At 39.1% G+C, this 94,922-nt stretch carries 93 protein-coding genes, 3 tRNA genes, 1 other RNA gene and 1 other annotated feature (1 of these 98 running past the window's edge); of the genes, 19 read left to right on the top strand and 78 right to left on the bottom strand.

Annotation, left to right across the window (positions count from 1 at the left end; genetic code table 11):
- Window positions 1-535: 535 nt before the first annotated feature.
- The 15 genes from lysS to spoIIE all read right to left on the bottom strand — a co-directional run bounded on the left by lysS (window position 536) and on the right by spoIIE (window position 16,945).
- Window positions 536-2,017, bottom strand: a complete 1,482-nt coding sequence (lysS, locus tag CIL03_RS07545) for a lysine--tRNA ligase (protein ID WP_094885207.1) — start codon at window positions 2,015-2,017, stop codon at window positions 536-538.
- A gap of 135 nt (window positions 2,018-2,152) precedes the next feature.
- Window positions 2,153-2,410: a helix-turn-helix domain-containing protein gene (locus CIL03_RS07540; RefSeq protein ID WP_094885206.1), complete on the bottom strand. Its 258-nt coding sequence runs from the start codon at window positions 2,408-2,410 to the stop codon at window positions 2,153-2,155.
- Window positions 2,380-2,892: a 2-amino-4-hydroxy-6-hydroxymethyldihydropteridine diphosphokinase gene (folK, locus tag CIL03_RS07535; RefSeq protein WP_094885205.1), complete on the bottom strand. Its 513-nt coding sequence runs from the start codon at window positions 2,890-2,892 to the stop codon at window positions 2,380-2,382. The genes CIL03_RS07540 and folK overlap by 31 nt, the downstream gene beginning before the upstream one ends.
- Window positions 2,889-3,254: a dihydroneopterin aldolase gene (gene folB, locus CIL03_RS07530; protein ID WP_094885204.1), complete on the bottom strand. Its 366-nt coding sequence runs from the start codon at window positions 3,252-3,254 to the stop codon at window positions 2,889-2,891. The genes folK and folB overlap by 4 nt, the downstream gene beginning before the upstream one ends.
- Window positions 3,247-4,077, bottom strand: a complete 831-nt coding sequence (folP, locus tag CIL03_RS07525) for a dihydropteroate synthase (RefSeq protein ID WP_094885203.1) — start codon at window positions 4,075-4,077, stop codon at window positions 3,247-3,249. Before folP ends, folB begins: the two co-directional genes overlap by 8 nt.
- A 163-nt stretch (window positions 4,078-4,240) precedes the next feature.
- Entirely contained in the window at window positions 4,241-5,170 is a 930-nt protein-coding gene (gene cysK / locus CIL03_RS07520; RefSeq protein WP_094885202.1) for a cysteine synthase A, read from the bottom strand.
- 176 nt (window positions 5,171-5,346) lie between these two features.
- Window positions 5,347-6,252, bottom strand: a complete 906-nt coding sequence (locus tag CIL03_RS07515; protein WP_094885201.1) for a peptidylprolyl isomerase — start codon at window positions 6,250-6,252, stop codon at window positions 5,347-5,349.
- Window positions 6,253-6,274: 22 nt separating this feature from the next.
- Window positions 6,275-7,144, bottom strand: a complete 870-nt coding sequence (gene hslO / locus CIL03_RS07510; RefSeq protein WP_094885200.1) for an Hsp33 family molecular chaperone HslO — start codon at window positions 7,142-7,144, stop codon at window positions 6,275-6,277.
- Between the two features lie 12 nt (window positions 7,145-7,156).
- Window positions 7,157-7,933 carry a type III pantothenate kinase gene (locus tag CIL03_RS07505; protein WP_094885199.1) on the bottom strand — a complete coding sequence of 259 codons (777 nt, stop codon included), beginning with the start codon at window positions 7,931-7,933 and terminating at the stop codon, window positions 7,157-7,159.
- A gap of 246 nt (window positions 7,934-8,179) precedes the next feature.
- The gene (ftsH, locus tag CIL03_RS07500; protein WP_094885198.1) at window positions 8,180-10,192 is read right to left on the bottom strand and encodes an ATP-dependent zinc metalloprotease FtsH; all 2,013 of its coding nucleotides are present in this window, start codon (window positions 10,190-10,192) and stop codon (window positions 8,180-8,182) included.
- Window positions 10,193-10,332: 140 nt separating this feature from the next.
- Entirely contained in the window at window positions 10,333-10,887 is a 555-nt protein-coding gene (hpt, locus tag CIL03_RS07495) for a hypoxanthine phosphoribosyltransferase (protein WP_094885197.1), read from the bottom strand.
- A gap of 158 nt (window positions 10,888-11,045) precedes the next feature.
- Entirely contained in the window at window positions 11,046-12,440 is a 1,395-nt protein-coding gene (gene tilS, locus CIL03_RS07490) for a tRNA lysidine(34) synthetase TilS (RefSeq protein ID WP_094885196.1), read from the bottom strand.
- A 162-nt stretch (window positions 12,441-12,602) separates the two neighbouring features.
- Entirely contained in the window at window positions 12,603-13,535 is a 933-nt protein-coding gene (locus tag CIL03_RS07485; RefSeq protein ID WP_094885195.1) for a protein kinase domain-containing protein, read from the bottom strand.
- Entirely contained in the window at window positions 13,504-14,238 is a 735-nt protein-coding gene (locus CIL03_RS07480; protein ID WP_094885194.1) for a VWA domain-containing protein, read from the bottom strand. Before CIL03_RS07480 ends, CIL03_RS07485 begins: the two co-directional genes overlap by 32 nt.
- Before the next feature lie 244 nt (window positions 14,239-14,482).
- On the bottom strand, window positions 14,483-16,945 hold the full coding sequence (gene spoIIE, locus CIL03_RS07475) for a stage II sporulation protein E (protein WP_094885193.1): 2,463 nt from the start codon (window positions 16,943-16,945) through the stop codon (window positions 14,483-14,485).
- Window positions 16,946-17,405: 460 nt separating this feature from the next.
- Here spoIIE and CIL03_RS07470 point away from each other — a divergent pair.
- Window positions 17,406-17,479 (top strand) — tRNA-Met (locus CIL03_RS07470).
- Between the two features lie 176 nt (window positions 17,480-17,655).
- Here the strand turns inward: CIL03_RS07470 and CIL03_RS07465 are convergent.
- From CIL03_RS07465 to metG, 25 genes are all read right to left on the bottom strand, one after another.
- On the bottom strand, window positions 17,656-18,042 hold the full coding sequence (locus CIL03_RS07465) for a S1 domain-containing RNA-binding protein (protein WP_094885192.1): 387 nt from the start codon (window positions 18,040-18,042) through the stop codon (window positions 17,656-17,658).
- Between the two features lie 72 nt (window positions 18,043-18,114).
- Window positions 18,115-18,489 (bottom strand): FtsB family cell division protein, encoded by a 375-nt coding sequence (locus CIL03_RS07460; protein ID WP_094885191.1) that lies wholly within the window; start codon window positions 18,487-18,489, stop codon window positions 18,115-18,117.
- A gap of 11 nt (window positions 18,490-18,500) precedes the next feature.
- Entirely contained in the window at window positions 18,501-19,100 is a 600-nt protein-coding gene (gene yabQ / locus CIL03_RS07455) for a spore cortex biosynthesis protein YabQ (protein WP_094885190.1), read from the bottom strand.
- The gene (gene yabP / locus CIL03_RS07450) at window positions 19,097-19,402 is read right to left on the bottom strand and encodes a sporulation protein YabP (RefSeq protein ID WP_094885189.1); all 306 of its coding nucleotides are present in this window, start codon (window positions 19,400-19,402) and stop codon (window positions 19,097-19,099) included. The genes yabQ and yabP overlap by 4 nt, the downstream gene beginning before the upstream one ends.
- A gap of 56 nt (window positions 19,403-19,458) precedes the next feature.
- Complete coding sequence (locus tag CIL03_RS07445; protein WP_094885188.1) at window positions 19,459-19,716, bottom strand: RNA-binding S4 domain-containing protein; 258 nt, start codon at window positions 19,714-19,716, stop codon at window positions 19,459-19,461.
- Window positions 19,717-19,720: 4 nt separating this feature from the next.
- On the bottom strand, window positions 19,721-21,169 hold the full coding sequence (gene yabN / locus CIL03_RS07440) for a bifunctional methyltransferase/pyrophosphohydrolase YabN (protein WP_094885187.1): 1,449 nt from the start codon (window positions 21,167-21,169) through the stop codon (window positions 19,721-19,723).
- Window positions 21,159-22,757 carry a putative polysaccharide biosynthesis protein gene (locus tag CIL03_RS07435; protein WP_094885186.1) on the bottom strand — a complete coding sequence of 533 codons (1,599 nt, stop codon included), beginning with the start codon at window positions 22,755-22,757 and terminating at the stop codon, window positions 21,159-21,161. Before CIL03_RS07435 ends, yabN begins: the two co-directional genes overlap by 11 nt.
- A gap of 358 nt (window positions 22,758-23,115) precedes the next feature.
- Window positions 23,116-23,652 (bottom strand): stage V sporulation protein T, encoded by a 537-nt coding sequence (spoVT, locus tag CIL03_RS07430; RefSeq protein WP_094885185.1) that lies wholly within the window; start codon window positions 23,650-23,652, stop codon window positions 23,116-23,118.
- Between the two features lie 167 nt (window positions 23,653-23,819).
- On the bottom strand, window positions 23,820-27,344 hold the full coding sequence (gene mfd, locus CIL03_RS07425) for a transcription-repair coupling factor (protein WP_094885184.1): 3,525 nt from the start codon (window positions 27,342-27,344) through the stop codon (window positions 23,820-23,822).
- Between the two features lie 77 nt (window positions 27,345-27,421).
- Window positions 27,422-27,652, bottom strand: a complete 231-nt coding sequence (locus tag CIL03_RS07420) for an anti-sigma-F factor Fin (RefSeq protein ID WP_094885183.1) — start codon at window positions 27,650-27,652, stop codon at window positions 27,422-27,424.
- A gap of 99 nt (window positions 27,653-27,751) precedes the next feature.
- Window positions 27,752-28,312: an aminoacyl-tRNA hydrolase gene (gene pth, locus CIL03_RS07415; protein WP_094885182.1), complete on the bottom strand. Its 561-nt coding sequence runs from the start codon at window positions 28,310-28,312 to the stop codon at window positions 27,752-27,754.
- Between the two features lie 220 nt (window positions 28,313-28,532).
- On the bottom strand, window positions 28,533-29,168 hold the full coding sequence (locus CIL03_RS07410; RefSeq protein WP_094885181.1) for a 50S ribosomal protein L25/general stress protein Ctc: 636 nt from the start codon (window positions 29,166-29,168) through the stop codon (window positions 28,533-28,535).
- A gap of 148 nt (window positions 29,169-29,316) precedes the next feature.
- Window positions 29,317-30,270, bottom strand: a complete 954-nt coding sequence (locus CIL03_RS07405; protein WP_094885180.1) for a ribose-phosphate diphosphokinase — start codon at window positions 30,268-30,270, stop codon at window positions 29,317-29,319.
- 13 nt (window positions 30,271-30,283) lie between these two features.
- Window positions 30,284-31,663, bottom strand: a complete 1,380-nt coding sequence (glmU, locus tag CIL03_RS07400; RefSeq protein WP_094885179.1) for a bifunctional UDP-N-acetylglucosamine diphosphorylase/glucosamine-1-phosphate N-acetyltransferase GlmU — start codon at window positions 31,661-31,663, stop codon at window positions 30,284-30,286.
- 171 nt (window positions 31,664-31,834) lie between these two features.
- Window positions 31,835-32,125, bottom strand: coding sequence for a septation regulator SpoVG (gene spoVG, locus CIL03_RS07395; RefSeq protein WP_094885178.1), 291 nt, complete (start codon window positions 32,123-32,125; stop codon window positions 31,835-31,837).
- A 147-nt stretch (window positions 32,126-32,272) separates the two neighbouring features.
- Window positions 32,273-33,091: a pur operon repressor gene (purR, locus tag CIL03_RS07390; RefSeq protein ID WP_094885177.1), complete on the bottom strand. Its 819-nt coding sequence runs from the start codon at window positions 33,089-33,091 to the stop codon at window positions 32,273-32,275.
- 65 nt (window positions 33,092-33,156) lie between these two features.
- Window positions 33,157-34,008: a 4-(cytidine 5'-diphospho)-2-C-methyl-D-erythritol kinase gene (gene ispE / locus CIL03_RS07385; protein WP_094885176.1), complete on the bottom strand. Its 852-nt coding sequence runs from the start codon at window positions 34,006-34,008 to the stop codon at window positions 33,157-33,159.
- A gap of 280 nt (window positions 34,009-34,288) precedes the next feature.
- Entirely contained in the window at window positions 34,289-34,471 is a 183-nt protein-coding gene (locus CIL03_RS07380; protein ID WP_094885175.1) for a small, acid-soluble spore protein, alpha/beta type, read from the bottom strand.
- Between the two features lie 136 nt (window positions 34,472-34,607).
- Window positions 34,608-34,880, bottom strand: a complete 273-nt coding sequence (gene veg / locus CIL03_RS07375; protein WP_094885174.1) for a biofilm formation stimulator Veg — start codon at window positions 34,878-34,880, stop codon at window positions 34,608-34,610.
- A gap of 239 nt (window positions 34,881-35,119) precedes the next feature.
- Window positions 35,120-35,986: a sporulation peptidase YabG gene (gene yabG / locus CIL03_RS07370; RefSeq protein WP_094885173.1), complete on the bottom strand. Its 867-nt coding sequence runs from the start codon at window positions 35,984-35,986 to the stop codon at window positions 35,120-35,122.
- Between the two features lie 272 nt (window positions 35,987-36,258).
- The gene (gene rsmA, locus CIL03_RS07365; RefSeq protein ID WP_094885226.1) at window positions 36,259-37,137 is read right to left on the bottom strand and encodes a 16S rRNA (adenine(1518)-N(6)/adenine(1519)-N(6))-dimethyltransferase RsmA; all 879 of its coding nucleotides are present in this window, start codon (window positions 37,135-37,137) and stop codon (window positions 36,259-36,261) included.
- On the bottom strand, window positions 37,130-37,699 hold the full coding sequence (rnmV, locus tag CIL03_RS07360) for a ribonuclease M5 (RefSeq protein ID WP_094885227.1): 570 nt from the start codon (window positions 37,697-37,699) through the stop codon (window positions 37,130-37,132). The genes rsmA and rnmV overlap by 8 nt, the downstream gene beginning before the upstream one ends.
- Before the next feature lie 390 nt (window positions 37,700-38,089).
- Window positions 38,090-39,358, bottom strand: a complete 1,269-nt coding sequence (locus CIL03_RS07355) for a G5 and 3D domain-containing protein (protein WP_094885172.1) — start codon at window positions 39,356-39,358, stop codon at window positions 38,090-38,092.
- A gap of 251 nt (window positions 39,359-39,609) precedes the next feature.
- Window positions 39,610-40,395 (bottom strand): TatD family hydrolase, encoded by a 786-nt coding sequence (locus tag CIL03_RS07350; RefSeq protein ID WP_094885171.1) that lies wholly within the window; start codon window positions 40,393-40,395, stop codon window positions 39,610-39,612.
- Between the two features lie 147 nt (window positions 40,396-40,542).
- Window positions 40,543-42,549, bottom strand: a complete 2,007-nt coding sequence (gene metG, locus CIL03_RS07345; protein WP_094885170.1) for a methionine--tRNA ligase — start codon at window positions 42,547-42,549, stop codon at window positions 40,543-40,545.
- 331 nt (window positions 42,550-42,880) lie between these two features.
- On the opposite strand from metG, the gene CIL03_RS07340 reads away from it, so the two are divergent.
- Window positions 42,881-43,159 carry an AbrB/MazE/SpoVT family DNA-binding domain-containing protein gene (locus CIL03_RS07340; RefSeq protein WP_094885169.1) on the top strand — a complete coding sequence of 93 codons (279 nt, stop codon included), beginning with the start codon at window positions 42,881-42,883 and terminating at the stop codon, window positions 43,157-43,159.
- Between the two features lie 124 nt (window positions 43,160-43,283).
- On the opposite strand, the gene rsmI is transcribed toward CIL03_RS07340, so the two are convergent.
- From rsmI to tadA, 18 genes are all read right to left on the bottom strand, one after another.
- On the bottom strand, window positions 43,284-44,165 hold the full coding sequence (gene rsmI, locus CIL03_RS07335; RefSeq protein WP_094885168.1) for a 16S rRNA (cytidine(1402)-2'-O)-methyltransferase: 882 nt from the start codon (window positions 44,163-44,165) through the stop codon (window positions 43,284-43,286).
- Complete coding sequence (locus CIL03_RS07330; RefSeq protein WP_094885167.1) at window positions 44,143-44,436, bottom strand: GIY-YIG nuclease family protein; 294 nt, start codon at window positions 44,434-44,436, stop codon at window positions 44,143-44,145. Before CIL03_RS07330 ends, rsmI begins: the two co-directional genes overlap by 23 nt.
- The gene (locus tag CIL03_RS07325) at window positions 44,423-45,169 is read right to left on the bottom strand and encodes a tRNA1(Val) (adenine(37)-N6)-methyltransferase (RefSeq protein ID WP_094885166.1); all 747 of its coding nucleotides are present in this window, start codon (window positions 45,167-45,169) and stop codon (window positions 44,423-44,425) included. The genes CIL03_RS07330 and CIL03_RS07325 overlap by 14 nt, the downstream gene beginning before the upstream one ends.
- Before the next feature lie 100 nt (window positions 45,170-45,269).
- Window positions 45,270-45,617, bottom strand: a complete 348-nt coding sequence (gene yabA / locus CIL03_RS07320) for a DNA replication initiation control protein YabA (RefSeq protein WP_094885165.1) — start codon at window positions 45,615-45,617, stop codon at window positions 45,270-45,272.
- A 19-nt stretch (window positions 45,618-45,636) separates the two neighbouring features.
- Complete coding sequence (locus tag CIL03_RS07315; protein ID WP_094885164.1) at window positions 45,637-46,455, bottom strand: PSP1 domain-containing protein; 819 nt, start codon at window positions 46,453-46,455, stop codon at window positions 45,637-45,639.
- Between the two features lie 6 nt (window positions 46,456-46,461).
- On the bottom strand, window positions 46,462-47,451 hold the full coding sequence (holB, locus tag CIL03_RS07310; RefSeq protein ID WP_094885163.1) for a DNA polymerase III subunit delta': 990 nt from the start codon (window positions 47,449-47,451) through the stop codon (window positions 46,462-46,464).
- Window positions 47,452-47,471: 20 nt separating this feature from the next.
- Window positions 47,472-47,906 carry a YaaR family protein gene (locus CIL03_RS07305; protein ID WP_094885162.1) on the bottom strand — a complete coding sequence of 145 codons (435 nt, stop codon included), beginning with the start codon at window positions 47,904-47,906 and terminating at the stop codon, window positions 47,472-47,474.
- Between the two features lie 109 nt (window positions 47,907-48,015).
- Complete coding sequence (locus tag CIL03_RS07300; protein WP_094885160.1) at window positions 48,016-48,345, bottom strand: cyclic-di-AMP receptor; 330 nt, start codon at window positions 48,343-48,345, stop codon at window positions 48,016-48,018.
- Between the two features lie 14 nt (window positions 48,346-48,359).
- Window positions 48,360-48,992 (bottom strand): dTMP kinase, encoded by a 633-nt coding sequence (gene tmk / locus CIL03_RS07295; RefSeq protein WP_094885158.1) that lies wholly within the window; start codon window positions 48,990-48,992, stop codon window positions 48,360-48,362.
- Window positions 48,993-49,007: 15 nt separating this feature from the next.
- Complete coding sequence (locus CIL03_RS07290) at window positions 49,008-50,423, bottom strand: aminotransferase class I/II-fold pyridoxal phosphate-dependent enzyme (RefSeq protein WP_094885155.1); 1,416 nt, start codon at window positions 50,421-50,423, stop codon at window positions 49,008-49,010.
- Between the two features lie 215 nt (window positions 50,424-50,638).
- Window positions 50,639-50,830 (bottom strand): sigma factor G inhibitor Gin, encoded by a 192-nt coding sequence (locus CIL03_RS07285; protein ID WP_094885153.1) that lies wholly within the window; start codon window positions 50,828-50,830, stop codon window positions 50,639-50,641.
- A 70-nt stretch (window positions 50,831-50,900) separates the two neighbouring features.
- Window positions 50,901-51,164, bottom strand: coding sequence for a pro-sigmaK processing inhibitor BofA family protein (locus tag CIL03_RS07280; protein ID WP_094885150.1), 264 nt, complete (start codon window positions 51,162-51,164; stop codon window positions 50,901-50,903).
- A 219-nt stretch (window positions 51,165-51,383) separates the two neighbouring features.
- On the bottom strand, window positions 51,384-51,599 hold the full coding sequence (locus CIL03_RS07275) for a YaaL family protein (RefSeq protein WP_094885147.1): 216 nt from the start codon (window positions 51,597-51,599) through the stop codon (window positions 51,384-51,386).
- Between the two features lie 165 nt (window positions 51,600-51,764).
- On the bottom strand, window positions 51,765-52,361 hold the full coding sequence (gene recR / locus CIL03_RS07270) for a recombination mediator RecR (RefSeq protein WP_094885144.1): 597 nt from the start codon (window positions 52,359-52,361) through the stop codon (window positions 51,765-51,767).
- Between the two features lie 12 nt (window positions 52,362-52,373).
- Window positions 52,374-52,688 (bottom strand): YbaB/EbfC family nucleoid-associated protein, encoded by a 315-nt coding sequence (locus tag CIL03_RS07265; RefSeq protein ID WP_094885141.1) that lies wholly within the window; start codon window positions 52,686-52,688, stop codon window positions 52,374-52,376.
- Window positions 52,689-52,910: 222 nt separating this feature from the next.
- Entirely contained in the window at window positions 52,911-54,599 is a 1,689-nt protein-coding gene (dnaX, locus tag CIL03_RS07260; protein WP_094885138.1) for a DNA polymerase III subunit gamma/tau, read from the bottom strand.
- Between the two features lie 158 nt (window positions 54,600-54,757).
- An RNA gene (ffs, locus tag CIL03_RS07255) (signal recognition particle sRNA large type) lies at window positions 54,758-55,023 on the bottom strand.
- Window positions 55,024-55,072: 49 nt separating this feature from the next.
- On the bottom strand, window positions 55,073-55,531 hold the full coding sequence (tadA, locus tag CIL03_RS07250; RefSeq protein ID WP_094885136.1) for a tRNA adenosine(34) deaminase TadA: 459 nt from the start codon (window positions 55,529-55,531) through the stop codon (window positions 55,073-55,075).
- 492 nt (window positions 55,532-56,023) lie between these two features.
- Here tadA and CIL03_RS07245 point away from each other — a divergent pair, with 492 nt between their 5' ends.
- Both CIL03_RS07245 and CIL03_RS07240 read left to right on the top strand, forming a co-directional pair.
- On the top strand, window positions 56,024-56,557 hold the full coding sequence (locus CIL03_RS07245; RefSeq protein WP_094885133.1) for a cysteine hydrolase family protein: 534 nt from the start codon (window positions 56,024-56,026) through the stop codon (window positions 56,555-56,557).
- A 65-nt stretch (window positions 56,558-56,622) separates the two neighbouring features.
- Complete coding sequence (locus CIL03_RS07240; RefSeq protein WP_094885130.1) at window positions 56,623-57,912, top strand: glycoside hydrolase family 18 protein; 1,290 nt, start codon at window positions 56,623-56,625, stop codon at window positions 57,910-57,912.
- Between the two features lie 259 nt (window positions 57,913-58,171).
- Here CIL03_RS07240 and CIL03_RS07235 read toward each other — a convergent pair whose 3' ends face one another.
- Both CIL03_RS07235 and CIL03_RS07230 read right to left on the bottom strand, forming a co-directional pair.
- Window positions 58,172-58,687, bottom strand: a complete 516-nt coding sequence (locus CIL03_RS07235; RefSeq protein WP_094885127.1) for a type 1 glutamine amidotransferase domain-containing protein — start codon at window positions 58,685-58,687, stop codon at window positions 58,172-58,174.
- A gap of 68 nt (window positions 58,688-58,755) precedes the next feature.
- Window positions 58,756-59,193: an RrF2 family transcriptional regulator gene (locus tag CIL03_RS07230; RefSeq protein ID WP_094885125.1), complete on the bottom strand. Its 438-nt coding sequence runs from the start codon at window positions 59,191-59,193 to the stop codon at window positions 58,756-58,758.
- A gap of 140 nt (window positions 59,194-59,333) precedes the next feature.
- Here CIL03_RS07230 and hmpA point away from each other — a divergent pair, with 140 nt between their 5' ends.
- On the top strand, window positions 59,334-60,560 hold the full coding sequence (gene hmpA / locus CIL03_RS07225; protein ID WP_094885123.1) for an NO-inducible flavohemoprotein: 1,227 nt from the start codon (window positions 59,334-59,336) through the stop codon (window positions 60,558-60,560).
- Window positions 60,561-60,590: 30 nt separating this feature from the next.
- Here the strand turns inward: hmpA and CIL03_RS07220 are convergent, their stop codons facing one another.
- The 4 genes from CIL03_RS07220 to CIL03_RS07205 form a co-directional block, all read right to left on the bottom strand.
- Window positions 60,591-61,088 (bottom strand): hypothetical protein, encoded by a 498-nt coding sequence (locus tag CIL03_RS07220; protein WP_094885120.1) that lies wholly within the window; start codon window positions 61,086-61,088, stop codon window positions 60,591-60,593.
- 173 nt (window positions 61,089-61,261) lie between these two features.
- Entirely contained in the window at window positions 61,262-62,977 is a 1,716-nt protein-coding gene (acsA, locus tag CIL03_RS07215; protein WP_094885117.1) for an acetate--CoA ligase, read from the bottom strand.
- 198 nt (window positions 62,978-63,175) lie between these two features.
- Complete coding sequence (locus tag CIL03_RS07210; protein ID WP_094885114.1) at window positions 63,176-64,399, bottom strand: dicarboxylate/amino acid:cation symporter; 1,224 nt, start codon at window positions 64,397-64,399, stop codon at window positions 63,176-63,178.
- Between the two features lie 88 nt (window positions 64,400-64,487).
- Window positions 64,488-64,560 (bottom strand) — tRNA-Arg (locus tag CIL03_RS07205).
- A gap of 152 nt (window positions 64,561-64,712) precedes the next feature.
- Here CIL03_RS07205 and CIL03_RS07200 point away from each other — a divergent pair.
- Entirely contained in the window at window positions 64,713-65,363 is a 651-nt protein-coding gene (locus CIL03_RS07200; RefSeq protein ID WP_094885111.1) for a deoxynucleoside kinase, read from the top strand.
- Window positions 65,364-65,379: 16 nt separating this feature from the next.
- The gene (locus CIL03_RS07195) at window positions 65,380-66,063 is read left to right on the top strand and encodes a deoxynucleoside kinase (RefSeq protein ID WP_094885108.1); all 684 of its coding nucleotides are present in this window, start codon (window positions 65,380-65,382) and stop codon (window positions 66,061-66,063) included.
- Between the two features lie 220 nt (window positions 66,064-66,283).
- On the opposite strand, the gene CIL03_RS07190 is transcribed toward CIL03_RS07195, so the two are convergent.
- Window positions 66,284-66,580 (bottom strand): TIGR04104 family putative zinc finger protein, encoded by a 297-nt coding sequence (locus tag CIL03_RS07190; RefSeq protein ID WP_094885105.1) that lies wholly within the window; start codon window positions 66,578-66,580, stop codon window positions 66,284-66,286.
- Between the two features lie 11 nt (window positions 66,581-66,591).
- Window positions 66,592-67,407 (bottom strand): pyrroline-5-carboxylate reductase, encoded by an 816-nt coding sequence (gene proC / locus CIL03_RS07185; protein WP_094885103.1) that lies wholly within the window; start codon window positions 67,405-67,407, stop codon window positions 66,592-66,594.
- Between the two features lie 413 nt (window positions 67,408-67,820).
- Here proC and CIL03_RS07180 point away from each other — a divergent pair, with 413 nt between their 5' ends.
- Together CIL03_RS07180 and CIL03_RS07175 are read left to right on the top strand one after the other, a co-directional pair.
- Window positions 67,821-68,549 carry a GTP pyrophosphokinase gene (locus tag CIL03_RS07180; protein ID WP_240508019.1) on the top strand — a complete coding sequence of 243 codons (729 nt, stop codon included), beginning with the start codon at window positions 67,821-67,823 and terminating at the stop codon, window positions 68,547-68,549.
- A gap of 98 nt (window positions 68,550-68,647) precedes the next feature.
- Window positions 68,648-68,968: a hypothetical protein gene (locus tag CIL03_RS07175; RefSeq protein ID WP_094885097.1), complete on the top strand. Its 321-nt coding sequence runs from the start codon at window positions 68,648-68,650 to the stop codon at window positions 68,966-68,968.
- Between the two features lie 73 nt (window positions 68,969-69,041).
- On the opposite strand, the gene CIL03_RS07170 is transcribed toward CIL03_RS07175, so the two are convergent.
- The 4 genes from CIL03_RS07170 to guaB form a co-directional block, all read right to left on the bottom strand.
- Window positions 69,042-69,134: transfer RNA gene (locus CIL03_RS07170), tRNA-Ser, on the bottom strand.
- Between the two features lie 317 nt (window positions 69,135-69,451).
- On the bottom strand, window positions 69,452-70,720 hold the full coding sequence (serS, locus tag CIL03_RS07165) for a serine--tRNA ligase (RefSeq protein ID WP_094885094.1): 1,269 nt from the start codon (window positions 70,718-70,720) through the stop codon (window positions 69,452-69,454).
- Between the two features lie 58 nt (window positions 70,721-70,778).
- Window positions 70,779-71,012, bottom strand: a binding site (T-box leader).
- 73 nt (window positions 71,013-71,085) lie between these two features.
- Window positions 71,086-72,423: a serine hydrolase gene (locus tag CIL03_RS07160; RefSeq protein WP_240508018.1), complete on the bottom strand. Its 1,338-nt coding sequence runs from the start codon at window positions 72,421-72,423 to the stop codon at window positions 71,086-71,088.
- A 155-nt stretch (window positions 72,424-72,578) separates the two neighbouring features.
- Complete coding sequence (gene guaB / locus CIL03_RS07155; protein WP_094885088.1) at window positions 72,579-74,051, bottom strand: IMP dehydrogenase; 1,473 nt, start codon at window positions 74,049-74,051, stop codon at window positions 72,579-72,581.
- 187 nt (window positions 74,052-74,238) lie between these two features.
- On the opposite strand from guaB, the gene CIL03_RS07150 reads away from it, so the two are divergent.
- Window positions 74,239-75,201 carry a YaaC family protein gene (locus CIL03_RS07150; RefSeq protein ID WP_094885085.1) on the top strand — a complete coding sequence of 321 codons (963 nt, stop codon included), beginning with the start codon at window positions 74,239-74,241 and terminating at the stop codon, window positions 75,199-75,201.
- Here CIL03_RS07150 and CIL03_RS07145 read toward each other — a convergent pair.
- The 8 genes from CIL03_RS07145 to dnaA all read right to left on the bottom strand — a co-directional run bounded on the left by CIL03_RS07145 (window position 75,198) and on the right by dnaA (window position 85,631).
- On the bottom strand, window positions 75,198-76,301 hold the full coding sequence (locus CIL03_RS07145) for an HD-GYP domain-containing protein (protein WP_094885084.1): 1,104 nt from the start codon (window positions 76,299-76,301) through the stop codon (window positions 75,198-75,200). The two genes, CIL03_RS07150 and CIL03_RS07145, sit on opposite strands and share 4 nt — an antisense overlap.
- A gap of 156 nt (window positions 76,302-76,457) precedes the next feature.
- Window positions 76,458-78,974 (bottom strand): DNA gyrase subunit A, encoded by a 2,517-nt coding sequence (gyrA, locus tag CIL03_RS07140; RefSeq protein ID WP_094885083.1) that lies wholly within the window; start codon window positions 78,972-78,974, stop codon window positions 76,458-76,460.
- Window positions 78,975-79,072: 98 nt separating this feature from the next.
- The gene (gyrB, locus tag CIL03_RS07135) at window positions 79,073-80,998 is read right to left on the bottom strand and encodes a DNA topoisomerase (ATP-hydrolyzing) subunit B (protein WP_094885082.1); all 1,926 of its coding nucleotides are present in this window, start codon (window positions 80,996-80,998) and stop codon (window positions 79,073-79,075) included.
- Window positions 80,999-81,079: 81 nt separating this feature from the next.
- Complete coding sequence (remB, locus tag CIL03_RS07130) at window positions 81,080-81,355, bottom strand: extracellular matrix regulator RemB (protein WP_094885081.1); 276 nt, start codon at window positions 81,353-81,355, stop codon at window positions 81,080-81,082.
- Window positions 81,356-81,408: 53 nt separating this feature from the next.
- On the bottom strand, window positions 81,409-82,521 hold the full coding sequence (gene recF, locus CIL03_RS07125; protein WP_094885080.1) for a DNA replication/repair protein RecF: 1,113 nt from the start codon (window positions 82,519-82,521) through the stop codon (window positions 81,409-81,411).
- A 2-nt stretch (window positions 82,522-82,523) separates the two neighbouring features.
- On the bottom strand, window positions 82,524-82,745 hold the full coding sequence (gene yaaA / locus CIL03_RS07120) for a S4 domain-containing protein YaaA (RefSeq protein WP_094885079.1): 222 nt from the start codon (window positions 82,743-82,745) through the stop codon (window positions 82,524-82,526).
- 209 nt (window positions 82,746-82,954) lie between these two features.
- Window positions 82,955-84,091, bottom strand: coding sequence for a DNA polymerase III subunit beta (gene dnaN, locus CIL03_RS07115; RefSeq protein WP_094885078.1), 1,137 nt, complete (start codon window positions 84,089-84,091; stop codon window positions 82,955-82,957).
- A gap of 196 nt (window positions 84,092-84,287) precedes the next feature.
- A complete protein-coding gene (dnaA, locus tag CIL03_RS07110; protein ID WP_094885077.1) occupies window positions 84,288-85,631 on the bottom strand; it encodes a chromosomal replication initiator protein DnaA in 1,344 nt (447 codons plus the stop codon).
- Window positions 85,632-86,394: 763 nt separating this feature from the next.
- On the opposite strand from dnaA, the gene rpmH reads away from it, so the two are divergent.
- The 9 genes from rpmH to CIL03_RS07065 all read left to right on the top strand — a co-directional run.
- Entirely contained in the window at window positions 86,395-86,529 is a 135-nt protein-coding gene (gene rpmH, locus CIL03_RS07105; protein ID WP_019377820.1) for a 50S ribosomal protein L34, read from the top strand.
- A 174-nt stretch (window positions 86,530-86,703) separates the two neighbouring features.
- Window positions 86,704-87,051, top strand: a complete 348-nt coding sequence (rnpA, locus tag CIL03_RS07100; protein WP_094885075.1) for a ribonuclease P protein component — start codon at window positions 86,704-86,706, stop codon at window positions 87,049-87,051.
- A gap of 117 nt (window positions 87,052-87,168) precedes the next feature.
- Complete coding sequence (spoIIIJ, locus tag CIL03_RS07095; protein WP_094885073.1) at window positions 87,169-87,933, top strand: YidC family membrane integrase SpoIIIJ; 765 nt, start codon at window positions 87,169-87,171, stop codon at window positions 87,931-87,933.
- Complete coding sequence (jag, locus tag CIL03_RS07090) at window positions 87,930-88,544, top strand: RNA-binding cell elongation regulator Jag/EloR (RefSeq protein WP_094885071.1); 615 nt, start codon at window positions 87,930-87,932, stop codon at window positions 88,542-88,544. Before spoIIIJ ends, jag begins: the two co-directional genes overlap by 4 nt.
- A gap of 315 nt (window positions 88,545-88,859) precedes the next feature.
- Complete coding sequence (mnmE, locus tag CIL03_RS07085; RefSeq protein WP_094885069.1) at window positions 88,860-90,236, top strand: tRNA uridine-5-carboxymethylaminomethyl(34) synthesis GTPase MnmE; 1,377 nt, start codon at window positions 88,860-88,862, stop codon at window positions 90,234-90,236.
- 111 nt (window positions 90,237-90,347) lie between these two features.
- A complete protein-coding gene (gene mnmG / locus CIL03_RS07080) occupies window positions 90,348-92,234 on the top strand; it encodes a tRNA uridine-5-carboxymethylaminomethyl(34) synthesis enzyme MnmG (RefSeq protein WP_094885067.1) in 1,887 nt (628 codons plus the stop codon).
- A gap of 94 nt (window positions 92,235-92,328) precedes the next feature.
- Window positions 92,329-93,045: a 16S rRNA (guanine(527)-N(7))-methyltransferase RsmG gene (rsmG, locus tag CIL03_RS07075; protein ID WP_094885225.1), complete on the top strand. Its 717-nt coding sequence runs from the start codon at window positions 92,329-92,331 to the stop codon at window positions 93,043-93,045.
- Between the two features lie 424 nt (window positions 93,046-93,469).
- Window positions 93,470-94,333 (top strand): nucleoid occlusion protein, encoded by an 864-nt coding sequence (noc, locus tag CIL03_RS07070; RefSeq protein ID WP_094885065.1) that lies wholly within the window; start codon window positions 93,470-93,472, stop codon window positions 94,331-94,333.
- Window positions 94,334-94,622: 289 nt separating this feature from the next.
- Window positions 94,623-94,922 carry the start of a ParA family protein gene (locus CIL03_RS07065; protein ID WP_094885063.1) on the top strand. Its footprint extends 474 nt past the window's final position, so 300 of the gene's 774 nt are visible here — the first part of the coding sequence; the start codon lies at window positions 94,623-94,625; its stop codon lies off the right edge, out of view.

The following is a 94,922-nucleotide window of genomic DNA, read 5'->3' as shown; positions in this document are numbered from 1 at the left end:
GGAATCGACACCAATCAATTCCATCAATTGTCTTAGCTTTTCAGAAGTGTTACCTTCTGAGTTTCTTAAAGAAAAAACAGTTCATGTTTTTCCTGACATACTGGTTGTTTTGTTCAGTTTTCAAGGAGCAAATTTCTTTGTTTCGCCTCAAATTGGCGACTTTATTAATATAACATGCTGTTGCTTTCATGTCAACTATTTTTTTAGATGATTTTTTAATTCATCTTTGTTTCGTTGCCGCTTGCTTAAGCAACGTTTATAAATTTACCACGTTTTATTCAGGAAATCAAGCTTATTTTAAAAAGAAATAACTGGAAACTACATTTCCTATTATTTAAGTAATTCTCGATATAATCTCCTGCACTTTCACCGGACATGTTTACCTCTTCTGTATTCATGTACACAGAGTAAGAGGCATATTTAGACCATTACGTATAGATTACCCGATAATTTAAAAATAAAACTAAAAAATAACTCATAAACGATAAAGGATCCATATTCGGAGTCTTTATCGCATGAGTTATTTTTAGGTACTTTATTTATTGCGCATTTGCGGGAATAATAATACATCACGAATGGATGGAGAATTGGTCAGCAGCATAACAAGACGGTCTATTCCAATTCCTAATCCACCTGTAGGCGGCATTCCGTATTCCAATGCTTCCAGGAAGTCTTCGTCCATTAGATGTGCCTCATCATTTCCTTGGTCTCTTTCTTTTACTTGTGCTTCAAAGCGTTCACGCTGATCGATAGGATCGTTCAATTCACTAAATGCATTTGCATGTTCACGCCCTACAATAAATAATTCAAAGCGATCCGTAAACCGTTCATCCTCTTTATTCTTTTTCGCCAATGGTGAAATTTCCACCGGATGTCCATAAATAAATGTAGGCTGTATCAGCTCTTCTTCAATTTTTTGTTCAAAGAACTCATTAACTACATGACCAAAACTCATTGTATCCTGTATTTCAACACCATGTTCTTTAGCCAGCTCACGCGCCTCTTCATCACTCATTTGTTTCCAGAAGTCCACACCGGTTTTCTCTTTTATCGCATCAACCATATGAAGTCTCTTCCACTCGGGCTCCAGATCAACTTCGTATTCCCCGTAAGCAATGGTTGTTGTTCCAAGCACTTCTGCTGCGATATGTGCAACCAGATTCTCGGTTAATGCCATAATATCATGGTAATCCGCATAGGCCTCATATAATTCAATCATCGTAAACTCAGGGTTATGTCTTGTAGAGACCCCTTCATTACGGAATACTCGTCCAATTTCATAGACCTTCTCCATACCGCCCACAATCAGACGTTTCAGATGAAGCTCAATCGCAATACGCATATATAATGGGATGTCCAATGCATTATGGTGCGTCAGGAAAGGCCGTGCAGAAGCTCCGCCAGGAATCCCATGCATCATTGGAGTTTCCACCTCTAAATATCCTTGCTCATTCAAATATTTGCGCATTGATTGGATAATTTTGCTTCGCAGTACAAATGTTTCTTTGCTGTCCATATTAGTGATTAAATCAAGATAACGCTGACGGTAGCGTTGTTCCACATCTTTTAAACCATGGTATTTTTCCGGCAATGGACGAAGTGACTTAGTCAATAAATGAAACTCAGTTGCTTTGACTGATAGTTCACCAACATTTGTTTTAAACATTACTCCTGTAACACCAACAATATCGCCAAGGTCCGTAGACTTAAATATTTCATACGCTTCTTCACCAATTGCGTCTTTTCGAACATAAAGCTGAATTTGTCCACTTAAGTCCTGAAGATGCGCAAAGCCTGCCTTCCCTTTTCCGCGCTTTGTCATCAATCTTCCGGCGATTGTTATTTTATCTTCTTTTTGTTCTAGTTCTTCTTTGGAAAATTGATCATATAATTTTTGCAAATCTGTTGCCAGATGGGTACGATTAAATTTCCCGCCGAAAGGATCCAGTCCCTGCTCTCGGTAACTATTCAGTTTATCGCGGCGAACACGCATATGTTCATTCAATTCTTCTGACATAATAATCACTCCAGTCAATTGTCATATGTAAGTATATCTAAAAAATGCTTATCTTTCATGTTTATTACCTTCTATTATCTCTTTTATACCATAGGTGCTAAAACAACACAGTTTGGGATTGTCATACCACCTATATTACACATTCTCTTGTTCTCTTTCATTGCTTTGTTTTTCAGTTTCATCAGAAGATGTCTGTAATATTAATTCTTCCTTTGAGATCGCCAATGTATCAGCTATTTGATTCAGCAGATCCTCCGTCACTTCTTTGGTGCCGCGTTCCACACCGCCAATCATTGCGATGGGCTGTTCAAGTTTCTCAGCAAATTGCAGCTGTGTGTATCCTTTTAGTTTTCTAAATGCTTTTACTCGTCTGCCGAATCTTTTTGCGTCCATATTGTTACATCCTTTTTGTCTGACTCTGGAAGTTCATTTATAAGATCTGCAACACGCTTCTCTGTTGCAGGAATAATCAGGTTTGGAGCAATATCATTCAACGGAATTAAAACAAATGCTCTTTTATGCATTCTTGGATGCGGAATAATTAACCGCTCCATTTTACTATTTTCATGATTATACAGCAAAATGTCAAGGTCAATTGTTCTTGGGCCAAATCGGATCCCCCGTTTTCTTCCAAGCTCTTTTTCAATTTGCTGGCACTTGTCCAATAGTTCAATCGTTGATAATGCTGTATCTGCTTCAATTACCATATTTAAAAAATCCCCCTGATCCGTGTAGCCGACCGGTGCAGTTTCATAAATCGGAGACTTACGCCGAATGGAAATATCTCTGCTTTCCTCCAACTCCTGCAACGCATTGGATAAGTAGTTGATTCTTGGTTCGATATTCGTTCCTAATGCCAGATATACCTTGTTCATTTTGATTTCTCCCTGTATATTTCGACGGCTACGGATTCATAATGTCCCGGGATTGGCGGATCCGGTTTGATTACCTTAACCCTGCATGCATGAAGTAAATCGAAGGATGCCAAAAGTTTTGCAGCTATTGAATCAGCAACTGCTTCAATCAGATTTTTAGCTTCACCTTCCACAATTTCCTGAACAGTTTCATATACCTGTCCATAGTGAATGGAATCATTCATATTATCCGTTTCACCTGGTTTCTTTAAATCAGAAATTAACTCCAAATCAACATTAAACCTCTGGCCTAACTTATTTTCCTCAGGCAACAGACCATGAAAGCCATAAAACTGCAAATTATTCAATATAATTTTATCCATTGCTGTATCCTCCTGCCGCGAGCATTGCATCCATCATTTTTGCAAGCTCCTTATTTACCTTTACATTGTGCACCCGAACAATATTTGCACCTTTGACAATACCTAGGCATGTTGTTGCACCAGTACCATTATCACGTTCCTCCGGTGAAAGATCCAAAACGCTGCCAATAAATCTTTTTCTTGATGTTGCCAGCAGAATGGGGTAGCCCAAATCGTGGAACTTTTCCAGATTATTCATAGCAATTAAGTTATGCTCAGCTGTTTTTGCAAAACCAACTCCCGGATCAAGAATAATATTTTCTTCCGGAACACCAGCATTTTTTGCAATTTCAATACTCTCCTGCAAATCCCTTTTCATATCATCAATTAGTGAAACGTAATCCATATTGGTGCGATTATGCATTAAAATAATTGGTACATTGTAAGCTGCAGCAACCTTCGCAATTTCAGGTTCTTTTTTTGCACCCCAAACATCATTAATAATGTCAGCACCGGCTTCAATCGCCTGTTTTGCTGTTTCTGCTTTATAGGTATCGATGGAAATCGGTATCGTTACTTTTTCCTTAACAGCTTTAATCATTGGTACAACCCGGGCGATTTCTTCCTCCAGTGATACAGGGTCATGGTCCGGCCGTGTTGATTCTCCACCGATATCAATAATATCGGCACCCAGTTTTTCCATTTCCACGGCTTGCTTTACTGCTTTCTCAATCGTTGTATAGTTCCCGCCATCTGAAAAAGAATCCGGAGTAACATTTAAAATACCCATTATATGTGTGCGTCTCGACAAATCATATGTTTTTATAGCTGTATTTAATAACATAAATCTGTAACCTTCTTTCCCTGGCTTTATACGTCTTTATCTATGGTACCATAGATAATAAAATTTCATCCAGTGGGCATTTTGGCCGGTAAATTTATTAAACTCCAATCAAACTAAAAAGACCAGCACCATAAAGATGCCAGCCCTTTGATTTTCAATTAAATTATTCTTCTTCATCAAACTGATAAAGCGGTGTTGATAGATAGCGTTCACCGTTATCTGGCAGGACAGCAAGTACTTTCTTGCCTTTGCCTAATTTTTTTGCAACCTTTACTGCCGCCGCAACTGCAGCTCCAGATGAAATTCCGCCAAGAATTCCGTTAGTTGTTGCAACTTTTCGTGATGTTTCAAAAGCTTCATCGTTTGTAATTCGGACAACTTCTTCATAGATATCTGTATCCAAAACTTTTGGAACAAAGCCAGCTCCAAGTCCCTGGATTTTGTGGGGGCCTGGTGACCCACCTGATAATACTGCAGAATCTGTTGGTTCAACAGCATAGATCTTTATTCCATCGAAGTGATTTTTCAGTACTTTTCCAGCACCAGTTATTGTACCACCAGTTCCAATACCTGAAACAAATCCATCCAATCCATCACTCATTTGTTCTGTTATTTCTTTTCCTGTTGTACGTGCATGCACTTCAGGATTTGCTTCATTATTAAATTGCTGTGGCATAAAATAACCATTCGCTTCTTTTAATTCTTCGGCTTTGGCAATAGCACCATTCATCCCATTTGCACCCGGAGTTAAAATTAATTCTGCCCCATATGCACGCAATAAATTGCGGCGCTCTTTACTCATCGTATCCGGCATAACCAGTACGGCTTTATAACCTTTTGCTGCAGCAACCATTGCTAAACCAATACCAGTGTTTCCACTTGTCGGTTCAATAATTGTGTCACCCTCTTTAAGTTCTCCGCTTTTCTCAGCAGACTCAATCATTGACAATGCAATACGGTCTTTTACAGAACTACCCGGGTTCATGAATTCAAGCTTGAGGTAAACATCAGCACTTTCCTGATCTGTAAATCCATTTAACTTCACAATAGGTGTTTCACCAATTAAACCAGCTATATTTTCAGCAACTCTCACGTAAAAGCCTCCCTAATCCCTAGTTATTTTGTATGATTAATTATAATGTACGTTTATTATCTATAAATGTCAACCAAAATGCCAGGAATAGACGATTGCCTATTTCTATTTTCCAACTATGTCTAACTGATTATCCAGTCTCCTTACCCTGAAATAAATAGCGATCAAAAACTTTATTATTCATAAACCCACTCAACATCGACTTTCTCCCAAAGCGGATTTGCCGTGAGTGACTGATCCATCTCCTGCAGTGCTAATTCACTTTTTACATATGGCTTAATTTCCTCATATGAAAATTCGATTGATGGAAGTTTGCGATGCAGATAAATAATCGCAACTCCATTATCCGCCTTGAATGGTTCACTATATGAGTGCTCATCCATTTCAGCTGCTACTTCCTCATAGCCATTTGGAAAAAACTGACTGGAAGTTTTAATGAAGCCAAGATAGCCTCCATCCTTTTTGGATTCCTCATCAATGGAATACTCCTGTGCGAGCAGGTCGAAGGAAGCTCCATCATTAAGATCCTTCATTACTTTTTCTGCGGTATCAAAATTCTGTACAAGGATGTGGGAAAGCTGCATGGAAGCACCGAAATCATATTGGTTTTTGTAAATATCATAGTAGGATTTCACTTCATCCTCAGGGATGGATGTATCCTCTGTTAAAAGCATTTCCAATTGGTAACGATAGATGATCTCTTTCTCCCAGTTTTCCTCATTTTTTTTATACTCTTCTTCTGACATAACACCCTGCATCGATGTAAGGAGAGCAATCTCACGCTCTATTACCTTGTCATGAATCTCTATATCTTTCTCTTCCGCCAGCTGTTTTACAATTTTGCGGTCTATTATATTTTTTAGTTGCTTTTCTCCATGATTGCTTCGCAGTGCCTGTACCCAATCTGCATGGGAAATCTCTTCCCCGTTGATGGTTGCAACAGGCTCATTCTCATTTATTTCACTTTCTTTTCCATTTTTATTACCCAGGCTCACAGTTTCACCTTTGTTCCAAAACAGCAACGAAGCAATATTCGTAATGAGAAGTACGATGATTATTCCCAGCAGCAGCTTTTTTGACATAAGTTACTTCCTTTCAATTCTTCTACTGTTTCAGTTCTTCTAATTCCTCTTCTGTAAAATGGTATTTTTCATTGCAAAAATGGCAGCTTGCCTCAGCACCATGATCCTCATCTATCATATTTTGAATTTCTTCCTGTCCCAGTCCTATAATCGCATTTGCAACCCGCTCTTTCGAACATTTGCAGCGAAATTCAACCGGCATCTGTTCATGGAATTTAATTTCTTCGTCACCAAACAACCTCTGCAGAATTTGTTCCGGTGTGTTCCCCTCCTGGATTAATGCTGATATCGCAGGGAAGGACTGAATCTGCTCTTCCAACCGGGTTATGATTTCTTCATCCGCTCCAGGCATAACCTGCACGATAAAGCCTCCTGCAGCTAGGATAGTGTGATCTGGATTAACCAATACTCCAGCACCTACTGCTGAAGGTATCTGCTCGGAATTCGCAAAATAATAGGTGAAGTCTTCACTGATTTCCCCTGATACAATTGGAACCTCGCCTGTAAAATAATCTTTTAATCCCATATCCTTAATCACACTTAATCTGCCATTTTTTCCAACAGCGCGCGTCACATCCAGTTTGCCTTTTTCATTTAAATCAAAATCCACATGGGCATTTGCGGTATATCCTCGGACATGGCCCTTCGCATTAGCATCTGCAACGATGGCACCCATTGGCCCGTCTCCCTCCACTTTCACTGTAATGGAATCTTCGCCCTTTAGCATTGCTCCCATCATAGCCGAGATCGTAAGCGTCCGTCCCAATGCTGCTGAAGCAGTTGCCCAGGTATCCTGCCTTCTGCGGGCTTCTTCAACTGTATTTGTTGTAGTTGCAGCATAAGCACGCACCATACCCTGATAAGTAGTTGCTTTTACTAAATAATCCTTCATGAAAATTCTCCTTTATATTAATTCCTTATTTTTCTCATAAATAAGATGCAGTCCTTTTAACGTTAAGTATGGGTCTACGCAGTCTATGGTTTTAGATTCCTTTGCAATTAAGGACGCCAAGCCACCTGTAGCAATAACGGTTGGCTTTAAACCCATTTCCTCTTTTATTCGGTTTACGATACCATCAACCTGTGCAACATAACCGTAAAACACACCAGATTGCATCGCTTCCACTGTCGAAGAACCAATTACCTTACCAGGAGCCTGAATTTCTATTTTTGGTAATTTAGATGCTTTACTGTATAAAGCTTCCATCGAAATATTTACTCCAGGGGAAATTATACCACCTTGATATTCGAACTTTTCATTTACATAGCAGAAGGTAGTTGCTGTACCAAAATCAATAATGATGAGGGGAGCACCGTGTTCCTTGATAGCCCCTGCAGCATTAACAATTCTGTCAGCACCTATTTCATTTGGATTCGGATATGACATTTTCACAAATGACTGGACAGTCTCCTTCCCAACAATCAAAGGCTCGAGATTGAAATAGTCATGACTCATTTTTTCAAGCGCATACAAAACTGGAGGAACTACCGTGGATATAATAACTCCTGTAATATCAGAAAAAGCAATATTTTTATGATCGAACAATGATTTAAACAGCATACCAAATTCGTCCTCTGTTTTATATCGATCTGTTTTTATGCGCCATTCGTGTTTTAATTGATTATTTTCAAATACACCCAGTACGGTGTTGGTATTTCCTACATCCAGAACAAACAACATAATCTATACCAGACCTTCCTATCGTTTCTATTTTTTTAATATACCATACTTTATTGGTTATTAAAAAATCTCTGTATGATTATGATGAAAATATCCTTTTTAACATTAGTGTTTAAGAAGCGCTATGGAAAGGTACTCGCTCTCTCCGGGCAACGGTACAGATTCCTCGCCGGCAAAAATACTGCTCAGAATCTTCAAGTCAAAAATAAGAGCGGCCATTTGATTTCATGGCCGCTCTGGGTATTTTTACTCTTTTTTATCGTCCTCAGAAGGAGGTGTGTTATCTGACATGATAGGATCATCAATATAACTCTTATCATCAGATTTATCTTTTTCTTCTTTCTGTTTCGCTTCTTCATAGGAATCTGGATCTACTTCTTCATCTTTTGAATTAATATTCACTTTCACATTGGTATCATCTTCTTCAGGCTCCGGCATTACGCCATCCTCAAATAATGATTTAATTTGTCTTGCATCCAATGTTTCCACTTCAAGAAGTGTTTTCGCGACAAGTTCAAGCTTATCTCTATTTTCGGTGAGAATTGTTTTTGCGCGATCGTAGCAATAATTAATAAAGTTTTGCATTTCCTCATCAATTTCCTGTGCAATCGCATCACTGTATGTTTGTTCATTTCCAATATCTCTGCCAAGGAACACATCCTGGCCACCGCCGCTTGTAAATTGAAGCGGACCGATTTTATCACTCATACCATATTCGGTAATCATTTTACGGGCAATTCCTGTTGCTCGCTGGAAGTCATTATGTGCACCGGTGCTAACCTCGCCGAAAATAACTTCCTCTGCAACCCTACCACCTAATAAACCAGTGATTTTATCAAATAACTCAGGTTTCGTCATAAAGTAACGGTCTTCTCTCGGAAGCATTACAGCATATCCGCCTGCCTGACCCCGAGGTACAATGGTAACCTTATGTACCATATCCGCATCGTCCAGAACCATACCGATAATGGTATGTCCACTCTCGTGGTATGCGACAATATTTCTTTCTTTTTCGGAAATAACCCGGCTTTTCTTGGCAACACCTGCAATTACCCTGTCTGTCGCTTCATCAACATCGAGCATGCTGATTTTCTTGCGATCATCACGGGCAGCAACTAATGCTGCTTCGTTCAATAAATTCTCCAGGTCTGCACCAGAAAATCCTGGAGTACGCATTGCAATTACTTTCAAATCGACCGTATCATCAAATGGCTTGTTTCTCGAATGCACTTTAAGTACTTCTTCACGGCCTCTAACATCAGGCCGATCTACCATGATTTGACGATCAAATCGTCCCGGGCGCAATAACGCCGGGTCAAGAATATCTGCACGGTTTGTAGCAGCAATCATAATGATTCCTTCGTTTGCTCCAAATCCGTCCATTTCAACAAGCAGCTGGTTAAGGGTTTGCTCACGTTCATCGTGACCGCCGCCAAGACCTGCACCACGCTGGCGTCCTACTGCATCAATTTCATCTATGAAAATAATACAAGGAGCATTTTTCTTCGCATTTTCAAATAAATCCCGAACACGGGATGCACCGACACCGACAAACATCTCCACAAAGTCAGAACCACTGATGGAGAAGAATGGTGTACCGGCTTCACCTGCAACAGCACGGGCAAGTAATGTCTTACCAGTTCCCGGAGGGCCGACAAGCAGTACCCCTTTAGGAATTCGTGCACCTACAGCAGAGAATTTTCGAGGATCCTTCAAAAAGTCAACAACTTCTACAAGTTCCTGCTTTTCTTCATCCGCGCCTGCTACATCAGTAAAACGAACCTTTTTCTTTTCTTCTGTATACATTTTCGCCTTGCTTTTACCAAAGTTCATGACACGGCCACCGCCGCCGCCACCCTGGGCCTGGCTAAGAATAAATAAGAAAAATAGTCCAATCAGTAAAAAGGGAACAATCCCTGTCAAGAAAGCAACAAACGCACTTGGCTGTTCTTCCTGTGCTACATTCAGCACACTTTGTTCTGTTGCTTGTTCTGTAATTGTTGCTATTATATCTGTATTATCCGGAACCTGTGCGACAAATTGCTTATCGCCCTCTGTCAGCGTTCCAGTAAAACGCATTATTCCATGTGCTGGCTGCATCGTCATTTCATCGATTTCGCCATTATTTAAAGCATCTCTAAATTCTTGTACATTAAATTGCTGCTGTTCTTCATTTGGTCCATTAAGTAATCCAATTACGCCTACAACGACAAGGAATATAAGTACCCAGAAGAACACATTCCGAAATATCCGGTTCATTGCTTACCTCCTCCCAAACGGGGAAAAACTATATAACATCGTATCATATGAAAAAGTTTCATTACAACTATTTTATTCTCAAAAATAGGATTTATTTTCCTGCTTCGTTTCAAGCCTGAATAGTGGATCTCAACTATTCCTTATTCTGATTCTTCTTCACCGCCGTAAATTTCTGGTTTCAGCACACCTATATAGGGTAAATTCCTGTATTTTTCCTGATAGTCCAGGCCATATCCAACCACAAATTCATTCGGTACTTCAAAACCTGCCAGATCTGCTTTAATTGCAGCTGTTCTGCCTGAAGGCTTATCAAGCAGTGTAACTATTTTGATGGAATTTGCTTTTCGATATTTAAATAAATCGACAAGATAGCTCAGCGTTAAGCCACTGTCAATAATATCCTCGATAATAAGCAAATCCCTGCCTTCAACCTTCGCATCAAGGTCCTTCACAATTTTCACTTCCCCTGAGGACCGTGTCCCTCCGTCATAACTGGAGACATCCATAAAGTCCATTTCCAGATGTACTTCGGTATAGCGGAGCACATCAGACATAAAAGGCATGGCACCTTTTAAAACACCGATGGCTAATGGGAATTTACCTTCATATTCTTCTGAAAGCTGCTTTCCCAGTTCCTTACACTTGGCTTTTATTTCTTCCTCTGATATTAATATCTCTTTAATATCGTTATGCATACTTAGTTCCTCCTACATGTTACCTTTATCATTAGAAAACTTGGCTTGTCGCCAAGCTCTAATGGCGAAAGCCTTAGTTCGGCAAAAAGTACTTTTCGCCTGCGATGTGAAAGCTTCGAAGTATTCCTTATGCACTTATACTGATTTCCTTGAAAAAGTTATACTTTCCTATCAGTGAAATACAGCTGAATATAAGGTGCACCTTTGCTTTGGTTCTCAGGTTGTCCTTTTTTTAATCCGATTAACCATAATATTTCACCGTTATTATCGACAACAATCGGCCAGCTGTCTCTTTTCGTTTTAGGGATTTTAGCATCAATAAAAATATCCTTTACCTTTTTACTGCCATTTAGCCCCTTCCAGCTCATTCTGTCCCCCGACTGACGCGTTCTGATATGTAATGGCAATGCCGCTTGCTTCGTATCACAAAAATAAGAAAAACGATCTTGTTCTTTATGATGTTCTACAATCTCGGAAGTAACCAATGAACCGTCCGGTAATTCTATTTTCCCTGGAATATCCAATGTAAAGTGATAAAAAGGGTTTTGGGGATGTTGTTTTATGAAGTGAAATGCTATTTTTTTGTAAGACCTCTCCAATTTTAATTGGTGCGGAAAATCAATTTGGACATTGCCTTCAGCTTTCTGTAATAACGCAAAAAATTGCTCTTCATGCATATACGAAAGATCCTTTGGTAATTCATCGTACAGATAGTTTAATATTAGATGAAAGGCTCGTCTTTGTAAAGCAAATGGATGTGTTTTAAACACATCTATTTCAAAAGATGCTTGATTATTTTCAGCATCCAGATTAACAGCACGTTGAAACATTTTTGCTGCCTCTGACTGCAGGTACTGCTCATCTTCACGAATGGTTTCACTCATATGCTGCATGGTAGTATGTATATTATTATTTTTTTCTTTTATTAATGGGATGATATTTTTTCTATAAAAATTTCTTGTATATTCTGTTTCCAGATTAGTAGAGTCAATTCTTGGTTTGATGTTATTTTCCTCACAGTATGACTCAAGCTGTGTTTTTTTCACACATAGTAACGGGCGAATGATGAGACCTTTAGAAAATTCCCTTTTTACAGGTATCCCCGAGAAGGCGCTTGAACTGGCCGAACGCACCAAGCTCATCAGCATGGTTTCAACCTGATCATCACCATGGTGACCAAGTGCTAAATAATCTCCATCGAACCTCTCCATCTGTTCTGCAAAAAAGTGATAGCGCAGTTCCCTTGCCGCAACCTCTGTACTGATTTGTTTTTCCTTCTTATATACCTGTACATTCAGTGTGTCCGTAATGCATTTAATCCCCCATTGCCTGCAAATCTCCTGTACATAGTGAAGATCAGCCTTTGACTCTTCCCCCCTCAATTGGTGATCTGCTGAAATAGCGATCAGATTAATATTCCAATCGTTTTGAATGGTGTGAAGAAAATGCAAAAGAGCCATTGAATCAGGCCCACCGGAAACGGCTGCCAATACAGTGGCGTTCTCTGTCAGTAATTGATGTTTTTTCATAAATGCCTTTACAATATCCTTCATGTATCCCCATCTCCGGCTAAATCAAGATTAACTCCATTATAGCTTTTTTTAGACTAGAAAGCATAAATTTAGCGGTACTTATTTTTATAGAAATAAATAGCCGCGTCCAGGCCTAGTAGACCAGTCTATACACCGTTAAACAGGTTTCCTGCGATTTTGTTCTTACAAAAGCAGAGAAAAAAAGTAAAATGCTGCTGCCAGCAGACTTATTCCACCAGCTTCAATCAAAAAGGGTGCAGCAGATTCCCTTTTTGATTTTCGACTTGAACGAGTCCGCTTTTGTACACTATATAAAATAGCAGTAATGTCCTGTTTCATTTCAGAGCTGGACAGATACTTTCCCTGAATCGCCTTTTTTAATGGTGTTCGGTAGATAGAAAGGGCCTTGACATCATCAATTTTTTTAAAAAGTTTTTTCTCAGGGCTGGCATCTTTTTCGAAGCGATTTGGATAAAACACTTGTAAAAATACCATAACGAAAGCAAATAAGTCATAGCTTGGTTCAGCTCTTCTGGAACCCATTCCCCAATAACCGCGATCGTAAAACTCGGTATATTCTTTGATTGCCCTGCCAATTTGTGTTGTTCCACCGACATCTACCCAGCGAACTTTCGGAGGAGAATTCAGTACAAGCAGGTTTTCTGTTTTCAAGTCTCCAAAAACCCAGCCTGATTCATGGAGCTTGCCCAAATCATCCAAAAGCTGCAGCATAAGCACTCCAATCCACTCTTTGCCATTCCTGTTAATAAACGAAGCCATTGTCTCCCCCTGTAAATATTCCATTACATAAAAGGAATACATGGAGCCGCTTGGAGCAATCCAATCATCAACATCCAATAAATAAGGCCCAAGACGATTTCCTTGGACCTTCTGAAGGGACTTCAAAACATTGACTTCCACCGTCATTGATGTACCTTGTTCACTAATTTTTAATGCAGCCAGTCTGCCATTTGATTCACATAAGTAAACCGAACCAACAGCACCAGAACCAAGCTTCTTTTTTATCGAATAGCTTTTCTTATGCCATTTTCCTTTGATGGTTGTTCCGGTCTTTATATAAATATCATGCTTCTTCGATTCCTGGTTCATCTTCATATCTAAAGCTCCTTAATAAGCTTTTCTTGCCAAATTGGTACATTGCTTCGCGGATTGCTGGACCTGTAGGCGTAATACCGCCACTTGTCAGCTTTGGAAAAACAGTTGATATCGCATCCAGCTTCGGTGACCAGTCAAACACCTTCTGAATATCCTTGCGTTTTCCAGGAAAGCTATAAATACAAAAGCGATTTCTTCCAATTCTTGAATTCAGGCTAATGGAAAGATCGATTAAAGCTTCCTTTACCGTTTCAATTTTATCATGCATGCTTGCACTTGTGTCTACAAGCACAAGCACCTCCAGATCACAGGTCTCCCCCATATCTTCAACGACTTCCATAATTTCTCCGCGCTTCTCAGGTTCAAGATCTTCCAGAGACTGATTGGAACCAAGGATCTGTTTTAATTCCTTATTTACAAATCCTTGCAGAGTTTGCGTCATTGCCCGCTTTGTTACCATCTGCACTGTTTGAGATAGTGATGGCTTATAAACCAATTGACTGACACCACCACCGGATAATGCAATTTCCTCCACCTCTTCCAGTCCTTCCGGGTTTTCCGTCTGATCATCATCTAAAATTCCAATTACATTCACAGTGATCCCTTGCTGATTAGCAAGTGCTGCAACAGCAGCCGGATCCTCACCCTTATTAGAGCAGCCATCCGTTATCAGCAGGATTTGTTTCAACGTTCCTTTTTTCAACCGAACTACCTCCCAACTATTCCACTACCATCTTCGCCAATAAAGACAGGAAGTATACGTTGAAATAGTGGAGATGACTGCCTAGAAGTGGAAGCATAAGCAAGGAATCGATATGCGGATGCTTCCTAATGATTTGATTCGGTCGAAAACAATGATCTTTCGGTCTCACGCGCGGTGTTCGGTCTGATTCGCATTTCATCCGGTCCTCACAGCAAAATCACCTCTAGAACCTATTTTTCCAAGGCTATTGAGCTTTAGCCTTATTCCGGTAAATCGGTATGGTTGACCATTTTGGATTATTCTTTGTTACTCTTGCTACGAGCACTGTCATATCATCTTCAATTTCCCCATCTCTAGTACGGATGACTTCTTCCAGCAATAGATCAGCAATTTCCTGGGGCTCATTGGTTTTCATTTCGCGGACTTTCCGCTTCACCCACATATCCGTATTTTCCACATGCTTTGGACCATCAAAAATGCCGTCACTCATCATAATCAGAAGATCATCTGACATTAATTGCTCACTGACAATATCCACTTCAAACTCCTGTATGATCCCCATTGGCAGATTGCTTGCCTCAACCTTCAGCATTTTATCTCCGCGCTTAATAAAACTAGGAGTTGAACCAATTTTTAAAAACCGTACAAATGCATTATGCAGGTCAATGACGGCAAGATCGAGGGTGGCAAACATTTCATCAGTTGACCGTAATGCCAATATAGAATTGATCGACTTGATTGCCACTTTCTCAGGTATCCCTGTCTGCAAAATCTGCTGCAGCAGCCGCAATGTCTCCACACTTTCCTCTTTTGCACGTTTTCCATTACCCATTCCATCGCTAATTGCCATCGCATATTTTCCAGCTCCCAGCTCGATCGTTGTATAGCTGTCCCCTGAGATTAGGCCCCCGCCTTTAGCTGCATTGGCAGCACCGGTTTCTACAACAAATTCCTTTGCTGAACCAAAAGCTAAATGACAATATCCATTTGGAAATGGTGATATTTCCTCATGTTTCACGATAATCATTTCATTTAAAATATCAGAAAGCACCGGGGCGATAAGCTTGGAGCCTTCTCCGTGGTAATTGTAAAAAGAAGCGGTCATTTCGATATCAACATTCCCTTTTTCCAGCCGGTAAATATCCAGTTTTTCCAAATCGATTCCCATATGTTTTAGTGCATGAATAATTTGCATTTCCTGATGTTCATGATGCTGCCTTTCTTTTAAAATTTCCTTTGCAAAATCATCCATAACTTCAGAAACCCCCTGAAGCTGATCTGCAACCAGACGTTTGCTTTCCATCACCTGCTGTTTTAATTTACGATTTGCCTCAAAAAAGGACATTTCCTCTTTCATGGCAGCAACCACTTTTTTTGATTTGACACAATAATTTTCAAACTCTCTGGAAACTTTGCGATTCGGCTCATTACCATCTGCAATATCTTCCTTCATTTCTTCCATCATAGAATAAGTTTTATCAAACTGCTTCTGCCAGCACCGGTCCTTCATGAAGCATGTCTGACAAGTCTTTTCTGTTACCTGACTTAAAAAGTAATCTGTTTCGCGTCTTGCTTCTTCGATATCCTGTGGATACACATCTGATGTAGCAAAGCTTTTCGATAATGCCTCAAATACATCTGAAAATTGCTCGACCCGCTTGGCGGTTACATTGCGTACTTTCTGCAAATATTGCTCCTGTTCACTGGTGTGTTCATCTGTTCCAGGAATATATCGTGATATTCGTTTAAACCAGCTTGTTGGTGTAAGAATGAAGAAAACGATTGCAATTAATGATTCCATAAGGGAAGGTACTAAGGCAGCGGCATCCCCATAGATTCCTATTAGAAATGTTCCCACAAGTAAACCAGCAGCCACCCCAGGCTTTTTTCCCTCTTTTAATAGTCCTCCCAGCAAGCCCGAAAAAGCCAGCAGACTCATTTGGTAAAGATTTGCCACATTTGCCAGGGATAAAATCAAACCGGCAACCACTCCAACTGTTGAACCAATTGCAGCACCACCAACAAAAGCAAGCAATAAGACAAAATAACGTGAAAGTACCTGTTCTAATGAAGCACCATACAGCTCCCAGCCGATTGTACCAGTCAAAATAGAAGCTATTAAGATAATCATGCAGACGATCTCTTCATTTTTTAACGCAGGTTTATAACGTTTAGGTGATAATAATGGAATGCTTTGCATAAAGATTAATACCAGGACAGTCCCCAGTACTCCCTCCACAATTAAAAGCATCCATTCATACGAGGACAGCCGTTCACTAACGGAATACAGAAAAAGCCGAGGTACAACAGTAGAAAGAAAAACAAATAATGGGATTGTGACCTGTTGATTGTTTGTGTTTTTAAACAGACCTGCCAGAAAAATAAACACAATCATTGCCAATGTAAGAAAGATACTATGATCAACCGAATAGGTAAGCGCCCCTATAAGTACAGCAAGCATTGATTTAACTGTCATCTCCCTATGTACAAACCACATTGTTGCCAGAAAGGCTACAGCAAATGGGGAAACCTCTGATAGAATAACGGCTCGTCCCAGTAAAAATCCAACAATAAAAAACAGCCATCCCTTTTCAAGAAAGATTGCTCTAACCTTTACGTTTAGCTTTTTTCGGAGCTTGTCCGTATGACTGGTATTTTTTTTCGCTCCGAATGCCTTCGACTCCATTTCCGGTATTGACTCCATCATTTAACCACTCCCGTCTTTCAGATTATTAAACCACATGATGCATTTTTTTTTTGTCAAAACAACAGACCGGTTCCAAAAAATCGTTCGACGGCATTCTAAGTTTAAAAGCGGTTTTCAACACGAACGGATGTGTTCCAAAATACCTTAACTGTTATGGCTGCATACGAATCTATCAAATTGAAGCAGTACGAGTAACGTAGTAGTTTGGCGAAATAAGGAAGCGTATGAGTAAACTGACGAATACTCTCTAAATGTGATTCTCTTAAGATGATTTTTCCAGCAGACTGCTTCTATGTAACGTTTCACGGCTGCTTTCTTGCTCCTTTATCGCGTAGACTGTTTCTATCGATAAAAACAAAGTCAAAAATTAGTATATGTATTGCTGAACAGGCCTGAATTCTTAAAAAACCCATTGACACAGTGCTGACTCTGGTGTATTATATTTTTTGTTGACTTATTTGGCGGCGTAGCTCAGCTGGCGAGAGCGTACGGTTCATACCCGTGAGGTCGTGGGTTCGATCCCCTCCGCCGCTATATTGAATAAAAAAGGTTTGCCGGAGTTTTTCTCCGGCAAACCTTTTTTGCTGTTTGCAGCCATAGGGCCACTGCAGTTAAAATACACTTCACTTTCAGCCCATTAAAAAAACAGGTACCACGTGGCACCTGTTTTTTTTATCTATTTATAGAGCATTGTCTATAGACAGCAGAAGCTATCCTCTTTTAGCACCCCGACCTCCACGTTTGGATTCCGTGTGCTTCTTTAAAGAGGCTAAACGGTCTTCAGAGTCTTTGAGGAAACGATTCATTTTTGATTCAAATGATTCTGTTCGCTCACGAGAGTCTCTTTGTGGGCGTTTTGGTCTATCCTTTGCTTTTTTGATGGACAAACCAATTTTACCATCTTTCTCGACATTAATTACTTTTACCTTAACTTCATCTCCAACGCTAAGGTGATCATTAATGTCCTTAACATAGTTGTCGGCAACCTCACTAATATGGACAAGGCCGGTTTTGCCTTCTCCAAGCTCAACAAAAGCCCCAAAATTAGTGATCCCTGTTACCTTTCCCTGCAGCTTGCTGCCTACTTCGATTGACATAAAAAAAATGCTCCTCCTTAAAAGAATAAATATATAGTTCTATTATATTATAGCTAAGCTTATGAAAGTGTGTCAATATGAGGGGTCTTCGTCAGGGATTTTAAAAATTAATTCTCCTTCTTTAGACAGGAAATAGTTCGTTCGTGCTATTTCCAATACATATTCCTCATCATTTAGTAATTCAATCTCTTCTTTAAGATTTTCTTCCTGTTTTTGTAAGGAAGCTAACTCTTCTTCCAATTGCTGATATTGTTCTTGTTTTTCAGATTGAAGTACACGCTGTTTAACATGGTATGCTGCTATTGTGCCAATGGTTATTACGACTACCATAGAAAATAACACAAGACGACGAATTAAACGTTGCCTTTTTCTCTTCTGTCTTTCTATGTATGCATCATATTGCTGCATGTAATTCGAATCTAATCTTGTTACCGTTTTTTTCTTCATCGACGAAAGCTTTACCTCCTCTTAAACATAATATACTTCATCCATTTATAGACTATATTCGTTATTGTACTATAAAATCCTGCTATTTTGTGTAAATATTTTTGAAAATTTTCCGGAAGTATATGAAATGTGATCTTTGCCACCCATTTTATTGGAGCAAACAGGAGTTTAACCAGAAAAAAGAGGATGGACCCAATTATTTTAGCTATCCGCAAAACTATTGTAAAAAGCACCATCAGCATCCACTTAACCGGTGCGATAATCAATGCTTGTACCAATCTTGCAAAAAAGCGGTATATTCCTGTAATAACCTGAATGATCCGCTCCAGTATCCTCTTGTAAATTGCTGCAGCGAATACTTGGTATATAGCGAATCCCAATAGACAGGCAGCAAATATATAAAACCGGAGTTCCCCGCCGTTCACGCGAAATAACACATAAAATACGAGTATTGTCTGTGATGCCCAAAAAAATATTTCCAACAAATACGTTATTGTTATTTTATGTTTCCAATATGGAGTGAAGCGGCGGTATGTATCATTTATTATACCCAAATAAAAGCCGCTTGAAACCATAGCAAGCATTGTCATAAACTGAATGCTGAGTGTCATTTAAACAGCTTGCTAAAGAATCCTTTAGCCTTCTCCTGGTGATGCTCGTCCACATAGGAAAGTTCATAGATCTTCCCCTTTATAGTAACCAGACCTTCACCAACATCCAGATTTTTCAATTGCAGGTTTTGACCCCGTACAATCAAATATCCCATTACAGTTTCCAATAAAAACTCTTCATTATCAAAGCTGTCTACTTCTTTAACACCAGTTATCTCCAGGTTCTTTCGGTTATTTAATTTTACAAAATGGTCATTTTGAACACGTGTTGCCGTTTCATGGTTTTCATAAAAATTATTCATTGTAAGCAGTCCCTCCTTATCATTACTACTTTATGACAGGAGGGACAAGTATAGAACTATTCGTTTCTCTCTTCTTTTATTACCTTATACAAGTTTTGCGCTTCATCTTTTTTAACAGTTTCTCTTAAATCAGTTACCTGGATTGTTACCAGTTTTTGCCCGAATTTAATGACAAGCTCATCGCCTGCTGCAACAATTGATGAGGCTTTTGCCTGATTGCCGTTAATTGTTATTCTCCCCTGATCGGCAACCTCCTTGGCAAGGGTTCTGCGTTTAATCAAACGAGAGACCTTCAAAAATTTATCTAATCGCATTCTATCACTCTCTTTCCTTTGCCTGATTCCACAATTCATCCATTTCTTCCAGAGTGGACTTGTTAATATCTTTCTCCACCTGATCCAGCTGTTTTTCAATATAAGAAAAACGGGAAATAAATTTTTGATTTGTCAGGTTTAATGCTGTTTCCGGGTTTATTTTATAATACCTTGATAGATTGGCAAGTACAAATAGTACATCACCAAATTCCTTTTCAATTTCTGATTGGTCATCCTGTTTAATAGCTTCCTGAACTTCCCTTAGCTCCTCGTCAAGCTTTTGCCAGATGTCCTTCACATCATCCCAGTCAAAACCAACTTTTGCGGCTTTCTTTTGCAGTTTAAATGCTTTTGCCAATGAAGGGAGCTGTTTAGGGATACCATCCAATACTGATTTCCGCCGATCTCCTTTTTCTTCCTTCTTCAATTCATCCCAGTTTTTATATACATCATCAACCGATTCCACCTGTGTGTCGGCAAAAACATGTGGATGGCGATGAATCATTTTTTCGGTAATTGAAAGAATAATATCATCGACCGTGAAATAGCCATCATCTTCGCCAATTTGACTGTGAAGCATAACCTGCAGGAGTATATCCCCAAGCTCTTCAATAATCCCTTCATCATCTTCGTCATCAATCGCATCGATTAGCTCATACACTTCTTCAATCGCATATTCCCTGAGTGTCTCATGCGTTTGTGCCCGGTCCCATGGACAACCGTCAGGAGCTCTTAATGCTGCAATAACTTCCCTTAACCTTGTAAATGTGTGATTTAGCAATCCTTCAGCTGCCGGCGGGATATAAACACTGGTTAAATTACTGATTTCTATGGTGTGATCCAGCTCTTCCAAAGGAATTCGATTAATTTTTTCAGCATCACTGCCAGCCGCTTCCACTATAACCACTTCATAATCTGCAGGCAAATCCTCAAGCAGGGTCAGTTTTATATCTGAGGCAATAAAACGGTCATATACCTGGCAGAAAATTAGATGATGGCGATAATCCAGCCTGCTCCGTTCAAAGGCTGTTCCGTCAACGAACTGAAACCCATCAATCGGGTCAATTTTTAAGGCTGTGAACAAATCATCTAAGTAACTTTGCCCGCCTGAAACGTCTACTTCAACCTCTTTCTGTTCAAGTAAAAGCTGAACCGTTTTTTCCGCAAGCATTGGGTGACCGGGTACAGTGTAGATCACTGGTTCATTTTCCGCTTTTGTAAGCAGAGTTTCGACAATACTTTGATAGACATCCTCAAACTGATCATGTTCCTCATAGTGTGCATCAAAGGCTTCGAACCTCACACCTTCTTCGACTAATGTCTGTACAACGGGATGATCCAAGGTTCTGGTATAGATAACTCCTTTTACACCAATCAGTTTTTTATAAATACCAAGTGCCAGCTGATTTATATCCCCTGCACCAAGCCCGATAATTTCAATTTTATGATTCATGTTTGTTCCTCCCATTATGGATACGAATAAAGAGTGATGCATATGGCAGCATCTTAAGCTCGCTTTCTGTAAAAGCTCTGCCTTTTAACAAGCTGAATATGTAGATAATTCCACCAGTGAGGGCAATAAAAATAACATACACAAGCAGGACCAGCCGGTTTGTGGAAAACGTATGTGTGAAAATGTAATCCACCAGCAAAAGAAATACAATCATCGCGATTATAGCTTTTAAAAGTGCCGTCCATTTAATTTTTTGGAAAAACTGCAGTTCAGGAAGCTTTCTGTTTAACTCAAATAATACAGCGGTGCATAATACAAATAAACTAAAAACTGTCGCAGCAGCACTTCCAGTTATGCCAATAAACGGTACAAGCATTTGATTTCCAATCCATTTTATAAAAAGGGCAATTAAAACAAATCCGGCTGTCCGCTTAATATATCCTAATCCCTGAAGAATGGATGAGGCAGTGATTGCCATGGAACAAAGGAAAATAGATAAAACCAGGATTTGCAGATCCATCGTTCCCTTGTTATTTTGGAATAATAATTGATTTGCCTCAGGGAAAATAGTGATCAGACCGACTGTTGCACCTACTGCCAAATAAAAGCTGAACAGCATGGAGGTGCGAATATAGTGATAGATTTCAACAGGATTATTCTTTAGTTTTTGCTTTGAAATGGAAGGAATCAGAGCTAAGGCAAAGGATGATCCTAGCACTGTCCCGAGCTGAATCAGGGGCTGTCCACGGTCAAACACACCTTTTGCTTCCATAGCTTCGAATTTGGAAAGCCCGTATTGCTGCAGGCCTGGCAGCAATGTAAAAGCATCAGCAAATTGGATGACAAGGAGTATCATATGATTCAAAGAAGCTACTATTCCCAGTGTTAACACAGTTCGCACATAAAAATTCCAGGGAATTGTTCCTTGTCGTTGATTGGATATCGGCTTTCGTTTCACAAAAAAAACAGCAAGAATTAATATAGATGCACCTGCACCTGCAATCGACGCCATTGCAGCAGACTGTCCTATTTTATAGAGGCTTTGACTCTGAAAAACAATATATATAGCTGCAGCAATGATGATAATAACACGAATAAACTGTTCTCCAACCTGAGACAACGCTGTCGGCTTCATCTCATATTCACTTTGAAAAGCTCCTCTGGCCAATGCAGAAAAAGGAATAAGCAAAAAGATAAAGGCAGCCAAACGGTACGCATTTGTTAGCTTAGCATCACCAACCCAAATTGCTAGCGATGGCGCATTAAAAAATAGAAAAAGAAAAATTGCCCCATTTATTGTCAGCAGTATGAAAAACAGCGGCAGGTAAAAACCTGTAAAAGAAAGCCTATCACCTTTTTCCTTAATTTCTGCAGCTATTTTTGACAATGCAGATGGAAACCCATATAACGATAGAACTATTGCCATTCCAAGAATTGGATAGACCTGCTGATAAATATAAAAACCAATATCCCCTGTCAGATTCTGCAGTGGAATCCGATATCCCGCACTCAAAACCTTGCTGAGTAAACCGGCCATTGTTAACAGCAAGGCACCTTTTACCAGCTTATTTGTCTCGCTTCCACCCATAACAAACGCCCTTTTTGAGTTACACAAATTTTCCTTCATTATAGCATAGTCTGAATGTCGTTCGAATGGAATGCACGATTACATAAATAGCAAAAGTAGAGAGTTGTTGCCGGAAAGTTGAGAGAGACAGGGCGAAAGTTGAAACATAAGGAATATATGCACTGTTTTCTCTCAACTAAGTGGGGGCCCCTCTCAACTTTGTGTAGAGTTCTCTCAACTAAGTGGTGCTATCTCTCAACTTTGCGGCGGTGTCTCTCAACTCTGGCCTACTGCCAATGCAAAAAGACAAAAACCAGTTTATTACTGATTTTTGTCTTAGCTTATAATTTGGTGGCTTTTTGAACATCCTCTTTAAGAATTATTCCATCTGTTTAGCCAGAAACCCTGCTGCTGTTTCCGCTGACTTTTGTTCCACATTGCTTAGCTTGTCCCCGTCCTTTGAAAAAACCATTACACAGCCTATCGGGTCACCATTTGCAATGATTGGGCTAATGCAATAGGAGGCAAGTTCACTTTCTATTCCATCTACAATTTCTATCGTTCCGGCCTCTGTTTCCATTACCTGTGTACGATTTTCAATTGTCTTTGCCAAATGGGAGCTAATATTTTTATTTAAGTAATCTTTTTTTGACTCGCCTGCCACTGCAATTATCTCATCACGGTCACTTATTATTACCGGAGATTGAAGGGAATCGAACAATGCTTCGGCATATTCCTTTGCAAAATGTCCCAGCTCATTAATTGGCGAATATTTTTTTAGGATAACTTCGCCTTCCCTGTCTACAAAAATTTCCAGCGGGTCTCCTTCACGGATACGCAATGTTCTTCTAATTTCCTTCGGGATTACTACTCTGCCCAGATCATCAATACGACGTACAATTCCTGTTGCTTTCATACTAAGCAGCCTCACTTTCTAATGATGATTGATATGGAAACATACCACTTTCTACATACTTACTCAAAGGGTAAAAATCACCAACTGTACTGTTAGTATAAATCATCTCAGGAAGAGTATACATCGAACACCAAATTTTTCCCGGTTTTGGATAAAAAGCCTTTTTACTATTCTTCCCGATCAACGGAATCTAATTTTTTAATAAAGCTTTCCACCGTTTCATAACGATTATACCGAGTTTCTCCAGACCACTTAAAGGCTATTTTCAATTTGCTGTTTTCCGTACCGAGCTGAACACCGCGGCCAAAATCATTTGCCAGTTCAAAAAGCTTTGAACCGTCTATTTGCTGGCTGCGGTTTTCTTCGACCAGCAATTCTATCTTTTTATTTTTTTCACTGATTGATTCAACACGTTCCCGTTTTGCATACATTTTCAATTTCGATACAGTGAACAGATGCTCAACTTCTTCCGGATAATCACCAAACCTGTCGATAAGTTCATCCCTTAAATCATGAACATCGCTTGACGAATCAATTGTCTGGAACTGCTTATAAATATCAATTTTTTGTTTTTCATCTTTTATAAAAGATTCCGGAATATATGCATCAATGTTTAGGGTAAGCTCTGGTTCAAACGGAGCTATATCCTCTATTTCCTTTCCGGCTTTCCGCGCTTCAATTGCATCACTGAGCATCTGTGAATACATATCAAAACCTACTGAATCGATGAAGCCATGCTGCTGCGAACCCAGCAGATTACCTGCACCGCGAATGGAAAGATCGCGCATTGCAATTTTAAATCCGGATCCCAGTTCGGTAAATTCCTTAATAGCCCGCAGCCGCTTTTCAGCAACCTCTGTTAATACCTTATCCTTCTTATACGTAAAATAAGCATAGGCTACCCGATTGGAGCGGCCAACACGTCCTCTCAGCTGATAGAGCTGGCTTAGCCCCATTCTATCCGCATCATTAACAATAAGTGTATTAACATTTGGAATATCAACACCTGTTTCAATGATGGTGGTACTCACCAGTACGTCAAACTCTCCTGCTAAAAAAGCAAAAATGATACTTTCCAATTCCGTCTCATTCATCTGCCCATGGGCAACTGCAATTCTCGCATCATCGACAAGCATGCCAAGGTCACGGGCAACCTTGTCGATATTTTCCACCCTGTTATAAAGGAAAAATACTTGCCCGCCGCGTGACATTTCACGCTCAATGGCTTCCCTCATAAAAATTGGATTGTATTCCATCACATAGGTTTGAATCGGAAAACGGTTTTCCGGTGGTGTTTCAATAACAGACAAGTCACGAACACCCAGCATCGACATGTGCAGTGTGCGTGGTATTGGTGTTGCAGTCAGTGTCAGGACATCGACATTCGTTTTTAACTGCTTGATTTTTTCTTTATGCTTTACACCGAAGCGCTGCTCTTCATCCACGACAAGAAGACCTAAATCACGGTATTGCACATCCTTTGATAAAATGCGATGTGTTCCGATAACAACATCCACGGTGCCTTTCTTTAGCCCATCCAATGTTTCCTTCTGCTGCTTTCTTGTCCGGAACCTGCTTAGGAGGCCAATATTGATGGCATGGTCCTGAAAGCGTTCTCGGACTGTTTCATAGTGCTGCTGAGCCAGAATGGTTGTAGGAACCAATATAGCTACCTGCTTGCCATCAGCAACGGCTTTAAAGGCCGCACGGATAGCAACTTCCGTTTTACCATATCCGACATCCCCACAAAGCAGCCGGTCCATTGGCTGTTCTCTTTCCATATCCTGCTTGATTTCTTCTATACAGCGAAGTTGATCTTCCGTTTCCTGATAAGGGAAGGATGCTTCGAATTCCTGCTGCATTTCCGAATCCTCCGAAAATGCAAATCCCTTTCTCGCTTCTCTTTCTGCATATAATTTTATAAGATCATCAGCAATATCCTCGACGGAAGATTGTACTTTCCGCTTCACCTTCGCCCATTCGGAACCACCCAGCTTATACAGTTTCGGCTCTTTTCCCTCGGAGCCAACGAATTTTTGCACTAAATCAATCTGGTCTATCGGAACAAACAGCTTATCATCACCGGAATACTTGATCAGCATATAATCCTTATGCATATCTTTTACAACAAGCGTTTCGATACCTAGATATCTTCCAACCCCGTGATTAGCGTGAACAACATAATCCCCGACTTTCAGCTCCTGATAATTCTTGATTCGCTCTGCATTCGAGATTTTCTGTTGTTTTCGCGGACGTTTGGTTCTTTTTTTGAATAATTCATTTTCCGTAATCAGCACAAGTTTATGCAGCGGGAATTCTATTCCATTCGAAATATTCCCTACCGCAATGGTCGGTTTACTCACAGGCAGCTGCAAATTATCCGTAACTCCCGCTTCCATCCCGTAGTCCAAAAAGATCGAGGAAATTTTTTCGGCACGATTTTCATTTGGAGCAAGGATTACTACAGAGAAGTCACCTTTTTCCCAGCGTTTTAATTCATTTTTGAAAAGGTGCATCTGTCCATGGAACTCCTGCATCGTACGGGATGACAAATCAATGATGTTACGCGGCTGTGTGTTTGGAATATGTCGCAAAAATATAGACATATACAAACGCTGATGATGAATCTTATCCCATGTATGCTGCCAGTCAAATGAAAATCTGCTGTTTTTAACCATTTTATTAGATTCCAGAAGACTCGCATACCACTCGGCTTCCTCTGTATCCAGATTTGTAGCCGTTTCCTGAATTCTGCTCATCTCGTCAAGCATGACCAAACCGTTATCCGGCAGGTAATCTATTAAACTGGCAGGTTCCTTGTAGAGAAACCCGATATATTTATACATTTCCTGAAAATGTTCCAGATTCTTCATCCGGCTGATATCACTTTCCATCCGTTCGATAAGTGTTTCCTTATCTTCAGATGCCTTCATGTTTTTTAATGTATCTGCCAGAGCTTTTTCAACTTTTCCTGAAGCTGTGAGAATATCTTCCTCCGTAAGTAATAACTCCGTTGCAGGCCCTACAGTTATTTCCTGCAATTTTTCCAAGGAACGCTGTGTTTCTGCATCAAAATAGCGTATTGAATCTATTTCCTCATCAAATAATTCAATACGTACCGGATATTTTTCAGTTATGGGATAAATATCTATTATTCCACCGCGCCGGCTAAATTCCCCTGGAGCACTTACCATCGACTGCCGTTCATAACCCATATCTACTAATGCATTCAGGTAACGGTCAATATCAATATCTTCTCCTGTATTAAAATGCAGCTGGTATTTATCCCAGTAGTCTTGTGGCGGGAGTATCCGCTTTAATGCTGCTGCAGGAGCAATTAAAATACCCGATTTCTTTTTCGACCAAGATGTGAGCGATTCAATCCGCTGGCTCCTCAGCTCCGGACTTGCAATCGCAATTTCAGAGGCGATCAGCTCGTTAACAGGGTATAAATGAACATCCTTCTCACTCATAAATTCAGATAAATCATCATACAGCTGTTGAGCCTGTACTAATTGGTGTGTGACAAGGAGAATCGGTTTATTCAGGGATTCACTGATAATGGAAACTAGCAGGCTTCTTGCAGATCCCGCTAAACCTGCAATCAGCTGCTCCTTCATACCTCCGGAAATCCCGCTTATAATCGATTGTATATCTTCCTTTGATTTTAAATAGCTGTTAATACCCTTCATGTTTAAACCCCCGGTTAATATCTAACGAAAAGCGCAAAAATGCCTTGGCTGACTCACCAAAGCTTTTCTTCGCTATTTTACTGTATAAAAAAGTCCAATTCATGATAATTCGGATGATGTCCTAATGCCTCTTCACAGTTCTCACAAATTGCGTGAATATGAACATCACCATTATTCCTATATGTTATCATTTCTTCTTTTTCCTTTGCTGTTAATTGATCTAATCCCAACATGGATGTATCAATCACCTTTTGCTCCAGCTTGCCAATTTCATTCCCGCAATGTCTGCATGTATAAACAATAGCCACTTCAATAACCTCCTCGAGTAAAACCAGGGTATATCCTAAAGTTTATCCGGAAAGCAATGACCTTATACAAAGACAGGACATTTAGGCTATGTAGAGATACTACTGATTATATTCATTCATTACCTCTGAAAATGAATGATTCAGCCACGACTCGCAGGCATCTGCTGATTTCTTTATGCTTAAGACAACATCTTCCTGCTGTTCCTTGGAAAATCCCCCAAGTACATAATCCACTACAGGAATAGGTGTGGTTGGCCTGCCGACACCAATGCGGACCCGCTTAAATTCTTTTGTTCCAAGATGGTCAATGGTTGATCGTATCCCATTATGGCCGCCATGGCCGCCTTTTTGACGCAGACGTATTTTTCCTGCCGGAAGATCCAGGTCATCATAAATAACGAGTAAATCCTCCTCAGCTACATCATAGTAATCCATTAATGGACGAATTGATTCACCGGAGAGATTCATATAGGTCTGTGGCTTCAGAAGAATTACTTTCTCACCTTGAATATGCTCCATCGCATATTTTCCGTTAAATTTCGTTTTATTTAAATCCCATTGATGACGATGTAATAATTCATCAATGACCATAAACCCCACATTATGACGTGTATGCTCATATTTTTTTCCGGGATTTCCAAGTCCAACAATACATTTCATTTTTACTTCTTCCTTTTTTTCTGTATTCGAGGCGATTAAATCAAATAGAACAATCCCTCCTATTAAAATTGACTCATTTTCAACTGTTTATAGGAGGGGTTCCATTAGCATTATTATTTTGTTAGTAGAGAAAGTATAAAATTTACAGCTATTAATTCTTGGACATAAATAGCCATGTCCAGCTCCAGCGCCCCGCGCTTTTGTTCTTAGTTTGCTGCTATTACTTTTCTTCGTCTGAATTGTCTTCTGCACCAACTAATTCAGGTTCAGCATTCTCATCTGGTGCCTCTTCAACATCGTCTAGTGTATCTGGTGCAAGTACTGTAGCAATCGTAGTCTCATCTTCCTCTAAAATTTCATAGTTGTCTGCTTTCGGCAAATCTACAACTGCAATACTCTCACCTATTTGCAATGAGCTTATATCAACCGTGATTTCTTCAGGGATATCCTTAGGTTTTGCACGTACTTGTAATTCATACAATGGCTGCTGCAATACACCGCCATCTTTAGAACCTTGTGCTTCACCTTCCAGTCTAAGTGGTACCTCTACATCCATTTCTTCAGACATGTTCACAATATAAAAGTCCACATGAACAAGCTCGTCCCTGATTGGATCCATTTGATATTCGTGAAGCATCACATCTACGGCACTATCGTTTTCTACATCAAGAGAAATAATAGCATTTCTGCCTTCATCGCGGACAGTTTTTACTAACTCAATACTGTCTACAGAAATTGTCTTGGCCTCTTTCTCTTTTCCATAAACAACTGCAGGAACCCTGCCGCTGTTTCTAAGTTGTTTCGTTGATGATTTTGTAAGATCTTCTCGCTTTGCTGCCTTTAATTTAACTGCCATGTTCATCACCCTCCAAATTATTTAAAACCTAATCCTGGCGATAAGCCAAGTTTTCTAAAGTTTCTCTTTGATATTGTGTGTGTACATTCTAGTAGGTAAGTAAAAACATACATATAGAGAATTCCCATTTCACCGTATATCTAAACATTTAATCAAATAAAATACTTACAGATTGCAGTTCATGCACCCGGATAATAGCTTCACCAATTAATGGAGCTACTGATAATTGAGTTATTTTATCAATATATTTATCTTCTGATACTGGAATAGAATTGGTAATTACTAATTCTTTTATTTTTGAATTATCAATTCTTTCCAATGCTGGTCCGGAAAGCACAGGATGTGTGCAGCATGCGTAAACTTCCTTCGCCCCGTTTTCAATTAAAGCATTTGCAGCAAGTGTAATCGTACCGGCAGTATCAATAATATCATCAATTAAAATTGCTGTCTTGCCTTCAATATTACCAACAATATTCATTACCTCTGCCACATTTGGCCGCGGTCTGCGTTTATCAATAATGCCAATTGGTGCTTTCAGGCGATCAGCCAACTTACGCGCACGAGTTACACCGCCATGATCCGGGGAGACAATGATGACATCTTCCAGATTTTTCGCCTCAAAATAGTCGGATAAAATCGGAACACCCTGCAAGTGGTCAATCGGAATGTCAAAGAATCCCTGAATCTGCGGTGCATGCAGGTCCAGCGTAATGACGCGGTTTGCTCCTGCAGTTTCCAGCAGATCTGCTACAAGCTTTGCAGTAATTGGTTCACGTGAGCGGGCTTTTCTGTCCTGTCTGGCATATCCATAGTATGGCATGACAATATTTATTGATCTTGCGGAAGCACGCTTTAATGCATCAATCATGATCAGCAATTCCATCATATGCTGATTTACCGGTGAGCAGGTGGATTGGACTACGTACACATCACAGCCGCGGACACTTTCTTCGATATTAATCTGTATTTCGCCATCACTGAACATATTAACGGAACACTCACCAAGAGTTGTACCAATATGTGCTGCAATGTCTTCTGCCAATTTCCTATTAGAATTTAATGTTAAAACCTTCAAGGATCCGTCCTTGTAGCGAGATGCCATGAAAAACCCTCCGTTAATCTTTTTGTCTGTTTTTCAGCTTGGTTGCATAGCCTTCTTTATTCGTCTGTCTTGCCCTTGCAACAGATAAGGAATCCTCTGGAACATTTTTAGTAATCGTGGAACCTGCTGCAACATATGAACCTTTTCCTACTGTGACTGGTGCTATTAAATTGGAATTACATCCAATAAACGCATCATCTTCAATAGTTGTCAAAAACTTATTTTTTCCATCATAGTTTACTGTTATTGTACCACAACCAACGTTCACATTGCTTCCAACTTGCGCATCGCCAATGTAACTTAGGTGTGAAACCTTGCTCTTATCACCTAATACAGTCTTTTTAACTTCTACAAAATTCCCAACTTTAGCCTCGTTGCCAATAGACGATTCCGGACGAATATGGGCAAATGGGCCAATTTTAACGCGGTCACCTATTTTGCTGTCATTTGCTACACTTTGTTTCATTACCGTTTCCTCACCAATATAGCAATTGGTAATTTCACTGTTTGGGCCAATTTCCGCATTTGTTTTGATGACAGAGGCGCCTCTGATAATTGTTCCAGGATGGATCACAACATCCTGTTCTATCTCAACTTCCGGATGTATATACGTGTTGTCCGGATCTATAATTGCTACTCCATTACGCATATGTTTCTCATTAATGCGTTTTTTCATGATTTTTTCAGCCTGAGCCAGTGCCACGCGATCATTCACACCTAATGTCTCTTCAAATTCAGGAGTTTGAAAAGCGGTTACTTTTTCTGATTGCTCCCGCAAAATCTCAATAACATCCGGCAAATAATACTCACCTTGAGCATTATCGTTCGATACATGCTGCAGTGCTGCAAATAAGGCCAGGTTATCAAAGCAATACGTACCGGTGTTTATTTCATCTGAAAGCAGTTCTTCTTCAGTAGCATCTTTCTGCTCCACGATTTTCTCAACTTCATTTGCACCATCCCGAATTATTCTTCCATATCCGAAAGGGTTCGGTGCCTTAGCTGTTAATACAGTAGCTTTTGCGCCATTTTTCTCGTGATGATCAAAAAGTGCTTTATATGTATCACTTGTAATTAACGGAGTATCACCACATACTACAATAGTTGTTCCATCTTTATCACTCAAGAGGTCTTCTGCCTGTATAACGGCATGTCCTGTCCCCAATTGTTCTGCCTGGGTAACGAAATCACTTTCATCCCCTATATGTTCAATTACTTTATCCGCACCAAAACCAACAACAGTTACTATTTTATCTAATTGCACTGTTTTTATCTGATCAATAACATGCTGCACCATCGGGCGTCCAGCTACTGGATGAAGCACTTTATAAAGCTTGGATTTCATTCTTGTTCCTTGTCCTGCTGCTAGAACGACAGCATACCGTTTTGTCATAAGGAAACCTCCATCAATTCGAATTATCCATTATAAAATATATCTTAAAAAGCATACAATTTCAACAGATATAGCACCGGGAGGATATTCGCTTCAGCCAGCAGGAGTTTTAAAAATCCAAAAAAAGAAGGCTAATCAAAAGTTGATTAGACCTCTTAGTTGAACGTGCTTTTAGGAAGCACCAGCTTCTTCGTATTCCACTTCAGCTTCTCCTGCACGGCGGTATTCTTCTAATACAGCATCCTGGATTTTTGCACGGGTTCCAGAATTAATTGGATGTGCAATATCCCTGAATTCCCCATCGGGCGTACGTTTGGATGGCATTGCTACAAAAAGTCCATTATTCCCATCAATTACACGTATATCATGGACTACAAATTCTTGATCCAACGTAATTGATGCAATTGCACGCATTCTTCCCTCTGTATTAACGCGGCGTAATCTAACGTCAGTTACTTCCATGATGTTTCACCACCTTTTCCCTTTTGAACTTAATTAAGTAGTTCAACAAAACATATAAAATTCCTGCTAACTTTTGAAAAAAAGTTAAATTATTTTAAAAAGTTATGGAAAAAGGGGTTAATTTAACAAAAATCAGGCTTTTTACATTTATATTTCGTTGGAAAAGTTTCCGGGATTCACATCAATTTGTTTATGTTTTATGTCAACATTGGATATTTTTACAAGCGATGTATAACTATCCACTACCCGTTCTTCTTCTTCGTCATCCGCTTCAGCAAGTACGCCAATTGCTTTTACATTTGCATCAAATTCGCCCAGTAAATTGATCATGCCAGTAATGGTGCCGCCCGCCTTCATAAAATCATCGATGATGCAAACATTGGCTCCTTCCTGCAGACTCCGCTTTGGAAGAACCATCGTTTGAATTTTACGGGAGGATCCTGAAACATAATTAATGCTTACAGATGAGCCCTCTGTTACTTTCGGATCTCTTCTGACAATAACCACAGGCACATTTAAAAATGAAGCTGTCGCATATGCTAAAGGAATCCCCTTCGTAGCAACAGTAACAACAACATCAATATTCAGCCTGGAAAATTTTGATGCAAAGACACGCCCGATTTCTCTTACTTTTCGTGGATCACCTAAAATATCACTCATATAAAGATAGCCGCCCGGAAGGATACGAACGGGATCCTCCAACATGTCGCACAGCTCCTGAATGAATTGATTGCTTTTTTCCAGAGAAAACTCAGGAATATATTTGACGCCTCCCGCCGCTCCAGTTACTCTCTTTAAATAACCTAACCCTTCATTTCGGAAGACAGTATCGACAATATCCAAATCCTCACTAATAGAGGCTTTTGTCGTATTTAATGAATCAACAAACTGCGGTAATTGACTATGTTCCCATGGATTTTCCAGAAAAAAGTTTGATAAGTAAACCAATCGATTACTTCTTTTCATACCTACACCCCAAAACCGAATATTTGTAAATTAATATACCATTAACATATGCTTTTTAGCAATACTCAGCCTAAAAGCCGAACTAAATATACCTCATGGCAAAAGCCGCGCATCCCATTGTATATCCGTTTAGCTGTCGTGTAATGTTCCACCAGACCGTATACGGTTGGTCCACTGCCACTCATAAGTGTTCCAGCAGCACCTGCCTGTATCATCGCGTTTTTAATCCGCCGGACCTCCGGATAGACTTTGAGTGTTATATTTTCCAGCACATTTCCAATATTGCAGCACATCTGGTCAAAATCCTTATTTTCCAGCGCAGAAATAATTTGATCGGTATTGGGGTGAGTGAGGTCATCCAGAATAATTCGCTGAAATATAGTTCTTGTCGATACACCTATATCCGGTTTTGCCAAAACAACCCAGCAAGGAGGTGGAGGAGCTAGTTTTTCAACAATTTCCCCGCGTCCTTTAGCTATTCCAGTATTCCCATACACACAAAAGGGAACGTCTGATCCGATATCCGCTCCTAATTCAGCAAGCTCACCCATTGGCCTGTCAAGAGACCATAAACGATTTAATCCCCGGAGCACAGCTGCAGCATCACTGCTACCCCCACCAAGTCCAGCTGAAACAGGAATGCTTTTTTCGATATGAATTTGAACACCCTTCTCTATACCATATTTCTTTTTAAATGCAAAAGCTGCTTTGTAAGCCAAATTCCGTTCATCGCTTGGGACAAATCTGCTTTCTAAAGAGATTTCAATTCGGTCTTCTTCCAAGGAGGTAAGCTTAATACGATCTGCCAGGTCGATAGTGGTCATTAACATTTCCACATTATGGAACCCGTCATCACGCTTGCTCAACACATCCAAAGCTAAGTTAATCTTTGCTGGCGCCTTCTCAAAAAGTGCCATCACCGTCACCTACTTTTTCAGGACTAAAAGATAAACAAATTGTAACATATTAGAAAAGAGGAGGCGACCGTTCAGAAGCGGAAGGGTATTTGTGTGGTGTGATAAATATTTACGGAGTCGGATGGATGTTTGCGGTCTTAGACGGCTATGCGGCTGGTTGAACAGATATGCGGCGGATTGAACGGATATTTGCCGTCTTGGGTGGATATTCATCTGGTGAACAAGTACTCAGGCTCAAGCTGCCAAACTTTTTTCCAACCAACCAAAAAGACAAGCCCAATCAGGACTTGCCATTCTGGTTCATATTCTGCTCGGCTATTTCTATGGCTCGCTTAACCATATTCCCTGCGTCCCTTGCCTTAATTCCGCCCCAGCCTTCCTCTTGTACGGTGTCGTAAAACCCTAACTCTTTGGCAATTTCTTCTTTCAATTGGTCTGACATGATCCCGCGACGTCTGCCCATGAAAGAACAACCCCTTTCTGATGTAGTTCTTTACGACATTCTTAGTTTATGTTAAACCGACCAAATCAAACCAGTCAGTTCTATGTAAAAAAGGATATTTCAGGCAAATTAAAAAGCAATAGACATTTTATTTTGTCTACTGCTCTAAGATAACATTTGATGCTGCTGCTAGATCATCAGCAAAATTTAATTCAACCGTTTCTGTCAGTACGTCTGCATAGCTGTATGAAACACGCTCGAATGCATTTTCGTCTTGGTCCAGCTCAACGATAAAAACGGAAGGATACGTTTCTGCTAATACTCCGGAACGTATAATCGTTTTTCTTCTTCCACCATTGGCTTTCAATTTTAATCGTTTTCCAACGTGACTTTCAAGACCTTGCTTAATTTCGAATAATGTTTTAGCCACTACACTCCACCTCACTGTATATATCATACCATAAGCTTGTATAATAGTCAAATGAAACCATATATTATAACAGTATATCTTTTTTCATGTCAACAATAAAATTTGACTATCTGATTTTATTATTTGTAAATGTTAACAAATTATGTATCATTTTATGGATATAATAATTTAAAGGTTGTACACAATAGATAAAGAAAAAAATGCCTTCCTAAAAAATGCGAAGACAATCAATACAAAATTTAATAAGAATCCTCCTCCAAATATGGCATTCCTGTACGGAGAAGTCCTCTTGTTTCAACACCACCCATACCCTTTTCACCGGTCAGTGTATTTCTCAATGCATCCCATACACTCACTTTTTCCATAAACGGGGTGTAGGCAATCTTTGCAGCAATATATACAGGATCAAGTGCATGAATATTTATCCGAAGTGGCGAACTCGCAAAATTAGCACCTGCGCGGATCAGTGACTCAAAGTGGGACTGGCATGCTCCTGCAAATATAACCAGCTGATCCAGATGTGGATTGATCCGCCTTGCCTCCCTGACCGTTTCTGCAAAATATTTGGAATGTCTGTATGCACGCAGATCACTTTTTATTCCCTTGTTTTTTGAAAAAGCATCATGTCCAGTAATAACGACAATATCCGGTTGAATTTTCTCCACTAATTCCCCTATCTCCAGCGGCATATCCTTTTCATTAAGATGGACGCCATGCACCTGCAGTCCCACACGCTGATATAATTCAATGCATTTTTTTAAGTAGGTCTGATCCCCATCTAAGTGAAGGACCTTTGCAGGCAGCTGAAAATAGCTGGATGTATGATAATAGCCGTCTGTTGACTGGTATTCTCTTTTTTCTTTCATTAATTGATAATCCTGTCTAAAAAGACGATAGGAAAAATCTTCTTTTTCTTTCTCTTTTTGTCGTATTTTCTCTAAATCCCTGGATCCAACATGAACTAAATCACTGATTAGGGCATCTGCTTCCAGGCGAATATCCTCTCCAAATAAATTTGCAATTTCATTTTTCACTGATCCCACACGAAATAAAAGATCATGCTGATAGGATTTCCTTGTAACCAACTCACCTTTTGTAAAGCTCATACATTCACCTCACGGCCTTCATTCCTTTTATAGACTATGAGGCAGGTGGTGCATCTGTTCCAAATGAAAAACAGGATAAAAAACTCAAAAGTTTTTTTATCCTGTCTCCCTGTAATTAAATAAACCGTTTACTATAATTATCTACATAGTTAAATTCTATTTTCTAATGTGTTTTTATCTATTCATAATCTATACTCGTCTTAAACTTTCTGCAACTATACCCTGCATTAAGTAGTATGACTAACAGAAATTTTATTTTTTAAATCTATCCATTACTTTTCGGCATGATAAAAACCATTCGCCAGTTGTGCGAATTCTTCGATATTCAGCGATTCTCCACGTCTTGTTCCATCAATGTTGATCGACTCGAGTATGTTCGTGATAGTATCCTTATTGTAAGTACCTTTAAAATGGCTGGTTAAATTATTTCGCAATGTCTTTCTCCGCTGTGCAAAGGATGCCTGTACAATTTTGAAAAAATAATCTTCATCCTTCACATATACTGGAGGTTTCTCGCGTGGAACCAATTGCAGAATACCGGAATCAACATTTGGCTGTGGCATAAAAACGCTTTTAGGGACATTCATGACCACTTCTGCATGTGTATAATACTGAACAGCAATGGAGAGTGATCCGTAACTCTTGTTATTTGGCTCAGCCGCCATTCGATCTGCAACTTCCTTTTGAATCATTACAGTAATACTAGCCACTGAGAGCCTCTCTCTAAGCAATTTCATAAGGATTGGTGTAGTAATATAGTACGGGAGATTTGCAACAATGTGCACAGGCTGATCCTGTTTAAAATGTTGGGCTATAGCACTTTCTACATCAGCTTGCAATATATCCTGATGAATCACCTCAATATTGCTGTAATCCTTCAATGTATCTGCCAAAATAGGCAGCAGGCGCTGATCAATTTCGAATGCAAGCACGTTGTCAGCATGAATAGCAAGCTGCTCTGTCAATGCACCTATCCCAGGGCCAATTTCAATTGCACCTGATGCTTCATCAATTCCAGCATGCTTCAATATATTCTTAAGTATATTTACATCGATTAAAAAGTTTTGACCGAGGCTTTTTTTGAATGAAAATTTATATTTTGCCAGTATTTCCTTCGTACGGCTTGGCGTTGCTATATGCTTGTCAGGCATCATTGTTTTCCTCCTGTTGCAGTTTTCTTACCGCTTCCTCAAATTGATATTTCGTAATCCTGAACATGGTCAACCGTTTTAACAGCTGTTTCCCATTAGTATGTCCAATCTGGAGCAGTTCACCAAGTTTTTCTCTGCGTTCAGCAGCACCGGACCCGCCAATAAAACCATTGTTTACAAGGTCTTCCTTCGTTATTTCATTTTCCTCTAATTCAGTCAGTTCATACACTTGAGCCAACGCTTGCTGAATGGCCTCTTTTGATGCATGCTCAATTCCGAGACTCTTTTTAAGGGGATGTTTTGCCCTTGCAGCATTCTGTGTTAAAAAAGCGTGCTTGCAGCCGGGTACTGCCTGATCAATAATATGACGAATCCGTTCACCAGGGTAATCGGGATCTGTAAAAATAATGATACCGCGTTTCTCTTGTGCGTGCTTAATCCGACCTAAAATTTCCTGATTGATAGCTGACCCATTCGTTTCAATCGTGTCTGCATGTACAGCCTGGTGGATTTTAGCAGTATCATCCCTGCCCTCCACAACAATAATTTCTTTGATTTTCAAAATACTTTTTCCTCCATCAAATAATGCTCCTACCATAATAGCATGGCAGGAGCATTTATCCTATATTTAAAATAGTGTGTGTTCTAAAAGTTGCCGAATTAGAAGCAAGAAGGTCGAGGCGGCGAAGTTTTGAGCACTAGACCAAGCTTCACCGAATAAGCATCTCACGCAGGAAAAGTGATTTTCCTTTCCAAGGAACGGAACGTATGCAATTGATACGTGAGTAGCGAGGCGACTACCTGCAAAACTCCTTTGCTGCCTTGCACCGAGGAACATAGCTTCCCTGACTAAGCTTGTAGACGCAGGTGCACATGCTTTTCAAAAACAAGCATTCGTGCGAGATTCGCCGCTTATAATTTGGTGACTTTTTGAACATCCTTTAATATCGAATTAATTAAGAATCTTTACTTTGACTGTTCTTCTTCCCCAGTTATACGCAGCATCTTTTGAGGGAACATGAACATCAATACGGTTGCCAACAATATGTCCCCCAGTATCCCCGGCAATTGCTTCCCCATATCCTTCAACCCATACTTTTGAGCCCAGAGGAATTACATTTGGATCTACTGCGATTACTTTCATATTCGGATTTGCTTTTAGATTAATCCCTGTAGCTGTATATCCTGAACACCCATTGCAGCTTGATGTAAAAGCACTTGCGATCATTGTAAGAACCTTACTGCTGTTCGAACTGCTGCTAGAAGTCTTACTGCTTTTTTTAGGTGCAGGCTTAGATACAGATTTGGACACTTTAGGTTTCTTGCTGGAAAGTGTTACAAGATTGGATTCCTGTACTTCTTCCTTCGTTCCAACAGCAACCACACGATTTGTGCTTTCTTCTGTTACTTCCTCACTAACCAATTCACGATTAACTTCTTTACCGTTTTCCAGCGTTACCTCATATTTCTTTACAACCGTTCCTTCTTGTCCTTGTGTAACAACCTGTTCTGTACCTTCTAACAGAGAAGCATCATTTTTCTTTTCAGTTTCAAAAGCAATTTTTTCTGTAACCTCTTCTGTTGCTTTTTCCACACGGACAATCGTAATAGAAGTATCCTTTGTCACATCTTCATTCAAGGCCGGTTTAATTTTATCCTGTTTCTTTTTAACTTTGATTTTATTGGTATCAAGCAATTCACCTACAGAGGTTCCTGTAGTCCATACCTTCTTTTCTCTTCCACCATCGTTAATGGTAACTTGATATGCTTTTGCAACTTCTATATGTAATCCTTCTTCAATTGCATCTGTCGTATTATGTGATACGTCGTCGCGATCTGCAAAGGAAAGTTCATTATCTTTGAAAAATTCCTCTATGGTATCTGCAGTTGTATAATATTCCTGTTCTATACCATCAACACTTACTATAATTTTATTAGCTGTTTCATAATCTATTTCCATACCAGTTTTAATTTTAGTTTCTTCACTATGTGAAAGTGCATCATGCTCGCCAACCGTGATTCCTGCTTCTGCCAGCAATTCCCCAACTGTATTTGCATGTGTTTTCACTGTTTGTTTATTACCATTGTCTGCAATAATCACTTCTGCTTTAGTTGCTTCAAATAGTATCAGACCTGCAAATGCTATAAGTGCTAAAACACCAATGCTTGAGATAACCAGCTTCATTTTTGATGCCGGCAATAGCTTTGAAATAATTCGCATGCATCTTGCCCCCTTATACGTGACGATTATATAGAACATGTTGATATTAAGTCAAAGCTATTACGATTACGTTTTCTTTACAATTAAATTACAAATAATAACTTTCATAGAATTACGCCCCTAAAAATGGCTGCATCCATTGATATGTCAGCTTTTTCCATTTCTGCTATTTTCCATTATAAAAGGACCAGCTGTTTCTGCTGATCCTACTTTTTACGTAAATTTTCATGATTTTGTTACAAATACTTAACTTAATCTTCCAAATCTCCGGCCTTAATTCCAAAAAAGGCAAATGCATTTTCTGTCGTCTTTTTACTTAATTCCTCGAAGGAAATTCCCCTTAGCTCGGCAATTTTTTCCGCAACCAATTTCACAAATGCTGGCTCATTTCTTTTTCCTCTGTTCGGATGAGGCGCCAGGAATGGTGCATCTGTTTCAACCAAAAGCCGGTCTAATGGTACCTGTACAGCAACTTCCTTTGGCAGGCTGGCATTTTTAAAGGTTACAGGACCGCCAAGAGATATATAAAAATTCATATCAAGACATGCCTGAACATATTCCGCAGAATCATTGTAACAGTGCATGATCCCGCCAACTTCTGCAGCATTTTCCTCTTGCAGAATTTCTATAATATCCTCTGTTGCTTCACGATTATGAATGATAATTGGCATATTCACTTTTTTGGCAAGGCAAATTTGCTTGCGGAAAACTTCCTTTTGTACATCCTTGGGTGACTTATCCCAATGATAATCAAGGCCCATTTCGCCAATCGCAACTACCTTTGGATGACTGGAAAGCTCTTCAATCCAGTTCAAATCCTCATTCGTCATGTCAATTGCATCAACCGGATGCCAGCCAACTGCTGCATAAATAGTCTCATTCTGTTCAGCAATTTCAATTGCCAACGGGATTGTTTTCCTGTCAAAGCCAACAACAACCATATAGTTTACGCCTGCATCAAATGCACGCTGGATCGTTTCATCACGATCCTCCATGAATTGATCGGCATTTAAATGGACATGTGTATCGAATAGCATACAATTCACCCTTTCATGTTTTACTGCATTTTCAATTTTCTGCAGTACTTAAAAAATACCCTGCCATTATTCAGCAGGGTATTTTATTTTTTATAATAATGTTTTAAATACGATTAGCAGCCAATTTTAAAATAACTTAAAATTTATTTATGAGATAACTGAGCCATTTGCAACTCCTGCTGGTGCTTCAATGATTTGCAGTTTTCCGTCGTGTTCTGCGGACAGTATCATACCCTGACTAATTTCGCCGCGCATTTTTCGAGGTTTTAGGTTTGCTACAATTACAACCTTTTTGCCAATTAATGCTTCAGGATCGGGATACCATTCTGCAATTCCGGAAAGAATTTGCCGATGAGCTTCGTCCCCTGCATCTAGACGGAATTTCAATAATTTATCAGCGCCTTCTACTTTTCCGCATTCAATTACTTCCGCTACTTTTAATTCAACTTTATCAAAAACATCATATTTAATTTGCTTATCCTTTACGGATGCCAGTTCCGTCTCAGTTGGATCCCAATCAGATTCAGTCACGGAACCTCCGGACATTTGACCTTTAATATAGGCTGCTTCCTCTTCACTATCTAAACGCGGGAAGATTGGTGTCCCTTTTTCGACAACCTTTGCACTTTCCGGGAATCCACCGAAATGTACGGTATTCCATTCACCAGCAGCTTCACCTTCAATTCCAAGCTGGGTGAAAATTTTGTAAGGCGCATGGGTAAGGAATGGCTGAAGCAATGTTGCTGCAACTCGCAGACTTTCTGCAAGATGATACATAACACTTTCTAATTCTGCTTTTTTCTCTTCATCCTTTGCCAGCTTCCAAGGCTCGGTTTCATCAATATATTTATTGGCACGTGAAATCAAAGTCCAAATATTGATTAGTGCACTGCTGAATTGCATATTATCCATTTCTTTCTGATAGTTTGCAATCGCATTTTCTGCTGTTTCTTTCAAGTTCTCATCAAATGCTGTAACATCGCCATTATATGCAGGTACTTTACCGTCTAAATATTTATTGATCATGGCCACTGTACGATTAAGCAAGTTACCCAGGTCATTGGCCAGGTCATAGTTTACACGTGAAACAAAGTCCTCTGGTGTAAAGACACCATCACTTCCAAACGCAACCTCACGCATTAAGTAATAACGTAAAGCATCCAGACCATATCTTTCAACAAGCATTTCCGGATATACAACATTGCCTTTGGATTTGGACATTTTTCCGTCCTTCATTAACAGCCAGCCATGACCAAAGATTTTTTTCGGCAGCGGCAAATCAAGGGCCATTAACATGATAGGCCAATAAATGGTGTGGAAGCGAACAATTTCCTTACCTACCATATGCACATCTGCAGGCCAAAATTTATCATATAATGTAGTATCATCTGTACCATATCCAAGTGCTGTTATATAGTTTGCCAATGCGTCAATCCATACATACACGACGTGTTTTGGATTGCTCGGCACTTTGATTCCCCATGAGAAAACAGTACGGGACACGGCCAAATCCTCAAGTCCCGGCTTAATGAAATTGTTAATCATTTCATTTTTACGTGATTCCGGCTGAATAAATTCAGGGTGTGTATTGTAATAATCCAACAAACGATCTGAATAATTGCTCATTTTGAAGAAATACGATTCCTCTTTGATTAATTCAACCGGATGGCCGCTATCCGGTGATTTCCCGGCAATTACATTTCCATCCGCATCACGTTCCACATCATCCAGCTGTGTTTCAGTATAGAAGGTTTCATCCGGAATGGAATACCAGCCTTCATATTCATCCAGGTAAATATCTCCCTGCTCCAAAAAGCGCTCAAATATGTCTGCAACAACGTTTTTATGTGTGGTTTCTGTTGTGCGGATGAATTTATCATTGCTGATTTCAAGCATCTTCCATAGCTTTTGCATTCCTTCAGCCATATCATCCACATATTTCTGTGGTGTAATGTTTAGCTCTTTCGCTTTATTTTCAATTTTTTGTCCATGTTCATCACTGCCTGTCAAATAGAAAACTTCAAATCCAAGCATTCTTTTATAACGTGCCATTACATCACAGGCGATCGTTGAATAAGCATTTCCAATATGGAGCTTACCACTTGGATAATAAATCGGTGTAGTTATATAAAAAGTATTTTCATTTTTGGGCATTTCTTTACCTCCTCGTATAGCATCCAATCACATCACTAATAAAACTATTTCTATTGTAGCGATTATAACGTATTTTGCCAAATTGTGTGCAAAACAAAATAGCATTCAGCAATAATTTGGGTTTATCCACTGTTTATTATCTTATCCTCTTGAAAATTTGAAAGAATGGTTTGTAATTTTCCCATTTATTTTTATTTTTCACAAAAACTCATTGACATAGTGGGGACCGGTTGGTATTCTATTGTTTAAATAGATGTCGAAAAATAGCGATTAATATATCTATGGAAAAACTTAAGTAAAAAAGTTTTTTCTGCCCAGAGGGGGAAGAAAGATGAAGTCTACAGGAATAGTACGGAAAGTTGATGAGTTGGGCCGTGTTGTTATTCCGATCGAACTGCGCCGGACATTGGATATTCATGTAAAAGATAAAATGGAGATCTATGTAGATGATGATCAAATTATTCTGAAAAAGTTTAAACCAAACATGACATGTCATCTAACTGGAGAAGAATCTGAAGATAATTTATCACTGGCAGACGGCAAACTGGTCCTTAGTCCAGAGGGTGCAAAGAATTTAGTGAAAGAAATCGAGGCACGTTTTAACGAGTAATTTTTTTATCATTAACCTACGTTATAAAGGGGGCTGACGCATGCTAATGCACGTCAACCCTTTTTTATGCTAGGTTAGATGTAATGTGTGCTGTCTCTCAACAACGTTCTAATACCTCTCAATCCTACTTCCCATCAACATGAAACATCTGATAAACTTCCCGTTTCGGCATTTTTCGATCTGCTGCCGTTTGTTTGATTGCCTCTTTACTGGAAAAACCGCTTTCTTCTATATATTGATTCACATGTTCCATCACAGATAAACTTTTCCACCATAAATCGGCTTCTTCATTGGGAGCATCAGATGTAGTTCCCTCCACCACTATACAAAATTCACCTTTTAATTCATTTTCTTCCGCCCAGGAAATGAGCTCATTTGTCGTACCGCGAACATATTCTTCAAAGCGCTTGGTTAATTCACGGGCGATAGCCAGTTTGCGTGAACCCAGTTGTTCATGAATTGCTTTTAATGTATCTTTGATACGATATGGCGATTCATAAAATAAAAGTGTTGCTTTTAAAGCTTTTAATCGCTGTAATTCCGCTTCTTTTTCCTTCTTTTTCCGGGGCAAAAATCCGTAAAAGTAAAATTCCTTCGGAGAAAGTCCGGAACCGACCAATGCACAAAGAGCAGCATTTGCACCAGGCAGCACGACAACTGATAAATCCCTATCAATTGCTTTCTGTACCAGCTCATATCCAGGATCGGAAATAGCCGGCATCCCCGCATCGCTCACGATTGCTACAGATTCGCCGTTCTCTACTTTTTCAACCAATTGTTCCATCCGGGAAAGTCTACTGTGCTCATGAAAACTGATTAACGGGGTCGAAATATCGAAATGATTCAAGAGTTTTTTTGTATTTCTTGTATCTTCCGCTGCAATTATGGAAACAGACTGTAAAATAGTTAATGCACGATACGTGATGTCCTCAAGATTTCCAATCGGGGTAGGAACTACATACAAAACACTTTTATCTTTATCCTCAAAGCTCCTCTGTATTTTCAAATTGCATCACTTCCTTCAGCCTGTCCCGAATAAGCTGAAACTTCCCTTTCCGGGTCAGTTGTTTAATCTCGTATTCTTTTTGCATTGCTTTTTCCTTTGTCGGAAACTTCTCAATATAGACTACCTGAAATGGTCCGCGGCCACGTGTATATTTTGCCCCTTTTCCTTCGGTATGCATCTTCAGCCGATGCTCCATATCATTCGTATATCCGGTGTATAATGAACTATCCTTGCATTTTAGTATATAAACAACGTGTTCATGTTCTGTCATAGATAATATCCTCTGCTTCTTTTGTGTATGCACCGTCCTCATTGTAGATATACAATGGCGGCAAAATTTTTAAATCTGCTTTTCCGTCTCTTACGCCTTCAACGAGCAGCATATTCGCATCCTTCCCTCGTTTCGGGTAAATAAACCGGAGACGTTTTGGTTCCAGCCTGTGTTTGCGGAATAATTCAATAATATCAACAAGTCTTCCCGGCCGATGCACCATCGATACCTTTCCGCCTGGCCGTATATAGAGCTTACATGCCTTAATGACATCCTCCAACGTACAAAAAACCTCATGTCTCGCAATGGTTAAAAAATCATTTTGGTTTTGTTCATTTTGTGATGGTGTCTGAAAATATGGCGGGTTACATGTAACTACATCAAAGCTGCTTTGGCTCAGAAGTGGCTGCTTTTCTTTTAAATCACCATGGATGATGTCCAATTGATCGGATAGGTTGTTAAGCTCTATATTTCTTTTTGCCATACTGAAAATTCTTTCTTGGATTTCTAAACCAGTAATCGTTGCATTGGTTCTTTTTGAAAGCAATAACGGTATAACTCCATTACCAGTACACAAATCCAGGATACTTCCTCTTTTGATGGGAATTCGGGCAAAATGGGCAAGCAAAACGGCATCCAGAGAGAAAGAAAAAGCAGTGGGACTTTGAATAATCTTCATGCTTTCATCTGCCAGTAAATAATCAAAACGTTCATCATCTATTAATTCTACCATGTTCTTTTCCTTTCTGTAATGAGGTTATCCAAAACCAAAGGGCCAGACCCCTCAAATGAAATGAGTGAGTCAGACCCTATGGATAGCTTTGTTTATTCAACTATTTTGTTTTGCTCAGGAAGTCCAGACAGAACATACAGTCTTCATTTCTTCTTGGGCCCCCGAATTCCAGATTGCAGATATGGAAGCCTTCATCATACAATCTGGCCAAATTATCATATGCCTCGCTTGGGAAGCCCTTTTTTGAAGACGAATCATCCGCTTTTCCGGAATTATTATCTTCTGTATTCTCCAAGTGATTTCGCAAATTGTGATTTTCCATTGCCAGCCGGTGATTTTCCTCAAGGACATCACTTAAACGGCCCTTTAAATCACCAAGCTGTTCGTACAACTCGCCAATCTGCTTTTCCATATCAGATACCTGATCAAATATTTGTCTATTATTCACGCCTGATCACTCCGTTACTTTACGCCTGCGCTAATATTCCTTCTTCTATTAGTTCATCCAGAGTGTACTCGACTACACGCTCTTTTTCCGGAATTTCGATTTGGATGAGTCGTTCAAGGATGTTTAAACCGACTACTTTTCCTTTTCCATATGGGGTTTTAATAGCTTGCCCAATATCCGGCAGTTCACGCTTAGCTGTTTCATAATCATCGTTCTCGTATTTCAGGCAGCACATCAGACGACCGCATAATCCAGAAATTTTTGCAGGATTTAGAGAAAGATTCTGATCTTTTGCCATTTTAATAGAAACAGGTTCGAAATCTCCCAAAAAGGTTGAACAGCAAAGCATTCTTCCACATGGGCCAATACCGCCAAGCATTTTCGCTTCATCACGTACACCGATCTGACGCAGCTCAATCCTTGTTTTAAACATAGCTGCAAGATCCTTTACCAAATTCCTGAAATCTACCCGGCCATCTGCGGTAAAGTAAAAAATAATTTTGTTGCGGTCAAACGTATACTCTACTTCCACTAGATTCATATCCAGTTTATGGTCAGTAATCTTAGCTGTACAAGTCTGGAAGGCTTTTTCGGCATGCTCCTGATTTTCTACAATGGTTCGCTTGTCCTTATCATCGGCAACCCGGATTACTTTTTTCAAAGGAAGTACAACGTCCTCTTCGTCAACTTCTTTGCTGGCTATCACAACTTTACCAAATTCAATGCCTCGTACTGTTTCTACAATAACATAGCTGTCCAGTAAAATATTGTGCTCACCAGGGTCAAAATAATATATTTTACCCGCTTTCTTGAAGCGGACTCCTATAACGTTAATCAAAATCTATCACCCCTGTATTTGAAGTGTAAGCTGTTCCATCACTAATGTCGGATGGACATTTTGCTTCAATTTTCTTTTTGCCATTAAAATGGCATTTAAAATAGTTACCAGTTTCTCCTGTGAAAAATACATCGCCGCTTTTTCAGGCAACTGATCAGTTGGGGCAAGTACTGTCATTGACGCTTCATTTTCAATATGAAAATAAAGTATATCTTTAAAAGCCAAGAGCAATAAATCAAATCCCTGCTCCTGCTCGTTTCTTTCCTTAAAATGGGGCACCCAATGATTATGTACAAAAAGGTAAACATCATCAGGATTACTTGTAAACATTTCTACTAATTGTATCACTAGTTTTCGAGCGGATGCAAACCACTCATTATCATTCCAAGCAAAGGCATCATCCATATTATTGGTTAATGCGCTCATTAGCACTGCATTTTCTTTTGCCATTCCATTTTCCACCAGATGATTTTGGAAGGAAACGAGGTTTAATGGCTGCAGATCAATAACCTGGCAGCGGGAACGAATGGTTGGAATAATTGATCCGCTATTTTCAGTCAGCATAATGGCTGTTGTTTGTTTGCTTGGTTCTTCCAAAAATTTCAAAATACGGTTTGCAGCGTTTACGGTCAGTGTATCAGCACCTTTGATCACATACACTTTCCGGTTGGACTCAAGTCCTGAATAGCTGAATTCCTTTTGCAAATTTTTAATCTGTTCTATTTTAATCGACTGCCCATCTGGTTCAATCCAGTGGACATCCGGATGATTTCCTGAAGTTATTCGCCTGCATGCATTACATTTAAGACACGGCTCAACACCAGCTTTGTTTTCACAAAAAATTCCTTTTGCAAGCAACAGAGCAATCGCTTCTTTCCCTGTGCCTCGCTCTCCCTGAATTAAATACGCATGAGAAATACGGTCTTTTTTTATGCTGTTTGTAATGATTTTACTTGCAAGTGGCTGAACTTCTGCCAACTCAGACCATGTTTTCATAAGCTACCTTCTCTTCTCAATTAGGTATATATATTAATCAGCAGTCCTTTAATTTCGCCAATAAGGCCAAGAATATCTACTGTCTTTTTTTCCTGATTCATAATTTCTTCGGTTAATTCCATTAATTTCTCGTCAATTTCTTTTACAATACTAAGATTTCTGCTTTGTCCATCTAAGCTGAAACTGTGGGATTGCTTTAGTGACAGACCACTGTGAACGGTCTCCTGAAGAAATCCCTTTACCATTCGTTTAAATTTGGCGAGTTCACGAAATGTGCGAAAACGCGCAAGTTTATCTCCTTGCAGTGATAGATTCTTTATTAATTGCTGCAATTCCTGCTGCTTTAATTGTGTTGTTTGGGACTGAACCATTTGATTAAATGATTGGGCATCATTTTTAACCTGACGCGTGTAATTTGAATCCGTTTTTGTTTGCATGTCATGGGTGATTTTCATTGGATCAGTCCCTTTTTTAAAAAATTCTCGTTAAGACCTTAGACCTCGTTATCATTGAGAGGTGTTCTCGCCAATATCAGTTTCTAAACAGTTCATTCATATATTCGTTCTAAAACTGAAAAAATGATTCGATTGGCAGGATGAAGCAGGTTGCTCCGCCTACTTCTACTTTCACTGGTTTTGGTATATAGGAATCGGCATTGCCACCCATTGGTGAGATTGGTGCTACCATTTGTTCACGGTGGGAGCAATTATCTTTGATGACTTCCAGTGCTTCATCCACATACTCATTTTCACAGCCAATCATAAGTGTTGTGTTGCCTTCCTTTAAAAAACCGCCTGTTGTTGCTAGCTTCGTTGTTTTAAAATTTTCTTCTCCGAGTGCATCTACAAGGCGGTTGGAGTCTTTATCCTGAACAACAGCTATAATTAACTTCACATTGCATACCTCCCTTATTTTTTTTTCAAAAAGGAAATAATATAATTCAATGCATCTTTTTCAACCTGCTCAATTGTCTGGTCTGCATTGATAGAGTGAATCCGATCCGGGAATCGATTCGCAAGCATTTGATAGCCCTCATATACCTGTTCATGGAAATGTATTTTTTCCATATCGAGGCGGTTTCTTTCTCTATCTTTATTCGCCGCAATGCGTTCTAATCCCTTTTTTGGGGAAATATCAAAAAATAATGTTACATCAGGCATGCAATTCTTAATCGCAAACTGGTTGATGGTAAAAACCTCATCAATCCCTAACCCTTGTGCATGACCCTGATAGGCAAGACTGCTGTCAATGAACCGGTCGCATAACACTACTTTTCCTGCTTCCAATGCTGGCAATACCTTTTGTACAAGATGCTGCCGGCGTGCTGCTGCAAACAGCAATGCTTCTGTCCGCTCTTCCATTGCAGTATTTTCCGGATCAAGAATTATTTTCCGGATTTGCTCAGCTATTTCAATCCCGCCTGGTTCCCTTGTTGCGAGCACATCATAGCCCATTTTATAAATCTTTTCATTTAAAGAATGAAGGATGGAAGTTTTTCCGGCACCCTCACCGCCTTCAAATGTTATAAAATATCCTTTCACGCGTCTTCTTCTCCTTCACACTGTAAAAACATTCAATCCTTTATCTATATCTCGATGCTGAATCCGAACACCCTGACGGCGCAGGCTTTCGATTGTTTCGACATGATCTGCTGTGATTTTTTCCCCTTTAAGAATCAGAGGGATCCCTGGTGGATATGGGATCACTGCTTCTGCAGCAATATATCCGCAAGCTTTATTCAATTGAATTTGTTTGTTTCCTGATTTCTCCATTTCGGCATAAGATAATGCCAACTCCTGAATCGGCTGTTGAAAAAGCTTTGCTATCTCTATTGTATCATGGTTAGCCATATTTTTTAATTGCTCATTGACTCTTTTCACAGCTTTTTTCAATTGGTTCAGCTTTTTAAGAGGAGCGAGTCCATGAATAAATAAAATTTGGTTATGTGTCGTTAATTCCGGATAGATATTTTGCTCTTCAAAGAGCCTTGCCACAGTTTGAGCCGTAATTCCATTTTTTATATGTAATGTAAGCTTGAGCGGGTCCCCAACTGTTAGTAATTCCCAGTGTTCAGACTCCTGCAGTATTCTTTTTACATCGGAAACACTCTGCAGAATAACCTTAATTTCATCCTCCTTTAAAGTAGCTAAAAAAGACCTTGCCAGATCAAGTGAGGCCATTAATGGATAGGAAGGACTGCTCGACTGGATCATTTGTAAATAATGTGCCACCTTTTCCTTTGAAACGAACTCGGAATTCATATGCAAAAAAGAAGCCATTGTCATTGCTGGAGCCATTTTATGCGCAGATTGGACAACTGCATCAGCACCAAGAGCCAATGCGGAAGATGGAAATGGATCACCAATGGAAAAATGAGTGCCATGTGCTTCATCTACAAGAACAGGGATGTGATATTCATGAGCCAGCTCAATCATCTCTTTTATTTCATAGGTTTTCCCAAAATAATCGGGATATGTCAGGACGACTGCTTTCACACCCGGATATTGCTTCAACGCCTCACGTAATGTTTCCATCGATGGATTCGTAAAACGACCAGCTGGAGCATCATATTCAGGTGCGATAAAAATTGGATTTGCCCCGCTTAACTCCATCCCATTCATAATCGATTTATGGCAATTCCGCTGCACTATTACTCCATCTCCAGCAGAACATGCTGCCAAAATCATTGCCAGATTACCGGCAGTACTTCCACCGACAAGAAAATAGGTATGATCCGATTTAAAGAAGCCAGCGGCCAAACGCTCCGCTTCGGCAATGATTCCTTCAGGTGCATGAAGGTCATCCAGCCCTGGGAGCTCAGTCATATCCAGTTTTAGTATCGAATCAAAATATTTCCCAGCATATCCAGGAAAAACAGAGCCATTTTTATGTCCTGGTACATGAAAGGATACAGGGTTTGTTTCATTAAAAAGCATTAATGCCTGGTAAATTGGTGTTCGATGCTGTTCCATCTTTATCTCTCCGTCATTTTTGATATACCTAATACTATTAGAAAACGGGGCTTATTGCCAAGCTTTAATGGCAAAAGCCTAAGTTCGACGAAAAGTATTTTTCGTCCGCGATGTTAGGTCTTCGAAGTGTTCCTTATGCACTTATACTGATTTCCTTAAAAAGTTATGCTTTCTTATCAGTAGAACAACAAAAAAAGCCTTTGCAAGCAAAGACTCTACGAATATAGTTTTGGTTTGTTCACATTCTTTAATTTTCTAAGGTAATAATTATATTTTTCTTCTCTCGGGTCTGTATGAATCATGTTGTGTTCACATTCTGTGCAAATAAATGTGGTATACAAATGAATTCCCTTTGCCTTTTCTTCCTCACAAATGCCGCACTTTTCAAATGGAATTGTTTGTTTCACTTTTCCCACCTCCGTTAGAAATTAGTATCTCCCAATCTAACAGAATTTATACAGGGAAACTTTGAAACTTCTAAAGAATAAACAAATGGATTGCAGCTAGGGACGCCAACCCAAACAGGCCCAGGAAACCTGAAACAATGACGGTAAATAGATTGATAGGGATATGCAGCCCAATCGCCCCGCCAAAAACATTGAAGAAAAATAAAAATAAGATGCCTATCCCTATTTTAACCGTACTATGCCCAATAAAACGCATTGGTTTGGAAGGAGCACCAACAATTAAAAGAATAACAATTAATGCAACCATAATGGAAATAACCAGTGTAGAGCTCAAAGCAAATCAACCCCTTTTCCTTGTCCCCTTTTTAGTACATATGATAAAAAGAAAGGAAAAAGAACTGGAAATGATTAAAATGCAGTTATCTATTCATTCCCCATTGGTATATACTTCTTGAATCAGCCCATTCCTGATTCAGCATTAATTGTAAAACATAAAATATTTAAAGGGAATTCTGTTTATCTTCTCTTTTCACAAAGATATTTCCCCAAAAAATCAATTCAATCTTATAGCACTTAATTTCCGATGCCTTGCTTCACGAAGCAAAAATAAATACTTTGCCTTTGCAAGAGCCTCAGCATTATGTCCATTCATTGTTAACTCAATACTTTTTTCCATTAATGATTCAATTTGCTTCCATTCGCTTTCCAATGTAAAAATTGCATCTAACAATTGATCATCAACATCACGTTTCTTTATTCTCTTCCCCACGTACTTCACCTAACTTTATCCCGCATATAACTGGACAGTAAGATCCCCGATTCATATTTATATTTTTATCCATTAAAAAGATGAGGGGATCAACTGCCAGAAAATGTCCGATTCTGTTCAACGAACAATCCACGAGGAAAACGCTTCGTGGATTGTAGTTTCACTTTATAAATCTCTTCTGCCCTCTAATGCTTTTGATAATGTTACTTCATCTGCATATTCCAAATCGCCGCCAACAGGCAGGCCATGTGCAATTCGTGTCGTTTTAATTCCTGATGGTTTAACAAGACGTGAAATATACATCGCTGTTGCCTCTCCCTCGATGTTTGGGTTTGTAGCAAGAATGATTTCCTTTACTTCCTCATCCTTCAAGCGATTTAATAAATCAGGTACATTAATATCCTCAGGGCCTATGCCATCCATTGGCGATATGGCACCATGAAGAACATGGTATTTCCCGTGATATTCCTTCATTTTTTCCATTGCGATAACGTCCTTTGGATCTTGTACAACACAAATAATTGATGAATCCCTGGAGGTATCCTGACAAATAGTGCATGGATCCTGATCGGTTATATGACCGCAAATGGAACAATGTGACAGCTCCCGCTTCGCATTAACCAGTGCATTCGCAAATTCCAGCACATCATCATCTTTCATATTTAAAACAAAAAAAGCCAGGCGGACTGCCGTTTTCGGTCCGATACCCGGCAATTTTGTAAAACTGTCAATCAGTTTTGAAATCGGTTCTGGATAATACATTAAATTTGCCTCCTAGAACATTCCAGGCATGTTCATCCCTTTCGTGAATTGTCCCATTGTGTCATTTGTTTTATCTTCAATTTGTTTCATAACATCATTTGTTGCTGCAAGAATCAGATCCTGAAGCATTTCAATATCATCCGGATCTACTACCTCTTCTTTAATTTGAACATCTGTAATGACTTTTTGTCCATTAGCAACAACGGTAACCATACCGCCGCCTGCAGATGCTTCAAAGCTCATTTCATGCAGCTCATCCTGTGCCTTCATCATTTTCTTTTGCATTTTCTGCATTTGTTTCATCATGTTATTCATATTTCCCTTCATTGGAAAACGCCTCCTTTAAAATTTCTTATTTTTTAGTTTACTCTGCGGTCCCTTGCTTATGACTTCCTCAGCTTTAGCAAGCCCGCTTCACTTTTCTCTGTCTAGTGCCGCGTGGGCTAGCGACTACTGTCATAAGCAATTGACACTCCGAGCGCTCAAAACCCTGCGCTCTGCGGTCTCTTGCTTATGACTTCCGTCGCTGGGCAAGCCCGCTTCACTTTTCTATTCATGTATTTCCAGCAGATCGTCGCCAACTAGTTTCCTTGCTTCTTCCACAAATGGATCCGATTGCTGTTCCTGCTGATCTTTTGGTTTATCGTGATTATTTATAAATTCCGTACGTAATTCTGTCCAGTTATTTTCTGGAATCGGTATAATGGTCAAATTTTTCCCCATCACACTTGCAAGTACGGATTCAATTACTTCCCGATTATCGAGAAATAAAGAACAATGAATTTCATATTTAAATGCAACAACAAGTGCCTGATCAGACGATGCAGCAGGCTTACTGTCCTGAATCGTCGCATGTGCAGGTGCGTTTGTTGTTTTCAGTTTCATCAAAAAGTCCGCCCATTTGGATTGGACATTTTTTAAGGCTTGCTTTTCCGCCTGCCTCAATACATCACGGATTCGCTCATTTGGAACTTTATAGCTGTTTTTTGACCCTCTGGACTGCGGCCTTCTCACTTCACGCTGTGGTGTGGGCTGAGCACTTACAACCGGATTTTTCTTCAGCATATTCAGCTCTTTTTCCAGCTGTGCCATTTTATCAGTCAGCTTTGCTACTGCTTCGGAATCAGCTGCATTTCCAGGGATTTCTTCTGTATGATAACGATTTGTGATTGTTAATATCGCAATCTCAATAAAGACTTTCGGACTGTTCGTCCATTTTATTTCCTGCTGACATTGATTTAACTGTATAATTGCATCCTGAATCCAATTAATGGAAACTGCCTCTGTTAATGAATGAAAGCTTTCATCAGCTCTGGCCCTCTCCAATAACCCTTCCAAGGATGGTGCACTTTTATATAATAATACATCACGCATGAAATAGATCAGATCATAGACAAATCTTCCGGGATCCTTGCCGCTTTGAATTAATTGATCCAGAAGCTGCAATGCATGCTTTACATCTTTTTCATGCATCGCTTTTACTATATCTGTGAGGACACTTTGGGAAACACCGCCAGTTACAGCTAAAACGTCTTCCAGTTCAACAGTATCTTCACTGTAGGAAATTGCCTGATCCAAAATACTTAAGGCATCACGCATCCCGCCTTCTGCAGCCAGAGCTACTGTTTCCAAAGCTTCAGAAGTAACAGTGACATGTTCTTTATCAATGATCGTCTGCATGCGATCAACAATTGCCTGATTGGATATTGGTTTAAAGTCAAAGCGCTGGCATCTGGAAAGGATGGTCAGTGGAATTTTATGCGGCTCTGTTGTAGCCAAAATAAACACCACATGCTTTGGCGGTTCTTCCAATGTTTTTAACAAGGCATTAAATGCATTCACAGAGATCATATGCACTTCATCAATGATATAAACCTTATAAGGAACAGAGCTGGAAGCATATTTTACTTTATCTCGGATATCCCGGATATCATCAACACTCGTATTAGAAGCAGCATCAATTTCAATTACATCAGAAATTGAACCATCCTGAATCCCACGGCATGCCGCACATTCATTACATGGTTCTTTCACCGGTGAACGCTCACAGTTGATTGTTTTGGCAAAAATCTTCGCAGCACTTGTTTTTCCCGTTCCACGCGGACCGGAAAAAAGATAAGCATGTGAAAACTTTTCCTGAACAATGGCATTCTGCAGTGTTCGGGTTATATGTGTCTGTCCGACAACGTCCTGGAATTCCCTAGGGCGCCAAACTCGGTATAATGCTTGATAGCTCATAATACATACCCCTCTGTGATCTCTTATTAATTATACCCGATTTTAGGGGTGAATGTGAACCATAGTGATAAAACATTTATTGAAAATTACAAGGGATAAAATTTTAGTAAACAAAAACCTCCTGCCAATTCTGACAGAAGGTTCTCATTCTATGTACGCCGTGCACCCATCGTCGATGTGACGTCCCTATGCGTTACCTAAGTTCATGGCTCGGCCTAGGCTTCCCTGCGGCACACAGAAATGACCACTTACTGCTGCTTCCTTCCGGACCTGACAGGATTCATGGGTTTCTGTTGCGCAGGACCTGAGCGTCAACACCAATTCCTTAGGGCAGACCATAAAGTCGCCCCACCTAAGATGGGAATTCGACCTCGCTATAGCGGATTGCGAGTACAGGGCACCGCTACCTCCCCGCTTAGCACGGCACTATCCATTATAACGATTCTGCATTAATAATGCAATGGAAAATATCGTCATTTTCGCTTGTTTCTTAAGTTCCTGAAAAAATCAGTCAGCAGCTGGCCGCATTCTGTTTCCATTACACCAGCCGTTACCTCCGCCTGATGATTAAAGCGTTTCTCATCAAGTAAATTCATTAACGTACCAGCACAGCCTGCTTTCGGATCAGTAGCACCAAATACTACACGTTTTATGCGTGATTGCACAATTGCCCCTGCACACATGGGGCAAGGCTCAAGTGTCACATACAATGTGCAGTCTTCTAGACGCCAGCTTCCAATTTTTTCATTGGCCTTCTGTATGGCAATAAGCTCCGCATGGGATAGAGTTGTTTGAGAAGTTTCCCTTACGTTGTAGCCTGCTGCAATAATTTCATCCTCATATACAATTACTGCACCAATAGGAACTTCATCAATTTCACGTGCCTTTTCAGCTTCTCTTATCGCTGCCTGCATATACTTTTCATCGACCATATTTATCACAACATTTCATTATAGTTTGAAATTAGCTAAACAGGAAATAAATATAAATAAGCATATATAATCTTAGTTATTTTAATGCAAGAGATATAAATTATCGACGTAACTGCTCTATTGATTTCAACTTCGGACAGATGTTTCGTGGGTTGAACGGATTATCAGGATTTGGGGTACTTCTCTAAGCCCAACAGCTAGAAAACAATAGCCAACGGTCATAGAGAGCGCTTCTCTGAGCCCATACAACCAGAAACAGGTAGCCAACGGTCACATAGAGCGCTTCTCTGAGCCCAAATAGTCAGAAACCAGTAGCTACCGGTCACATAGAGGATTTTCGGTGGAAGGCTGATATGATGATGGAAGTGTGGTTATATTTCCTGAGCGGCCGATGGAATTATCATCGCTGATTTTACGTCGCAATTTTCATCTACTGAAATCATTAATAAACAAAATTCACAAAAACAGCATTTAAAATAAAGGAGTTTCGCGATGGAAAACGCCTATGAAAAAACTGCAGTATTGTTTATAGATATTATAAACCATTTCGACTTTGATGGAAGCCAAAAACTATTGGATCATACCAATGAAATTTTGCCAAACCTGAAAAAGTTGAAAGCTTTTGCAAAAGAAAACAAGATCCCGACAATCTATATTAATGATCATTATAAGTTATGGCAGGCAGATTTCAATAAAATCATCGACCTTTGCCGGAATGAAAAGAGCCAGCATATCATTGATGCCTTAAAACCGGATGAAAACGATTACTTTCTAATTAAACCACAGCACTCTGCCTTTTTTCAAACCCCGCTTCAATCCCTGCTGAATGAGTTGGGGAAAACACATTTGATTATGGCTGGAGTCGCCGGTGACATCTGCATTTTATTTACTGCCAAAGATGCGTATATGTACCAATTTGATATGCATATACCTAAAAATTGTATGGCTTCAGAGGAAAAAGAAACGAATGATTACGCACTATATTTGATGAATTCAGTAATGAAAGCAAAAATTGAGCCCTTCTAAACTGCATAACCTGTGTTCCCTCCTCATAAATTGTAGGAAGAGACTTGTTTCGAGGAGGGATTTTTATGCAAATACATGTCGTACAAAGTGGTGAAAATATATCAGGAATTGCCAATACCTATAACACTTCAGTCACCGCAATTATAAGTGCAAATGAACTCGATGCACCAAATAATCTGGTTGTTGGGCAGGCACTGGTAATTCCAATTATTGGCCAATTCTATTTTGTTCAGCCTGGTGACAGTTTGTATTCCATTGCGCAAGAATTTGGCATGACCTATCAGGAGCTTGCACAGATTAATAATTTTCCAGTCGGGAATATACTGCCTGTCGGATATCGTTTATACATTCCCCCAAGGGCTAAAAGGCCAATCACAAGCATTGCATATATTGAACCATTAGGAGGATCCGTTTCAGAGACCCTGGAAAATGCCGCAACGAAAACTACACCCTACTTAACTTATCTTGCACATTTCAGCTACAATGTTAATCGTGATGGCAGTCTTACAGAACCGCCAATGGGTAATCTGCAGCAAATAGCGGATAGCAATAATACGGCGCTAATGCTTGTTGTAACAAACTTGGAGGAGGGTGCATTCAGTTCGGAACTGATACATATCATACTAACTGTGCAAGCTGTGCAAAATACGTTATTAGATAACATTATTAATACAGCTGCATCTATTGGATTCACGGATGTTCACTTCGACTTTGAGTTTATACCACCAGAAGATAGAGAAGCATATAATAATTTCCTGAGAAAAGCCAGGGAGCGCTTTTCCCAGGCTGGACTATTAATGTCCACAGCTCTTGCACCAAAAACGAGTGCAGCACAAACTGGACTTTTATATGAAGCACATGATTATGCAGCACATGGGGAAATTGCCGATTTTGTTGTATTAATGACCTATGAATGGGGGTATAGCGGCGGACCGCCAATGGCAGTTTCACCAATAGACCAGGTAAGAAGGGTCGTCGAATATGCGCTGACGGAAATGCCTGCTGATAAAATCATACTAGGCCAAAACCTATACGGATATGACTGGACACTGCCATTTGTGCAAGGCGGAGAACCAGCACGAGCCCTTAGCCCTCAACAGGCAATCACACTGGCTCGGGAAAATAATGCCGTTATACAATACGATACAGTTGCACAGGCGCCATTTTTTATGTATACAGATGCGGAAGGTAATCAGCATGAAGTCTGGTTTGAGGATGCACGGTCAATTCAGGCTAAATTTAATTTGATAAAAGAATTAAACCTGCATGGAATTGCATATTGGAAGCTTGGGCTTGCTTTCCCTCAAAATTGGCTGCTTCTGGATGATAATTTTACGATTAGAAAATTGGAATAAAAGCAGAGGCGCTCGCTCCCGGGTAGTGATTGCCAGAAAAATGATGAAAATACGGATCTAGTTATAAAGTTGAGAGACAAAGCTGCATAGTTGAGAGATTCTGGATAACAGTTAAGAGAGAAAAAGGAATTATACAATTATTTCTCAACTTTCTCAGGTTGTCTCTCAACTTTGACAGCCTATTTCAGCACAATGCTTTAAAAAATAAAGTGAGCCGCAATCCATTCAGAACTGGATTTGCGGCTCCTTTACTATTAAGTTATTTTAAAAGATTTACTGCTTCCCTATTAAATGCTGGAATATCATCAGGCTGACGGCTTGTTACAAGCTGATTCTGACAAACCACAACTTCCTGATCTTTTACATTAGCTTTTGCATATTCCATATCCACCTGAATGGATTTAAATCCTGTAGCATCCCGGCCCTCCAGTGATTTGGCTGTAATTAACAGCTGAGGTCCGTGACAGATGGCAAATACAGGCTTTTTGGCATCCATAAATTTTTTCGCAAACTGTACAAAACGGTCATCTGCACGAAGCTGATCTGGTGAAAAACCGCCTGGAATAAACAATGCATCAAAATCATCCGGGTTCGCATCATCAATTCCCTGATCAATTGTTACCTTTGCTTCCTTATTCTTACCTGTTACCTGTTTGCCTTTTTCCTTTTCAATCGCAATAATCTCGTGTCCTGCATCTTTAAATGCGTTCAAAGGCTCTGTATATTCTACATCCTCAAACATATCTGTAATAACTGTTGCTATTTTCTTACCCATAATTTATCCGCTCCTTTTTAAAAGGTTACATAGAATGTTCTTCCCATTTGTACGGATATAAAACATGCCTAGCTGATTCCCATTAATTCTTTCAGCTCATTTTCATTATTTATTAAATCTTTAATGGTATATTCATCAAGTACTTGAAAAAATGCATGCAACGCCTTATTTAACGCATGCTTTAATGTACATCCTGGGGAAATCACACAATGATTTGCACCTTTGTCAAAGCATTCAAGCAGGACAAAGTCATTCTCAAGCAGCCGTACAACTATGCCAACATTAATTTCCTCTGCTGGTTTTGCCAGCCGGATTCCGCCATTTCTCCCCCTGATTGTTTCAATTAATTCCAGTTTATTTAATTCAAATACGATTTTCCCCAGATGGTGCGGGGATATATTATATACCTCTGAAATTTCTTTAATACTTGCAAGCTCTTCATCTGACTTCATTCCCGTGAATATTAGTACACGAAGTGCATAGTCTGTATATTTTTTTAAATTCATCTCATTTTCTCCTTGTTAACAACTTCACATTATTGTAACATAAATCGCCTTTTACCCTATTGTCATGGTGTTAATATTAATTATACAATAAAGATGTATTCAAAATACATGTTTAAATTTTAAAAGGGAGTGCTTTTTAAATGACAACTGCCACAATAGGATTGGACAAACAAACACGAGATATTATAAAGGCTACTGTACCAGTATTACAAGAACATGGTGAGAAAATCACAAAACGATTCTATCAATTAATGTTTGAAAATCACCCAGAATTAAAAAATATATTTAATCAGACAAATCAGCGAAAAGGAGATCAATCAAAGGCCTTAGCAAATACGGTTTACGCTGCAGCTGCCAATATTGATAATCTGGAAGCTATTTTACCGAACGTGAAATTAATCTCACATAAACATAAAAGTTTAAATATAAAACCAGAGCATTATCCAATTGTCGGAAAGTATTTATTAATGGGGATAAAAGATGTGCTAGGTGATGCAGCGACGGATGATATTATCAATGCATGGGAAAAAGCATATGGTGTTATTGCTGATGTATTTATTTCCATTGAAAAGGATATGTACATGGAAACAAAAAACAAACCAGGCGGATGGGTTGATTTCCGTAACTTTAAAGTAACGAAAAAGGTTGTGGAAAGTGATGTTATTACATCATTTTATCTGGAACCGGCCGATGGAAACCCTTTTCCAGCCTACCAAGCCGGACAGTATGTGACAGTGAAAGCTGAAATCGACGGGGAATCTCATGATCACCTGCGTCAATACAGTTTATCCTGTGCACCAGGTGAAGGTGTCTATCGTATTAGCGTAAAACGTGAGGATGCCATCGGAGATAATCCTGCTGGGGTTGTATCAAGCTTTTTACATGAAAAACTTGAGGAAGGCAGTATATTGCCAATCAGTGCACCAGCCGGTGAATTTGTTCTTGATTTAGAGGACACAAGACCATTAGTATTAATGAGTGGCGGGGTTGGTCTGACACCAATGATTAGTATGCTGGAAACAGTTATTAAAGAACAGCCGGAACGTGAAGTAATCTTTATCCATGCAGCTAGATCAGGTAGATTTCATGCCATGAAGGACCGTGTGCTGGAAATAGCTGATAAATATGATAATGTAACAAACTACACTATCTATGATCATCCGGAAGATGATGAACAGTGTGATAAGACAGGCTATATTGATGCTGAATGGCTAGAAACTATCTTACCGACAAATGATGCAGCATTTTACTTCTGCGGCCCGAAAGGATTCATGCGGGCGGCATATCAGAACTTAAAAAAATACCATGTCTCAGATGCTGATATCCATTTTGAAATTTTCGGACCAGCTGAAGATATTACGGCATAGCTAAGACAGGAGTCCTAATATGGGCTCCTTTTATTTATTTATAAAGCTGCCTATTTTTTTAAAGCTTTTGTATATCTGTGTTGGAGTGACATACTTTTTTGAAGTGGAATCAAATCCACGCCCTGTAAGATCAATTTTATCCTCATTCGCAAAATAATAGGCCTGCCAGATATACTTAGAACAATAATTTAATTCGAAATCTGCCAAATCTCTTGTAAACGTGTATTTTTTTACTTTTTCTATATTCTGCTTCGCCCATAGGGCTGCTTTTCTGGCCGCTTCTTCATTTTCATTTCTCAATATGGTTAACCTTTCACCCTTTTGATGTCTGCTTAAGTACATTGGCATACTATCTGAATGCCCCTTTTTCCCCCATCTATTCACATGATAAATTCGATAATTCTCTCCAACAATTCCTGTATGTCCCACCATAAAAGAAGACAAAGCTATTTTATGAGAATAGATAATATCGCCAGGTTTCATTAGGACCTGAGTATAGGGGTATTGATGGATAGGGTCATCTGTCATAGAAACATCAGCCTTCTTTATTAGAAAACTTGGCCTGTCGCCAAGAATGGCGAAAGCCTTAGTTACACTTATACTGATTTCTAATAAATATATAGTTTTCTATCAGTATAAAGAAAAACTCTAACCTCCGCCATCATTGACGGAAAGTTAAAGTTTTCCCATACTTATCTATCTTATTCCTCAAGCGTTGAAGTATCTCCTGTCGGCAATCCAAGCTCCCATGATTTCAGAAGACGGCGCATGATTTTACCACTGCGGGTTTTTGGAATTGAATCCCGGATTTCCATTTCACGTGGTGCTGCATGACCCGCTAAACCTGTTTTTACAAACTGGCGAATATCTTCAAGCAATTCATCTGATTTCTCATAGCCGTCATTCAATGTAATGAATGCTTTAATAATTTCACCGCGTTCCGGATCTGGCTTACCGATTACGCCTGCTTCTGCAACTGCGTCATGTTCGATTAATTTACTTTCCACTTCAAATGGCCCAACACGCTCACCCGATGTATTGATTACATCATCAAGACGTCCCTGGAACCAAAAGTAGCCATCCTCATCCTTATATGCACTGTCTCCAGAAACATACCAGCCATTAATAAAATAGCTTTCAAATTTTTCCGGTCTGTTCCAGATCGTACGCATCATTGCCGGCCAGCCTTCTTTAATGGCCAGATTTCCCATTTGATTTGGAGGAAGTTCATTTCCTTCATTATCTACGATGGTTGCTTCAATACCAGGGATTGGTTTACCCATGGAGCCTGGACGAATTTCCTGGGAAGGAAAATTAACAATCAGCTGTGCACCAGTTTCCGTCATCCACCATGTATCATGAATTCTTAAATCAAATGCTTTTAATCCCCATGAGACAACTTCCGGATTTAACGGTTCCCCAACACTCATTAAATGCCTTAGGGAAGACAAATCATGTCTTTTTACTGCTTCTTCTCCGGCACTAACCAATTTTCTGAGTGCAGTTGGAGCAGTATACCAGACGGTTACTTTATATTTTGCCAATGTTCCGTACCAGTCATCTGGTGTAAATCGTCCACCGCGAACAACATTGCTGACACCAAGCAGCCATGGTGCGAATATACCGTAGCTAGTACCGGTTACCCAGCCCGGATCAGCCGTACACCAGTAAACATCATTATCTTTCAGGTCGAGTACCCATTTAGCTGTTGCATAATGCTGAATCATCGCATTATGAACATGGTAAACACCTTTTGGCTTGCCTGTAGAACCGGAAGTATAATGAATGAGCATCCCATCTTCCAAGTCTACCCATTCAATAGCTAATTCAGCTGAAGCCTCAGCCATTTCCTTTTTATAATCGATATACTTATCTGAGCTTTCATTATGGTCACCAACAAGAATAATTTTTTTCAAATCAGGCAGATCTTCCTGTGGAACTCTGTATAATAGATCTGGAGTTGTAATCAATACACTTGCTTCACTATCCTGAAGACGGTCACGCACTGCCTGCTCCATAAATGCTTCAAATAACGGACCGGCAATCGCTCCAAGTTTTAAGATACCAAAGAAAGCATTGTAGAATTCCGGACTTCTCTGCATGAATAAGAATACCCGATCTCCTTTTTTTACATCATATTTTTTTAATACATTAGCAAACTTATTGCTCTGTTTACTAAGCTGTCCAAAGGTTACCTCTTCTTCTCTATCTGGTGAAGAGTAATATAATGCAACCCTATCTTTTTTATTTGGATCAGCAGCATGGCGATCTACTGCTTCATACGCCATATTTACTTTTCCTGTCTCATTCCATGAAAAGTTCTTCTTCACTTCATCCCATGAAAAATTTTGACGTGTTTTTTCGTAGTCTTTCAGATTATAATTTCCTTCTCTTGCTGGTATACGCTGCACATCCATTAAATCACCTCATCCTCAAAAATTAGAAACCGCTTGCAATAAATTCAACAGAAAATCAATTAAAAATTGTATAAACATTTTGGTAACTATTTTTATTTTAGAACAATTTGTGACAATTTTAAAGTGAAAATGCTTAAAATGACTATAAAAAGACACGCCTATCATCATAGAAGACGTGTCAAAAATATATATAAAGCTTTAAATTCCGGCTTTTTCCTTGCGTTTATCATTTTCAGAAATTATATAAGCACATGCTGCATCACCTGTGATATTTAATGAAGTACGGAGCATATCCAATAGACGATCGACACCGATAATAAGAGCAATCCCTTCAACAGGCAAATTAACTTGTTCCAGCACCATTGCCAGCATGATTAATCCTACACCCGGAACTCCAGCTGTTCCGATGCTTGCAAGTGTGGCGGTTAAGATAATCATGATGATTGCAGTAAACGTAAGTGGAACATCATAAACCTGGGCAATAAACACGGTGGCAACAGCTTGCATAATGCCTGTCCCGTCCATGTTAATCGTTGCGCCTAATGGCTGGACAAAGCTGCTGATAGATTTTTTTACACCCAGATTTTCTTGAGCGGTTTTCATAGAAATAGGTAATGTCGCACTCGAACTAGACGTACTAAATGCTACCGACATAGCCGGGAAAAATTCTTTGTAAAATTTTAATGGATTCGCCTTACCCAAACCCTGAATTGCTACGCTGTAAGTAACAGCGCCATGAATGAATAAAGCCAGAATGACTGCTACCATATACATGGCCATAGAGCCAACCGCATCAAGACCAGCATCTCCAATAGCCGATGCAATTAAAGCAAAAGCACCATATGGGGCTGTTTTCATAATTGCATTTACGAGCCAAATTAAAATCTCATTTGCCTGCTCAAATAAATTATGAATTCCCTTAGTCTTTTCTCCTAGTACAGCTAGTGCAATACCTATGAAAATAGCAAATGCAATAATTTGGAGCATATTGCCAGTAGACATTGCTTCTATTGGGTTTTCAGGAATAATATTAATGAATGTTTCCATAATAGGCGGGGCAGATTCTTTTTCATAATCAGCCATACTGACATCAAATACCCCCGCTTTTCCAGGCTCAAGCAGAAAAGCCACTCCTAATCCTATTGCCAGCGCAATTGCTGTTGTTACAATATAAAAGATAATCGTTTGTACACCAATTTTCCCTAGTTTTACAGGGTCACCCAAACCTGAAGTACCCAGAACGATAGAGACAAACACAATTGGGACGACAATCATCATAATCAGATTTAAAAATATTTGTCCAATTGGATTTAATACATATTTATCGGTAACTGAAAATACATCTGCCGGAGCAAAGCTTAAACCAATACCTACGATAACCCCAAGGATAAGAGCAATAATAATCTTTTTTGTCAGACTCATATAGTTAGTTCCTTTCCTGATGTAAATTTGATTGCAGACTGAAAGGACCGTTTCAGAAATGAAAATAAGAGGATAAAAAAAGGATAGACGACCCCGGCAGGATTTGAACCTGCGACACTAAGTTTAGGAAACTTATGCTCTATCCCCTGAGCTACGGGGCCACATTTTTAGAATAGCATGTACTATTATACAAAAATAATCCGGCAATGAAAAGTATCAGTTCTTTCCAATAGGAAAAATTCTGTGTATAGAACATCCTATTATTGTATGATAAAATGAATTGCATATGTTTTAGCGGATTGGAGGAATAATGATGGCAGAAGTTCCCTTTATTGCAATTGAAGGGCCAATAGGTATTGGAAAAACATCCCTTGCAAAAAAACTTGCTGCTCATTTTGATTTTCATTTATTAAAAGAGATTGTCGAGGAAAATCCGTTTCTCGGCAAATTTTACGATGATATTGACGAATGGAGCTTTCAGACAGAAATGTTCTTTCTATGCAATCGTTTCAAGCAATTGGAGGATATTGAAAGAAAATATTTAACAAAAAGTAAAGCAGTAATTGCTGATTACCATATATCAAAAAATATGATCTTTGCAAAACGTACATTACAGGCGGATAAGTTTGAAAAATATGAGCAGATCTACCATATTTTAACAAAGGATATGCCTGTTCCAAATATGATGATCTATTTACACGCAAGTTTAGACACTATTTTACACCGAATTAAGCTGCGTGGCAGAGAGATTGAACAAAACATTAAACCAACCTATCTTGCACAGCTCGCGCAGGATTATGAGGACTATATGAATGAATTTGAATTACTTCATCCAGATATCCCAGTAATTCGGATTAATGGTGATAACATGGATTTTATCCGTCATCAGGATGATCTGAACAAAATAATTGATCAGGCACACAGACAATTAAAAACTGTTGTCTCTACCAGGACTAAAGCTTAAAAAGGAGAACCATTGTATGAATTTAAGAGAAAAATATCTTATCCCTAATGATAGTATAATAACCATTGCAGGTACTGTCGGGGTAGGAAAATCAACGATGACAAACGCACTGGCAAATGCACTGCAGTTTAAAACATCCTTTGAAAAAGTAGATACTAATCCGTATTTGGAGAACTTCTATGCTGATTTTGAACGCTGGAGTTTTCATTTACAGGTATACTTTTTGGCAGAGCGTTTTAAGGAACAGAAAAAGATTTTTGAATATGGCGGCGGTTTTATCCAAGATCGCTCTATTTACGAAGATACAGGTATTTTTGCAAAAATGCATTTTGAAAATGGAACTATGTCCAAGACGGATTATGAAACTTATACCAATCTATTCGATGCAATGGTCATGACACCATACTTCCCTCATCCTGATTTACTTATTTACCTTGAGGGAACCCTTGATGAGATATTGGAGCGGATTCAGGAACGCGGCCGGGAAATGGAAAGAGCTACACCAATTGCATACTGGAAAGAAATGTATAACCGGTATGAAAACTGGATTAACAATTTTAATGCATGTCCGATTTTACGAATTAATATCTCGGATTATGATTTAATGAGAGAGGAAAACTCCGTTGAGCCGATTTTGGAGAAAATCGGGCATTTTATCCAGCAGTCAAGACGCTGGAAATCAAGAGAGCTCATAAAATAATATGAAGAGGTGTTCCATTACGGTGGAGCACCTCTTCTTTAGATTTATCGACTGTTCAAAGATCTGTCAGCTTGGGAATTGTGAACTTTGATATTATTATTATAAACTTCAGCGATTATGTTGTGAACTTTAGCATTTCACCTATGAATTTTGGCATTTTGGAAATTTTTCCGTAAAATAAGACTAATATCCAGTACAATTCGTACCGATAAGTCCTTTTTCACCAAAGCGGCTCTTCTTCTTTACTTAATTCCATCAAAAAGGGAGTTGCGGCAATAGTGATCATCCCTAATACAAGAGCTATCAAAATAACCCATAACCATGGTGCATCAATAAATGTTCCAAACAATATAATTGCAGGTGCCAAAACGACACTGGTCATCATACTTCTTTTGCGTCCTCTGGCAGAATGATAATTATCCTGCTTGCAATACGGACAAACCATCTTCATTTGAAAGGATTTCTTTAATGTTTCACCATAGCTCCATTCATGCCGGCAATGCGCACAATCAGGCATTTATACATCTCCTATTCATTTTTTCCCAGTTCCACCGAGCGATTGCTTGCACTTTTGACACATTCCATGATTGTTTTTTCAAAGTCATACTTATTAAGTGTTTCGATACCAGCTTCAGTTGTTCCTGCCGGGCTAGTGATTTTCTTTCGTAAAACTGCTGCTGATTCTCCAGATTCCTTCAGCATCTGTCCTGCCCCACGAACCGTCTGAGTAATTAATTCCATAGCTGTTTCCTTATCAAATCCAGCTTCCAGTGCAGCCTTTTCCATCGCTTCCACTAAATAATAAATATATGCTGGGCCGCTTCCAGAAATACCTGTAACTGTATGCATATCATCCTCATCCACAATTGCAGTAGTACCAATGGTTGCAAACAATTCTTCTGCTTGAATCAGATGCTCATCTGACGCATATTTCCCAGCTGAAATGGCCGTTGCAGAGTATCCTATGGTTGCAGAAGTATTAGGCATTGCACGGACAACCGGATTATTATTTCCAATTAAAGCAGTGATATAATCGGTTGAAATACCCGCGATAACGGAAAAGACTAGCTGTTCCGGCTGTAGAAATTCTTTTATGGATTCAACGGAGTCCTTCAGATCATATGGCTTTGTAGCAAGAATTACAATATCCGCTTCTCTAATAACCTCTTCTTTATCCAGAATGCATTGAACATCATATTTACTTTTAATATTCTCCAATCTCTCACGGTTGCTTTTATTTGTAACAAGTATTTGTTCCTTTGTTAAGATCCCTGATTTTACAATCCCCGAAATAATAGCTTCAGCCATGGAGCCTGCCCCGATAAATGCAATTTTCTTATTCATTTTCATGCCTCCCTTGTTTTAATGGAAAAGCCTATAGAATTAATATAAGTAAAAAAACCCATTCCATCCCTTACTAAGGACGAAAATGAGTTTCCGCGGTACCACCTAAATTGACATAGTTATATGTCCAGCTTTGAATTGATAACACAGATTACTGTGGTTAGTTTTTATCTAACGACTCCCAGATAGGTTCATACATGCCGTTTTCGCTGGAATCTTTCAGCCGGTGGATTCCACTCTCTTTCGAAGGAACATTGTATTACTGGTCTGTTCTTAGTCTTTGTTATTTTTTTGTATTGCTTAGTAATATATGCTGATTTACTTTAATTGTCAAGGGATAATATATTTTCTTTCCTTCAGCCATTCAGCTAAAATTAAAGTATCTTGAATTTTAAATGAAGGAAGGTCTTCCAATGGAACAAAACCAGTTGGAACAGTTGAAAGCTGTTAAGGAAGAAATGACTCGTTTCATGCTTACTTACAAATTTGGAATGGATGAAATGAATACGAAACTGAATATCTTAAAAGAGGAATTCCAGCATATTCATGAATATAATCCCATCGAACATATAAAGTCACGAATTAAATCACCTGAAAGCATCTTGAAAAAAGTGCATCGAAAAAATCTTGAAATCTCACTTGATTCCATAAGGAAAAACATTCATGATATCGTTGGCATACGTATTGTCTGCTCATTTATTTCAGATATTTATCGAGTAAGTAAAATGATCCAGAATCAAAAAGACATAAAATTAATTGAATGCAAGGACTATATCAAAAACCCCAAACCAAACGGTTACAAGAGTCTGCATCTTATTTTGTCGATTCCTGTATTTATGTCAGACCGGGAGGAAGAGGTATTTGTAGAAATTCAGATTCGTACGGTTGCTATGGATTTTTGGGCCAGCTTGGAACATAAAATCTATTATAAATACAATAAATCCATTCCGGAGAATTTAACAAAAGAGTTAACAGATGCAGCAATGGTGGCAAATGAACTGGACGATCGAATGGAACAGCTTAATCGAGAGATGAATTATATTAAAGAACAAAATGATACAGACCTTGATTCGCTCAAAATAAATAATAAGAATTTCCACATGCCGATTAAGCTTTTGGAATCACTGAAAAGGAAGAACTAACTCATTTTGCATTTTCTCCTATAAGTGTGATACGAATCACCGAAATCGCAGTTGAAATCACATATAGTTAAGAGAGTGACAAATGAGAGGATGATTGTATGGCAAATATTCGAATGGAAAATAAAGACTTAATTCTTGAAGTGGATTTATCAGATCTTCAGATATTCGTTGATGAAGCAACAATGAATTTCGGCAAATATAAAAATGAAATAGCTGTCATCTATGAAAAGATGCCTAAATTCGATTATAAGTACTTTTGCTTTTATGCTTACTCAACCTACCGATTGCTAGAGGCTGCAATGGACTTCGATACAGCTGAAGTAGGGCATTTCCGCCTGGAGGCACCGGAAGAATTCTATTATGCATTTTATGGAATGATCCAAACATTGCATACACAGGGAATGGCTCAAGCCAGTTAAGCTGGATATACAGAAAAAACCGCTGCATGGCAGGCGGTTTTTTTATCTCCAATATTTATGCGCTAGTTTAAAATGGAGGAGGTAGAGGGATTCGAACCCCCGCGCGGTTTGACCCGCCTGTCGGTTTTCAAGACCGATCCCTTCAGCCAGACTTGGGTATACCTCCGTAATGACGACAAGATATAATATATCATGGCTGTTTTTTGTTGTCAATAATTTTATTGGTCAAAGGGTGAGAATTAAATATAAAGGTTGAGAGATAAGACAGCATAATTGAGAGAAAGCGCCGTAGAGTTGAAAGACACTTGGTAAAAGTTGAGAGAAAACATAAGGACAAGCAATTATCTCTCAACTGCACACAGCTTTCTCTCAACTTCATATTATTTCTTCTCAACTGGTTGCATTTATCTCTCAACTTTAGCCAGTTTTAAGCTCACAGCTGATTAAATAGAGCAAAAGATTAATACTACCCTTATATCATTTCTACTTAATTACATCTTTTCCGCCCATATAAGGCCGCAGTACTTCCGGAACAACAACAGATCCATCTTCCTGCTGATAATTTTCCAAAATAGCGGCAACCGTACGGCCAATTGCCAGGCCAGATCCATTTAATGTATGAATATACTCCGGTTTTCCTTGCGCATCTCTTCTGAAGCGAATCCCTGCTCGTCTTGCTTGAAAATCTTCAAAGTTAGAGCAAGAAGAAATTTCCCGGTAAGTATCCTGACTTGGGATCCATACTTCAATATCATATTTTTTTGCAGCAGTAAAGCCCAGATCACCAGTACACATGCTCATCACGCGATATGGCAAATTCAATAATTGCAGTACCTTTTCAGCATGATTTGTTAATGTTTCCAGTGTTTCATAAGAATTCTCTGGCTTTACAAAATGTACCAATTCTACCTTGTTAAATTGATGCTGGCGGATCAATCCACGAGTGTCCCGTCCTGCAGAACCTGCTTCAGAACGGAAGCTTCCGCTGAATGCAACGTATTTTTTCGGCAGATCAACTAAAATTTCATCCCTGTGATAGTTTGTAACAGGCACCTCCGCTGTTGGTACCAGGAAATAATCCCACTCCTCCAGTTTAAATGCATCTTCTTCAAATTTTGGAAGCTGTCCTGTACCAGTCATGCTTTTACGGTTCACAATATATGGCGGCAGCATTTCCTCATAGCCATGCTCATCTGCATGCAGGTCCATCATGAAGTTTAGTAATGCACGCTCCAGCCTTGCACCAAGCCCTTTGTAAAAAACGAAACGGCTTCCGGTAACCTTAGCAGCACGCTCAAAATCAAGAATATCCAGATTTGTTGCAACATCCCAGTGTGGCTGTGCATCGTAGCCAAATTCCGGAATATCTCCCCATGTGCGAGCAACAACATTGTCATCTTCATCCCCACCGATTGGCACACTCTCATGTGGAATATTCGGGATGGATAGCATCATATGCTGCAGTTTTTCTTCGATTTCCCTTAGTTCCTGATCAAATGCGGAAATCTGATCACCAACCTCGCGCATTTCCTTAATCTTCTCGTCAGCATCCTTCTTTTCTCTTTTCAATGCTGAAATCTGCTTGGATGCTTCATTACGTTTTGCTTTTAATTCTTCAGTTTCTGTAATCAGCTTTCTGCGTTTTTCATCAATTTCACCAAATTTATCCAGTTCAGATAAATCCTCTCCACGATGAGCAAGCTTGGCCTTCACTTCTTCTAAATTATTTCGTAAATATTTCATATCCAGCATGATTCTCTTCCTCCTTGGATTTTATTATTAATATACACAAAAAACCCCCGTCCCAAAAAATAGGGACGAGAGTGTAATTCCCGCGTTGCCACCCTTATTGAAGAGTAAACCTCTTCCGGCTCAAAGCTGTTAACGGTTCTTCAACCGGGTTTACTTACTATCAGGGTTAATAAATCCTGAATTCCGTAAACCAGCTCAAGGATGGATTCACAGTATTCCAGCATCGATTCTCACCAGCCATCGACTCTCTTTGGAAAGATATACTGTTACTATTTCCTGTCAAAACTTTTATAGGATGTACTTTGTTGTTCTTATCATAGCCAATTTCCATTCAGGTTGCAAGTATATATACTGCAGCCCGTCTTTTAGCTGAATAAACCTTTGACCCAATCTACAGCTGTTGTAAATAGATTTGCAAAGAAATCACCGATTGACTGCAGTGTAAGCATAAACCAGTTTGATTTTTCCACTGCATCATCTGCAACCAGATCAACCGTTTTATTACTATCGGAGAATATATAGCCATAATTGGTTTCACCATCAAATACAAGCTCAGCTGTACCAATCTTTTCCCCTTTTTCGATTGGTGCTGTTAATTTCCCGTCAGCATTCAATTTATCTTTATCAATATTGTATTTGATGCTGTAAGCTTCGGCATCTTCCGGTTTCACAGGAATGGATATACCCTCTTTAATTGATACATCAACAGTATCTTCTTTTCCTTTTGCAACCGGAATGGCAGATTCACCTTCTACCTGATATCCGGCAGAAAATAGTTCCTGATTTTCAAATTGATTAAACCCATAATCCAATAGCTTCTTTGTTTCCTGAAAACGTTCCTCTTTGCTTGAAGTTTTCATAACAACGGAAATTAATCTTTTTCCATCCCGTTTGGCAGTACCGGTAAACGTATAACCTGCAAGCTCAGTATTTCCTGTTTTTAACCCATCCATTCCCTCATAGTGAAAGGCTTTTAGGAATGTAGCTTCATGTGGAAGCATCCAGTTCAGATTTTCTACCGTATAACCTTCAAATTCTACTTTTGTTTTACTGGAAATTTCCAATGCTTCCTCAAAATCATTTACTAAATGATAGGCAAGTAATGCTGCTGACTTTGCAGATAATAAATTACTTCCATTTGGTTCTGTACCTTCCGGGCGGTTATCACCTAAGGACTCATTATCCAAACCGCTTGAATTTACAAATTTATATTCGGGAAGACCCATCTCTTCCGCTTTTTGATTCATTAATTTTACAAATTCAGTTTCAGATCCTGCAATTAACTCAGCAAGTGCAATCGTTGTCGCATTATCTGAGAAAACTGCCATAGCCTCGTACAGCTCTCGAACTGTATAATCTTTATTCTGTGTTAATCCGATTCCTGAAAATAATGGATTTGCGGAAATGCTAAATGGATAATCACTGATTTGCGTTGTTGTGTCCCAGCTTATGTCACCATTATTAATTGCTTCCAGAACAAGATATTCTGTCATCATTTTCGTCATGCTGGCTGGCGGCAAGGCTTGATCAGCATTTTTAGCATATAAAACCTTTCCCGTTTCTCCATCAACTAAAATAGCTGATTCTGCATTCAAATCCAGGCTCTCCGCGGCTTGTGCGGATAATGGCTGAGTAATTATCGACATCATTATTAGCAGACTCACCAGTAACAGTGAGAAATATTTTTTTACATTGTATTTCAACTTTCCGTACCTCCACCTTAAATTTTGACCCCAATAGATATGTTTAGCATTTTTATACTTATTGAAATGCATCTTAATTATTTTACCATAGAAAAAGGCAAAAAAATAGATGAGGAATGACCCCACCTAAATTTTCAAAAATCAGTAAATAGCTTCTATTGTACCGAATAATTTGGTGCTTCCTTGGTGATTTGAACATCATGCGGATGACTTTCCCGCAGTCCTGCATTGGTAATTCGAATAAAACGGGCATCATTGCGAAGTTCATCAATCGAAGATGTTCCGCAATATCCCATACCTGCACGCAGGCCGCCAATCAGCTGGTGAACCGTATCTGCAAGTGCTCCTTTATAGGCAACTCTTCCTTCGATTCCTTCAGGCACAAGCTTTTTGGCATCTTCCGCATCCTGAAAATAACGATCTTTTGAACCTGCCTTCATTGCACCTACAGAACCCATGCCACGGTATACTTTATATTGCCGCCCCTGAAAAATTTCTGTTTCTCCGGGGCTTTCTTTTACACCTGCAAACATGCTTCCAAGCATTACCGCATGTGCACCTGATGCCAACGCTTTAACAATGTCACCAGAATATTTTATACCACCATCTGCAATTACAGGAATCCCGTACTCACTTGCCGCAACTGCACAATCATGAACAGCCGTTATTTGCGGAACACCGACACCTGCCACTACCCGGGTAGTACAGATGGAGCCCGGTCCAATTCCAACTTTTACGATGGATGCTCCTGCCTCAATTAATGCTTTCGTTGCTTCGGCAGTTGCCACGTTTCCGGCAATAATATCCAAATCCGGATATGCTTTTCGTACTTCTCTCACCTGTTCCAATACACCCTTGGAATGACCGTGAGCCGTATCAATGACAATAACATCCACACCGGCATCTACCAATTTATCAATCCGCTTCATTGCATCGCCAGTAACGCCTACAGCTGCACCTGCAATTAATCGTCCTTGGGAATCCTTTGCAGCATTCGGAAATTCAATGACCTTTTCAATATCTTTTATCGTAATAAGACCTTTTAAAATTCCATCATCATCAACTAATGGCAATTTCTCAATTTTGTATTGCTGGAGAAGTTTTTCGGCCTCTTCCAATGTTGTACCTACTGGCGATGTAACAAGATTTTCACTTGTCATCACTTCAGAAATCATAATGGAATAGTCCTGAATAAATCGTAAATCACGGTTTGTCAGGATACCCACTAATTTTTGCTCTTCAATCGTATTTACAATCGGTACACCTGAAATACGGAATTTGCCCATAAGATGTTCTGCATCATAAACCTGATGCTCAGGTGTCAGAAAAAACGGATTGGTTATTACACCACTTTCCGAACGTTTCACACGGTCAACCTGTTCTGCTTGCTCCTCGATCGACATATTTTTATGAATTACACCAAATCCGCCTTGACGTGCCATTGCAATTGCCATCTCTGCTTCTGTTACTGTATCCATCCCTGCACTAATAAAAGGTGATTTTAATTTCAGCTTTTCTGAAAGATCGGTATTCAGCTGAACATCCTTCGGCAATACCTCTGATTCTGCCGGCATTAACAGTACATCATCAAACGTCAAACCTTCTTTTGCAAACTTATCTTCACGCATGAATATCCTCCTCCTATTTTAATCGTGGTCTTATTCTTTGTATGTTAATTTACCTTTTCGTTCAAACTATACAGTGGTTCTATTTTTATATACAATACGCCAACAACAAAGGTTTTTCAACAAGAGATTGTTGGAAATTTAAAAATAAATAGATTCAAAATATTTTAATAGTTATGGGGTTGTCTTTATGAAGGATATTAAAGCATTTTACACCTATCTGAATTCCCAGCAAACAGCGCAGCAGTACTTACTGGACTGTTATCAAAGGCTGGATGGTATTGATGCAGAAGCGAAAAGCTATGAAAACTGCCAGACCTTTATGTATTATCTTGACCATGGAAATAAGTTTTATGAAAATGGGAAAAAGCTGGATCTTACAGTGCGTCCTGTCTTGTTTTTCTACGGGATGGTGCACTTAATAAAAGCATGCCTAGTAACCTTAAGACCGGATTATCCTGAATCTACAAGTCTGCTCGCCCATGGGGTATCTGCACGTAAAAAAAAGAAAAAACAATACACATTTATGCAGGATGAGGTCAAGGTTCAGCACAATGGTCTTTTCCCCTATGCGCTGGAACATCTATTTTCTGCAAAAAAACTTTCATTTGAAAAAATCAAGATGGAAGATTTATTTGCATTCATCCCTGAAATGGATGTCTTGTTTAGCTTTCATAAACAGCCAATGCTGACTGCTGCAGGGACAGCTGGATCTCCTTTGCTGCAATTCCCAGTTAAACTCCTTGATCATTATCATTTAACAGCGAACGCCTTTATCCAGCGAATTCAGGCACAATTGCCCAAAATCAAATACTCGGACGTTGATAAATCAATGATACGAATGGAATTATCCGCTCCGATTACGGAAAGCAAAGGGCCATTTTTCATTCACCTGGAAAGCAGAGAAATCTATTTTCCCCGGAACAGAAAACATTTTATACCTATTCCAGAGATAATGGTTCATTATTTGCTATTGTATAATTTAAGCATGCTGAGCCGGTATGAAACAGAGTGGTGGGGAGAGTTGCTGGTGACAAAATCAGACATGGATTATCCATTCATCCATCACTTTTTGAAGATAACAGCAACCAAAATACCTGAACTGCTGGGAGAAAGATTGTATAATCATAGAAAAGAGAACCAGCAAAGCTAGTTCCCCAAAACTTCTTCAATATGGAGATCGGAAGACTTCTGCAATGAAACAATTTCTTTTGTTTCATCAAGCCGTACCATGGGCCGTGCTGGCTTTTGGGAATCAATAAATACAATCTCGCCAATTTGCCCGTTTGATAATTTAATCTTTGTTCCAATCGAAAAGTTAGTCAGGCTACTAATAAAATTATAAACAACTCTTGGATCAAGCTTGGAAAATTGCTCCTTCTCAAGCTCTTCTATTACCTTAAAAGGAGATTGCTTTTCTTTATATAATCGTTCACTTGTCATCGCATGATAGATATCACATACTGCTACAATACGTGCATACATATGAATTTTTTCCCTAAAAAGACCCAGTGGATAACCGCTTCCATCGATTCGCTCATGATGCTGCAGCACCGCCAGTTTTACTCCATGCGTAACGGTTGCTATATCCTCTACAAGCCGGTAGGAATACGTTGGGTGCTTTTTCATTTCTTCCTTTTCCATAAATGTTAATGTATTGTTTTTCGTAGCGATTTTGGGATCAACTTTAGCCATTCCGCTGTCGCTTAAGAAACCGGCAAGGCCAATCTGCAGCCACTCTCCTTTTCCATAGCCCATCTGTTTCCCGATAAATGCTGAAAGAATGGCAACAGCAATGCTGTGATGGTAAAAGTATTTCTCCTTCGTCGCATAGTTATGCAATGTAAATACAGCTGCACCAATCTCATCAATCCGCTCCAGAAGTGGAATAAGAAGCTTACGGACCTCTGGCATATCAATTGCCATACCACTTTGCAATTGTTTATAAATTTTTTCATAGGATATAACGGCGTTTTGATAGTGATCTGGAAATGGCATAACCTTCTCTTCGCCTTTTCCCAACTGCTTCCGTTCCTGATTATTATCCTTCTTTTCTTCCGGTTTCGGCTTGAAAACCTCCCCTTCCTCAAGTCTCGAAGAAACCTCCACGGATTGTATCAGGAATTTTTGCAATATCAGAATATGCTCATCTGTTAGGACTGTATTTTTTGTTACGAGTGGATGATTGGATTTGCCTATGACATCTTTTAGCAATACACAGCCTGGAACGAGCTGCGAAGGTGATACGCGCATATGTCTTCCCCCTGTAAAGTCACATGTGTTTAAAATCTAAAACTACTTCCATATGGATTGTTGCTATCTGGGTCGCGGTTGCAATATACTGCGGCGTAACCTGATATGTGTAAGAAAAGAAGGTGACTATTACAGCCACCTTTTCTCTTCAAATTCCTATTCTTCCTCAGTTGTATCGTTTGTATTTTCAGCAGTTTCAGTGCTTGTTTCTTGCTCGATTTCTTCGGATACTTCTTCTTCCTCGTCATCATCGATTTTTGCGACGGTTGCCACTTCCTCCTCGTCCTGGAGACGAATGAGGCGTACACCCATTGTGTTGCGTCCTGTTTCTGAAATATCTCCAACAGGTATTCTGATCAAAACACCGGCTACCGTAATAAGCATTAAATCTTCTTCACCGGAAACAGCTTTAACAGCAACAACATGACCAGTTTTTTCCGATAATTTACAGGTGAAGATCCCTTTTCCTCCACGGTTGGTTATCCGGTATTCTGCTTCAGGTGTCTGTTTTCCATAACCCTTATTGGTTACATGGAGAATCCTTGAGTCTTCCTCAATTATTTCCATGGAAACAACTTCATCATCACCTCTAAGGGAAATACCTTTCACCCCTGCAGCAGTTCTCCCCATTGATCTGATTTGAGTTTCCTCAAAGCGGATGAGATAACCATTTTTGGTAGCAATCATCATATCTTTCGTTCCATCTGTCAGCCGTACAGATATGAGTTCATCTTCTTCACGAAGTCCAACAGCAATTAGTCCGCCTTTACGGATATTCGCATATTGAGCCAGGGTCGTACGTTTGGAAATACCAAATTTAGTTGTAAAGAATAAATAAGCATCTTCGTTATATTCACTAACGGAAATAACTGCATTTACCCATTCGCCTTTTTCCACCTGCAGCAGATTAATAATTGGAATTCCTTTGGCTGTACGGTTAAATTCAGGAATTTCATATCCTTTCGCTTTATACACTTTTCCTTTATTTGTAAAGAAAAGTACAGTATCGTGTGTCGAAGTGGATACTAAATGTTCCACGAAATCATCTTCGTTTGTACCCATTCCCTGAATACCACGGCCGCCTCGCTTCTGCGTACGGTAGGTAGAGGATGGCAATCGTTTAATATACCCTTGATGCGTAAGCGTTATGACGATATTTTCTACAGGAATCAAATCCTCATCCTCGAAAAAGTCAGTACCGCCAAGTACAATTTCTGTACGGCGCTCGTCATTATAGCGCTCTTTAACTTCTGTAAGTTCTTCACGAATGATTTCAAGTACTTTTTCTTCATCTGCTAGAATTGCTTTTAGTTCAGCAATCAGTTTTTGCAGCTCATTATATTCATTTTCAATTTTCTCACGCTCTAAGCCTGTTAAACGTTGAAGACGCATATCCAGAATTGCCTGTGCCTGCTTTTCGGATAATTTAAAGCGTTCCATCAAGCCGTCACGGGCTATATCGGTTGTTTTTGAATTACGGATCAATGAAATTACTTCATCCAAGTGATCCAGGGCGATACGCAAGCCTTCTAAAATATGTGCACGTGCCTCAGCCTTACGCAATTCAAATGCAGTACGCCTGCGGATGATTTCCTGCTGGTGCTCAAGATAATACTCTAAGCATTGCTTGATTGTCAGTACTTTCGGCTGTCCATTAACAAGTGCCAGTGTATTAATTCCAAAAGTAGTCTGCATTGCCGTATGTTTGTACAGATTATTCAAAACAACATTGGCATTTGCGTCACGGCGTAATTCCATAACGACACGCATCCCGTTACGATCCGACTCATCCCGCAGATCGGTAATGCCTTCAATCCGTTTATCCCGTACATGCTCCGCAATTTTTTCAATTAGTTTTGCCTTGTTTACCTGATAAGGCAATTCCGTAACGATAATCGTTGATTTACCATTTGCATGCTCTTCAATATCCGCTTTTGCCCGGATTGTAATTGATCCTTTTCCGGTTTCATATGCTTTGCGGATTCCACTTTTACCCAATATCATACCCGCTGTTGGAAAATCCGGACCATGAATATAGTCTTCCATCAACTCATCGATTGTAATATCTGGGTTCTTGCTCACAGCTAAAACTGCATCAATTGTTTCTCCTAAATTATGTGGTGGTATATTGGTTGCCATACCTACTGCGATCCCTGAAGTTCCATTAACAAGCAAATTCGGAAAGCGTGCTGGGAAAACAACGGGTTCGCGTTCGGCACCGTCATAGTTATCCTGATAATCTATGGTATCTTTATTAATGTCCCGCAAAAGCTCCATAGAAATTTTGGACATTCTTGCCTCGGTATAACGCATGGCTGCCGCTGAATCACCGTCAACAGAGCCGAAGTTTCCGTGGCCATCCACGAGCATATAGCGATAGCTGAAATCCTGAGCCATCCGTACCATAGTTTCATAAACAGCAGAATCACCGTGTGGATGATACTTACCAATTACCTCACCAACAATACGTGCTGATTTTTTATGTGCTTTATCCGAATGCATTCCCAAGTCATTCATTGCATACAAAATTCTCCGGTGTACGGGTTTCATCCCGTCACGTACATCTGGTAATGCACGAGAAACAATTACACTCATTGCATAATCGAGAAAAGAAGTACGCATTTCATTACTGATATTAATTTCCTGTACGTTTGGACGCTGTCCCTCTGCCATTCTATTACCTCCTATCACTATTTACCTGAAATAGTGATTACCTTCAAAAATCATAAATTAAGGCTCTCTTGCCACTGCTAATACTTTAAAACGATATTTTAAATATCCAGATTCTTAACATACTGAGCGTTTTCTTCGATGAAGTTTCGTCGAGGTTCAACTTTATCACCCATTAGCATGTCAAAGACCTGATCTGCGTCAATTGCATCTTCTAATTCCACTTGCAGCAAGGTCCGTGTGTCTGGATCCATTGTTGTGTCCCAAAGCTGTGAAGCATTCATCTCTCCAAGCCCTTTATATCGCTGGATACCAGGCTTTGGTGCCTTAGGAATCTCTTCTAAAATCAAGTCAAGTTCTTTATCATTGTAAGCATAATGCAGGGTTTTCCCCTGTTTGATTTGATAAAGCGGTGGCTGGGCAATATAAATATAGCCATGTTCAATCAATGGGCGCATATAACGGTAGAAGAATGTTAATAATAATGTTCGTATATGTGCACCATCCACATCCGCATCTGTCATAATGACAACTTTATGATAACGTGCTTTTGTAATATCAAAATCCTCTGATATTCCAGTACCTAATGCCGTAATCATTGCACGTACTTCGTTATTGGATAAAATTCGGTCAAGGCGCGCTTTCTCCACATTTAAAATTTTACCGCGCAATGGCAGGATTGCCTGGAAATGACGGTCTCTTCCTGATTTTGCAGATCCGCCTGCAGAGTCCCCCTCAACGATATATAATTCACTGATGGATGCATCCTTAGAGGAACAGTCCGCCAGCTTTCCTGGCAAACTTGAAATTTCCAACGCGCTTTTTCGTCGTGTCAATTCACGTGCTTTCTTAGCTGCCATCCTTGCACGTGATGCCATAAGGCCTTTTTCAACGATTATCTTTGCTACCGTAGGATTTTCATATAGGAATTTGGAAAATGTTTCACTGAAAACCGAATCTGTAACGGTACGCACTTCAGTGTTTCCAAGCTTTGTTTTCGTTTGACCCTCAAACTGTGGATCCGGATGCTTGATCGATACGATAGCCGTCATACCTTCACGCACATCATCCCCGCTTAAATTAGGGTCATTTTCTTTAAATAAATTATTTTTTCGTGCATAATCATTGATTACTCGTGTTAAACCGGTTCTGAAGCCAAATTCATGTGTTCCGCCTTCGTAGGTATGGATATTGTTCGCAAATGAGTAAAGATTGCTTGAAAATCCATCATTGTATTGAATCGATACCTCAACAGCAATTCCCTGTTCTTCTCCTTCAGCATAAAATGGTTCATGCAGCACTTCTTTTGAACGGTTGATATATTCAACGTAAGAGCTTATTCCACCTTCATAATAATAGTTGACAGGCTCTTCATCTGTTCTTTTATCTTCAATCGTAATCGTAATTCCTTTGTTTAAAAAGGCTAATTCACGCAGGCGCTGTGCCAATGTATCGAAATTAAACTCGACGGTTTCCGAGAAAATCTCCGTATCTGGTATAAAGTGGGTGACAGTTCCAGTGATTTCAGTTTCCCCGACAACTTCAATTTCACCTTGGGGAACACCTTTCTTAAAGCCTAAATAATGTATTTTATTATCACGGTGAACATGTACCTCAAGACTGCTTGATAATGCATTAACAACAGACGCACCAACACCATGCAGTCCCCCGGAAACTTTGTAGCCACCGCCGCCAAATTTACCACCTGCATGCAGAACTGTCATGATTACCTCAAGCGCAGGTCTCCCTGTCTTCTTCTGAATATCAACCGGGATCCCGCGACCATTATCCTTTACAGTTATACTATTATTTTTTTCAATAATTACCTGAATATGATCACAATACCCTGCTAAAGCTTCATCGATACTGTTATCGACAATTTCCCAGACTAGGTGGTGCAATCCTCGCTCACTTGTTGATCCAATATACATTCCTGGTCTTTTTCGTACAGCCTCTAAGCCTTCGAGTACCTGGATCTGGTCTGCACCATATGCTTCGTTTTCGTTAATTTTGTCCTCCATTGACATGCCTTCACATCCATTTCTTATATTGCGTAGTCAACATAGTTGTTCAAAAATAGGGATTAACCGGACTTTTTGAACTTCCTTTCACACTTCATCTGAAAAATCATCCAATTTGCTGAGCGTAGAAATCATGCTTGCCCGCTTCTTCAGCGTAGAAACAGACAATGTACTGTAATAAATTCTCTCTCTTGTAATCATCACTGACTTTGCGTCCCATTTCGAACCGAAAATTTTATTTTGTTTTTCTGATTCTGTCATCATTTCATCCATAATGATGGACGATGAAATTAATTGGAAGTCAATGATCGCTATAACATCTCTCGATCTGACAACGTGGTCATCACCTATATGAATAAACATTGTATCCCCCCGAATTTTTAAGCTAGACCCGTTCCACGGATGGAATTTTTACGCTATGTATACACGTTTCCATCACTGACACGAAAAAGTTCTGCTTTTTTCAATGTTTCATGGTTAATTCCATCCACACTGGTGGTAGATACAAAGGTTTGTACTTTTCCCTGAATAGTATTTAACAGGTGTGATTGCCTGAAATCGTCCAATTCACTTAATACATCATCAAGGAGCAGGATGGGATATTCCCCGACTTCATTGTAAATAAGATCTATTTCTGCCAGCTTAATGGATAACGCAGTGGTTCGCTGCTGCCCTTGAGAACCAAAAGTCTGAACATCTTTATTATTTACATAGAAAATGAGATCATCGCGATGTGGTCCAATTAATGTCGTTCCGCGTTCCATCTCTTTTTCCTGAATTTCATGAAATTTATTTAGATAGATAGTTTCTATTTTCTCCCTTTTTTCCCGTTCTGATACTTCTATTGTCGGGTTATACCTGATTTCCAGTGTTTCCAGGCCGCGGCTGATACCATGATGGATCGGTGCTGCCCACTTTCTTAATAAATCCAAAAAAACAAACCGCCTTTCCAGTAAGGTTGCGGCATGCTCCACCATTTGCTCTGTCAGCACCTCAAGCATCGTTTTATCACTTGTCTGTCTGCGCTGTATCTGCTTCAATAAATAATTTCGTTGTTTTAATACTTTTTGGTACTGTCCCAAATGATAGATATATCTTGGCTGAATCTGGCCAAGCTCCATGTCGATAAAACGTCTGCGAATTTGCGGCGGTCCCTTTACCAGTGTCAGATCCTCCGGTGCAAACATTACTACATTCAATGTGCCGATATAGTCACTCAGCCGTTTTTGCTCAATCCGATTCAGTTTGGCTTTTTTCCCCTTGGAAGAAACAATGATCTCAAGCGGAAAGGATTGCTTGCGTTTTGTTATCCTGCCTTCTATTTTAGCATATTCTTTTTCCCATTGAATGAGCTCTTTTTCCCTTGGAGTGCGATGGGATTTACTGAATGCCAGTACATAAATGGCCTCCATCAGGTTGGTTTTCCCCTGTGCATTCTCACCGATAATGACATTTACTTTATCATCAAAGGAAATATCCAATTTTGAATAATTTCGGTAATTTCTTAATTGTAATTGTTCAATATGCATGGTTAATCCTCTTTGATTACTTTAAACGATCCGACGCCTTCAACCTCTATAACATCTTCTGGATACAGCTTTCTGCCTCGCCGGTGTTCTAATTCACCATTTACCAAAACACCCTCATCCTGCAGGAATGCTTTAACCATTCCTCCTGATTCAAGAATGTTCAGCAGCTTGATAAATTGTCCCAATGCAATATATTCCGTATTTATTTCAATTTGTTCATGCATTTTATCACCGATTTCTGTTTATTTAACGTTAAAAGTTCCATATACCTATTCTACTAAAGTTTTTGCATTAATGAAAGGTTTGACCCTCGAAAAGGTTAAAATACGCTTCATTTGGCTTAAAATTGATTTTTACGGTATGAAAAGCTCTTATCTTTATTCGATAAGAGCTTTTTCAGGGTAATTATTAAAAATCAATTTTTATTTTATTTTTAATATGTCCGAACTGGGAGGATTAACTGCAGGATTGAATCGTCTTCTGCAGGACGGATGATGAATGGACGCATGGCTCCGGTAAAATCAACCTTCACATCATCATACTCAATTGCTTTTAATGCATCGATCATATATTTGGAGCTGAAGGAAATTTTTAATTCTTCCCCTTCCATGGATTGAATCGTAACATCCTCCGCTACAGTTCCAACTTCTGGTGAGTTGCTCGTAATTTCCACATTGGAATCGTCTTTTGTTGCCAGGCGTACTACATTATTCCGTTCCTCCTTGGCAAGAAGTGAGGCACGATCAATTGTACTAAGTAATTCTTTCGTTTTGACATGCAGTGTTGTTTTGCTTTGTTCAGGTATTAAACGGGATGTTTCCGGGTAATTTCCGTCAAGCAGGCGTGACAGGAAGTTCAGATGCTTTGTCCGGAATAAAATCTGATTGCTGGTCACGCTGATCTCAACTGTTTCTTCTGTGTCATCCAGAATTTTATTTAATTCATTCAGGCTTTTTCCTGGAACAACAATACTTTGAAATTCAATATTTGCTTCTTTCACCGGAATTTCTCTTGATGCCAGACGATGACTGTCTGTTGCTGTAAAAGATAATTTATTATCTGCAAGTTTAATGTTGACCCCTGTCAGGATTGGCCGGGTCTCCATTGTGGATATTGCAAAAACAGTTTGTTTAATTAAGCTTTTTAATAAATCAGTCGGAATTTCAAAGCTTTCATCTGTTTGAAGCATTGGAAGTTGTGGATACTCTTCTGCATCCTGACCATTTAAATTAAATTCAGCTTTTCCAGAGCGGATTGTTATTTTTAAATTTTCGTCTGATTCAATTTCCACAGTTTTTTCCGGTAATTTACGAATAATATCAGGAAAATATTTTGCCTGGAGTACAATAGTGCCTTCTTCAATTTGCTCAACATTAACTTTTCCATCTTCTTCAGCAGGAATATGTGATTCGATGGAAATATCGGAGTCACTTCCTGTTAATGTAATTCCATGCTGTTTTGCTTCGATTTTCATTCCGGTCAATATTGGAATAACAGTTCTGGATGAGATAGCTTTCATTACATCTTGTACACTTTTAATTAACTGGTCACGCTGAATAACAAATTTCATTGAAATAATCCTCCTAGTGGAAGTTCTTTTTTATTTATTATTTTTATAAAAATATAGTAATAAAAGTAATAAGCAGTGTGATTATGTGGATAAGTGTGATTTATTCTGTTTCAGATAAGATATACACATGTGGATAAAGTGTACATAAGTTTGCACGCCCATACACATTATTCACATGTGAAACATCAGTTATTTGTTATAAGGATTTTAATTGTTCCTTCAGATCTTCTATTTCTCTATTTAAATTAGAGTCGTTTTCCAGTAGCTTTGCTATTTTGTCATGTGCATGAATAACAGTTGTATGGTCACGGCCGCCAAATTCTTCTCCTATTTTAGGCAAGGAAAGATCGGTCATTTCCCTGGATAAATACATCGCAATTTGTCTTGGAAATGCAATTGACTTTGTACGTTTTTTGGCAATAAAATCTTCAAGCCTTACATTATATTTTTCCCCAACTGCTTCCTGGATTCCCTGTACAGTAATCACTCTTGGCTTGCTGCTTGGAATAATATCCTTAAGGGCATCAGCTGCAAGTGATGCATCAATGTCCTGATTTACAAGGGATGAATAGGCAACCACACGGATCAATGCACCTTCAAGCTCCCTGATATTTGTATCAATTTGATTTGCAATGTAAAGCATAACTTCGTTTGGAATATCCAATCCTTCTGCTTTTGCTTTCTTTGTGAGGATAGCTATCCTTGTTTCAAGGTCTGGTGGGGTAATATCTGTAATCAATCCCCATTCAAATCTGGAACGCAAACGATCCTCAAGTGTTGGAATTTCCTTTGGAGGCCGATCACTTGAAATAATGATCTGTTTGCTTTCTTCATGCAATGTATTAAACGTATGGAAAAATTCTTCCTGGGTTGATTCTTTTCCAGCAATAAATTGAATATCATCAATTAAAAGAACGTCAATATTCCGGTATTTATTGCGGAAATTTGTCGTTTTATTATCCATAATTGCATTAATAAATTCGTTCGTAAACTTTTCTGACGTAATATAAACCACTTTGGCATTTGGATTATGATCACGTACATAATGGCCAATTGCATGCATTAAGTGAGTTTTTCCAAGTCCGACACCACCATAAATAAATAGTGGGTTATATGCTTTTGCAGGTGCTTCCGCAACAGCTAAAGACGCTGCATGTGCAAAGCGGTTTCCAGCTCCAATAACAAATGTATCGAAAGTATATTTTGAATTGAGCATGGATTTAGGTACATCATTTGTATCATGATTTGGTTTAGGCTTCGGCATTGGTTTGACTTCGTCGATTTCTGTGCTGGATTCAGGAATAACGAATTTTGTAGCCAGTTTAGTACCGGTAATTTCTTCAATTACGTTGGAGATCAGGTTTGTATATTGATTCTCCAGCCAATCTCTTGCAAATTCATTTGGAGCAGAAATAACCAGCATATCTTTATTCAATGATTCAGCTTTGGTGTTCTTTAACCACGTGTCGAAACTGGGTTTACTGATTTTTTCTTCAATTTTTTCCAATGTTGCAACCCAGAGTTCATCGATATTTTCCAATTGGATTTCACTCCTTTCAACGAGAATAAATGACAGAAAAAGCCTCTCGCGCTCTTAATTCAAGAAGGACAGGCATATGATGAAATAACTTACTTGTAAGGTGATCAAAATTAGTGGAAACCATAAAAGCAGAGAATTATTTCAGGTTGTTGTGCAAAGTTAAGAAAGCACTTATGTTGCAACAGTTAAATTTTGGACTAAAAACAGCTAAGTCCATCTCTATTTTCTGTGGACGAAAGAATCTATAGTATATAGTAGATTAACATACTTATATACTTTATCCACATAAATGTTGACAAGTTTATAAACTAGGGTGTGAATTTATATCCACATGTTATCCACAATCTGTGAATAACTTTATTTTGCTGTTTATTATTTTTCGAGTTAAACACAAATATAATATCAAATAAAAGCGAAGTGTGCAATGGTTTTTCGACACTTATCCACATTTCCTACTGCTTGTATATAAAAAATATCCACACCACTATATTTTGTGATTATCTTGTCGATATTTGCTGTGGACAGAAAAAATATGCTGATTTTTCTTGAACAGAGGGCTGTGGATAAAAGTGAAGTGATGGGATTCTTGAAAATGGCAGGTTAAAATTTAATATAAGCAGGGTCAGATGTGCCAAAGGTTAAATAGTAATAAAAATAAAAATGAAGTTGACAGATGGCAGGGGTTTTACGTATAATTACAAAGACTGTCTACTGGATAGGTTTTATTTTGGATATTTCATCCTTTTTAGGAGGTGCAAGATACATGAAAAGAACGTTTCAACCAAATAACCGCAAACGTAAAAAAGTACACGGCTTTCGCACGCGCATGAGTACAAAAAATGGACGTAAAGTTTTGGCTCGTCGTCGTCGTAAAGGAAGAAAAGTATTGTCTGCATAAGGCCACTGAAAAGTCAGTGGTCTTTTTTCCTCTTATGGACGCTGGGGCTGAAAATAATCAATTATGTCGATGAATATATTTGAGGAAGAATATCATGAAAAACAGCTGGTAATGCTGTTTTTTATACATAGATTTCGGAAAAATGGGGTAAGTTGCTGCTGGTAAGGTGATAAAATGAAAAAGGAATTTCGCATAAAGAAAAATATAGAATTTCAGCATACATTTAAACATGGTAAGTCTTTTGCTAATCGGCAGCTTGTCATCTATTATGTACAAAAAACAAATCAGGATCATTTTCGTATTGGTTTATCTGTTGGAACAAAAATCGGCAATGCAGTTACACGAAATAGGATTAAGCGATACCTGCGTCAGTCCTTCCAGGAATTGGAGAAGGATATTTCGACAACAAGTGATATTGTAATTATTGCCAGACAGCCAACAAAGCAAATGGAATATACGGAAATTAAGAAAAGCCTGACTCATTTACTATATAAAGAACGTCTGTTGAAAAATAATCGATAATTACTGATTTTATGATAGATTCTTTTTATAAATTAAGCTAAAATAGCATGTAGATTAAACTGCATAGAAATAACCTATTGAAATACGATTGTTTTTCAGTAGTTAGGAGGAAACATGTTGCGTAAAAAGTATGTCATGCTTGTGGTCCTAATTGGATTGCTTGCAATACTTTCAGGTTGTACAGAAATTAATGAACCGATCACAAAAGAGAGTGAAGGGATCTGGAATACCTATTTTGTTTATCCGGTATCCTGGCTGATCACATATTTTGCTAATTTATTTAATGAAAATTACGGATTATCCATTGTTATTGTAACTATTATCTTTCGATTGGTACTTTTGCCATTAAACGTAAAGCAATTAAAAAGTTCAAAAGCAATGCAGGATATTCAGCCTGAGCTGAAAGAGATTCAAAAGAAATACAGTTCCAAAGATGCGAACACCCAGCAGAAACTGCAGCAGGAAACAATGGCATTGTTCCAAAAGCATGGGGTAAACCCGCTTGCAGGCTGTTTGCCAATCTTTGTGCAAATGCCGATCCTTATTGGAATGTATCATGCAATTATGCGTACAGAAGCAATTAGTACACATAACTTCCTATGGTTTGAACTGGGATCACCAGATTATATTTTACCAATAATAGCTGCTGCTGCTACATTCCTGCAGCAGAAATTAATGATGGCAGGAAGCCCTGCTGCACAAAACCCGCAAATGATGGTAATGCTTTATGTAATGCCGCTGATGATTGGTGTCATGGCATTCTTCTTCCCGGCAGCATTGGCACTTTACTGGGTAGTTGGGAATATCTTTATGGTTGCGCAAACTATTTTCATCCGTAAACCAATGATGAGTAATGCGAATACTGGAGGAGACAAAAAGTGAGAGAACTGACTGCTAGTGGACAAACAGTTGAAGAGGCGGTCCAATCAGCATTAGAGCAGTTAAACACAACAAGGGACCAAGTGGAAATCGATGTAATTGATGAAGGAAAAAAAGGATTACTAGGTGTATTTGGATCCAAACGTGCCATTGTAAAAGTAACAATCGCTAAAAATCAAATTCAGGAAACAGAGAAATTTATTAAAGAAGTAACGGGAAATATGAATATTGACGTGACCATTCAAACTACCGTGGATGGAAACCATGTGACCTATGAGCTTAGCGGAGAAAATATTGCTTTGCTTATCGGAAAACGTGGTCAGACACTGAATGCATTGCAATATTTAGTTCATCTTGCGTTAAATAAAGATGGAAAGCAATTTTATACAGTCACCGTGGATGCAGAAGGATATCGCGGGCGAAGAAGAGATACCCTGACTTCTTTGGCATCCAAAATGGCAGATAAAGCGATTCGGCTGAATAAAAAAGTAGCGCTGGAGCCAATGCCTGCATTTGAAAGAAAAATCATTCATAGTGCACTGCAGGAACATGGAAAGGTTTCTACTTATTCAGACGGAACAGAACCACATCGTCATATTGTAATAAAACCATAATAGAGTTAAAATAAGTCCTGGGAAACCAGGGCTTTTTTTACTTGATAGGAAAGTATAATTTTTTATTGATTTGATAATGAGGTTGGAACTGATGGTGGCTGCTTCAATCTATTTTTAAATATAAAAACAGTAATGAATCTATTCAAAATAAGGTTATTCACAGTGTGGATAACCTTATTTTGGCGAAAGAATAAAATATTTTTGTGGATAAGTTTATTTTTGAGCAAAATTGTGGTATTCTATTTTGTTAGTGACGTAAAAAATAATTCGTTATTAATATAGAGCAAAAGGAAAAGTGTTGGAGGTGAAGCGAAGATGGAAACAGATACAATTACTGCAATATCGACCCCGATTGGAGAAGGTGCCATTGCAATTGTGAGGTTGAGTGGTCCTGAGGCGATTTCGATTACAACTGAATTATTTCGTGGGAAGAACCTGAATGAGGCTGATTCACACACGATACATTATGGAAAAATTATAGATCCACAAACAGAAGAAGTTGCTGAGGAGGTAATGGTTTCCGTAATGCGTGCACCGAAGACATTTACCCGTGAGGATGTAGTCGAGATAAATTGTCATGGCGGAATGGTGGCAGTTAATCGTGTGCTTGAAATTATTTTAAGCAGAGGCGTGAGATTAGCAGAGCCGGGAGAATTTACAAAACGGGCATTTTTGCATGGAAGAATTGATTTATCACAAGCAGAAGCAGTGATGGATCTGATTCGTGCAAAGACTGATAAAGCAATGTCTGTTGCACTAAAACAGATGGACGGGCGATTATCTGGATTAATTCAGAAGCTGCGCCAGGATTTATTGGAAACAGTTGCCCATGTCGAAGTAAATATCGACTATCCAGAATATGATGATGTCGAAGAAATGTCCCATGAAATGATGCAGAGAAAAACGAAGGAAGTTCATAAGGAAATTCTGGACCTGTTGAATGTAGCGAAACAAGGGAAGATTTTACGTGAAGGGCTGGCAACAGCAATCATTGGGCGTCCAAATGTAGGAAAATCTTCATTAATGAATACATTGGTACAGGAAAATAAAGCAATTGTCACAGAAATTCCCGGAACGACCCGTGATATAATTGAAGAATATGTTAATGTCCGTGGTGTGCCATTGCGTTTGGTAGATACTGCCGGAATACGGGAAACTGAGGATATTGTCGAAAAAATTGGAGTGGAACGCTCCAGGCAAGTATTAAAGGAATCAGACCTTATTTTATTTGTGTTAAATTATAATGATGAACTGACCGAGGAAGATGTTAAGCTATTTGAAGCAATTCAGGGATTGGAATATATTGTTATTATTAATAAAACAGATCTTGAACAAAAGCTTGATATGGAAAAAGTGTTAGAAATGGCAGAAGGAAATCCAGTTGTGACTACTTCTTTGATTGAGGAAGAAGGAGTGGACGAGCTGGAATCTGCCATAGCAAAAACATTCTTCGCTGGTGACATTGACACAGGTGATTTAACGTATGTATCCAATGTCCGGCATATCCAGCTGCTGAAACAATCTCAAAAAGCACTGGAAGACGCAATGGAAGGTATTGAGCTTGGTATGCCACTCGATATTGTTCAGATAGATGTAACGAGAACATGGGAATTTTTAGGTGAAATCATTGGCGATACTGCAAGTGACAGCCTAATTGATCAGCTGTTCTCACAATTTTGTTTAGGAAAGTAACTTCGTTTTAAAATATAGTGCTTTCACTGTAACAGTATAAGAACAACTATGTATATAAAATTTCGTTTTAAATACAGAACACAGATTTTTAACCAGAAAGGATGAAAAACAATGACATATAACGCTGGCCATTATGATGTAATCGTTATTGGCGCAGGTCATGCCGGTGTCGAGGCCGGTTTAGCTGCTGCACGAATGGGTGCAAAAACCTTAATGCTTACATTAAATCTGGACATGATTGCCTTTATGCCATGTAATCCTTCACTAGGCGGCCCTGCTAAAGGAATTGTGGTTCGTGAAGTAGATGCACTTGGTGGGGTAATGGCAAAAGTTATTGATAAAGCGCATATTCAAATGCGTATGCTGAATACTGGAAAAGGGCCTGCTGTGCAAGCACTGCGTGCACAGGCAGACAAACCGATATATATCAAGGAAATGAAACATGTAATTGAAAATGAAAAAAATCTGACACTTCGCCAGGGAATGGTTGAACGGCTGATTGTGGAAGACGGAGTATGTAAAGGCGTAGTAACCGAAACGAAAGCAGCCTACAGTGCGGAAACAGTTATTATTACGACAGGAACATTTATGCGCGGTAAAGTCTTAATGGGCGATCTGGAATATGAAAGTGGTCCAAATAACCAGCGTGTATCAGTAAAACTGTCCGAACACTTGGAGGAGCTTGGCTTTGAATTAACCAGATTCAAAACAGGTACACCACCGCGTGTGAATAGTCATACGATTGATTATTCCAAAACGGAAATTCAGCCAGGTGATGAGAAGCCTCAGAGCTTTTCTTATGAAACAACAGAATTTATTACTGATCAGATTCCATGCTGGCTGACTTATACCAATGAGTTTACACACCAGGTGATTAACGAAAATTTACAATTGTCAGCAATGTATTCAGGGATGAAGCGGGGAACTGGCCCACGCTATTGCCCGTCAATTGAAGATAAAATTGTTCGTTTTAATGATAAGCCACGTCATCAGATCTTCCTGGAACCTGAGGGAAGGGATACAGAAGAGGTATATGTACAAGGATTATCAACATCCTTGCCTGAATCGGTTCAGCATGAAATGGTAAGAAGTGTGGAAGGTCTTGAAAATGCCGAAATAATGCGTGCAGGATATGCTATTGAATATGATGCGCTCGTCCCAACACAGCTGTGGCCGACACTGGAAACTAAAAAAATACCTGGTTTATTTACTGCCGGTCAGATTAACGGTACATCCGGTTATGAGGAAGCAGCAGCACAGGGGATTATGGCAGGTATCAATGCGGCAGCAAAAGTGCTTGGCAAAGAACCGGTCATCCTGGATCGCTCTCAGGCCTATATCGGTGTTTTAATTGATGATCTGGTAACAAAAGGAACGAATGAACCATATCGTCTGCTGACTTCACGTGCAGAATACCGTTTATTACTACGCCATGACAATGCTGATCTAAGATTAACTGAAATTGGTCACGATATTGGATTGATTCCAGAAAAACGATATGCAAAATTTGTTGAGAAAAAGCAGATGGTGGAAGAAGAGAAAAAACGGTTAGGCAAAATTACGATTAAACCAAATGAACCAGTCAATACCATTATGGAGGATGCTGGAGCTACTCCATTAAAAGAAGCTATAAAAGCATATGATTTGATGAAGAGACCAGAACTTTCCTATGATCTGGTTGAAAAAATGATTGAAGCAAATACTGAAATTTCTGCTGAAGTAAAAGAGCAGGTAGGAATTCAGATTAAGTATGAAGGGTATATTAAGAAAGCAAATGAGCAGGTAGCCCGGATGCTGAAAATGGAAGATAAAAAAATACCGGATAATATTGACTATAGTCAAATTAGCGGAATTGCTACAGAAGCCAGACAGAAATTGGAAAAAGTCCGTCCATTATCTGTTGGTCAGGCATCGAGAATTTCCGGTGTAAATCCGGCAGATGTTTCTATTCTGCTTGTATATATTGAACAGGGGAATATCGCCCGTATTGCAAATTAAAAAGAAGTTCAAAAGAGGTTGTCTTAAAGAAGAGGGGCCAAAACCCCTAAAGGCAGCCTCTTTAAACTATCTAATGGAAGGAGAATGCAGATTTATGAATCCGGAACAGTTTACGGCTGCACTTAAGGAACAGGGAATTGAATTGACGGGCAAACAGCTGGATCAGTTTGCAACTTATTTTAACACCTTGGTTGAATGGAATGAAAAAATAAATTTAACTGCATTGACTGAACGAGAGGATGTCTATCTCAAACATTTTTATGACTCCATAACAGCAGCTTTTTATTATGATTTTTCAAAAGAAACATATATCTGTGATGTTGGAGCAGGAGCCGGATTTCCTAGTATTCCACTTAAAATATGTTTTCCTCATATACATATAACGATCGTAGACTCATTGAAAAAACGAATAGGCTTTTTAAATCAATTAGCTGCAAATCTCGAACTGACTGATGTAGCATTTTATCATGATCGCGCAGAGAATTTTGGAAAAAACAGTAAATTCCGAGAGACATTTGACATCGTAACCGCCAGAGCAGTAGCACGTATGTCCGTATTAAGTGAATTGTGTTTGCCATTGGTGAGGAAAAATGGTGTATTCATTGCAATGAAGGGTTCACAGATAAATGATGAATTGGCAGCAGCAGAGTCTGCCATTGAGCTGTTGGGTGGGCAGGTAGATGAAACCCATGCATTTACATTGCCGAAAGAGGAGAGCGAACGTTCGATTCTCATCATAAATAAGACAAGAAAGACACCTAAGAAATATCCAAGAAAAGCTGGTACACCAAATAAAGAACCGATTGAGTGATCTCTTTGGTGAATAAAACAAATATCTTTTAATGGCGTGACATCTTTCTGTTCTTTTATTTTGGAACTTATGGTAAAATGGGAGCAGAAACTGGAACGTAGATAATCAGCTTGAATCATAGCATATTAACAGCTTACTATAATTAGTTCATATATATGGAATGCAGCAGAAAGTTTTGATATTTATATTTTTTTGACAGGTCAAATAATTGCACTTCAAATTGTCTCCGATGAGACGACTTCAAAATGCAGACTTAGAACTTACTATTGTCGCTAACGCCATAGGACGTGGCGTTTTCATGTTATAATGAAAATACTAATCTATCAGAATTGTAAATTGTTCCACGTGAAACAATTTACGTATACATAGAAAAATTACTTAATAATTCTCTTGTTAAGTTAGCAAATAAAGGTGGTGTCTGTTGATGGTAAAGCCTTTTAACCGAATATTTGGGTTGGGGGACAAGTCAGCTTCTGAACCTGAAGAGGAAACCTATAATCCGGATGAAGTAATTCAGCTTCCTGTAAAAAATATCATTCCCAATAGATTTCAGCCCAGGGCAATATTCAGTGAAGAAAAAATTAAAGAGCTGGCTCAAACGATAAATACACATGGAATGATCCAGCCAATAGTCGTTCGTAAATTGGAAGGGGAAGAAAATAAATATGAACTGATTGCAGGGGAACGCAGATGGAGAGCTGTGCAATCATTGGAATGGGAAAATATATCAGCAATTATCCGGGAAATGACAGATACAGAAACAGCTTCTGTTGCATTAATAGAGAATCTTCAGCGGGAAGAGCTCACCGTCATTGAGGAAGCAACGGCATATGCCAAGCTTCTGGAGCTTCAATCGTTAACACAAGAGGCTTTGGCCCAGCGACTTGGAAAAAGCCAGTCATCCATTGCCAATAAACTAAGGTTATTAAAGCTGCCTGAAGAAGTCCAGCAAGCATTATTAAACAAACAAATTACAGAAAGACATGCACGTGCATTAATAAAACTAAATGACCCGGAAAAGCAGGTTAAGCTGCTGCTGGAAATTATAGATAATGAACTAAATGTAAAAGAAACAGAAGAACGAATTGCTAAAATGGAAAGTCCATCAAACAGCAAGAAGAAAAAGAAAACAAAACTAAAGGGATTTAATAAAGATATTCGAATCGCGATGAATACAATACGTCAATCACTTAATATGGTATCAGATACCGGGGTAAAGGTGGAATCTGATGAAAAGGAAATGGATGACTACTATCAAATAACAATAAAAATACCAAAAAAGAAATAAAGTTATAAGCTGTCCCATCACAGTAAGTAAATACTCCTGACAATGGAGTCTGATCTTTTGGGGCAGCTTTATATTAAACTTAAAATACCTCTAAATACATCGTATATTCTTCTAATTTCTGAAATAACTCCCAATCACATTAAGAAATGATAACAAAAGTGAAAATAATAGTCGCATTCATGGAAATAGTGATAAAATAGAGAGTATATCTTTTATATCATTGAAATGGCAGTACAAAATTTGCCATAAATAGACAAGAATGCAAGTTTTTAAATAGGTAGGTGTCAACATGGGTAAAATAATGTCCATCGCAAATCAAAAGGGTGGCGTAGGAAAAACAACTTCATCGGTTAATTTGAGTGCATGTTTGGCTCACTTGGGGAATAAAGTGCTGCTTGTAGATACCGATCCACAAGGCAATGCCACAAGTGGAGTTGGAATTAATAAAGCAGATGTGAATAATTGTATCTATAATGTATTAGTTGAAGATTTACCAGCTGAAGAAGTTTGTATCCCTACAAATATGAACAACTTAGATATTATACCTGCAACAATACAACTTGCCGGTGCAGAGATTGAGCTTGTTCCA

The organism is Virgibacillus indicus, assembly GCF_002266285.1.
Classification (GTDB): domain Bacteria; phylum Bacillota; class Bacilli; order Bacillales; family Amphibacillaceae; genus Virgibacillus_K; species Virgibacillus_K indicus.
The sequence above is the reverse complement of the archived record's forward strand: the minus strand, read 5'-3'. Positions and strand labels throughout refer to the sequence as shown.

Bases quoted from the DNA above. Each gene is read 5' to 3' on its own strand.
- lysS (WP_094885207.1), bottom strand. From the start codon at position 2,017: ATGTCAGAAGAATTGAATGAACATATGCGTGTTCGCCGCGATAAACTG.
- CIL03_RS07540 (WP_094885206.1), bottom strand. From the start codon at position 2,410: ATGGACGCAAAAAGATTCGGCAGACGAGTAAAAGCATTTAGAAAACTA.
- folK (WP_094885205.1), bottom strand. From the start codon at position 2,892: ATGAACAAGGTATATCTGGCATTAGGAACGAATATCGAACCAAGAATC.
- folB (WP_094885204.1), bottom strand. From the start codon at position 3,254: ATGGATAAAATTATATTGAATAATTTGCAGTTTTATGGCTTTCATGGT.
- folP (WP_094885203.1), bottom strand. From the start codon at position 4,077: ATGTTATTAAATACAGCTATAAAAACATATGATTTGTCGAGACGCACA.
- CIL03_RS07515 (WP_094885201.1), bottom strand. From the start codon at position 6,252: ATGTCAAAAAAGCTGCTGCTGGGAATAATCATCGTACTTCTCATTACG.
- hslO (WP_094885200.1), bottom strand. From the start codon at position 7,144: ATGAAGGATTATTTAGTAAAAGCAACTACTTATCAGGGTATGGTGCGT.
- CIL03_RS07505 (WP_094885199.1), bottom strand. From the start codon at position 7,933: ATGTTGTTTGTTCTGGATGTAGGAAATACCAACACCGTACTGGGTGTA.
- ftsH (WP_094885198.1), bottom strand. From the start codon at position 10,192: ATGAACCGGATATTTCGGAATGTGTTCTTCTGGGTACTTATATTCCTT.
- hpt (WP_094885197.1), bottom strand. From the start codon at position 10,887: ATGCATAACGATATTAAAGAGATATTAATATCAGAGGAAGAAATAAAA.
- tilS (WP_094885196.1), bottom strand. From the start codon at position 12,440: ATGAAGGATATTGTAAAGGCATTTATGAAAAAACATCAATTACTGACA.
- CIL03_RS07485 (WP_094885195.1), bottom strand. From the start codon at position 13,535: ATGAAGATGAACCAGGAATCGAAGAAGCATGATATTTATATAAAGACC.
- spoIIE (WP_094885193.1), bottom strand. From the start codon at position 16,945: ATGATGGAGTCAATACCGGAAATGGAGTCGAAGGCATTCGGAGCGAAA.
- CIL03_RS07465 (WP_094885192.1), bottom strand. From the start codon at position 18,042: ATGTCAATCGAAGTAGGCAGCAAGCTGCAGGGAAAGGTAACAGGGATC.
- CIL03_RS07460 (WP_094885191.1), bottom strand. From the start codon at position 18,489: ATGAAGAAAAAAACGGTAACAAGATTAGATTCGAATTACATGCAGCAA.
- yabQ (WP_094885190.1), bottom strand. From the start codon at position 19,100: ATGACACTCAGCATTCAGTTTATGACAATGCTTGCTATGGTTTCAAGC.
- yabP (WP_094885189.1), bottom strand. From the start codon at position 19,402: ATGAATAATTTTTATGAAAACCATGAAACGGCAACACGTGTTCAAAAT.
- CIL03_RS07445 (WP_094885188.1), bottom strand. From the start codon at position 19,716: ATGCGATTAGATAAATTTTTGAAGGTCTCTCGTTTGATTAAACGCAGA.
- yabN (WP_094885187.1), bottom strand. From the start codon at position 21,169: ATGAATCATAAAATTGAAATTATCGGGCTTGGTGCAGGGGATATAAAT.
- CIL03_RS07435 (WP_094885186.1), bottom strand. From the start codon at position 22,757: ATGGGTGGAAGCGAGACAAATAAGCTGGTAAAAGGTGCCTTGCTGTTA.
- spoVT (WP_094885185.1), bottom strand. From the start codon at position 23,652: ATGAAAGCAACAGGAATTGTACGTCGTATTGATGATCTGGGCAGAGTA.
- mfd (WP_094885184.1), bottom strand. From the start codon at position 27,344: ATGAAGGGTATTAACAGCTATTTAAAATCAAAGGAAGATATACAATCG.
- pth (WP_094885182.1), bottom strand. From the start codon at position 28,312: ATGAAATGTATTGTTGGACTTGGAAATCCCGGAAAAAAATATGAGCAT.
- CIL03_RS07410 (WP_094885181.1), bottom strand. From the start codon at position 29,168: ATGGCAGTTAAATTAAAGGCAGCAAAGCGAGAAGATCTTACAAAATCA.
- CIL03_RS07405 (WP_094885180.1), bottom strand. From the start codon at position 30,270: ATGGCATCTCGCTACAAGGACGGATCCTTGAAGGTTTTAACATTAAAT.
- glmU (WP_094885179.1), bottom strand. From the start codon at position 31,663: ATGACAAAACGGTATGCTGTCGTTCTAGCAGCAGGACAAGGAACAAGA.
- spoVG (WP_094885178.1), bottom strand. From the start codon at position 32,125: ATGGAAGTAACTGACGTTAGATTACGCCGCGTTAATACAGAGGGAAGA.
- purR (WP_094885177.1), bottom strand. From the start codon at position 33,091: ATGAAAAGAAGTAATCGATTGGTTTACTTATCAAACTTTTTTCTGGAA.
- ispE (WP_094885176.1), bottom strand. From the start codon at position 34,008: ATGGCACTTTTTGAGAAGGCGCCAGCAAAGATTAACTTAGCTTTGGAT.
- CIL03_RS07380 (WP_094885175.1), bottom strand. From the start codon at position 34,471: ATGGGCAGACGTCGCGGGATCATGTCAGACCAATTGAAAGAAGAAATT.
- yabG (WP_094885173.1), bottom strand. From the start codon at position 35,986: ATGAGCTTTACAAAAGGTGAGTTGGTTACAAGGAAATCCTATCAGCAT.
- rsmA (WP_094885226.1), bottom strand. From the start codon at position 37,137: ATGCCTGACAAGCATATAGCAACGCCAAGCCGTACGAAGGAAATACTG.
- CIL03_RS07355 (WP_094885172.1), bottom strand. From the start codon at position 39,358: ATGCGAATTATTTCAAAGCTATTGCCGGCATCAAAAATGAAGCTGGTT.
- CIL03_RS07350 (WP_094885171.1), bottom strand. From the start codon at position 40,395: ATGCTATTCGATACACATGTCCATTTAAATGCCGATCAATTCATGGAG.
- metG (WP_094885170.1), bottom strand. From the start codon at position 42,549: ATGCCCAAAAATGAAAATACTTTTTATATAACTACACCGATTTATTAT.
- CIL03_RS07340 (WP_094885169.1), top strand. From the start codon at position 42,881: ATGAAGTCTACAGGAATAGTACGGAAAGTTGATGAGTTGGGCCGTGTT.
- CIL03_RS07330 (WP_094885167.1), bottom strand. From the start codon at position 44,436: ATGACAGAACATGAACACGTTGTTTATATACTAAAATGCAAGGATAGT.
- CIL03_RS07325 (WP_094885166.1), bottom strand. From the start codon at position 45,169: ATGGTAGAATTAATAGATGATGAACGTTTTGATTATTTACTGGCAGAT.
- holB (WP_094885163.1), bottom strand. From the start codon at position 47,451: ATGAAAACATGGTCTGAGTTGGCAGAAGTTCAGCCACTTGCAAGTAAA.
- CIL03_RS07305 (WP_094885162.1), bottom strand. From the start codon at position 47,906: ATGAAAATCACCCATGACATGCAAACAAAAACGGATTCAAATTACACG.
- CIL03_RS07290 (WP_094885155.1), bottom strand. From the start codon at position 50,423: ATGGAACAGCATCGAACACCAATTTACCAGGCATTAATGCTTTTTAAT.
- recR (WP_094885144.1), bottom strand. From the start codon at position 52,361: ATGTATTATCCAGAACCGATTTCAAAACTGATTGACAGTTTTACAAAA.
- CIL03_RS07265 (WP_094885141.1), bottom strand. From the start codon at position 52,688: ATGAAGGGAAATATGAATAACATGATGAAACAAATGCAGAAAATGCAA.
- dnaX (WP_094885138.1), bottom strand. From the start codon at position 54,599: ATGAGCTATCAAGCATTATACCGAGTTTGGCGCCCTAGGGAATTCCAG.
- tadA (WP_094885136.1), bottom strand. From the start codon at position 55,531: ATGGTCGATGAAAAGTATATGCAGGCAGCGATAAGAGAAGCTGAAAAG.
- CIL03_RS07245 (WP_094885133.1), top strand. From the start codon at position 56,024: ATGGAAAACGCCTATGAAAAAACTGCAGTATTGTTTATAGATATTATA.
- CIL03_RS07240 (WP_094885130.1), top strand. From the start codon at position 56,623: ATGCAAATACATGTCGTACAAAGTGGTGAAAATATATCAGGAATTGCC.
- CIL03_RS07235 (WP_094885127.1), bottom strand. From the start codon at position 58,687: ATGGGTAAGAAAATAGCAACAGTTATTACAGATATGTTTGAGGATGTA.
- CIL03_RS07230 (WP_094885125.1), bottom strand. From the start codon at position 59,193: ATGAATTTAAAAAAATATACAGACTATGCACTTCGTGTACTAATATTC.
- hmpA (WP_094885123.1), top strand. From the start codon at position 59,334: ATGACAACTGCCACAATAGGATTGGACAAACAAACACGAGATATTATA.
- CIL03_RS07220 (WP_094885120.1), bottom strand. From the start codon at position 61,088: ATGACAGATGACCCTATCCATCAATACCCCTATACTCAGGTCCTAATG.
- acsA (WP_094885117.1), bottom strand. From the start codon at position 62,977: ATGGATGTGCAGCGTATACCAGCAAGAGAAGGAAATTATAATCTGAAA.
- CIL03_RS07210 (WP_094885114.1), bottom strand. From the start codon at position 64,399: ATGAGTCTGACAAAAAAGATTATTATTGCTCTTATCCTTGGGGTTATC.
- CIL03_RS07200 (WP_094885111.1), top strand. From the start codon at position 64,713: ATGGCAGAAGTTCCCTTTATTGCAATTGAAGGGCCAATAGGTATTGGA.
- CIL03_RS07195 (WP_094885108.1), top strand. From the start codon at position 65,380: ATGAATTTAAGAGAAAAATATCTTATCCCTAATGATAGTATAATAACC.
- CIL03_RS07190 (WP_094885105.1), bottom strand. From the start codon at position 66,580: ATGCCTGATTGTGCGCATTGCCGGCATGAATGGAGCTATGGTGAAACA.
- proC (WP_094885103.1), bottom strand. From the start codon at position 67,407: ATGAATAAGAAAATTGCATTTATCGGGGCAGGCTCCATGGCTGAAGCT.
- CIL03_RS07180 (WP_240508019.1), top strand. From the start codon at position 67,821: ATGGAACAAAACCAGTTGGAACAGTTGAAAGCTGTTAAGGAAGAAATG.
- CIL03_RS07175 (WP_094885097.1), top strand. From the start codon at position 68,648: ATGGCAAATATTCGAATGGAAAATAAAGACTTAATTCTTGAAGTGGAT.
- serS (WP_094885094.1), bottom strand. From the start codon at position 70,720: ATGCTGGATATGAAATATTTACGAAATAATTTAGAAGAAGTGAAGGCC.
- guaB (WP_094885088.1), bottom strand. From the start codon at position 74,051: ATGCGTGAAGATAAGTTTGCAAAAGAAGGTTTGACGTTTGATGATGTA.
- CIL03_RS07150 (WP_094885085.1), top strand. From the start codon at position 74,239: ATGAAGGATATTAAAGCATTTTACACCTATCTGAATTCCCAGCAAACA.
- CIL03_RS07145 (WP_094885084.1), bottom strand. From the start codon at position 76,301: ATGCGCGTATCACCTTCGCAGCTCGTTCCAGGCTGTGTATTGCTAAAA.
- gyrA (WP_094885083.1), bottom strand. From the start codon at position 78,974: ATGGCAGAGGGACAGCGTCCAAACGTACAGGAAATTAATATCAGTAAT.
- gyrB (WP_094885082.1), bottom strand. From the start codon at position 80,998: ATGTCAATGGAGGACAAAATTAACGAAAACGAAGCATATGGTGCAGAC.
- remB (WP_094885081.1), bottom strand. From the start codon at position 81,355: ATGTTTATTCATATAGGTGATGACCACGTTGTCAGATCGAGAGATGTT.
- recF (WP_094885080.1), bottom strand. From the start codon at position 82,521: ATGCATATTGAACAATTACAATTAAGAAATTACCGAAATTATTCAAAA.
- yaaA (WP_094885079.1), bottom strand. From the start codon at position 82,745: ATGCATGAACAAATTGAAATAAATACGGAATATATTGCATTGGGACAA.
- dnaN (WP_094885078.1), bottom strand. From the start codon at position 84,091: ATGAAATTTGTTATTCAGCGTGACCAGTTAATTAAAAGTGTACAAGAT.
- rpmH (WP_019377820.1), top strand. From the start codon at position 86,395: ATGAAAAGAACGTTTCAACCAAATAACCGCAAACGTAAAAAAGTACAC.
- rnpA (WP_094885075.1), top strand. From the start codon at position 86,704: ATGAAAAAGGAATTTCGCATAAAGAAAAATATAGAATTTCAGCATACA.
- mnmE (WP_094885069.1), top strand. From the start codon at position 88,860: ATGGAAACAGATACAATTACTGCAATATCGACCCCGATTGGAGAAGGT.
- mnmG (WP_094885067.1), top strand. From the start codon at position 90,348: ATGACATATAACGCTGGCCATTATGATGTAATCGTTATTGGCGCAGGT.
- rsmG (WP_094885225.1), top strand. From the start codon at position 92,329: ATGAATCCGGAACAGTTTACGGCTGCACTTAAGGAACAGGGAATTGAA.
- noc (WP_094885065.1), top strand. From the start codon at position 93,470: ATGGTAAAGCCTTTTAACCGAATATTTGGGTTGGGGGACAAGTCAGCT.